Here is a 99,791-nt window from a genome sequence, read left to right as displayed (position 1 = left end):
ATATTCATTGCAGGCAATGGCTCAGCGCCGGCTGGTTTCCCGCCAGGGCGTCAATGGGGTTCAGTGGTTGCGGCAGCGCCGCTCGCTTATTGTCGTTGATGGGGCAGCGCGCTGCGGCACCGGTTGGGTAACGGTGTGCATCGTCGCTTGGGCGACTGCGGCCCGGGGTTGGCCCGGTTGCCAGCACTGCGGGCGCTGCATACTCTGCAGGCCGTCACAACAAAAGAAGCTCACGAAGGAAGCTGGATGCAAGCCCACTACACCCAATGGACCGACCGCAGCCAGGATCTGTCTGCCCTGCTCGCGCGCGTCGGTTTGGGTGATCGCTCCGCCTTTGCCAGCCTCTACAAGCAAACCGCCGCGCATCTGATGGGCGTGGTGCTGCGTATCAACCGCGATCGGGCTCAGGCCGAGGATGTGCTGCAGGAGGTCTACGTCAACGTCTGGCGCGCTGCGGGCAGCTTTGATGCCACGCTGAGCCAGCCGATGACCTGGCTGACCAGCGTGGCGCGCAACCGCGCCATCGACAGCCTGCGCCGCCGCCAGACTGAACCACAGACCGTCAGCACCAGCACGGGCTCCGACAACGACAACGACGACGACGACATGCTGCAATACCAAGCCTCGGACGCACCCGGCCCGCTGGAGCTGCTGGCCAGCGCCGGCGAGGCGCGCGCGCTCAAAATCTGCCTGGGGGAATTGACTGGCGAGCAGCAGCAAAGCCTAGCGCTGGCGTTCTACCAGGGCCTGTCGCACGGTGAGGTGGCCGCGCACCTGCGCCAGCCGCTGGGCACCGTCAAAAGCTGGCTGCGCCGTGGCCTGCAGGCGCTCAAAACCTGTCTGGAGCGGGCTGCGCAAGCCCCGGCGTAAATGGACTACAGCCGCCCCGACCTGGCCGACCGTCTGGCCGCCGAATACGCCCTGGGCACCTTGCGCGGTGGCGCACGCCGGCGCTTTGAGTCCCTGCTGGCCGCGCACCCGGTGCTGCGCGACGCCACGCGCGACTGGCAGGCACGGCTGATGCCGCTGGCCGGTGCCGTGCCGCCCGCGCCGCCTTCGCCCGTCGTGTGGACGCGCATCGAGCAGCGCCTGTTTGCGCCTGCGGTTCAGCCGGCCCCACAGCACGTGGGGTGGTGGCAGCGCCTGGGCCTTTGGCAAGGCGCGGCAGGCCTGGCCACCGTGGCGGCGCTGGCCCTCGCGCTGGTCCTTGTGCAGCCGCAGCAGGCCCCCACCGTGGTGGTGCTGGCGGCCAACGCGCAAGCCGGAGCCGACGCCATCCCGGCCAGCTTTGTCGCCAGCGTCAGTGCCGATGGCAGCGCGCTGGTCCTGAAACCGATGGGCCCGGTGGCGCTTGATGCCAGCCGCCAGGCGCTCGAACTATGGGCCGTTCCGGGCGACGGCGCACCCCGCTCGCTGGGCCTGGTGTCGCCGCAGCAGGCCACCATCGTGCAGCGCAGCGGTTTGCAGCGCGGCGTTGCCGCGTATGCCGTCAGCCTGGAGCCGGCGGGCGGCTCGCCCACCGGCCAGCCCACAGGCCCGATCTTGGCGCTGGGCAAGTTGCAAAGCTGATCGAGCCGGCTGCATCCAAATCTCCAAGGCCTTCGTACAAGAGGGTGGTGCGCCGAAAAGCGGCGTTCACCGTCCTTCAACGAAACTGTCAGGAGATTGCCATGACCCCGTCTTCAACCCCGCAACTGGTAACCAGCAACCTGTTCGTGCCGCAGCGGCGCGGCCTGCTCAAAGGAGTGGGCATGCTGTCGGCTGGCGCCGTCATGATGCTGGCCGGCGTGCCCAGCCGGGCGCAAGCCATGGACGCCAACAGCGAATCGGATGCGCACATTCTGAACGTAGCGCTGGCGCTGGAATATGAGGCCATCAACGCCTACCAGCTTGGCGCCGAAAGCGGCCTGCTGCAAAAGCCGGTGCTCGCGCTGGCGGTGCGCTTTCAGTCCGACCACAAGGCGCACCGCGATGTGCTGGAGTCCACCATCCGCAAGCTGGGCGGCACCCCGGCACCAGCGCTGACGCTGCAGGAGTACGCGAAGGCCCTGGATGCCGCCAAGCTCAAGTCGCAAAACGACGTGCTGGACCTGGCGGCACGGCTGGAGCTGGGCGCCACCAATGCGTATCTGGGCGTGATTCCAGCCTTCAAGGACACCCAGCTCGCCAAAGTCGCCGGCCGCGTGGCCTGCGACGAAACCCTGCACTGGACGCTGCTCAACAACGCGCTGGGCCGCCCGCTGCCGGCGAGCGCGCTCAGCTTTGGGGCCTGATCCGCTGAAACTTGAATTCGCGAATGGCCTTCGCGGCTCAAGCCGCTCCCACAGCCAGTGCAGACTTCAATGGGCCCATCACTATTTGCTTTTCACCCTTTGGGCGTTGCTGACGCCCTTTCCGCTGACGCCCTTTCCAGATTGAGCGCCAGCAATCGCCGCAGGATTTCGTCGTCGGGCATGTCGGCGCGGTAGTCGCTCCAGCCGTAGGCGGCGGCAACAGAGGCATCCAGCAGCCCATGCGCCTGCGCCAGCCACGCGGGGCGGGCGTTGTAGAGGTTGGTGAGGGTGCGTTTCTGCAGCGCCTTGGCGTCCTGCTCCGAAAGGCCGTGGCGCGGCTCGGTGCGGTCGGGGTAGGGCGATGCGCTCATGCCCAGCGGCACCACCTCGGGCAGGCGATGTGTCCATTTGGGCGGGTTGAGCCAGTTGCGGCGCAGCGTATCGAGCCGGTGCGCGGCCTGGGCGATGGCGCTGGCGGCACTGCGAATGCTGATGGGTTTGATAGCTGCTGACGCTTGCCCAGCATGCGCTGGAGCCGGATTTGGCTTGGAATTTTCGGCGGTCTCCGGCAGATCGGCGGGAATCACGGCGCCGTCTTCCAGTGCCTCGGTGCGTTGGTGGGCCGTGTCCGCGGGGGTCAGGCCGGCGGGGAAGGGGAAGGTTTCGAAGCAGGTGGTGGGGGTGTAGCGCGGCCGATCTTCCAGCGAGGTGCCCATGCGCAGCGACCACAGTTCATGCATGCGGCTGTGCAGGATGCCGAAGGTGGTGTCGTCGGCGCGGGCGATGACGCCGGTCGCATGGCTTGGCAGCACGCTTTTGTCAAACCAGACCCACAGGCGGTGCTTGGCGACGATAGAGGTTGCGATGAAGCGCTGTGGTTGCCGCAGCGCGGCACGCATGTCCGGTGCCGTGCGTGCGTGCAGCCACCAGCGGCGCCGTTCTGCCGCGCTGCGCACGATGTCTTTCTCGGGCTTCACGACGCGCTGGACATAGGCGAACGGCGCCTCGAACAAGGCGGATTCTTCCTCGCTTGCGTCTATGCCGAAATCAACGATCCACGTGTCTGAAGGTCGGCGCACGATATCCGCGCCATTGATCCAGGGTTTCACCACCTCCGCGCTGCTGCGCCCGTTGGGGTTGGGTAATGCGAGCCACGAGCGCGCCAGTACGCCAGGAATGTCAAAAGAGGCTTTCTTGGACGTGCCCACGAAGCAGCAGTTGGCGTTGGATGCAAGGCGCAACGCTGTCGTGACGTCGAGTGTTGAAGCACCAGCTTGGCCTGCCGTCAGGTCGGCATGAATGCGTGCAACCTCCTGGCCATCGAGGCGGTGGTGCGTTTCCACAGTTCCAAACGCTACCAAAGACACTCGCACCGCCGCGCCGTCGTTCACCCAGGGCTCGTCGCTCCAGGCTTCGTAGATGCGGCTGTCACGCACGATCGCGTCGAGCACGGCGCGGTTCTTGCCGCCGCGGATGGAGTTGGTTGCTACCAAACCCGCAGCTTGCAGCGCTTGGCTGGCAAGCGCTGCGCGGCTTTTTTCAAACCAATAACAGACCAGATCAGCACCACCGGGCACGCGCCCTTCGTAGGTCTTGCGCAGCGTGTCCACGTAGGCGTCGCCCAGTTCACGGCGCATTTTTTTGTCGCCCAAAAACGGCGGGTTGCCCACCACCACGTCGGCGCGCGGCCACTGCGCTTCGGCGGGGGCAGGCTGGCCCCCATCCCGGCCTTCCCCCAAAGGGGGAAGGGGAAACTGCAAGAGCGCGTCGCGGCATTCGATTTGCTGCAGCGGCTCCAGCACCGGGTTGGTCTTGGCGGCGTAGCCGTGGGCGATGCGCCACTGGATTTCGCCGATCCAGACCGAGACGCGGGCCAGTTCGGCGGCGTAGTCGTTCAGCTCGATGCCCAGCAGGTTGTGCACGCCGGTGACCAGGTCTTGCTCGCGATCGAGCCCCAGGCGCGCGGCCTCGGTGATGGCGTGCAGCTCCACGTCCTTGAGGGCCTTGAGGCCCATGAAGAGAAAGTTGCCGCTGCCGCACGCCGGGTCCAGGATGCGATACGCCCGCAGGCGCTCCAGCCAGCGCACGAAGCGCTGCTGCGTCTTTTTGTACGCGGCGTCGCCGTTTTTCCTGATTTTGGCCGCCAGCGCTTGCAGGTCTTGCGCCACCAGCTCCCATTCTTGCAGCAGCGGGCGGGTGATGACGGGCTCGATGATGCGGGTGATCGTCGCCGGGTCGGTGTAGTGCGCGCCGAGCTGGCTGCGCTTGGCCGGGTCCAGCCCGCGTTCAAACAGGGTGCCGAAGATGCTCACGTCGATCGCGCTCCAGTTCAGGCTGGCGGCGTTGCGCAGTTCGGTGATGTCGACGATCTCCAGCTTGGGCACCGCGATGCGCGCGAACAGCCCGCCGTTGAACCAGGGGATGTCGTCCGCGCCGTACAGGCCGCCGGTCTGCATGGTCTGGAACAGGCTGGTGAGGCCGGCGGTGAGCTTGTCGCTGGTCAGGCCCCGGTTGTCGACCAGGCGCTCGAACATGCGGCCAGGCAGCAGGCCCACGTCTTCGGCAAAAAAGCAGAACAGGCATTGCGTGAGGAAGTGCGCCACCACCTCGCCGGCATGGCCACGAGCGCGCAGCTGCGCCGCCAGCTGGGCAAAGCTTCTGGCGGCGGCTTCGGTGATGTCACGGCTGGTCTGGCGTGGGCGAAAGCTTTGCGGATCGCGCCACAAGCGCGCCAGCAGTGCGCGTTTTTCGGGCTGCACCAGGTCTTCGATGCGCACCACATGGGTCTCGCTCGGGTGGCCGTTGAACTGGGTGTGGATGCGGATGGTGAGCCGGTCGCAGACGACGAGCAGCGGCGGGTTGGCGAGCGCCAGGCTGTACTGCAAGAGCTGGCGCAGCGCGGCGTCCAGGTTCTTGCCGGGGGCCTTGTTCTCCCAGGCGAAGTGGTCGCGGTAGTACACGTCGGCATAGCCACGCGCCTCGCCCAGCACGAGGGAGCGGCGCTCGAACAGGTATTCGCCCGTCACCTCCGGGCTGCCGGGCTTGGGCACACCCAGCAGCTCGCACAGGCCGAGGAAGTGGCTTTGCGCGCCCTGTTCTTCGTTCAGGTGCGCGCTGGTGCCGCCCGGGCCCCATTGGGCGATGAAGTCGTGCGGGGTCATCGGCGGTGGTGTCTCACTATCGGGTTTGTAGCTGCAAGCGCATGGTGGTAAAGCGCTGGCGCTGGTTTTTGTTGAAAAATGGAGGCTGGCGCGGCCTGGCGCGCCAGCCCCATTTTGGCGCAAGGGTCAGCCACGCGGACCGGGCCGGCTGCGCTAAGCTGGTGACCCATGGGCATCACGCATTTTTCCCCCCCCTATGTTCCGGCGGCGCAACTGGCGCAGCACCTGCGCGAGCGCGGCTATGCGGTGCTGGCGCCGCAGGATATGGCGAGCTGGGCCGGCGCGTCACTGGCGCAGCTGCAGGGGCTGCACGCGGACTGGGACGACCTGCCGCCGGACGACTACCTCAAGGATGGCGGGCGCTACCGGCGCAGGCGCTATTCCTGCTTCGTGGTGCAGGGCGAGGGCCTTGTCCAGGCACCGCACCGCGCGCATTGGCAGCCGGTGCAGTACAACGCGCTGCACGGCGGCATGCAGCGCTGGTTTGCGCCCATGCTGACGGCGACGCTGGCCAACCCCGCCTGGCAGGCACTGGTGCGCGCCGCCGCGGCTGCCGCACAGGCGGCGCTGCTGCCGCTGCAGGCGCCGCCCGCGCGCTGGTGCGTGGAGGCGCACCAGTTCCGCATCGATACCGAAGGCGGCGTCGGGCGCCCGACACCCGAGGGCGCGCACCGCGATGGCGTGGACCTGGTGGCGGTGTTTCTGGTGGGGTGCGAGGGCGTGAAGGGCGGCGAAACGCGCATCTTCGAGTCGGCCAGCCCGGCGGGGCAGCGCTTCACGCTCGATGAGCCGTGGTCGGTGCTGCTGCTGAACGATGCCCGCATGATCCATGAAACCACGCCGATCCTGCCGACGGCGGAGCACGGCTGGCGTGACACCCTGGTTTTGACCTGCCGCCGGGATCATTTCCTGGGCGAGGATGGTCATAATCCTTCATGACAAAGCGGCGCGATGCCGCGAAAGGAGCGCAATATGTTCAAGCACATCCTGGTTCCCGTCGATGGATCGGAAACCTCCATGAAGGCGGTGGCGCGCGCCGCGGCGCTGGCCCAGGTGTTTGGCAGCGAGATCACGCTGCTGTATGTGATCGACCCCTATCCCTTCACCGGCGTGGGCGCGGATTTTGCCTACGGCCAGGCGCAGTACCTGACGGCGGCCAACGCCGAGGCCAGTACCGCGCTGGACGCCGCCCGCGACGCGGTGACCGCCGCCGGCATTGCCAAGGTGGAGACGGTGGTGGGCGAGGGCCACACGGTGCACGAGGGCGTGCTGGCCACCGTGCAGAGCAGCGGGGCGGATCTGGTGGTGATGGGCTCGCACGGGCGCCGCGGCATCGAGAAGCTGGTGCTGGGCAGCGTGACGCAGCGCGTGCTGGGTGTCGTCAAGGTACCCGTCCTCGTCGTGCGCGATTGAGGTAGAGGCAGCGCTGGTTCGGCGGCGCGGTGTCCAGGAGGCAGGAGCGCCGTGGACGCGCTGGCGCAAAGCCGCTATTTCGAGACGATTGCCGATGCAGACCGCATTGAGGGCTGCAAGCTGATGGCGGTCAGGGCGCAGGGGTAGGGGTAGGCGCTCAGGCGTGCGCTTCGGCCGGGTTCAGCAGGGTATCTGGATTGAAGCCTCCCAAGCCAATATCATCGGCGCTCAACCCGTAGGCTCGCGCTTGCGTCAAAGCCTCCGAAAGTGCCTGATAGGCATTCAGGCCGTCCAGTTCGCCAGCGCGGTTCTCACCCTGTTCGCGCAGCAGCCCGAGCACGGCCAGCAAGACGATCTTGTATGCGCGATCTTTATCGTTCATGGCCCTTTTCCTTCATCACACCTTCGATGATTTCGATTTGCTGGCGCTGGCGTTGTATATCTTGCTGCCACTTGCGTAGCAAACCCTGCTGATACAAGGCGCTGCGTCCATTCCAGTCTTGCACTTTGGATGTCGGGTTGTCAAGCCAGCCAAGATGCAATGCAACCTGTTTTTGAAGGGAGCGTCGCGCCGACCGTAGCTGTCGTTCACCCAACTCCTGCTGCTCTCGCATCCATGCTGCATGCCGGCCTCCGGCCTTGGCAACGTCATAGGCGTTTGGCATCTGCGCATTGTCCCCCACCCGTCGCCATCGATACTCGGTCCGCACTCCTGCCTGCGCGACAGCCAGCCAATCGCCCCCGTCCAGCACCTGCGCCAGCCTTGCGCGCCGTTTCGGCGGGCGGCAGGCTGGCCAGATACCGGCGCAGCGCCTCGGGCCGCTCGCGGGCGCCTTCGCTTTGGCCCATGCATCCAGTGCTTGCTCGATCTGGCGCGCGACGTCGCCCTATAGCGGATCGTTCTCAGGCGCAGCCATGGGGGTATGCCTCAAGCCGCAGCGATATGGCTCCAGCCCCCTTTCACGGCCAGTGCAGGCTTCAGTGGGACTTGTCTGCAAAGGGCGCGCCCGTCAGCCGGGTGCCGCTCTTGAGGCCTTTTTTGGCAAACCAGCCCTGGTTCATTTCCAGCACGAAGCGCACCGGCTTGGCCGAGCAGTGGGAGTCTTCGGTCTGCGGCTGCATGTCGGCCAGGTTCACGATGGTGCCGTCATCGGCGACGAAGGCGGCCGTGAGCGGCAGCAGCGTGTTTTTCATCCAGAAGCATTGCACGCCCGGCGCTTCGAAGGCGAACAGCATGCCTTCGTGCTCGGGCATCTGCCTGCGGTACATCAGGCCGATTTCGCGTTCGCGCGGCGCGCTCGCCAGCTGGGCGCTGATGCGGTACATGCCCGCGTGCAGTTCGGTGCGCGGCAGGTTCATCTGCGGCTCGTTCTGCTGGGCCGCGGCGCTGGCGCAGGTGAAGGCCAGGCCCAGGACCAAGGTCAACGCCAGAGGCGTGGTGGTTTTCTTCAAAAGCATGGTGCACAACGATCAACAGCCCGCAAAACACGTATTTTGCGGGCTGTTGCGTGGCGGGCTGCAACAACGCGGATGACGTTGCAGCCCGGCTGTCGTCAGGCGGCGGTCTTGGCGGCCTTTTTGCTATGGCGCTTGGCGTGCTTGTTGCCAGCCTTCTTGTGCGCCTTGGCGGTTTTCTTCGCCTTGGCGTGCGGTGCGGCCGCTGCGGGTGCCGCGGCAGCGGCAGGGGCGGCGACCGCGGCGGGTGCCACGGGCTCTGCCGGAGCAGTTGTGCCTTGGGCAAAAACGCCCGCGGCGAAGAGGCTTGCGGTGACGAGTGCGAGAACTTGTTTCATGGTTGCCATTTCCTGTCTGCGGATGCAGCGCGAAACGCCGCGTTGCGCTGAGCACAACGGGTGCAGGTGCTGCGGCGTTGACGGCATTGTGCCTTCTTTTCGTCATTAGAATTTGACGCATACGGGCATGGCGCAAGCCATGTTTTCACGATCGCAAAAGAGACAGGCAAATGGGCAATTACCAGCATATCCAGGTCCCCGCACAGGGGCAGAAAATCACCGTCAATGCCGACATGTCGCTGAACGTGCCGCAGGAGCCCATCATTCCCTACATCGAAGGCGACGGCACGGGCGTGGACATCACCCCGGTGATGCTCAAGGTGGTGGATGCAGCCGTCGCCAAGGCCTATGGCGGCGCGCGCCGCATCCACTGGATGGAGGTCTACGCCGGCGAAAAATCCACACGCGTGTATGGCCCCGACGTGTGGCTGCCGGAAGAAACGCTGGCAGCGCTCAGGGAATATGTCGTCTCGATCAAGGGGCCGCTCACCACGCCGGTGGGCGGCGGCATCCGCTCGCTGAACGTGGCGCTGCGCCAGGAGCTCGATCTGTATGTGTGCCTGCGCCCGGTGCAGTATTTCAAGGGCGTTCCCAGCCCGGTGAAGCAGCCGGAAAAGGTCAACATGGTGATCTTCCGCGAGAACAGCGAAGACATCTACGCCGGTGTGGAGTGGGAGGCCAAAAGCGCCAGGGCGCAGAAGGTGATCCGCTTCCTGATCGACGAGATGGGGGTGACCAAGATCCGCTTCCCTGAGTCATCCGGCATTGGCATCAAGCCGGTCTCGATCGAGGGTACCGAGCGGCTGGTGCGCAAGGCCATCCAGTACGCGATCGACAACGACAAGCCCAATGTGACGCTGGTGCACAAGGGCAACATCATGAAGTACACCGAGGGAGGTTTCCGCGACTGGGGCTACGCCTTGGCCCAGCGCGAGTTCGGTGCCCAGCCCATCGACGGCGGGCCGTGGTGTGCGCTCAAGAACCCGAAAACGGGCAAGGAGATCATCGTCAAGGACGCGATCGCCGATGCCTTTCTGCAGCAGATTTTGCTGCGCCCGGCGGAATACAGCGTGATCGCCACGCTCAACCTCAATGGCGATTACATCAGTGACGCACTGGCGGCGCAGGTGGGCGGCATCGGCATTGCGCCGGGCGCCAATCTGAGCGATTCGGTGGCGTGTTTCGAGGCTACGCACGGCACCGCGCCCAAGTACGCAGGCAAGGATTACGTCAACCCCGGCAGTGAAATCCTGAGCGCCGAGATGATGCTGCGCCACATGGGCTGGACCGAGGCCGCGGACCTGGTGATCACCGCGATGGAAAAAGCCATCCAGAGCAAGCAGGTGACCTATGACTTTGCGCGCCTGATGGACGGCGCGACGCAGGTCAGCTGCTCGGGCTTTGGCCAGGTGATGATCGACGCGATGTGAGTCTCAGGGCTCGTTCGGCGCTGTGTCAGCCCTCGGTGATGGTGATCTCCGGCAGCTCGGCCGGGTTCACCACGTCAGCCAGCGTGTCGCCGCGGTGCAGCGCACGGGTTGGGGCAGCAAAGAGTTCGCGCACGAAATTGGGCTGTGCCAGCAGGGCCTGGTGCACTGCGCCGTTGTACAGCTGCAGGTCGGCAATGCCGCGCTGCGTGATGCGGGCATCCACCTCGGTGGCCGAGAGTGCCGCCGGGTCCGTGGTATCGGACGCCATCGCCATGCACCACAGCGTTCCATAGAGCGGCACATATTGCAGATAGGGCCGCACGATGGGAAACACGGCCTGCAGCGAGGCATGCAGGCGCTGCAGGCTGTTTTGCAGATGGATGGGCGAGCCCAGGTGCAGCGAGACGACGCCACCCGGCGCAAGGATGCGGCGGCAGGCCTGGTAGAACTCGACGGTGTAGAGCTCGACTGCGGGGCCGAAGGGGTCGGTCAGATCGAGCACGATCTGGTCGAAGCGTTCTTCGGTGGCAGCGATGAAGGCGCACGCATCGCCGAGTTGCAGGCCCAGGCGCGGATCGTCGAAGGCGCCGCGGTGAATGGCAGGCAGCCATTCGTGCGCCAGGCGGATGACTGCGCCGTCGAGTTCGCACAGCGTTACCCGTTCAATTTCCGGCAGCTTGAGCAGCTCTTCGGCCGCGCCGCCGTCGCCGCCGCCCACGATCAGCGCCCGGCGCACGCCGGGGTGGGCGATGGCAGGCAGGTGCACCATGGGCTCGTGGTAGAAAAATTCATCGCGCTCGCTGGTCATGAAGCAGCCATCGATGCGCATGAGCCGCCCGAACTGGGGGTGCTCGTGGATTTCGATGTGCTGCCAGTCCGAGTGCACTTGTGCCAGCAGACGGCAATGCGTGAGATAAAAGCCGAAATGCGCGTTCAGGCGTTCGGCCAGGGCGCGCTGCGTGGGGCTTGCCATGACGATCAGGCCCGGTCTACGCGGTGCAGGCGCGGCTCCTTCGGGTTGAAGGCGACCTTGATGGCGTCGAACAATTTCTGCGCCTTGGGGCGGTTGTTCGCGGTGTAATTGCAGACATAGACGTCCAGCGTCACATAGCCTGATTCGGGCCAGGTGTGGATGGAAAGGTGCGACTCGGCCAGCACCACCACGCCCGTGACGCCGCCGTCCTCGCCAAAGCTGTGAAACAGCGAGCCAACGGTGGTCAGCCCCGCGCTGGCAACCTGCTGCTTGCAGAAATTTTCGAGGTATTCGGCATCCAGCATCAGGCGGGCATCGCAGCGGCAGCCGTACAGGTCGCCGATCAGGTGCAGCCCGGTGGCAAGCCGGTGGCGGGTGCTGGGCACAGGGGAGGTGGCAACAGCCTGGTTCATCGTGGGAAAGCCTTTTTCCATGGGCAAAGGCTGCACGGCGGACGGCCTGAACCGGCCCGGCGACAGCCAATGGGTGAGACGAGGGAAGAGGGCGACTATAGCCAATGGCGCTGCCCATCATCCGGGTGCGCCTGAAACGGGGCTGGGCAAGCGCTGGTGCGCGCCTTTATGATCGCAACCTTCTTTGCACCTGTAGGCCGCTGTCCTGGCCGTGCAGCATGCCCCCCAGCGAATCTTTGCATCCAGAGCCGTTTGTCGAGCTGCGCGACGTCACCTTCGGGTATGGCGAGCGCGTGATCCTGCGCGATTTTTCGCTGACGGTGCCGCGTGGCAAGGTCACGGCCATCATGGGCGCATCGGGCGGCGGCAAGACCACGGTGCTGCGCCTGATCGGCGGGCAGCAGCGGGCGCAAAAGGGCCAGGTGCTGGTGGATGGTCAGGACACGGGCGCGATGGACATGGCGCAGCTGTATGCCGCGCGCCGGCGCATGGGCATGCTGTTCCAGTTTGGTGCGCTGTTCACCGACATGAGCGTGTTCGACAACGTCGCCTTCCCGCTGCGCGAGCACACCAGCCTGAGCGCGGCGCTGATCCGCGACATCGTGCTCATGAAGCTGCATGCCGTGGGTTTGCGCGGTGCCCGCGATCTGATGCCGAGCCAGATTTCCGGCGGCATGGCGCGACGCGTGGCGCTGGCGCGCGCGATAGCGCTCGATCCGGAACTCATCATGTACGACGAACCGTTCGCCGGGCTCGATCCGATTTCACTGGGTACGGCGGCGCAGCTCATCCGCCAGCTCAGCGACGCGATGGGCGTGACCACCATCCTAGTGTCGCACAACCTGCAGGAGACTTTTGCGCTGGCAGACCATGTGGTGATTCTCGGCGCGGGCAACGTGGCGGTGCAGGGTACGCCGGGCGAGGTGCGCACGAGTGACGACCCGCTGGTGCGCCAGTTCGTGCACGCCTTGCCGACAGGGCCGGTGCCGTTTCATCACCCGGGACCGTCGGTCGAGCAGGACTTTGGCCCGGTGGGAGGCAGGCGATGAGCTGGTGGCGCCCTTCGGATATCGGTTTTGCCGTGCGCAGCGAACTTGCCGCCATCGGCACCGGCGCGCGGCTGCTGGGCCGTCTTTTGAGGCTGCTGGGCACCACGCTGCGCCGCCCGGCGCTGCTGCGCGACCAGGTGCATTTTCTCGGCAACCACTCGCTGGCCATCATTGCGCTGTCGGGGCTGTTCGTCGGCTTCGTGCTGGCGCTGCAGGGCTACAACGTGCTGCAGCTGTATGGCTCGGAGAGTTCGCTCGGGCTGATGGTGACCCTGAGCCTGGTGCGCGAGCTCGGGCCGGTGGTGACCGCGCTGCTGTTTGCCGGGCGCGCGGGTACCTCGCTCACCGCCGAAATCGGCCTGATGCGTGCTGGCGAGCAGCTGGCGGCGATGGAGATGATGGCGGTGGACCCGGTACAGCGCATCCTGGCGCCGCGCTTTTGGGGCGGGGTGATTGCGATGCCGGTGCTGGCGCTCGTCTTCAACGCCATCGGCGTGCTGGGCGGCTGGCTGGTGGGCGTGGTCATGATTGGTGTGGACGCCGGTGCCTTCTGGGGCCAGATGCAAAGCGGCGTGGATGTGTTCAAGGATGTGGGCAATGGCGTGGTCAAGAGCCTGGTGTTCGGCCTGGCGGTGACCTTTACCGCGGTGCTGCAGGGCTACGTGGCCAAGCCGACGCCCGAGGGCGTTTCGCGCGCGACGACGCGCACGGTGGTGATTGCGTCGCTGGCGGTGCTGGCGCTTGACTTCATGCTCACCGCCTTGATGTTCAGCTTGTAGAGGGTGGTGGCATGGAACGTTCAAAAAACGATGTCTGGGTGGGTCTATTCGTGGTTCTGGGGCTGGCGGCGCTGGTGTTTCTGGCGCTGCAGTCGGCCAATCTGCTCAATCTGCATTGGCAATCGGGCTACGAGATCAGCGCCAAGTTCGACAATATTGGCGGTCTCAAGCCCAAGGCGGCGGTACGCAGCGCCGGCGTAGTCGTCGGGCGCGTGCGCGCCATCACCTTCGATGACAGCACCTTTCAGGCCAAGGTGGCGCTGGAGATGGACAAGCGCTACCTGTTTCCCAAGGACAGTTCGCTGAAAATTCTCACCAGCGGCCTGCTGGGAGACCAATACATCGGCATCGAGGCCGGCGCGGACGAGAAAAATCTTGCCGATGGCGATCAGGTGACCTCGACGCAATCGGCCGTGGTGCTGGAAAATCTGATCGGCCAATTTTTATATGGCAAGGCGCAGGAAGGGGGCAGCCCGACACCGGCTGCCGGAAAAAAATGAAAAACAAGCTTAGCTGGCACGACGGTCTGTATGGCGGGCGCTGGCTCGCTGCAGCTGCGCTGTGCCTGGCCGCGGCGGGCTGTGCGACCGGGCCTGGCGCCCATCCGCAGGACCCGCTGGAGCCCTACAACCGGGCGATGACGCAGTTCAACGACGGTGTGGACAAGGTGGTAATGACGCCCGTGGCCACGGTGTACAAGGAGGTTCTGCCTTGGCCTGTGCGCGCAGGCATAGGCAATTTTTTCGCCAATCTGGGCGATCTCTGGTCGTTTGTGAACAACGTGCTGCAGGCTCGCGGGCAAGCGGCCGCCGACAGCCTGGCGCGCTTTGGCATCAACAGCTTCATCGGCATCGGCGGCTTGTTCGATGTGGCGAGCGAAGCGAATATCCCGCGCCACAAGCAGGATTTCGGGCTGACGCTGGGACATTGGGGCGTGCCGACCGGGCCCTACCTGGTGCTGCCGCTGCTCGGGCCTTCCACGCTGCGCGATACGGTGGCGCTGCCGGCCGACACCTGGGGTGACCTGGCCTGGCACGCGCGCCCGATTGCCACGCGCAACAGTCTGTACGGCCTGGGTTTTTTGGACAGGCGCGCCAGCCTGCTGGGGGTGACCGGGGTGCGCGATGCGGCGGCGCTGGACCCCTACACCTTCACGCGTGACGTGTACCTTGGCGTGCGCGGCAATGCGGCGGACAGTGACGATGACGGCAAGCTGCCGGAGGATGAGTGATGACCGTGATGGATTGGAAAATGGATCGCCGGGCGCTGCTGCGCGCCGTGGGGGCGCTGGGCGCCGGTGCCGGCCTGGCCCGCGCTTGGGCGGCGGGAGAGGCGCCTGATGTCTTGATCGGGCGCCTGTCCAACGAGGTGCTGGATGCGGTGCGCAAGGATCCGCAGATCAAGGCCGGGGATGTGCACAAGATCGTCGCCCTGGTGGACAAGATCATCCTGCCGCACCTTGATTTCAAGCGCATGACGGCAGCAAGCGTCGGCCCCGGCTGGCGCAAGGCCACGCCCCAGCAGCAGCAACGCCTGCAGGACGAGTTCAAGCAGCTGCTGGTGCGCACGTACGCCGGCGCGCTGGCCGAGGTGTCCGATCTGACCATCGTCGTCAAGCCCTTGCGTGCCGCACCCGCGGATACCGATGTGCTGGTGCGCACCGAGGTGCGCGGGCGGGGCGACCCGATTCAGCTCGATTACCGCCTGGCGCAGAAGCCCGGCGAGACCTGGAAGATCTACAACATCAACGTCATGGGTGTCTGGCTGGTGGAAACCTACCGCAGCCAGTTTGCCGCCGAGATCAATGCCAAAGGGGTCGATGGCCTGATCGAGGCCCTGGTGGCGCGCAACAAGGCCAACGCCGCGGGCAATTGAGAAACGGCTGACCGTGCTTGTCTTGCCCGCCACGCTGACACACCCCCAGGCCAGCGCCTGCCTGCAACTGCTGCTGCAGGGGCTGGAGGCCGAGCTTGGCTCGGAGGTCGTGGTGGACTGCGCGGCGCTGGCGACGTTTGACAGCTCTGCGCTGGCGGTGCTGCTGGAATGCCGCCGTGCCGTGCTCTACGACGGCAAGGCGTTGACCACCCGGGCCATGCCGCAGGCGCTGCAGAGCCTGGCGCAGCTGTACGGCGTACAGGCCTTGCTGGTGGTGCCGCAATGAAGCCCCCGAAAATCGCATGGCCCGAGGGCGTCGTCAGTGGCGCGCCAGTTCATCCTGCCACCGCGGCGTTTGTGGCAAACCCGTTTCGCGAAATTCTCGATGAGATGGGCGCCTTCGTGTATGCCACTGACTTGAATGGCAGTTACGTTTATGCCAATCCCATGGTGCTGCAGTTGCTGGGGCGCAGCCTGCCGGAGGTGCTGGGCAAGACGTTTGACGATTTCATCAAGCTTGAACACGACGAAGACCGTGCAGCGATAGACCGGCGGGTGCTGGTGCATGGTGAGGTGGTGGCGCGAGAGGAGTCCAACGTGATTCCGCACACTGGCGAGGTACGCACCTACTGGAGCGTCAAGCGGCCCTTGCGCGATGCGGGCGGCGCGATTGCGGGCATGGTGGGCGTGTCCTATGACATCACCGACAAAAAGCGCCTGGAAACGGCGGTGGCCGAGCAGAAGGCCTTGCTGGCAGCGGTGCTCGACAACGTCGATGCGTTGGTCTACATGAAAGGCGAAGACCGGCGCTTTCGCTATGCCAACCAGCGCGCCGCCGATGCCTTTGGCCTGCCGGCCGACCAGGTGGTCGGCAAGCTCGACTCGCAGTTGATGCCGCAGGAGGCGGCGCAGCGGTTTTGGCGCAAGGATCAGGAAATTCTGGCCAGCGGCCAGCGCTCGGTCAGCGAGGAAGCCATGCAGGGCAGGGATGGCCGTATGCGCCACTACTGGAGCGTGGTCGTTCCCTGGCAGCAGGCCGACGGCAGCCGCGCGGTGATTGGCCTGAGTACCGACATCACCGAGTTGCATGATCTGAAAGAAGAGCTGCAGCGCCAGGCGCGCACCGATGGCCTGACGGGTCTTGTGAACCGGCGCCACTTCCAGATCTGCGCGCAGGCTGAATTCGAGCGCAGCCGCCGCTATGGTCGGGCCTTGAGCCTGATTGCGATCGATGTGGATCATTTCAAGAACATCAATGACCGCCATGGTCATCCGGTGGGTGACCGGGTGCTCAAGACGCTGGCGCTGTGCATGCAGGAAGGCTTGCGCGGCAACGATGTCTTCGCGCGCACCGGCGGCGAGGAGTTCTGCATCCTCCTGCCCGAAACCGAACTGCCCGCCGCCGCCGAGCTGGCCGAGCGCCTGCGCGCGCACCTGGAGCTGTGTGTGGCACTGGATGACCTGGCGATCAAGGTGACCGCATGCTTTGGCGTCACCGCCTCGGCTGGCCAGGACACTGGTTTCGACCAGATCTTCGCCCGCGCCGACCGGGCGCTCTACGCGGCCAAGAGGCAAGGGCGCAACCGGGTTGTCGTGTCCTGATCTGAGTGCTGGAGCGCAACAGGGGCGTACCGACTAGAATGCGCGGTTCCCATGGCCGCAGTCTCCTTTCAATCCGTCTCCAAAACCTTTGCCACGCCGCACGGTCCGTTTCAGGCACTGTCCGGTGTGAATTTCGAGATTGCGGAGGGTGAGTTTTTCGGGCTTCTGGGGCCCAATGGCGCGGGCAAGACGACGCTGATCAGCATCCTCGCGGGCCTGGCGCGTGCCACGCATGGAAGCGTCACGGTGATGGGGCACGACGTGCGGGGCGACTACGCCGCCGCGCGCAAGCTGCTGGGCGTGGTGCCGCAGGAACTGGTGTATGACCCGTTTTTCAGCGTGCGCGAGACGCTGCGCCTGCAATCGGGCTATTTTGGCGTGAAGAACAACGATGCCTGGGTGGACGAGCTGCTCGAACACCTGGGCCTTGCCGACAAGGCGGATGCCAACATGCGCCAGCTCTCTGGCGGCATGAAGCGGCGCGTGCTGGTGGCTCAGGCCCTGGTGCACAAGCCGCCGGTGATCGTGCTCGACGAGCCGACGGCGGGCGTGGACGTGGAGCTGCGCCAGACGCTGTGGCAGTTCGTCGCGCAGCTGAACAAGCAGGGCCATGCGGTGCTGCTCACCACGCACTACCTGGAAGAGGCCGAGGCGCTGTGCACGCGCCTGGCGATGCTCAAGCACGGGCATGTGGTGGCACTGGCCAAGACTTCCGAGCTGCTGGCACAGGCGTCCACCCAGGTGTTGCGCTTCAAGACGGACGATGCCCTGCCGCCTGAACTGGCAGCGCTGGCGCGCGTGACGGGACGTGTGGCGCAGTTGCCGGCGCGCGACGCGCAGGAGATCGAACATCACCTGGCGATGCTGCGCGCTGCAGCAGTGCATGTGGAGGATGTGGAAATCCGCAAGGCTGACCTGGAGGACGTCTTCATCCACGTGATGGAAACCGCACGCGACGATGCCACCGAGGTGAAAGCATGAACGGCTGGCAGACGCTGTTCTACAAAGAGCTGCTGCGCTTCTGGAAGGTGGCTTTCCAGACGGTGGTCGCGCCCATCGTCACCTCGATGCTCTACCTGCTCATCTTCGGCCATGTGCTCGAAGGTCGCCTGCAGGTCTATGGTCACCTGAGCTACACCGCCTTTCTGGTGCCGGGCCTGGTGATGATGAGCATGCTGCAGAACTCGTTCGCCAACAGCTCGTCCAGCTTGGTGCAGAGCAAGATCATGGGCAACCTGGTGTTCGTCCAGCTCACGCCGCTGTCGCACTGGGCCTGGTTCACCGCGTATGTGGGCTCATCGGTGGTGCGCGGACTGGTGGTGGGGCTGGGGGTGTTCATCGTTACCCTGCTCTATGCCAATCCGGGCTTCGTGGCGCCGCTATGGAGCTTGGTGTTCGCTTTGCTGGGCGCGGGGCTGCTGGCGTCGCTGGGGGTGATCGCCGGGCTGTGGGCGGACAAGTTCGACCACATGGCGACGTTCCAGAACTTCATCATCGTGCCAATGACCTTTCTTTCGGGCGTGTTCTATTCGATCGACACGCTGCCGCCGTTCTGGCAGGCGGTGAGCCAGCTCAATCCGTTCTTCTACATGGTCGATGGCTTTCGCTATGGCTTCTTCGGGGTGAGCGATATCTCCCCCTGGGCCAGTCTGGCCGTGGTGGGGTTGGCGTGGCTGCTCATCAGCGGGCTTACGCTGCATTTGCTGCGCATTGGCTACAAGATTCGCAATTGAGGATTTTTTCATGACCGCTGACGACATCAAGCAATGCATTGCCGACCATCTTGCCTGCGAGCATCTGGTGGTCGATGGCGATGGCCACCACTGGTATGCGCTCATCGTCTCGCCGGTGTTCGAGGGCAAGCGATCGATCCAGCGCCATCAACTGGTCTATGGCACCGTGCGCGAGCACATGGACAGCGAAGCGCTGCATGCGCTTTCGATGAAGACCTTCACGCCCGCTGAATGGGCGCAGGCGCAACAGCAGGCGTGAGACATGGTGCTCTCCGGGTCTGCGTTCTTGCTCCTTCCCCCGCTGGGGGAGGCGGGGATGGGGGCCTTGGAAGTCGCCGGAGCACTGCGTCAGATCAGGCGTCGTCGGCCCCCACCCCAGCTCTCCCCCAAAGGGGGAGGGAGAATAACTGCTTTGATAGCTGCTCACGCTTGATAGACAAGCGTTTGAGCCTGATTTGACTCATATTCGATGGACAAACTCCTGATCCGTGGCGGGCGCCGCCTTGAGGGCCGCGTGACGATCTCCGGCGCCAAGAACGCGGCGCTGCCGCAGATGTGCGCCGCGCTGCTGACGAGCGAGCCGGTGCACCTGGTGAATGTGCCGCGGCTGCACGACGTGCGCACCATGCGCCAGTTGCTCGACCACATGGGCGTGGTGAGCGAAACCCACGGCGAGCGTGGCGGTATGAGCTTTGTTGCCCCGGACACATTGCAGCCCGTGGCGCCGTACGAGCTCGTGAAGACCATGCGGGCCTCGGTGCTCGCGCTCGGCCCCCTGCTGGCACGCTTCGGTCATGCCCGCGTGTCGCTGCCGGGCGGCTGCGCCATAGGCGCGCGCCCCGTGGATCAGCACATCAAGGGCTTGACGGCGATGGGTGCGCTGATCGTGCTCGAGCATGGCGACATCGTTGCGCACCTGCCCGAGGGGCAAAAGCGGCTGCAGGGCGCGCGCATCACCACCGACATGATCACCGTGACCGGCACCGAGAACCTGATGATGGCCGCCTGCCTGGCCGAGGGCGAGACGGTGCTGGAAAACGCCGCGCAGGAGCCCGAAGTGAGCGACCTGGCCGAGATGCTGATCGCGATGGGTGCGCGCATCGAGGGCCACGGCGGCAGCAGCATCCGCATCCAGGGTGTCGACCGGCTGCACGGCTGCACCCACCAGGTGGTGGCCGATCGCATCGAGGCCGGCACCTTTGCCTGCGCGGTGGCGGCCACCGGCGGCGATGCGCTGCTCGAGCATGCGCGCATCGACCACATGGAGGCGCTGGTAGACAAGCTGCGCAGCGCTGGCGTCACGGTCAGCGGCGAGGCGGCGGGCATGCGGGTGCAAAGCCCGGGCGGCGCACAGCTTGTGGCGCAGGGTTTTCGCACCATGGAGTACCCGGGCTTTCCCACCGACATGCAGGCGCAGTTCATGGCGCTCAACCTGGTGGCGCAGGGCACGACGACGGTGACCGAGACCATTTTCGAGAACCGCTACATGCATGTGAACGAGCTCATGCGCCTGGGCGCCGAGATCATGGTCGATGGCCGTGTGGCCACGGTCGCAGGCGGCGCGCGGCTGACCGGCGCGGCGGTGATGGCCACCGATCTGCGCGCGTCGGCCAGCCTGGTGATCGCCGGCCTCGTGGCCGAGGGCGAGACGCTGGTCGATCGCATCTACCACCTGGACCGCGGCTACGACGCGATGGAAGACAAGCTGCGCGCCCTGGGCGCAGACATCGAAAGAATCCAATGACGCCATCGATCACGCTGGCCCTCTCCAAGGGCCGCATCTTCGACGAAACGCTGCCGCTGCTGGCCGCCGCGGGGATAGCCGTTCTGGAAGATCCGGAAAAAACGCGCAAACTGATCCTGCCGACCAATCAGGACGATGTGCGCGTGGTGCTGGTGCGCGCCACCGACGTGCCGACCTATGTGGAGTACGGCGGCGCTGACATCGGCGTGACCGGCAAGGACACTCTGATCGAACACGGCGGACAAGGCCTGTTTCGCCCGCTCGATCTGCGCATTGCCCAGTGCCACGTCAGCGTGGCGGTGCGCGCGGATTTTGATTACCAGCAGGCGGTGCACCAGGGCGCGCGGCTGCGCGTGGCCACCAAATACCCGCATATCGCGCGCGAATTCTTCGCCGGCAAGGGCGTGCATGTGGACCTGATCAAGCTCTACGGCAGCATGGAGCTGGCGCCGCTCACCGGCCTGGCTGACGCCATCGTCGATCTGGTCTCCACCGGCAATACGCTCAAGGCCAACCAGTTGGTGGAAGTCGAGCGCATCATGGACATCAGCAGCCATCTGGTGGTCAACCAGGCCGCGTTCAAGCTCAAGCAGGCGCGGCTCAAGCGCATCATCGAGGCGTTTGCGGGGGCGGTGAGTGAAGATTGAATGCCATCCCGGGCTTTGCTATCATTGATAGCAATTATCTTGGGAGGCCACCGCCATGTCCACTGCCAGTCTGCTCGTTCGCGGCGTTGACGACGTGATCGTCCAAGCGCTCAAGGAGCGCGCTGCTCGCCACGGCCGCAGTGCCGAGGCCGAGCACCGCGCCCTGCTGGCACAGGCATTGTTGCGGCCGCCGCGTCGCCCGCTGGCGGAGGTACTGGCCGCCATGCCCAACGTGGGCCGGGACGAGGACTTTGCCCGGGTGCCACCGCGCGAGGCAGCGCGTGTATTTGATTGATACCAACGTCATCAGCGAATCTCGACGGGGCAGCGCGGCCCATGTTGGAGTCCGGGCGTTTTTTCATCGCTGCGCGCAGCAGGGTACGCCGCTGTACCTGCCGGTGATCACCGTAGGCGAGTTGCGCCGTGGCGTGGAGTTGATACGTTACCGTGGTGACACTGCCCAGGCAGACCGGCTGGCCAACTGGTTGGCGCTGGTGTTGCAACAGTATGGCGACAGCATCCTCGCTCTGGAGCAGGATGCCGCCGAGGTCTGGGGGCGGTTGTCCGTGCCGCATCCGGAAAACCCTTTGGACAAGCAGATTGCCGCCATCGCACTGATCCATGGCCTGACGGTGGTGACGCGAAATACCGCAGATTTCGAACGTACCGGCGTGCCTTTGCTCAACCCCTTTGTCGCCTCCGTCTGAAGAGGATGCATGCCACGGATCAGGAGGATTCAATTTCTATGACAACAATAGCTGCTCCCGCCCGCCTGTCAACGGTTGCACCCACATTCGAGCAAGAATTTGCCGCCCGCCTGCACTGGTCGGCCGAGCAAGACGCCGCCATCGAGCAGCGTGTGGCTGACATCCTGACCGACGTTGCCACGCGCGGCGATGCCGCCGTGCTCGAGTACACCGCGCGCTTTGACCACTTGCAGGCCGCCAGCGTCGCCGCGCTGGAGCTGACTCAGGCCGAACTCAAGGCCGCGCACGACGGATTGAGCGCCGCCCAGCGCGAAGCCCTCGCCGCCGCCGCCCGGCGCGTGCGCAGCTACCACGAGGCGCAGAAAAAAGCCTGTGGCGAAAGCTGGAGCTACCACGACGAAGATGGCACGCTGCTCGGCCAGAAGGTCACGCCGCTGGACCGCGTTGGCATCTACGTGCCAGGTGGCAAGGCGGCCTACCCGAGCAGCGTGCTGATGAACGCCATTCCCGCGCAGGTCGCGGGGGTGCCCGAGATCGTCATGATGGTGCCCACGCCGGGGGGCGAGAAGAACCCGCTGGTGCTGGCCGCGGCTTATCTTGCGGGTGTCACGCGCGGCTTCACCATCGGCGGCGCGCAGGCGGTGGCGGCGCTCGCCTACGGCACGGCCACTATTCCGAAGGTGGACAAGATCACCGGCCCCGGCAATGCCTACGTCGCCAGCGCCAAGAAGCGGGTGTTCGGCCAGGTCGGCATCGACATGATCGCCGGGCCGAGTGAAATCCTGGTGCTGGCCGATGGCACGACGCCGCCCGACTGGGTGGCGATGGATCTGTTCAGCCAGGCCGAGCATGATGAACTGGCGCAGTCCATCCTGCTGTGCCCCGATGCCGATTACATAGCGCAGGTGGCGCAGGCGATGCACCGGCTGCTGCCAGAGATGCCACGCGCGGAAATCATCGCCGCCTCGCTCTCGGGGCGCGGCGCGCTGATCCACACGCGCAGCATGCAGGAAGCCTGCGAAATCTCCAACCGCATCGCCCCAGAGCACCTGGAAATCTCCAGCCGCGAACCGCACCGCTGGGAGCCGCTGCTACGCCACGCCGGTGCAATCTTCATGGGCGCTTACACCACCGAATCGCTGGGCGACTACTGCGCCGGCCCCAACCACGTGCTGCCCACCAGCGGCACGGCGCGCTTTTCCAGTCCGCTCGGGGTGTACGACTTCCAGAAGCGCACCAGCCTGATCGAGGTGAGCGAACAGGGCGCGCAGGTGCTCGGCCGCATCGCCAGCGTGCTGGCGCATGGCGAAGGCCTGCAGGCGCATGCGCGGGCGGCGGAGATGCGGCTGAAGAGTTCATAGCCTCTCCGTTGTGGGTGCGGGCGTTCGTAGGCACGGACGCTTTTCCGATAGCCGCGTCGGAAAACTGAAAGCGGCGCAGAGTCCTGTTTCCTAAACTGGCCGTGGTCAATAGCTGCCCAGGCTTGTTGATCAGGCTCGCTATCGAGCGGGCACTACACCAGATCAGACCAGGAGACGGGAAATGAATGAATACAAGGGCGGAGCGACGGTGCACTGCGATGGATTGCCCTGGCTGCCGCTGGCGCCGCGGGTTTTCGTCAAGGTGATCAAGCTGGTCCCTGAAACCGGCGCCTTCAGCGTCATGATTCGTGCCGAGCCCGGGGGTGTCCTGCCGCGGCACAAGCACCTGGAGAGCGCCGAAATCTACATCCTCAAGGGTACGGGCGTGCACCGGCAGACCGGACCTTTCCAGGCTGGTGACTACGTCTCCGAACCCAAGGGGGCGATCCATGATGCCCTGCCGTTTGACCAAGAGACGGAATTGCTGATGGTGTGCCAGGGCGCGTCTGCCTTCCTCGGGCCCAACGACGAGCCGATGTACCACATGGATATCCCCATGCTGCAGCGCCTGTCGGGCGCCGCACCGGGCGAGCCCGCCCATTGATGCGGCGCGGGATGACGCCCCGCGGCCGATGCCGCAAGCCCGATCGGCAAGCTCTATCGCCAGCCAGCGCGCAGGCGTGGTCTGGGCAGCGCGCATGTGTTGGCGCGTGCGGCGCTGCCATCGCGGCGTACAGAACAACGGAGACGGGAGATCGCGATGAAAACAAGGATGATGAGAATACCGTGTGCGCTCGCCTTCGCGGGCCTGCTGGCAGGTGCCGCGGCGGCCGGGACCGAGCAGCCGGCCGGCGGTTTCAGCCCCACGCCCGGCATGGTCAGCATGATGACGCTGGGACAGGCCGGGTTGATGAATTCCCTGTTTTCCAATGAAATCTATGGCAACACGCAGACCAAGATCGGCGCTTCCAGGGCCACCGCCGGCTACGTCAACGACGCGTTGATCGGCCAAGGCGTGCCGCCGCCCGCCTGGCCCGCGTTCCGGGATCGCGCCCGTGTCTTCGTGCTGCCGATTTCCATGATGAAGGAACTGCCAGCAGCCACCGGCGCCCATTTCTTGCGCATCAATGTGGAGCCCACCCGGGTTGTCGGCAGCAACAACCTGCCGGTTGAACCCGTGGGCAACAGCCCCAAGGTCGAGTTGCAGTATTTCCATGCGCCGATTCCCAGCCGACTGCTCGGCATCGGGCTGAGCTTTGAGCACGACGGCTACGATCTGCGCTACCCCCAGGACCCGGTCAACACCCTGGGCCGATCGCGGCGCAACGCCTGGGGCCTGCAACTGCGCTACGCCGAGGTTTACACCCCGCATTGGGGCCTGGCCGCGCGCCTGGACTATCAACGGGGCAAGGCCAGCTACACGGTGTCCAACCTGTTCATGCGGCAACGGCAGGACTACGATGAAAACCGGTTTTATGCGCAGGTGGAATGGATCGGGACGTTCAGCACGCAAGATATTGGTCTGCTGCCGCCGGGCTGGTTGCTGCGCCCCATCGTCGGTGCGAACTACCAGCGCAGCTTTTTCAATACGGCCAGCGCCTCGGTGCTGCACGGCAAGCACGAGGACTACGGCGCGGCCTGGGTGCGCGCCCGGGTTGAAAAACAGCAGGCAGCTGGCCCGCAGTGGCAATTTCTGCCGAGTCTTTCGCTTGGGCTTGAAGCGGAATACGCCAACGATGTGGACCTGCGCTTGAGGGATCGGCGCTACGTCCTGGCGTCGTTGGGCCTGGCGGTGGTGGGCGGCCCCTATCGCTTTGACCTTGAATACAATCTGCGCCACGGCGTGGACAGCAGGCGCAAGGCGCAAATCATTTCCGCTGTGCTTTCGTACCAGTTCTGAATCGGGGCCGGCTCACGATCGGCCTGAATCGGCAGCGCATTTTTTTTGCTGCATGCCGCTGACTGGGGAGGATGGACGACGATGGATGCAGTCACCCGCCCCGCGGGTCAGCCGGGCTTCACTGCTTATCTGAATGACCGGACCTTGCCCATTCGCCGGGCCGACGTGCGAGCGCTTGAGTCCACCCCTCTCACCATGGCGCTGGTCGAGCACGCGCCGGCGGACGGCATCGAATACAGGCCCGTTCAGGAACTGATCATCAGCATCGTGCTGCGCGCTCGGCATGCGCCGGTACTGCGCGACATTGGCTGCGGATCTCAACGCTTCAACGCAATGCCTGGCCAGGTGCTGCTGACGCCGCCGAGCTGCGGCTCCTATTGGCGCTTTGAGGGCAACCCGTTGGTTCTGCACCTGGGCGTTGCACTGCATCCGCTGGCACGATTGCTCGGCGCTGACGCGGATCTGATTGAAAGCCGCATCAAGCAACTCGCCCGGCGGCAGCTGAATGAGCCGCTGGTCGGGCAGATCGCCAGGCGCCTGTGGGACTCCGGAAGCGGTGCGGGCGAAGGCGGCAGCTATGCGCCCAACTACCTGGGGGCGATCCTCGCACTGCTGCTCGAAGCCAGCCCCGCTGCCGATGACGCCGGACGCAAGGAAGTGCCAGCCCTGCCTGCCTGGCGTCTGCGCAAGACCATGGAGGCGATCGATGGCGCGGGGCACGCCCCGTCGGTGGCCCAACTGGCGCGCTCGGTCGCCTTGTCACCCGACCACTTCAGCCGCTCTTTCAAGGCCAGCACGGGTCGCCCGCCATACCAGGTGCTCAGCGAGATGCGCATCGAGCGCGCCAAGGCGCTGCTGCGCGAAAGCAGGCTGTCGATCACTGAACTGGCGCTGGATCTCGGCTTCTCTTCCCCGGCCCATTTCTCCAGCCGTTTTCGGCAGTTGACAGGGTTGACGCCTTCCGCTTGGCGGGCTGCGTCCGTCGTCCCACTCGATGGGCGCAGCGGACAACCAGATCCTTGACGTCGCGCGCCAGCGTACTGGCCGATCGCGCAGGGCGAAGCGGCACATGAGCGTGTGGTGCGTTTCGGGATGCACGCCAATGGCCGTGGCTGCGGGCGGCACCGAGGCTTTCGCACCCGCCGGGAAATAGTTACATTGACGGCATGGGTTTTTGCGGGCCCGGGTTCGGGCACCATGCCCGTCAAGGAGCGTTGCCATGGCCATCGTCGATCGCGTCAAGAGTCTGTTGCTCAGTCCCCAGCCCACCTGGGCGGCCATCGCGGCCGAGCCTGCCACCGCGGCCGGGCTGTATCCCGGCTACCTGGCGTGGCTCGCCGCCATTCCCGCCCTCTGCGGCTTCATCGGCATGACGCTGATCGGCATGGGCGGCCTCGGCGCCACGGTGCGCATGCCCTTCCTGGTGGGGCTGGCCAACATGGTGGTTTCGTATGTGCTGAGCCTGGCGGGCATCTATGTGCTGTCGCTCATCGTCAATGCGCTGGCGCCACGCTTTGGCGGAACGAGTGCTTGAAGCGTTTGTCTCTGGCGCCGCTGAATTCGGGTAAATTTGCCCGCAGGCGCTCGATGAGCGCCGTTGCCGTGCAATGCGTGCCCTGCTTTCAGGCGTGACAGGCGCACGGTCCGCCTGACGGCCCGTTATCCGGACGTACCTGCCGCGCCTGCCGTGTTGCGAGGCGGTGCAGGTGCCCCCTTCCTTTTTTTCAATCCAACGAATGCCTTTATCCCATGACCACTGAAGAGGTTTCTGTCCATCCCCTGGCCCGGCTGCGCCATGACGTGCAAGGCATGCATGCCTATGCGGTGCAGGATTCGCGCGGCATGGTCAAGCTGGACGCGATGGAAAACCCCTATCGCCTCCCGGCCGCCTTGCAGGCCGAGTTGGGAAAGCGGCTGGGGCAGGTGGCGGTCAACCGCTATCCGGGTGAGGGTGCCGAACAGCTCAGGACGGCCTTGCAGGGCCAGGCGCAGCCGCCGGCGGGCTGGTCGCTGATGCTGGGCAACGGCTCGGACGAGCTGATCAGCCTGCTGGCGCTGGCCTGCGACGTGCCGGGCGCCTCCATCCTCGCGCCGCTGCCCGGCTTCGTGATGTACGCCATGAGCGCGCAGCTGCAGGGCCTGGCCTTTCACGGCGTGCCGCTCACGGCCGATTTCGAGCTGGATGAAGCGGCCATGCTGGCGGCCATCGCGCGGCACCGCCCGGCCATCGTTTACCTGGCCTATCCCAACAACCCCACCGGCACGCTGTGGGACGAGGGCGCCATCGCCCGCATCATCGCCGCGCAGGGCGCGGCCGGCGGCCTGGTGGTGATGGACGAGGCCTACCAGCCGTTTGCCGCGCGCAGCTGGATGGAAAACGTGCGCTCGGCGCCCGAGATGCACCGCCATGTGCTCATCCTGCGCACGCTCAGCAAGTTCGGTCTGGCGGGTGTGCGGATTGGCTATCTGCTGGGTGAGGCTGGTTTGATCGCCGAGCTCGACAAGGTGCGTCCGCCCTACAACGTGGGTGTGCTCAACAGCGAATGCGCGCTGTTTGCCTTGGAGCATGAAGATGTTTTTGCCGCTCAGGCGCAGGAAATACGGGCGCAGCGTGCTCGCATTCTGGAACAACTGGGGCAAATGCCCGGGGTGCGACCCTTCCCGAGCGAGGCCAACATGGTCCTGGTGCGCGTACCCGATGCGGCGCGCGCCTTCGCCGGTTTGCGCGAGCGCAAGGTGCTGGTGAAGAACGTTTCTACAATGCACCCATTGCTCGCCAACTGCCTGCGGCTGACCGTGGGCAGCGCTGACGAAAATACCGCCCTCTTGCAAGCGCTGCGCGCCTCGCTATGACTTCTTCTGCTCTCGTTGCCTCCAGCCGAACCGACCGCATTGCCGAGGTTAGCCGCCAGACCGCCGAAACGCGCATCCGCGTCGCCATCAACCTGGACGGAACCGGTCAGACGCGGCTCAACAGCGGCATCGGCTTCTTTGACCACATGCTCGACCAGATCGCGCGCCACGGCCTCATCGACCTGGAAGTGCAGTGCGATGGTGATTTGCACATCGACGGCCACCACAGCGTCGAAGACGTGGGCATCACGCTGGGCCAGGCGGTGGCGCGCGCCATCGGCGACAAGAAAGGCATCCGGCGCTACGGCCATGCCTATGTGCCGCTGGACGAAGCGCTCTCGCGCGTGGTGATGGATTTTTCCGGCCGGCCCGGGTTGCACCTGAACGTGGGCTTCACGGCCGCGATGATTGGCGGCTTCGATACCCAGTTGGTGCATGAGTTTTTCCAGGGCTTCGTGAACCACGCAGGCGTCACGCTGCACATCGACAACCTCAAGGGCGTGAATGCCCACCACCAGTGCGAGACGATTTTCAAGGCCTTCGCACGCGCCTTGCGCGCCGCGGCAGAGCCCGATCCGCGTGCCGCCGGAGTGATTCCGTCGACCAAGGGTGCGTTGTAATTTGAATCAAATTGGCCTGTAACGCTTGCTGGATAAGCGCTGACAGCTATGCAAAACAAAGTAAAAACCGTGGCCGTGGTGGACTATGGCATGGGCAATCTGCGCTCGGTGTCACAGGCCGTGCGGGCTGCGGCCGAGGGCGAGGGCTGGCACGTGATCGTCACGGGCGACGCCCAAGCCGTGCGCGCCGCCGATCGCGTGGTGCTGCCGGGCCAGGGCGCCATGCCCGATTGCATGCGCGAGCTTGAGGCCTCCGGCGTGCGCGCCGCGGTGCTGGCGGCGACGCGGCACAAGCCGCTGTTTGGTGTCTGCATAGGCATGCAGATGCTGCTGTCGCACAGCGCCGAAGGCGATGTCGATGGCTTGGGCCTGATCCCCGGCGATGTGCTGCGCTTTGACCTGGCCGGGCGCCGGCAGGACGACGGCAGCCGCTACAAGGTGCCGCACATGGGCTGGAACCGCGTGCGCCAGCTGCCGCATGCAGGCAGGCTGCACCCGCTCTGGCAGGGCGTGCCTGATGAGAGCTGGTTCTACTTCGTGCACAGCTACTACGCGTGCCCGGCGGATGCGCTGCACTGCGCGGGCGAGACCGGCTATGGCCAGCCCTTTGCAGCGGCGATTGCACGTGATAACCTTTTTGCCACCCAGTTTCACCCTGAAAAAAGTGCGGCCCAAGGGCTGCAGCTCTATCGCAACTTCCTGCACTGGAAACCTTAGGAGGTTTGGCGTTGAGCGTGAATGCCGCGCCTCTTTCGCGCTCAACGCCGAACGCTCAATCTCTTCCCGCGCTCAACGCTCAACGCTGACCTCTCCCATGTTGCTCATCCCTGCCATCGATCTCAAAGACGGACACTGCGTGCGCCTCAAGCAAGGCGACATGAACCAGGCCACCACTTTCGGCGACGACCCGGCCGAGATGGCGCGCAAGTGGCTCGATGCCGGTGCCAGGCGGCTGCACCTGGTGGACCTGAACGGTGCCTTTGCCGGCCAGCCCAAAAATCGCGCAGCGATCAAGGCGATTCTCAAGGCGGTCGGCAGCGAGATTCCGGTGCAGCTGGGTGGTGGCATCCGCGACCTGGACACCATCGAGCTCTATCTCGACGCGGGGCTGGAGTACGTGATCATCGGCACCGCCGCGGTGAAGAACCCGGGCTTTCTGCAGGACGCCTGCAGCGCCTTTGGTGGCCATGTCATCGTCGGGCTGGACGCCAAGGACGGCAAGGTGGCGACCGACGGCTGGAGCAAGCTGACCGGCCATGAGGTGGTGGACCTGGCGCGCAAGTTCGAGGACTGGGGCGTCGAGTCGATCATCTATACCGACATCGGCCGCGACGGCATGCTCACCGGCATCAATATCGAGGCCACTGTCAAGCTGGCGCAGGCGCTCAGCATTCCGGTGATCGCCTCGGGCGGGCTGTCCGGCATGCGCGATATCGAGCAGCTGTGCGCCGTCGAAGGCGAGGGCATCGAAGGCGTGATCTGCGGGCGTGCGATCTATTCCGGCGACCTCGACTTTGCTGCGGGCCAGGTGCGCGCCGACGAACTCGCGGCGCGGTAGTCAGCCCTTCGCCTGCCTCAGGGCTCGCCGGCTGGCAGGCTGTGCAGCAGCGCGTCGCACCAGGCGCGCGCCGCGCCGGCGTGTGGCTCGTCGCCTGCGTTCAGCGCGGGCCAGCGCGTCAGTGCGGTGTTGGCGATCGATTGCAGTTGCCACAGCGCCTCGCGCAGCAGAAACAGCAGCTCCTTGACGCCGGCAGGATCGGCCTGCAGCAGCGGCAGGAGCTCGGCCTGGTGGTCGGGGTGGGCGCCGGTATCGAACAAGCTGGTCTGCAGGGTCGCCAGGCGTTGCGCGATCCAGCTGGCGGGGCTGTCCTCGGGCACCGGCGAGCCGCCGGCGGGCAGACCTGCCTGCAGCGCGCCCCAGTGATGCAGTGCCTGCGCCAGGCTGTGGCTTGCGCCGCGAATTTCCGCCAGATCGCCCGCCGTGCCCGGCTGAATGGCGCTCGATTGCAGCAGCGGCAGCAGCAGCGCGGCGAGGGAGACGGGAAATTTCTGGCGGTCCATGCGCAGCGCCAGCGACAGGCGCACCGATGCGCCATCGTTGGCGTATTTCTCGAAAAAGGCAGATACCACCTCGGCCAGCAGCAGCATCTGGCCCATTTCGGAAATCTGTTCGCCGCGGATGCCGCGCGGGTAGCCGCTGCCATCCATGCGCTCGTGGTGCTCGAGGATGGCAACCGCCACCGATTGGGGATAGACCTCCCAGCCGTGCACCAGCCGTGCGGCAAGGCTGGGGTGGGTGGCCAGTTGCTGGCGTTCGCCGGCCGGCATCGGGCGGGCGGCGTCGCGCCAGGCCGGGTCCAGGTGCAGGATGCCGATGTCGTGCAGGAGGCCGGCGGTCGCCAGCCGGGTGCATTCGCTTTTGTTCCAGCCGCGGCGCATGCCCTGGTAGGTGGCGACGAGCGCGACCCGCAGGCCATGCGCGAGCTGTTCCGGGGCCAGCTCGCGCATCACGGTCAGCATGAAGGCCAGCGCGGCAGGCAGGCTGATGGCGTTGAGCGGTGCGGCCAGCGCTGCGGCGCTGATGCCACTGGCCTCGTCCTGCACCAACAGCTCGATGGCGGCGTCCTGCAAGCACATCTGGTGGGCCTGCGTCGCGAGCGAGGCCTGGCTCACCATGCCCTCCAGCGTCAGCAGGTTTTCCAGCGGCGCGCGCAGCTCGTGCTGCATCAGGCGCTCGAACAAGGCCGTAGTCATTCGGGTGCCGGCGCCCACCAGCTTGGCGTCCCTGGTGGTGTAGACCGCTTCGCGCGTGGTCACGACGCAGCGATCGCAGAGCGCCAGCACGGTGCGCTGGTAATGCGAAGGCAGCCAGGGGACAGAAATCGCTGGAGCGAGGGGGCTGTCGCTTGCGTCAGGTGAAGCCATCGAATGTCAGTGGGTTGTTGCACGCTCTTGGGCACGCAGGGCGCGCCGGCAGGGAATATACCCAGTGGCAGGGCGGTTTGCGCGCAGGAAACGCCATGCGTGGTATCTTGCGCACCCCTTTGTGTGCCAATTCTCATGCTTGCCAAACGCATCATTCCCTGCCTGGACGTGACCGGTGGTCGCGTGGTCAAGGGCGTCAATTTCGTTGAACTGCGCGATGCCGGGGATCCGGTGGAGATCGCCGCGCGCTACAACGAGCAGGGCGCCGACGAGCTCACCTTCCTGGATATCACCGCCACCAGCGACGGGCGCGACCTGATCCTGCCCATCATCGAGGCCGTCGCCAGCCAGGTCTTCATCCCGCTGACCGTGGGCGGCGGCGTGCGCACGGTGGCCGATGTGCGCCGGCTGCTCAATGCCGGGGCCGACAAGACCAGCTTCAATTCCGCCGCGATTGCCGATCCGGATGTGATCAGCGCAGCGTCGGCAAAATACGGCTCGCAGTGCATCGTCGTCGCCATCGATGCCAAGCAGCGCCGGGGCGATGAGGTGGCTGCGCGTGGCGCGGGCTGGGATGTCTACAGCCACGGCGGGCGCAAGAACACCGGCCTCGATGCCGTGCAGTGGGCGGTGGAGATGACGCGGCGCGGCGCAGGCGAGATTCTGCTCACCAGCATGGACCGCGATGGCACCAAATCGGGCTTTGATCTGCAGCTCACGCGCGCGGTGAGCGACGCAGTCGATGTGCCGGTGATCGCATCCGGCGGTGTAGGCAGTCTCGATCACCTGGCCGACGGCGTGAGCGTGGGCGGGGCCGATGCGGTGCTGGCGGCCAGCATCTTTCACTACGGTGAATTCACGGTGCGCCAGGCCAAGGAGCACCTGCGTGCCCGGGGCATAGAGGTGAGAATTTGAACAAAATAGAGCCTTGACGCATGCTGAAAAAGCGTTGAGAGCTCCTGTATTTGTAGTGAATATGTCTGATTCGAATACCGATTGGCTGGCCCGGGTGCGCTGGGACGCGCAAGGCCTGGTGCCCGCGATTGCCCAGGAGGTGGGCACGGGCGATGTGCTGATGCTGGCCTGGATGAACCGCGAGGCGCTGGCGCAAACCGCCGCCACGGGCCAGGCGGTGTACTTCAGCCGCTCGCGCGGCAGGCTGTGGCACAAAGGCGAGGAATCTGGCCATGTGCAGCAGGTGCACGAAATCCGGCTCGATTGCGATCAGGATGTGGTGCTGCTCAAGGTCACGCAAATGGGGCATGAGCCCGGCATCGCCTGCCATACCGGGCGGCACAGCTGCTTTTTCAGCGTGCTCGAAGGTGGCGAGTGGAAAGCCGTCGATCCGGTCTTGAAAGACCCGTCCAGCATCTACAAATAAGACCCATGACAAGCAACGACGCACTTGAACGCCTTGCGGCCGTGATCGAGAGCCGCAAGCCGGCCAACGGCGGCGACCCCGACAAAAGTTATGTGGCGCGCCTGCTCGCCAAGGGTCCGGATGGCTTTCTGAAGAAAGTGGGCGAGGAAGCGACCGAGGTGGTGATGGCCGCCAAGGATGTGGCGCAGGGCGCGGACCGCAGCAAGCTGGTCTATGAAATGGCCGACCTGTGGTTTCACTGCATGGTGACGCTGGCGTATTTCGAACTTGCGCCCGCGGATATCGTCCAAGAGCTGGAGCGGCGTGAGGGCGTGAGTGGGCTCGAGGAAAAGGCGCTGCGCAAGCAGGCGCAGCGCGCGCAGGAGGAAGGGAGCTGACATGAGCGACGACATCATCGACGTGGGGCCGGACCCGCGTGCCGACGGCCTCAAGACCTGGGGTTGGGTGAGCTATGTGCTGCACGTGATCGTGGCGATTGGCGCGGTGGTTCCGGGTGCGCAGCCGAGTTTGGCGCTGCTGCTGCTGGCGCTGGTGATCGACCTGGTGAAGAAGGGTGACGCCGAGGGCACCTGGCAGGCCAGCCATTTCTCCTGGCGCATCCGCAGCGTGATGTGGGCCGGCTTCTGGTACCTGGTGACGAGCCCGCTGTGGTTCTTCTTTGTGCTGCCAGGCATGTTGGCCTGGGCTGTGGTGTCGATCTGGTTCCTGTATCGCATCGTGCGCGGCATGGTGGCGATGAACGATGCCAAGGCGGTCAATGCCTGAGCGCAAGCCAAGGCGACCACTGAATCTCGCGCTGCAGGGCGGCGGCTCGCACGGGGCGTTTACCTGGGGCGTGCTGGATGCGCTGCTCGAGGACGGACAATTTGATCTGGACGGCATCAGCGGCACCAGCGCCGGTGCGATGAACGCCGTGGCGCTCGCCCACGGCTTTGCGCTGGCCGCAAGCCAGAACAAGGAGCGCGAGGAAATCCATGCGAGCGGCTGTGCGCTGGCGCGCGAGACGCTGCGCAAGCTCTGGGAAGGCGTCGGCGCGCTGGGGGCGCTCATGTGGGGCGCGCCACTGCAGGGCAATCCGCTGACGAGCCTGATGACGCAGTGGTTTTCCCCTTATCAGACGAACCCGCTGGGCATCAACCCCTTGCGCGGGCTGCTGCGCGACACGGTGGATTTCGAGCTGCTGGCGCGTGAAGCTGTGCATGTGCCCAAGGTCTTTGTCTGCGCCACCAATGTGCGCACCGGGCGGGGCGAAATCTTTGCCGGCAAGCGCTTGTGCATGGAATCCGTGATGGCGTCGGCTTGTTTGCCGATGATGTTTCAGGCGGTGCAGATCGCGGGCGAGTACTACTGGGACGGCGGTTATTCCGGCAATCCGGCGCTGCACCCGCTCATTTACCGCACGCAGTCCAGCGATGTGCTGCTGGTGCAAATCAATCCGGTGCAGCACAAGGCCGTGCCCGACAACGCCAGCGACATCATGGACCGGATGAACGAAGTCACGTTCAACGCCAGTCTGCTGGCCGAGCTGCGCGCCATCGAATTCGTGCGCCGGCTGCTGCAGGAGGGCAAGCTCGATCCCAAGCGCTACAAGGACATGCGCGTGCACCGCATTGATGGCGGTGCGGCGCTTGCGCCCTTTGGCGCGGCCAGCAAGATGCGTGCGGACCTCGTCTTCCTGCGCCAGCTCTTCGGTCTGGGGCGCGAAGAGGGCCAGCGCTGGCTGCACGCCCACGGCCACGATGTGAGTGTGCGCTGCAGCGTGAAATCGGCGGACGACGCCTGACGGCAATTTCTGGAGACATGCGATGAACCACGATCCCGATTGCATTTTCTGCAAGATCATCGAAGGCAAGATACCTTCGCAAAAGGTGTACGAAGACGAGTTGGTGTATGCCTTCAAGGACATTCATCCATGGGCGCCGGTGCACTTTCTCATCGTGCCAAAGGAGCACATCCCATCGATGGAGCAGGCCGGGCCGCAGCATGAAAAACTCCTGGCGCACATGCTGCTGCTGGCGCCCAGACTGGCGAAAGAACAGGGCTGCAATCCGTATCCGGCAGGCGGCTACCGGTTGCAGATCAATACCGGCACCGAGGGCGGGCAGGAGGTCTACCACCTGCACCTGCACGTCGTGGGTGGCTCGCGCCCCTGGTTCAAGGCCTGAAGTGGCGCCGCGCGCACCGGGCTTGACCTAGAATCATCGTCTCACCTCAGGAGTTTTGCAATGGGTTCGTTTTCCATCTGGCACTGGCTGATCGTGCTGCTCATCGTCGTCATGGTCTTCGGCACCAAGAAACTCAAGAACATCGGGTCCGATCTGGGCGGTGCGGTCAAGGGTTTCAAGGACGGCATGAAGGAAGGCGGCACCAGCAGCGATGACGGCGCCGCCGCTGCGCCTGCCGGTCAGGTCACGAATGCGGCCGCCGCCGAGAAGACCACGATAGACGTCGAGGCCAGACAAAAGAGCTGAGCCGCCACGGATCACCGGCGATGCTCGATATCGGCCTGTCCAAGATGGCGCTCATCGGGGTGGTGGCGCTTGTCGTCATCGGCCCCGAAAAATTGCCGCGCGTGGCGCGCACGGTAGGGACCCTGCTGGGCAAGGCGCAGCGCTATGTGGCGGACGTCAAGGCGGAAGTCAACCGCTCCATGGAGCTCGATGAGCTGCGCAAGATGAAGGACACGGTGGAGAACGCCGCGCGCGACGTTGAAAAAAGCGTTGCCACCACCGCCAGTGATTTCGAGAAAGACTGGAAGGATGCCACCGCCGGCCTCGCGGATGCTTCGGCTGACCCGCTGCCCGACGATCCTGCCGCCCTGGCGCTGATCGTGCCTGCGTACAAGCGCCCGGACAAGCACTGGCGTGCCAAGCGTGGCGCCGTGCCGCATTGGTACAAGGCACGTACCGGCATGCGCGCGCGGGTGCAGTCGGGCGCGGCACGGGTGGCGCGCTTTCGCCCGCCCAAGCCCCATTGATTTTGTCGGGCCGCGTTCGCTTGCGTGCCTGACGTTTTTGGTGCGCACTCGCGCATCCCCTGAGACCCCATGGCCCAGACCCCCAACCCCGAAGACGAACTCGCCGGCACCGAGCAGCCCTTTGTCGAGCACCTGATGGAGCTGCGCGACCGCCTGATCAAGGCGGTGCTGGCAGTGGGCGTGGTGGCGGGCGTGCTCTTTCTCTACCCCGGCCCGGGTGCCCTCTACGACTTTCTGGCCGCGCCACTGGTGGCGCACCTGCCGCAGGGCGCGACGATGATCGCCACCTCGGTGATTTCACCGTTCATGGTGCCGCTCAAGATTCTGCTGATGGCGGCCTTTTTGGTGGCGCTGCCGGTGGTGCTCTACCAGATCTGGGCGTTCGTGGCTCCGGGGCTCTATTCCAACGAAAAGAAGATGGTGTTGCCGCTGGTGGTCTCCAGCACCATCCTGTTTTTCATCGGAGTGGCGTTCTGCTACTACTTCGTGTTTGGCCGGGTGTTTGCCTTCATCCAGAGTTTTGCGCCCAAGAGCATCACGGCGGCGCCGGATATCGAGGCCTACCTGGGTTTCGTCCTGACGATGTTCCTGGCGTTCGGTGTGGCCTTTGAAGTGCCGATTGCCGTGGTGGTTCTGGTGCGCTTGGGCGTGATCAGCGTCGAAAAGCTCAAGCACGCACGCGGCTATTTCGTGGTCGCGTCCTTCATCATTGCGGCCATCATCACGCCGCCGGATGTCGTCTCGCAGTTGGCGCTGGCGATTCCCATGTGTCTGTTGTACGAGCTCGGCATCTGGGCGGCGCAGCTGTTCGTGCGCACCCACCCCAAAGAAGAGCCCGACGCCGACAAGAGCCCGGAATCGACGACGTGAAGTCGCGCGCTTGCGCGTCTCAGCGGCGCGAAAGCTGGCGCGGCCGTTTGGTTGGTGTGACGGCCAGCTGCAGCTGGCGGTCCGCGCGCTGCACCTGAAATTGCACCGCTGTGCCTGGCTTGAGCCCGGCCACCAGCGACAGCAGCTGCGGCACCGAGCGCACTGGCTGGCCACCCACCTGCTCGATCACATCGCCGGGCAGGATGCCGGCCTGTGCCGCTGGTCCGCTGTGCAGCACACCGGTGATGATCACCCCCTCGGTCGCGCGCACGCCGAAGGTTTGTGCCAGTTCGGGTGAGAGCTCGTTGGGTTCGACGCCGATCCAGCCGCGCGTCACCTGGCCATCGCGCACGATGCCTTCCAGCACCTGCTTGGCGGTGGAGACCGGAATGGCAAAGCCTATGCCCATGCTTCCGCCCGAGCGCGAATAGATGGCGGTGTTGATCCCCATCAGGTTGCCGTTCACATCCACTAGCGCTCCGCCCGAATTGCCGGGGTTGATGGCGGCATCGGTCTGGATGAAGTTCTCAAAGGTGTTGATGCCCAGCTCGCTGCGCCCAAGCGCCGAGACGATGCCGCTGGTGACCGTCTGTCCGACGCCGAACGGGTTGCCGATCGCCAGCACGCGGTCGCCAACCGCCAGCGTGTCCGAATTGCCCAGCACCATCACGGGCAGGTTCTCGAGGTTGATCTTGAGAATGGCAAGGTCGGTCTCTGGGTCCGTGCCGATGACGCGTGCCTGGGTGTGGCGACTGTCGGCGAGCGCCACTTGAATTTCGTCCGCGCCTTCCACCACGTGGTTGTTGGTCAGGATGTAACCGTCCGGACTCACGATGACGCCGCTGCCCAGCCCGGTTTGTGTTTGATTGCCGAACAGGCGCTGGAACAAGGGGTCGCCGTTGAATGGATTGCGCACTTCCTTGCTGGTCATGATGCTGACCACGCCCGGCGATGCTTTGCGTGCAGCGGGGCTGAAGCTGCCGGGCGCCGTTGCCTGTGCGGCATGGGGCTCTTTCGGCGCTTCGTGCAAGGTGATGCCGCCCGACTGGCGCACCACGCCGCGCCCCAGCCAGGTCGGTTGCAGTGTGGCAATGACAAACCAGACGGCCACACAGACCGTAACGGCCTGGGAAAAAAGGAGCCACAAACGCTTCATCGAGCAAGCCGGTATTTCAAACCCGCATTGTCGCGTGTTTCCGGGGGCACAATGCCCGCATGAGCATCGATCGACAGGAACTGTTGCAGCACTTTGACGCACTGTTGCAGCCCGCGCGCTTCAAGGACTACGGGCCCAACGGCTTGCAGGTGCAGGGCAAGGCGCGCATCGAGCGCATCGTGAGCGGCGTCACGGCGAGCCGGGCGTTGATCGACGCGGCGATCGCCGCGCGCGCCGACGCCTTGTTCGTGCACCACGGACTGTTCTGGCGCGGCCAGGATGGCCGCGTCGTCGGCTGGATGAAAGAGCGCCTGCAGCGCCTCCTGGCCCACGACATCAACCTGTTTGCCTACCACTTGCCGCTCGATGCCCATCCAGAGCTGGGCAACAACGCGCAGCTCGGCTTGCGCCTGGGTTGGCGGGCTGATGCGCATTTTGGCGAGCAGGAACTGGGCTTTGCCGCGCAGGCGGCGTTTGCCGATGCGCGTCGGTTGACAGAGCATGTCCAAACGGTGCTTGGGCGCAGCGCCACGCTGGTAGCGCCCGAGCCGGCGCGGCCGATTCGCCGTGTGGCCTGGTGCTCAGGCGGCGCGCAAGAGTATTTCGAAAGCGCGATTGCCGCCGGTGCGGATGCTTTCCTTACCGGTGAGATCTCCGAGCCCCAGGCCCACCTGGCACGCGAGACCGGCGTGGCCTTCATCGCCGCCGGCCACCATGCCACCGAGCGCTATGGCGCGCCAGCGTTGGCGGGCCATGTGGCTGCGCAACTGGGCTTGGAACATCGGTTCATCGAGATCGACAATCCCGCATAATTTTCATAGCTTTTTGCGCTTGTACCATAAGCGTTTGATGGCGATTTGAATGGAATTCATGCACATGCCAAGACCCTTGGCCATCACTCAGGGCGATCCGGCGGGAATCGGCCCGGAAATCGTCGCACAGGCGTTTCGTGACGCTCCAGATCTGTTGCGCGGCTGCTTCGCCGTGGGCGACGTGGCCACGCTGCGCCGCGCGGCCGCGTGCATTGAAGGGCCGGGCGAGCCCAGCCTACCATTGGTGCAGCTCGACAACCTGGCGGAGGTGGCCGACATGCCGCCGCGCTGCCTGCCGGTCTGGCAACTGCCCGGCCTTGCCGGCCCCGCCCCTTGGGGGCAGATGAGCGCCGCGGCGGGGCGGGATGCGGCTGCTTGCGTGACCTGGGCGGCTCGCGCCGCATTGGCCGGCGAGGTGGCGGCGCTGGTGACGGCGCCGCTGCACAAGGAGGCCTTGGCCGCGGCGGGCGTGCAGTTTCCCGGCCATACCGAGCTGCTGCAGGCCGAGGCAGCGCGTCACGCCGGTGTCGCCCTGGCGCAGATGCCGGTGCGCATGATGCTGGCCAATGAGGAGCTGCGCACCGTGCTGGTCAGCATCCACGTGTCCTTGCGTGACGCAATCGCCGCCGTCACCCGGGACAACGTGCGGCAGACGTTGGAGATCACGCACGCGGCGCTGAGCAAAAGCCTGGGTTGCGCACCGCGCATCGGCGTTGCCGGCCTGAACCCGCATGCGGGGGAGGGGGGATTGTTTGGGCGTGAAGAGATCGACGTGATTGCTCCTGCAATTGAAGCGGTCAGGGCAAGAGGAGTGGACGCTTGCGGCCCTTTTGCGCCAGACACCGTGTTCATGCGCGCACGCCGTTCCGCGGGCCGGCAGGGTGAGTTTGACGTGGTGGTGGCGATGTACCACGACCAGGGCTTGATTCCGGTCAAGTATCTGGGCGTAGATCGCGGCGTGAACGTCACATTGGGATTGCCGCTGGTGCGCACCAGCCCCGATCACGGCACCGCCTTTGATATCGCCGGCAAGGGAGTTGCAGATGCCGGCAGCCTGATTGAGGCGGTGCGCATGGCCAAGGCGCTGAGTGCCCGGCCCTGAACGCCGGTCGCAAGGCCCGGCGCCCGGCGCTCAATTTTTCTTCAAGCTGTCCCGGATTTCGCGCAGCAGCACAACGTCTTCCGGGGTCGGAGCGGGCTCCGCAGGTGCTGCGGGCGTTTCCTTCTTGAGCCGGTTGATTTGCTTGACCATCATGAAAATGATGAACGCGAGGATGATGAAATTCACCAGTATGGTGATGAAGTTGCCATAGGCGAAGACGGCACCGCCCTTCTTGGCTTCTTCCAGCGTCAGGCCGGCGGCCTGCCCGGCCAGGGCAATGTAGTAGTTGGAGAAGTCCAGCCCGCCTGTGGCCTTGCCTACCAGCGGCATGATCAGGTCGCCGACGATCGAATCCACAATTTTGCCGAAGGCAGCACCGACAATGACGCCTACGGCGAGATCAATCGCGTTGCCCTTGACCGCAAATTCCTTGAATTCCTGCATCATGCTCATGGTGAGTGACTCCTTGTGGTGATTGAGAGGGGTCGAAGTATCGCGCGACTTTGCATCTTTGACGGCGGACGAGGCGCTAGCAGCGTCCGCTACAATTTACGGTTGACCGGCACGCAGATTGATGCACACAGGTCGATGTATAGCAAGGAATCCCATGAGTGAAACTCCGATCGACTCCAGCAAGCGCACTTGGCTGATTGCAACCAGTTGCGCTGGCGCGGTGGGTGGCGTGGCCACCGCCGTTCCTTTCGTCAGCAGTTTTGAGCCTTCAGAGAAGGCCAAGGCCGCCGGTGCTGCGGTCGAGGTCGATATTTCGGCCCTCAAGGAGGGTGAGAAACTCACCGTTGAGTGGCGTGGCAAGCCGGTGTGGATCGTCAAGCGCACGAAAGCCGAGGTTGATGCGTTGCCCAAGCACGATGGCGAATTGGCCGATCCGGAATCCAAGCGCCATCCAGAAGAATTCACGCCGCCCTATGCGCGCAATGAATGGCGTTCCATCAAGCCCGAGATTCTGGTGGTGATCGGCATCTGCCCGCATTTGGGGTGCTCGCCGACGGACAAATTCGCCACCGGCGCGCAGCCCTCGCTGCCCAATGACTGGCCGGGCGGGTGGTTGTGCCCGTGCCACGGTTCCACGTTCGATCTGGCTGGTCGTGTCTTCAAGAACAAGCCGTCGCCGGACAATCTGCCGGTGCCTCCGCATCAGTACCTGTCGGATACCAAGCTCCTGATTGGTGACGATACGAAGAAGGCTTGAGGGGATACACATGGCTGCCTACCGCGAATTCAAGCAAATCTCGCCCAACGCCTCGATGACGGCGAAGACCATGAACTGGCTGGAAAACCGTTTTCCAACCGCGTTCGACGCCTACAAGGTGCACATGTCGGAGTACTACGCTCCGAAGAACTTCAACTTCTGGTACATCTTCGGCTCGCTGGCGCTGCTGGTGCTGGTGATCCAGATCGTCACCGGCATCTTCCTGGTGATGCACTACAAGCCCGACGCCGCCAAGGCCTTCGAATCGGTCGAGTACATCATGCGCGACGTGCCTTGGGGCTGGCTGATCCGCTACATGCACTCCACGGGCGCCTCGGCCTTCTTCGTGGTGGTGTACCTGCACATGTTCCGGGGGCTGCTGTATGGCAGCTACCGCAAGCCGCGTGAGTTGGTCTGGCTGTTTGGCTGCGCGATCTTTTTGGCGCTGATGGGCGAGGCCTTCATGGGCTACCTGCTGCCCTGGGGCCAGATGTCGTACTGGGGTGCGCAGGTGATCGTGAACCTGTTCTCCGCCATCCCGTTCATCGGCCCGGATCTGTCCATCTTCATCCGTGGCGACTATGTGGTGGGCGACGCGACGCTGAACCGCTTCTTCAGCTTTCACGTGATCGCCGTGCCGCTGGTGCTGCTGGGCCTGGTGGTGGCGCACTTGCTGGCGCTGCATGACGTGGGCTCCAACAACCCCGACGGCGTCGAAATCAAGGGCCCGGGCAAGCCGCTGGATGCCCATGGGCATCCGGTCGATGGCGTGCCTTTCCATCCGTATTACACGGTGCACGACATCCTTGGCGTCGGGTTGTTCCTGTTTGTTTTCTCCGCCATTGTGTTCCTGGCCCCGGAGATGGGAGGCTACTTCCTTGAGGCCAACAATTTCATTCCGGCCGACCCGCTGAAGACGCCTTCGCACATCGCGCCGGTCTGGTACTTCACGCCGTTCTATTCGATGCTGCGCGCCGTGACCAGCGAGATGATGTACGCGCTCATCGCCTGCGTGGTGCTGGGGGTGGGGTACGGCGTGTTCAAGTCCAAGCTGGCCGGGTTGCTCAAGGCCGTCGTGGCGGTGGCCGGTGTGATCGTGATCGCACTGATGCTGACCATCGATGCCAAATTCTGGGGTGTGGTCACGATGGGTGCCGCTGTGGTCATCCTGTTCTTCCTGCCTTGGCTCGATTGCAGCCCCGCGCGTTCCATTCGTTATCGTCCCGGCTGGCACAAGTGGTTGTACGTGATCTTCGTCATCATGTTCTTCATTCTGGGCTACCTCGGAATGCTGGCGCCGTTCCCGCTGGGAGAGCGTGTGTCGCAGGTGGGGACGCTCTTCTACTTTGGTTTCTTCCTGCTGATGCCGTGGTGGAGTCGCCTGGGCGAATCCAAGCCAGTGCCTGAGCGCATTACCTTTGTTGCGCACTGAGCCGGAGAAAAGACAATGAAAAAATTCATTCTTGCATTGATCACTACCCTCGGCCTGGCTGCGGGTGTCCAGGCGTCCACGGGCGGGTTTCCGCTCGACAAGGCGCCGGTGAATCTCACGGACAATGCTTCGCTGCAGCGCGGCGCCCGCACCTTCGTCAACTATTGCCTGAGCTGCCATTCGGCGGCTTACATGCGCTACAACCGGTTGACCGACATTGGCCTGACCGAGCAGCAGATCAAGGACAACCTCCTGATCACCACCGAAAAGGTGGGCGACACCATGGTGGCGGCAATCAACCCCAAGGAAGCCAAGGACTGGTTTGGCGGCAATCCGCCGGATTTGACCGTCATTGCACGCTCGCGTGCCGGCAATGGCGGTTCGGGCGCCGATTACCTCTATACCTTCCTGCGCACCTTCTATCGGGACGACACCAAGGCGACGGGCTGGAACAACATGGTTTTTCCCAGCGTCGGCATGCCGCATGTGCTGTGGGAGCTGCAGGGCGAGCGCAGCCCCGTTTATGAAGAAGTCGAATCCCATGGTGAAAAGGTGCATGCCTTCAAGGGCTGGAGCCAGCTGACGCCAGGAACGCAAACGAATCTTCAGTACGACCAGACGGTTGGCGATCTGGTCAACTATCTTCAGTGGATGGGCGAGCCGGCGCAGCGTACGCGCGTGCGCGTGGGCGTCTGGGTGCTGATGTTCATTGCCCTCTTCATCCTGATCGCGTGGCGCCTGAATGCCGCGTACTGGAAAGACGTCAAATAACGGCCTGTGCGCATTTCGCACGGGAAATTGCATGAATGGGGAGTGGGCACTGGCGTGCCCACTCTTTTGATTTTGAGGAGCTTGCGCACATGATGGTGCTTTACTCGGGTACGACTTGCCCGTTCTCACACCGTTGCCGTTTCGTCCTGTTCGAAAAAGGCATGGATTTCGAGATTCGCGATGTTGATCTGTACAACAAGCCGGAAGACATCAGCGTGATGAACCCGTACGGTCAGGTGCCCATCCTGGTAGAGCGGGACCTGATTCTGTACGAATCCAACATCATCAATGAATACATTGACGAGCGCTTTCCGCATCCGCAACTGATGCCCGGCGATCCGGTGGATCGGGCACGCGTACGCCTGTTTCTCCTGAATTTCGAGAAAGAGCTGTTCGTGCACGTGCATACGCTTGAATCGCGCGCTTCCAAGGGCAACGAGAAGGCGCTGGAGAAGGCGCGCGGGCATATTCGGGACAGGCTCACGCAACTGGCACCGGTATTCCTGAAGAACAAGTACATGCTGGGCGATGGCTTCTCCATGCTGGACGTGGCGATCGCGCCTCTGCTCTGGCGCCTTGATTACTACGGTATCGAGCTTTCCAAGAACGCGGCGCCTTTGCTGAAGTACGCGGAGCGCGTGTTTTCGCGGCCGGCCTACATCGAGGCATTGACACCCTCGGAAAAGGTCATGCGCAAATAACGGGGGCGGCACCATGGATGGCGATGCGAAGGATGTATCCACACGCCCTTATCTGCTGCGGGCGCTGCACGAGTGGTGTTCCGACAATGGTCTGACGCCCTACATCGTGGTGCGCGTCGACGATTCCGTCCAGGTGCCGCGGGAATACGTGGCGAATGGGGAGATCGTGCTGAACGTCAGCGATGAAGCCACCAGTGCTTTGCAGATTTCCAACGAATTTGTCGTATTCAAGGCGCGCTTCGGTGGCAAACCGCGTGACATTGCCGTCCCGATAGGCCGTGTGTCCGCGATCTACGCGCGGGAAAACGGACAAGGCATGGCATTTCCGGTGGAAGAGGGAGGCACGCCCCTGTTGCAGCAAACGCCAACGGCCCAGCCACATCCCGCAGGTCTGCAATCGGTGAAAGACAGCAATAGACCCACCAAGCCGCAAGACGATCCGCCCAGGCCGACAGACCCCCATGGTCGCCGCCCAGCGCTCAAGCGCATCAAGTAGCCCAGCGGCATTTGTACTGTCGGCGCCAGATAAAATGCGCCACTCGCCGGTTTAGCTCAGTTGGTAGAGCACCCGCCTTGTAAGCGGTAGGTCGTCAGTTCGAATCCGACAACCGGCACCATTTTTCGCGGGGCATTTTCGCTGCCTCACCGGTTTGATTGCCCGAAACGGACACCGGGATCGAATGTGGATCACAACCGCGACCGGGTGGCGGAATGTGCAGATTGAATTTTCACCCGGATCACGTTAACCTCGCACCCTTGCCCCTGCAGATGAGTGATCAGCGCAGGGGCTAGCTGCCGGATCTTGGTGGCGGCGGCGTTGCTGTTGACCAGCAGGCACCAGGCATCGCCTTCAATCGGCCCTGGCGCAATTTGCGAGTGCAGAGCGGCGGGAATCAAGGTCTTCAACGATTGCAGGCGGGCGCCAGACTCGCGTGCCAGGCTTGCCAGCCGGGCAAGGACCGGCGCCTCTTCGCTGGCTTGTTCCAGTGTGATCGCGTGGTGGCGGCGTTGCATGGTGGCGTGAATGGACTGCAAGGAGCGCGCATTGTGCACTTGATCATTACCGATGTCCGCATGGCCCGCAGCCGCGTGTTGCGTGTGGGTTGGCCTCATGCGCTGGCAGCTCTGTTGCTGCTGCTTGCGCTTGCGGCGGGATTGGCCTGGCTCATGCCCAGGGCTGCCGTTTTGCCTCAGACCGTGATTGACCGGGCAGTCGCGCGCTGGCCGTCGCCGGATCGGCTGGTGCAGGAGCAGGAAAAGGCCGTGCGCGCCAGCATCGATGCCATGGCGCGCAAGGTGGGCGAGATGCAGGCACGGCTGATGCAACTGGAATCGCTCGACGAACGGGTGCGCGGGCTCGCGGGCCTGCCCGCCGTGAAGTGGGAACCGCGTGCCGGACAGGGCGGCATTCTGTGGGAAGACAGGCCACTGTCCATGCAGGAATTGGACGGCATGCTCGATGATCTGGATGCGCGCTCCAGGGCGCAGCAGGATCGCATGCTCACCATTGAGTCGCGTCTGGTGGACAGGCAAGTCCGCACCGCCATGGTGCCTTCGCTATTGCCGGTTCAGGACAGGCCTGTCGGTTCGCCCTACGGCACGCGCATCGATCCGCTCAACGGGCATGCGGCGCGGCACACCGGACTGGATTTTCCCGCACCGACGGGTACGGTGATTTCGGCGGCTGCGGGGGGTGTCGTGGTCACCCAGGAGTTTCACCGCGAATACGGCAACATGGTGGAGATTGCCCATGGCAGCGGGCTGATCACGCGCTATGCCCATGCGTCCAGGGTGCTGGTGAAGATGGGCGATCTGGTCCGGCAGGGACAAAAAATTGCCGAGGTCGGATCTACCGGTCGGGTTACCGGACCGCATCTGCATTTTGAGGTGCTCAAGGACGGTGCATGGCAGAACCCGGGCGATTTCCTGTTTGGCGGGCGCGGTAGGGCGCCGGTCCAAATGGTCGCCGGGCGCGAGCATCTGGTGGACGCGCCGCAACAGTAAAATGCGCCGTTTGGGCGTTGTTCGGTTGGCGAGCACCCTTTGCAGACACTTGCAATTGGCGCCAACAGCCTGCATCTGCGCTTGTTTTCTCTTTGAGGTCAAAGACCACGTTGCTGCCACGGGGCATGCGGGCGTGGTCGGATTCGCATGGGCACCAACTTTTTCACCAGAATCATCGGCAGCCGCAACGACCGGCTGCTCAAGCAATACCGCAAGACGGTCCATCGCATCAACGCGATGGAGGCGGAATACGAAAAGTTGAGCGACGAGGCGCTGCAGGGCAAGACGCAGGAATTTCGTGAGCGCCTGGCCAAGGGCGAGACGCTGGACGATCTGCTGCCCGAAGCCTTTGCGGTGGTGCGTGAGGGCTCCAAGCGCGTCATGAAGATGCGCCATTTCGATGTGCAGCTCATCGGTGGCATGGTGCTGCACTACGGCAAGATCGCCGAAATGCGTACCGGCGAAGGCAAGACGCTGACGGCCACGCTCTCGGTGTATCTGAATGCCTTGGCGGGCAAGGGCGTGCACGTGGTCACGGTCAATGACTACCTTGCCGGCCGCGATGCGCAGTGGATGGGGCAGTTGTACAACTTCCTCGGGCTGACGGTGGGCATCAACCTGCCCAACATGCCGCGCGAGGAAAAGCAGGCGGCCTACAACGCCGACATCACCTACGGAACGAACAACGAGTACGGTTTCGACTACCTGCGCGACAACATGGTGTATGAGACGCAGGACCGGGTGCAGCGCAGCCTGAACTACGCCATCGTGGACGAAGTCGATTCGATCCTGATCGACGAGGCGCGCACGCCGCTCATCATCAGCGGCCAGGCGGAAGACCATACCGCGCTTTATGTGGCGATGGACAAGGTGGTGCCACTGCTCAAGCGCCAGGAGGGCGAGGCCAACGCGCGTACCGGCGAGGGCGTGGTCACGCCGGGCGACTTCACGGTTGACGAGAAGCAGCGGCAGGTGACGCTGACCGAGCAGGGATTTGAGAACGCCGAGCGCATTCTGGCGAGCCAGGGGCTGATTGGCGATGGCCAGTCGCTGTATGCCGCGTCCAACATTTCGCTCGTGCACCATCTCTACGCGGCGCTGCGTGCGCACCATTTGTTCCATCGGGACGAGCACTATGTGGTGCAGGATGGCGAGGTCGTCATCGTCGACGAGTTCACCGGCCGCCTGATGTCGGGGCGGCGCTGGAGCGAAGGCTTGCACCAGGCGGTCGAGGCCAAGGAGGGCGTGAACATCCAGGCCGAGAACCAGACGCTGGCTTCCATTACGTTCCAGAATTATTTCCGCCTCTACACCAAGCTCTCGGGCATGACCGGCACGGCCGATACCGAGGCCTATGAGTTCCAGGACATCTACGGCCTGGAAACCGTGATCATTCCGCCGAACAAGCCGAGCCGGCGCGACGACCAGCTCGACCGTGTCTACAAGACCACGCGCGAGAAGTACGAGGCGGCGATTGCCGACATCCGTGAGTGCCACGAGCGTGGCCAGCCGGTGCTGGTGGGAACCTCGTCGATCGAGAACTCGGAAATCATCGACGAGCTGCTGGTCAAGGCCAAGCTGCCGCACCAGGTGCTCAACGCCAAGCAGCACGAGCGCGAGGCAGACATCATCGCGCAGGCGGGCCAGGCGGGGTCGATCACGATTGCCACCAACATGGCCGGCCGCGGCACCGACATCGTGCTGGGCGGCAACATCGACAAGCGCATCGTGGCGCTGCGCGCGGACGAGTCGCTTTCCGAGTCGGAGCGCGAGCGCCAGATTGCCGCGCTGAAGGATCAGTGGAAGCTGGACAACGAGAAGGTCGTGGCCCTGGGCGGTCTGCGCATCATCGCCACCGAACGCCACGAGAGTCGCCGTATCGACAACCAGTTGCGTGGCCGCTCGGGCCGCCAGGGCGACCCGGGCTCCTCGCGCTTCTACCTGAGCCTGGACGATCCGCTGATGCGCATCTTCGCGGGCGACCGCGTCAAGGCCATCATGGAGCGGCTGAAGATGCCTGATGGCGAGGCGATCGAGGCCGGCATGGTCACGCGCAGCATCGAGAGCGCGCAGCGCAAGGTGGAAGGGCGCAACTTCGACATGCGCAAGCAATTGCTCGAATACGACGACGTCGCCAACGAGCAGCGCAAGGTGATCTACCAGCAGCGCAACGAAATTCTGGATACGAGCGATCTGTCGGGGATGATCGCCGCGATGCGTGATGGCGCGATCACCGATGTGGTGCGTCTGTATGTGCCGGCGGAGTCGGTGGAAGAGCAGTGGGATCTGGCCGGGCTGGAAAAAGACCTGGCAGCCAATTGGCAGCTCAATATTGCGTTGGTAAGCGAGGTGCAGGCGTCCGAGATCCTCTCGGAAGAAGACATCGTCGAGAAGGTGGTGACGGCAGCCCGCGAATCCTTTGATGCCAAGGTGGCGCTGGTGGGCGCGGAGAACTTCCAGCGTTTTGAGCGGGCGGTGCTGCTGCAGAGCGTGGATTCGAGCTGGCGCGACCACCTCACGGCGCTGGACTATCTGCGCCAGGGCATCCATCTGCGCAGCTACGCGCAGGTGCAGCCCAAGCAGGAATACAAGCGTGAGTCGTTCGAGATGTTCCGCCAGCTGCTGGACCATATCCGTAGTGAAGTCACGCGCGTGATGATGACGGTGCAGGTGCAGTCTCCGACGCAAGTGGATGAGGCGGCGCAGGCCGTCAGCGCGCGCAGCGAGAGCGTGACCAATGTGACCTACAGCGCGCCGGGTGAGACGGGCGAGGCGCAGGTGACGGCAGCCGCGGCCACTGCGGGCACTGCTGCGGCAGCGGCAGAGTTTCCGCGCGTCGGGCGCAACGATCCCTGCCCCTGCGGCAGCGGGAAGAAATACAAGCATTGCCACGGCAAGCTGGCCTGATCGGGAGGAACGTCGTGTCCGTGAACCTGAAGCCCCCTGTTGCCAGGGACCTGCATGCCGTGGCGGGCCTGCGCGTGGGCAGTACCGAAGCGGGCGTACGCAAGGCGGGCCGCAAGGATGTGACGGTGTTTCTGCTGGACGAAGGCGCGGCGGTGGCGGGCGTGTTCACACAGAACCGCTTCTGCGCCGCGCCGGTGCAGGTCTGCCGTGAGCACCTGCTCGGCGGGCACGGCATCCGCGCGCTGGTGGTGAACACCGGCGTGGCCAATGCGGGCACGGGCGCGCAGGGCCTGGCCGATGCGCGCGCCACCTGCGCCGAGCTGGCGGGCAAGCTGGGCTTGCAGGCCAACCAGGTGTTGCCGTTTTCCACCGGCGTGATCATGGAGCCGCTGCCGGTCGAGCGCGTCGTGGCCGGTTTGCCTGCCGCGATTGCGGATGCGCAGGCCGATCACTGGCTGCGCGCGGCCGAGGCCATCATGACCACCGACACCCAGCCCAAGGCGTTCAGTGCCCAGGCGGTGATAGGTGGCGCAACGGTCACCGTCACCGGCATCGCCAAGGGCGCCGGGATGATCCACCCCAACATGGCGACCATGCTGGGCTTTGTCGCGACAGACGCCAACATCGCGCCCGAGCTGCTCACGCAGGCGGTGCGCGAACTGGCCGATGCCTCGTTCAACCGCGTGACGGTCGATGGCGACACCTCGACCAACGACTCCTTCATTCTGATCGCCACGCGCAAGGCGGCGCATGCGCCCATCACGTCGCTCACCAGCAGCGAAGGTCAGGCGCTGTTGGCCGCCCTCACCAGTGTGGCGCAGCAGCTCGCGCAGGCCATCGTGCGCGATGGCGAGGGCGCGACCAAGTTCATCACGGTGCGCGTGGAGCAGGGCGCCAACGCCGACGAGTGCCTGAGGGCCGCTTACGCCATCGCGCACTCGCCGCTGGTCAAGACCGCGTTTTTCGCCAGCGACCCCAACCTCGGGCGCATCCTCGCGGCCGTGGGTTACGCAGGCATTGCCGATCTGGATCAGACCAGGATAGAGCTGTTCCTGGACGAGGTGCACGTGGTCACGCGCGGCGGGCGCAACACCAGCTACCGTGAGGAAGACGGCCAGCGCGTGATGCGGCAAGCCGAGATCACGGTGCGCGTGCAGCTGGGCCGTGGCGATGCGGCCGAGACGGTCTGGACCTGCGACCTGAGCCACGACTACGTCACGATCAACGCCGACTACCGTTCCTGAAATTGATAGCTGCTCGCGCTTGTTCAGCGGGCGCTAGAGCGATAAATGACTGATAAACTGGATTTGCTGATCGCACGCGCCGATCAGTTGCTTGCCCGCATTGAAACCATTCTGCCCAGACCGCTGTGCGCGCCTGACTGGGGCGCCGCCATCGCCTGGCGCTACCGCCGCCGCGCCAGTGGTGGCAGCACGCTTGATCCCGTGCGCCACGTGGCCACACTGGGGCTCGATGACCTCAAGGAGATCGAGCCGCAGAAGGAAAAGATCCGCCGCAACACCGAGCAGTTCGTCAGCGGCAAACCGGCCAACAACGTGCTGCTGACGGGAGCGCGCGGCACCGGCAAGTCTTCGCTCATCAAGGCCTGCCTCAATACCTATGCGCCGCGCGGCCTGCGCCTGATCGAGGTGGACAAGAGCGACCTTACCGACCTGCCCGACATCGTCGAGGTGGTGGCTGACAGGCCCGAAAAATTCATCGTCTTCTGCGACGACCTGAGCTTTGACGAGGGCGAGCCGGGCTACAAGGCGCTCAAGAGCATTCTGGATGGCTCGGTGGCTGCGGCCACGCCCAATGTGCTGATCTACGCCACCAGCAACCGCCGCCACCTGCTGCCCGAATACATGAAGGAAAACCTCACCTACACCCATACCGACGATGGCGAGGTGCATCCGGGCGAGGTGGTGGAGGAAAAAATTTCGCTTTCCGAGCGCTTTGGCCTCTGGGTGAGCTTTTACCCCTTCAACCAGGACGAATATCTTGCGATTGCCGCGCAGTGGCTCACGCATTTTGGCGCGGCCCCTGAGGCCATCGCGGCGGCGCGGCATGAGGCGCTGCTCTGGGCGCTGGAGCGTGGTTCGCGCAGCGGCCGCGTGGCCTACCAGTTTGCACGTGATTTCGCCGGGCGGGCCCAGTGACGCTCCGCTTCACCGAGGTCGCCGCGGGCATCCTGCTCAGGCCCGATCGCAGCATGCTGCTGAGCTCGCGCCCTGAAGGCAAGCCCTATGCGGGCTACTGGGAGTTTCCGGGCGGCAAGCTGGAGGCGGGCGAGAGCGTTGAAGCGGCGCTGCGCCGCGAGCTGCAGGAGGAGCTGGGCATCACGATTGCAGCCGCCCAGCCCTGGAAGGTAACCGAGCACGACTACCCGCATGCGCTGGTTCGCTTGCACTGGTGCAAGGTGTTCGACTGGCAGGGCGAATTCGAGATGCGTGAAAGCCAGCGCATGGCCTGGCAAGCCTGGCCGCCCACGGTGCGCCCGCTGTTGCCGGGGGCGTTCCCGGTGCTGGAAATGCTCGCGCAAGAGTGGGGCGTGCCGTTTGATGCGGCAGCGTTGGGGGCGTGATTACTACTGCAACAATAGCTGCCATCGCATGCTGGACAAGCGTTAGAGCCGAATTTTGTTTGAATTCACGGCTGTTGCCTGGGGTCGCCGTAGGGCGCATCATCGGGCGGGGCTTCGGTCGGTACGCGAAAGTCTTCCGCCGCCCAGGCACAGAGGTCGATCTGCTTGCAGCGTTCGCTGCAAAAGGGGCGGTAGCGGTTGGAGCGGGCGAACAGCGCGGGATGGCCGCAGGTGGGGCAAGGCACGGTGATCGGCGGGTTGGGTGTGTGTTCAGGCGTTTCGTTCATATGCATCACAGGAAAATGTCGTTAGTGGCCGGTGCCCGCTGCCGGACAATGAGGGCTTGATGCAGGGCCATGGCAGCATGAAGTATTGGATTTTCGCGTTGTTTCTCTGGTGCGGAGCAGCCGCCGCCGCGCAGCCGCTGCTCACTTCCGATGGACTGGAGCCCTTGCTTTCCAACCCGCAAATGCGCATTGTCGATATCCGCGATGCACAGAGCTTTGCCGGGGGGCACATCCAGGGTGCGCAGAATGCCCCCTACAACGAATGGCTGGGCCCGCCGGAGAATTTCGGCATCCTGCCGCCCGCACAGGACATGGTGGCATTGGTGCAGCGCCTCGGGCTGACGCCGGACAACCCCGTGGCCGTGATCTCCGCGGGCAGCGATGGCACCGATTTCGGCGCTGCCGCGCGGGTCTACTGGATGCTCAAGTCCCTTGGCGTGAAGCAGCTCTTCATTCTCGATGGCGGCATGCAGTCCTGGGATTTTGATGGCAAGGAAACCACCAAGTCCGTGGCGACGGTGCCGCACACCGACTGGCAACCCGGCTTCAGCGGACGTTGGACCGCGACGCGCGCGCAGGTGCTGGAGCATGTCCAAAAGCACGACGCGGTGTTGCTGGATGTGCGGCCCGAGAATTTTTACGAAGGCCGGTTCAAGGCGCCGATGGCGCTCATGGCGGGCACGATTGCGGGAGCGGTGCAGCAGGATTTCACCCGCTGGGTGCAAAACGGTTCGGCCATCGCGGTCTCGACCGACGCCGCGCGCGCGTTGGCCAGTGAAATCAAGCGCTCGGAAGGCCAGGATCTGGTGCTGTTTTGCAATACCGGTGTCTGGTCGGCGCTGGTCTGGTTCGAGATGCATGAGGTGCTGGGCATCAAGGACGTGAAGATCTACCCCGGCTCCATGGTCGATTGGGTACAGGCGCCCGAGCCGCTGCCCATGCTCAACGCCCCCAGCCGCCGCATGCAGATCGCGCAGGCGTTCGAGCTCGCCTGGAAGAATCTCAAGAAATGAAACGTCTCCCGCTTGCCGCCATGATGGCGGCTTTCTTTGCCTGGATGATGTGGTCGGTTTCCATGCGTCAGGCGCTGCTGTTCCTCGTCGGCATAGGCCTGGGCGTGGCGCTGGCCGGCCAGCGCTTCGGCTTTACCACCGCCTGGCGCATCCTGGTGCAGGACAAGAACCCGAGTGGCGTCATCGGGCAGCTGATCGCATTCGGTCTGGCGGCCATTTTCTGCATGCCGCTGCTGGGCTACTACCCCGAGCTGACGGCCGCACTCGGGCCACCGAGCGTGAGTTTGCTCGTCGGCGCCTTCGTCTTCGGCCTGTGCATGCAGGTGGCCGATGGTTGCGGCAGCGGCGTGTTTTACAAGGCGGGCCTGGGCATACCGCTGAACACCGCGATCCTGCCGCTGTTCGCCATCGGCAGCTTTCTGGGCAGTTGGCATCTGGGCTGGTGGCTCGATTGGGGCCATACCGACCCTGTGGGTCTCGTCACCGAGTGGGGCTGGCAGAAGGCGCTGGCGGGCACGCTGGTGGCGCTGGCCCTGATCGGCGCCGCCGTGGCCTGGTACACGCGCTCCTGGCACCGGGCGCGCGGAGGCGCTGCGCCAGGGCTGTTCGCACGCAAGTGGGTGATCGGTGCCATCCTGATTGCGGTGTTTGCCGCCCTGGCGCTGTTCATCTCCGGCAACCCCTGGGGCATCATTTACGGCCCGGGGCTGTGGGTGGCCAAGATCGCCGACGCCGCGGGGGTGATCGATCCGGCGCACAACTGGTTCTGGAGCCTGCCCGACAATGCGGCCATCCTGCAACAGACGGTGCTGCTGGATGTCACCACCATCACCAACATCGGCATCCTTGCCGGTGCGTTGTGGGTGGGGGCGGGCAAGCCCGTGTCGCACAAGCCCATGACGGGCAGGCAGTGGACGGTGGCGCTGTGCGCCGGGTTGTTGCTGGGTTACAGCTCGCGCCTGGCGTTTGGCTGCAATATCGGCGCGATGTTTTCCGGCATTTCCACCGGTTCGATCCACGGCTGGATCTGGGCGCCGATGGCCTTTGCCGGCACCATTTTCGGCTTGCGCATCCGCCGGCGGCTGGGCTATTGAGTGGGGGTTGGCGCCATGAAACCAGCGCTGCTGCGCACCATCTTCTGGGTGTTTTTCTCGGCCTTTATCGTCTGGGACTACACGGCATCACCGCCGGTCGACCTGCGCCGGGAGCTGGCGCCGATGGCGGCAGGCTCGGGCCAGGCGACCAAGGGCGGGCATTGCTCCATGCCGGAATAGGCGCAGGCCGGCTGCTTGCCCGGCCTGGCGCGCGGGAGCGTTGCTGCTCCCCTCGCGCAAGCGCCATCAGGCGTAATGCACCACCGAACGTATCGACTTGCCCTCGTGCATCAGGTCAAACGCCTGGTTGATGTCGGTGAGCCCCATGGTGTGGGTCACGAAGGGTGCGAGCTGAATGCGCCCGGCCATCGCGTCCTGCACCATGCCGGGCAGCTCGCTGCGGCCCTTGACGCCGCCAAAGGCCGTACCCAGCCACCGGCGCCCCGTAACGAGCTGAAACGGCCGGGTGGAAATCTCCTGCCCGCTGCCTGCCACGCCGATGATCACGCTCTGGCCCCAGCCGCGGTGTGCGCATTCGAGTGCCGCGCGCATGACGTTGACGTTGCCTATGCACTCAAAGCTGTGGTCCACTCCCCAGCCCGTCATCTCCACGATCACCTGCTGGATGGGCTTGTCGTGGTCTTTCGGGTTCACGCAGTCGGTGGCGCCAAAGGTGCGCGCCAGCTCGAACTTGGAAGGATTGGTGTCCACCGCGATGATGCGCCCGGCCTTGGCCAGCTTGGCCCCCTGCAGCACGGCCAGGCCGATGCCGCCCAGGCCGAACACCGCCACGCTGTCGCCCTCCTGCACCTTGGCGGTGTTCTTCACCGCGCCCAGGCCGGTGGTCACGCCGCAGCCCAGCAGGCACACCTGCTCGGGATTGGCCTTGGGATCCACCTTGGCCAGCGACACTTCGGCCACCACGGTGTATTCGGAAAACGTCGAGCAGCCCATGTAGTGGTAAATGGGCTGGCCGTTGTAGGAAAAGCGCGTGGTGCCGTCGGGCATCAGGCCCTTGCCCTGGGTGGCGCGCACGGCGGTGCACAGGTTGGTCTTGCCGCTCTTGCAGAACAGGCATTCGCCACATTCGGCGGTGTACAGCGGAATCACGTGGTCGCCGGGCTTGACGCTGCTGACACCCTCGCCGCATTCGACCACGATGCCGGCGCCTTCATGGCCGAGCACGGCGGGAAAGACGCCTTCGGGATCATCGCCCGAGAGCGTGAAGGCGTCGGTATGGCAGACGCCGGTGTGGGTGATGCGAATCAGCACTTCGCCCCTTTGCGGCGGAGCGACGTCGATCTCGACGATTTGCAGGGGTTCTCCAGCCTTGAAGGCGACGGCGGCGCGGGATTTCATGGGCGTTCCTTTGGACGTTGAATGGATAGGGTTCAGTGGCGTGCGGCGTGCAAATGGCTTTCGGCACCCGATCTGCCATCCTCGGTTGGAGCCAGGTGACCGGTCTTGACCAGCAAGGTGCAGCCTTGGGTGCTGAAAGGGCGGTGCTCGCTCAGATGCGGGTTGCGCAGCCAGGTGCCCTGAGGATAGCAGCCATGCTCGTCCTCGAAAGTGCCGGCAAGCACCAGAATTTCCTCGCCGCCGGCATGTCGATGCGTTTGGAAGTGGGTTCCGGGCGACCAGCGCACCAGGGCCGTGTGGCGTGTCTCGAACGTGGCCAGAGGCATCACGCTGAGACCGGGGACGAGACCGGGTTGCCAATGCGCGCTGCGCGTATCGACAACCACCCGTTGCCGGTCGTGCGTCAACATCTGTCGCAATTTCACGAAAATGGTACAGCCAGTGACAGACCAGGGCGCATGCGAGGAACCTGGTGGGTTGCGCACGTAGGTGCCTACGCCGTAGCTGCCTGACTCGTCGCAAAACTCTCCTTCCAGCACGAAGAACTCCTCCCCCAGCTCATGTGCATGCCGTGAGAACCGTGAGCCCGGAGCGTAGCGGACCAGGGAGGTGGCTACGGCCACTTCGTCGCCCTCGCGCGCCAGCATGCGGCGCTCCACGCCTGGCAAGGGGGACGCGAGCCAGGGCAACTCTGCCGAATGGATAACGGCACGCTGGGAGGTATCTGCGTTCAGGCGCATGGTTCAGGGGTTTTCGATCATTGTCGCGATGCAGGAAGCAGGCGAACCGCCAAGCAGAGCGTTAGCGCGGGAAGGTGCGGGCATCCGGTGATGTCAGTGCATTCAGGAATGCAAGCAAATCCTCACGGTCTTGCGCAGCCATGGCAAAGGGTTGGATCAACGGGTCTTGCGCCTTGTCTGACGGAATGCCACCCGCCGCATAGAAATCGAGAACGTCACCCAGCGTGGTCAGGGAGCCATCGTGCATGTAGGGCCCTGTCACACTGACGTTGCGCAAAGTGGGTGTCTTGAACGCTCGCAGGTCGCGGCGCTGTTTGGTAACTTCGTAGCGGCCGAGGTCGTCCTGGTCGGGGACGCTGATGCGCGCCAGTGTTTCGGGGTCCATGGTGGACTGCAAGCCTGGCACGAGGGTGTAGGTCACACTTTGCTTGTTGAGCGCTTCCGTACGCGCTTGTACCCCGGTGTTATGGAATTGCCCGTCACTGAAGAGGGCATTTTTTTCGCCCATCGTGTGGCAACTGGCGCAGCCATTTTTTACGAAAAGGACAAATCCGCGCCGGGCCGTCGCCGACATGGCATTGGCGTCTTTGCCGTAGTGCCAGCGATCAAACGGACTGTTGGCGGCAATCAGGGTGCGCTCGTAGGCAGCCAGCGCACGCGCTGTGCGCTCTGGCGTAGCGCGGGTATTGCCAAAGGCTTTTTTGTACGGTTCATGGTACTCCTTCATCGCATTGATCCGGTGCATGACCGTTTCGATGTCCGGGTTGGCCATTTCGTCATCTTCGAGCAGGGGCTGCAGCGCCTGGTCTTCCAGTGTTTTTGCGCGCCCGTCATGAAACATTGACGTGGCATAAGCCACGTTCAGCAGCGTAGGTGCGCTGCGCCGTAGGCTGACCCCTTCCATGCCGACCGCAGTGCGAATTTCGTTGACCGTGAAGGCCTGCTCAGGCACATGACACATGGCGCAGGAGAGCGTGCCATTGATGGACAAGCGCCGGTCGAAAAAAAGTTTCTTGCCCAGTGCCACCTGTGCAGCAGGCGGCGCGGCCAGCGGCGGCAAACCCACTGCGGCAGGTTTCTGCGCAGCGGCTGCAAGGATGGCGCACGATGCGCAAAGAGCGGCCAGCAGCCGGTACAGGTTCACGCCCGGGATTCCTCTATGCGCAGGGTTTGCATGTCGTTCAAAAGCGCCTGTGGCGCCAGTGTGGCGATGCTGTAGATCTCGCGCACCTGCAGTCTGGCGTCCACCAGGAAGAGTTTGAGCAAGTGATTGAGCGTACGCGCAGGCTTGCCGTCAGTGCCCATTTCCACGCTCACGTCCTGGCCAAAACCATCGAGCAGTGGCAACAAGGCGGGTACGGATGCAGTCGTCAAAAATTGCCAGCGAACGCGTGGGTCGGTGGCGTACGCTCCCGCAAACAAGCGCATGGTCTGCGGCGTGTCATTCGATGGGTCAAAACTGATGCTGACAATCTGGGCTCGCTTGGCAAGGAGCTCATCCTTGCCAAGTGAGTCGCGCAGCTGCTCCAGGGCTGCCCAAGCCTGCGGGCAGCCCTCGGGATCGCGGCAGTAGGTGTAGATAAAAGAGACAATGCTGATACGCCCGCGCAGTAAGGCATTGAGCTGGTGCGTGCGGGCCTGCGTATCTAGCACCGCGCCTGTGGGTGCGCTGTTGATGCGCGCCAGCTTGTAGGTGCCGGGCGCCGGCAACGCATTGATGTCGACGGGGGCGGCACGCAATGTCTGGTTTGATGCGTCGCTCGCGGCCTGCCCCCACAAGGGAGCAAGCGCCGCTGTGCCCAGAAGTGTGCGCCGAGCCAACATTACTGTTGCGGTGCCTGAGCGACCGATAGGTTGCCCACTTGCGCCAGCGTCTTGCCGGCCGGGCGGGCACTGAACTTCATGTGATGTGCGCGACCGAGCTTGAGTGCGGCAAAATCCACCTCGAATTTCTCGGTGAGCTTCTGCCCATCCCAGTCAAAGGCGCGCAGTACTTGCTCGTTGTCCTTGCCTTTCTTGTCCCAGTTGGCGAGCAGTGAGGAGGTGAGGTAGACGCGCTTGCCATCCCAGCTTTGCGACACCATGTTGACCTGCGGACCTGTTGTCACGGAGTAAGTCTCCTTGGGGTGTTCCGGGTCGGTCATGTCGAAGTAGCGCGTCTTGCCATCCAGGAAGGTATTGACCCACAGGCCTTTGCCGTCGGCGGTGATGCTGATGTCCACGGGCAACGGCACCTTGGAAGGGTCGCCGATGTCGGCAACGTCCTTGGCGATCCATTGGCCGCTGGCGTCCTGCTTGATGAGCCAGATTTTGGAGGTGAGCGCGGTAGCGGTCACGGCCCAGTGGTCGTTGGGATTGAGAGACCAGCGGATTTCCAGCGGTGCACCGGGCACGCTGAGCACCTGGGTAGGCTTCATAGATTTCACGTCCCATACGGCCATCGTGCTGCCGAACTGCTTCATGGCTTCCGGATCCTTGACTAGCTTGCCGAAGTCCATCATGTAGTTGTTCCATCCGGTGAAGCTGGAAGTGAGCATGACGTTTTTGCCGGGGTCGATGGCGATGTCGTAGCCGTAGCCATCGCCCTTCACGCCACCGATTTCGGTCGTCGGCATGGGGTAGCTATCCACGATGTCGCCCTTGTTGTTGAACATCACAAGGCCCGTCTGTCCGCCGTGGTCCTTGTTGTTGGACAGGGCCTGTACCAGCATGCGACCAGGCATGGCATAGAAGGTATGGGGGCCGACGAAACCGGTTCTGGATTCGATGTTGGAGATGGTCTTGATCAGCTTGGGTTTGGCCGGGTTGATCAGGTCGAAGACAAAGATCTTGTTGTCATCGAGCCGCCCGCCCCACAAGTAACGTCTGTCATCGGTGAAGCCCATGTGGTGCGCTTCGCCGCGGCCCGGCAGGGAAATTTTGTCTATGACCTTGCCGTAATTTTTCGATTTGGGATTGGCGTCTATGGTGACAAGTTTGTCGTTGCCATCTCCCATGCCCTTGATGCCCAGGGTCCAGACATGGACGAAGTCTTCCTGCCCCTTGATCAGGTTGGCGGTGTAGGAGGAGTTGCAGGTTTCGTCGGCTGATGCGGGCGCGAAGGCGGCGGCGCCCATGGTTGCCAGTCCCGCGATGACCAGAGAGTGGACCAGTTTGTGAACTCGGGGAAGTGTCATGAAAGGTCTCCTGAAAAGGTGGCGAGCGACAGGGCATCACCTGCGCCTGATGGTGAAGGTGGTTTGTTCATTGAACAACTAGGGTTAATACGTAATTGCTTATGCTGCGTGTCTGCAAGGCAGTGGTTGTACGCGGGTGCGCTGGATCACAATGGATGGCGAGGAAGTTTCAGGATTTTGCATGGACATCAGTCTCACAGCAGCGGTCAACACGCCGCGCTCACAGATTCAGCCGCTGGCGGCGGTGCAGGCGCTGCGGATGGGCAGCGGCGGATCAGCAGTGCCGGGAAGTCGTGAAGTCTGGGTGGCCAGCGAGGTGCCGGTCGCGCTGGTGTTCAACGGCATCTCGCATGCGGTGATGATGGCGACACCGCAGGACTTGGAGGATTTCGCGCTCGGCTTTGCGCTCAGCGAAGGCATCATCGACAGTCCTGACGAATGCCGCGGCATTGAGGTGCGCCAGCATGGCGCCGGAACGCCCGAGGCGGCCTGCGTGGCGGAGATCGAGATTGCACCGCGGCATTTCGAGCGTCTCAAGCAGCAGCGCAGGACGCTGGCCGGCCGCACCGGCTGCGGCTTGTGCGGCATCGAGAGCCTGCAGGCGCTGGACCTGCGTGCCGCGCCCATGCCGGCGCCGGCGTGGCGCGATGCGGTGGGCGTGGCAGAGGTGTTGCGCCCCTTTGGCGTGCTGCGTGAACGCCAGCGGCTCAATGCCCATGCGGGTGCATTGCACGCCGCCGGCTGGGCTCTGCCCGATGGGCAGTTGCAAGATGTGCTGGAGGATGTGGGCCGCCACAACGCGCTGGACAAGCTGCTCGGGCGGCTGGCGCGCACCGGGCGCCTGCAGCAGCCGGGCTTTGTGGTGATGAGCAGTCGCACCAGCTATGAACTGGTGCGCAAATGCGCGCGTCTGAATATCGGGCTGCTGGCAACGGTTTCCGCGCCCACGGGCCTGGCGCTGCAACTGGCGCGCGAGGCCGGAATTCACCTGTGGGCGCAGTGCCGTCCGCCTGAGGCGCTGCGCTATGTGTAGCTGGTGGTGGCCGGTTCAGGCTTGCGGCGCGAGCAGGGTCTTGAGCTCGCCCGACTCGTACATTTCCATCATGATGTCGGCGCCGCCAATGAGCTCGCCCTTGACATAGAGCTGCGGAATCGTCGGCCAGTTGCTGTATTCCTTCACGCCCTGACGGATTTCCTCGTCTTCGAGCACGTTCACGGTCTTGAGGGTGTCCAGATCCACGCCCAGAGCCTTGAGGATCTGCACTGCACGGCCGGAAAAGCCGCACATCGGGTACTGGGCATCGCCCTTCATGAAAAGCAGGATGTCGTTGTTCTTGACCAGTTGGTCTATGCGTTGCTGGACGTCGCTCATGGGATACCTGAAACAAAAGGGCACGAAGAGGGAGATTATTTCATCTTCTTCATGTCCTTGTGCCATCCGGCGCATTCGGCAGCCCCGCCGCGTCGGGGCAGGGCGTCGCCTGTCGTTCTGGCGGCTGCGCAAAGCACCCGCCGCTGCAGCGCGCGTGGCCGGCGAGGTCTGATCGGCTGTGTACCTGCGTGAAGCCGGCAACCTGCAGCAGCTGGCAGACGGTTGGCGCCTGCGCGTAGCCGTGTTCCAGCAGCAGCCAGCCACCCGGGTGCAGATGCGCAGGGGCTTGGGTGATGATGCTGCGGATGGCGTCCAGCCCGTCCGGGCCGCTGGCCAGGGCCATGCGCGGTTCGTGCTGCAGCGCTGCGAGGTGCGGGTCGTCTTCGGCGATGTAGGGCGGATTGCTGGCGATGAGGTCAAAGCGCCCCGCCAGCCCTTCAAGCCAGTTGCCCTGGTGCAAGGTGATGGGCAAATTCAGCCGCTGCGCGTTGTGCCGCGCCACTTGCAGCGCTTGCGGACTGGCGTCCACGGCGGTGATGCTGCTGTCCGGGCGCTGTGCCTTGAGAGCCAGGGCAATCGCGCCGCTGCCGGTACCGAGGTCCACGATGCTGGGCCTTGCCTGTGCCTTCATCACGTCCAATGCCCAGTCCACCAGCGTTTCGGTATCCGGGCGCGGATCGAGCACCTGCGCATTGATCTGCAGATCCAGACCGTAAAAAGCCTTGTGGCCGGTCAGATAGGCGACAGGTTCGCCGGCAAGCCGGCGCTGGCACAGGCGTTCAAACGAATCCCATGCCGCGGCTGACAAGGATTCGCCGTCATGCGCCAGCAGCCAGGCGCGGTCGTGCGGGCTGCGGCCCAGCGTGTGCAGCAGCAGCATCTGGGCTTCCAAGCGCGGCAGGCCCTGTTGCTGCGCCCAGGCGAGCGCAGTGTCCAGCCGCCGGAGGCGGGTGGCTTCAGGCATGGGCGGTTTCAAGTTCCGCCAGCAATTCGGCCTCGTGCGCGTGCTGCAGTGCGTCGAGCACCTCACCCAGATCGCCGTCCATCACCATCTGCAGCTTGTAGAGCGTGAGGTTGATGCGGTGGTCGGTGAGCCGCCCCTGCGGGAAGTTGTAGGTGCGGATGCGGTCAGACCGGTCGCCGCTGCCGATCAGGCCCTTCCTCAGCGCGGCTTCCTTGGTGGCGCGTTCGCTGCGCTCCTTTTCCTGCAGCCGCGCCTGCAGCACACGCAGCGCCTGCGCCTTGTTGGCGTGCTGGCTGCGCCCGTCCTGGCATTCGGCGACGATGCCGGTGGGCAGGTGCACCACGCGCACCGCCGAGTCGGTCTTGTTGATGTGCTGGCCACCGGCGCCGCTGGCGCGGAAGGTGTCTATGCGCAGCTCGGCAGGGTTGAGCGTGATGGCCTCGTGTTCGTCGGGCTCGGGCATGACGGCGACGGTGCAGGCGCTGGTGTGGATGCGGCCCTGGGTTTCCGTCACCGGCACGCGTTGCACGCGGTGGCCGCCGGATTCAAAGCGCAGGCGCCCGAAAGCGTTCTCGCCCTCGATGCGCAGCACGGCTTCCTTGTAGCCGCCGAGTTCGCTTTCGTGTTCAGTCATGACTTCCACGCGCCAGCCGGCGGTGGCGGCGTAGCGGGTGTACATGCGGGCAAGGTCGGCGGCGAAGAGTGCTGATTCATCACCGCCGGTCCCGGCGCGGATTTCAAGGAAGGCATTGCGCGCGTCATCCGGGTCCTTGGGCAGCAGCAGGCGTTGCAGCTCGTCGTCCAGCCGCGCCAGCTCTGCGGTGGCGCCGCTGATTTCTTCCTGCGCCATCTCGGCCATGTCCGGGTCTTGCAGCAGCGCCTGCGCGGCATCGATATCGGCCTCACGCTGCCGGTAGCGCGCCCAGCGGCTGGCGACGGCGGTCACCTCGGCATGCTCGCGCGAGAGCACGCGGTACTGCGCCATGTCGCCCATGATGTCTTCGCGCGAGAGCAGGAAATCGAGTTCATTCAGGCGCTCTGCATGGCGCTGCAGTTGCTGGCGGAGAAAGGGTTTCATGCGGGAAAGAAAGAGTTCGCTATCGGCAAGATAGCTAGAGGCGCTTGTATGGCAAGCGCTGGAGGCGGATTTTGCCTTGAGCCGCTAACGCTCGCGGTGGCTGCGGGCGGAGCGCAGGAACAGCCGCGAGACGGTATCGGCGGTCTGCGTGCGCGTTTGCACGTCACCCGCATGCAGCTCGGCCATGGCGCCGTGCAGCATCTTCTGCGTGAGACCGCGCGAGAGGGCCTCGAGCACGCTGTCGATGTCCTGCCCCTTGGCCAGCAGCTTTTTCGCGCGGGCGATTTCCTGCGTGCGCCAATCGTCGGCCTGGCTGTTGAGCTGCTGGATCAGGGGCACGACACCGCCCGCCGGGTCGCGCTGGTCCATCCAGTGCATGAAGTTCTGCACGCCCGCATCGATGATCGCCTCGGCCTGTTGTACGGCGGCTTCGCGCTGGGCCTGGCCGGTCTGGACCACGCTGGCGAGGTCATCGACGGTGTAGAGGTAGATGTCGGCCAGTTGCTTGACTTCGGGCTCGATGTCGCGCGGCACGGCCAGATCGACCATGAAAATCGGGCGGTGACGGCGTTTTCTCAGTGCGCGCTCCACGGCGCCCAGGCCAATGATGGGCAGGGTGCTGGCGGTGCAGCTGATGACGGCGTCGAACTCGTGCAAATGCTCGGGCAGCTCGGCCAGGCGCATCACGCTGGCATCCAGGCGCATGGCCAGCTTTTCGCCGCGCTCCAGCGTGCGGTTGGCAATCACCATCTGGCGCGGATTGCGGGCGGCAAAGTGGGTGGCGCAGAGCTCGATCATCTCGCCCGCGCCCACGAACAGCACGCGGATCTGGCCCAGATCTTCAAACAGTTGACCTGCCAGGCGCACCGCCGCCGCCGCCATGCTGATGCTGTGCGCGCCGATATCGGTGCTGGTGCGCACCTCCTTGGCCACGGCAAAACTGCGCTGAAAGAGCTGGTTGAGCGTGCTGCCGAGCGCGCCCGCACCTTCGGCAGCGCGCACCGCGTTCTTCATCTGGCCGAGGATCTGCGCCTCGCCCAGCACCATGGAATCGAGCCCGCTGGCGACGCGAAAGGCATGGCGCGCCGCACCGTCACCCTGCAGCAGGTAGGCGTGCGGGCGCAGTTGCTGGGCGCTGATGCCGCCACTGTGCGCCAGCCATTGCAGCGTGTGGTCCAGCGCCGCATGCTCCGCCGCGCAATAGACCTCGGTACGGTTGCAGGTGGAGAGGATGGCGGACTCGACGGCGCTGTGCGGCGCGCCTGCGCTGCTGAACGACTGGCGCAGCCCCTGCAGCGTGGGCGCGATCCGGTCGAGCGCGAAGGCAAAGCGGCCTCGCAGATCCAGCGGTGCGGTTTGATGGTTGATGCCCAAGGCCCAGACTGCCATGGGAGTGGATTATAAAATTTGTACCGCGTTGTGTCGCCCATGAGCTTTTTGACCGCCATCAATCACCTGCTGAATTTCTGCGTACCGGCACTGGTGCTGGCGCTGCTGCAGGTGGCAGGCAGCCAATTGTTCATGCGAAAAATCGCTGTAGCGCACGGCTGGATTGCGTCAATAGCTCTGCTTTTTGTAGTTGGCTGTGTGGTTCTGGCAGGCGGTGTGCTGCTGCTGGGTAGCGATGGCCAGATGCTGACCTATGGCGTGTTGGTGCTTGCGACCGCGAGCGCGCACTGGCTCTGGCTGCGCGCCTGGCGCTGATTACGCTGCCGGGCTGAAAAAATCCACACGGTCGGTGATGATGCCGTCGGTGCCTAGCGCCATCAGCCGGTCGGCTTCGGCCGCATCGTTGACGGTGTAGCTCAGGGTGCGCAAGCCGGCAGCGTGGGCGGCCCCCACGGTTTCGGCATTCCAGCAGCGGTGCTCGGCCACCACGGCCATGCAGTCCAGCGTGCGTGCCTGGGTCAGCCAGTCGGGTGGCAGGGCTTCCAGCAGCAGGGCGCGCGGCAGCGCCGGGGCGGTCCTGCGGGCGGCATCCAGCGCGGCGCTGGAAAATGAACTCAGCAGCGGCACGACGGGCTGCCCCTGCCACAGCCGCGCCACCGCCTGCGCCACGGCCGCGCCGGTGGCGACATCGGCGCCTGTGCCGGGTTTGATCTCCAGGTTCAGCCGCAGGTGATTGGCCAGACACCAATGCGCCAGGCGCTCCAGCGTGAGCAGTGGCTCGCCCGCGTAGCGGCGTGAATGCCAGGCGCCGGCGTCGAGCTGCGAGAGCGCTGCCCAAGCTTGGTCACCTGCCATCCCCTGGCCGTTGCTGGTGCGCTCCAGGCTGTCGTCGTGCAGCAGAAACAGCACACCATCCTGGCTGAGCTTGGCGTCACATTCGAACATGCGCCAGCCGTGGCTGGCCCCGAGCCGAAACGCCGCCAGCGTGTTTTCCGGCGCCAGCTTGCCTGCTCCGCGATGGGCAATCCAGAAGGGATAAGGCCAGGCGGGAAGGGCGGAAGGGCTCATGCCGGCATTCTGACACCGGATGCGCAGAAGCGGGTGTGTGCATCGGGTGCACAATTCACCCTGTTTGCTCCGGGGTTTTGTGCAGTGCACAATCATCGGGGTTATCCCGTAGAGCCTGCGTTTTTGCAGGCTTGCATTTTTTTCGAGACCCGCGCCATGCCCAAAACCTCCCTGGACAAGAACAAGATCAAGTTTCTGCTGCTGGAAGGCATCCACGAATGCGCTGTTGACGCATTGCATGCTGCCGGCTACACCAACGTGGAGCTGCTGCCGCGCGCGCTCGAAGGCCAGGAGCTGCTGGACAAGATCGCCGACGTGCACTTCATCGGCGTGCGTTCGCGCACCCAGCTCACCGGCGAGGTACTCCAGCACGCGCACAAGCTGGTGGCCATCGGGTGCTTTTGCATAGGCACCAACCAGGTCGATCTGAACACCGCGCGCGAGAAGGGCATTGCGGTCTTCAATGCGCCGTATTCCAACACCCGCTCGGTCGCCGAGCTGGTGCTGGCCGAGGCCATCCTGCTGCTGCGCGGCATTCCAGCGAGGAACGCCGCGGCGCATCGCGGCGGCTGGCTCAAGAGCGCGGAGAATTCTCATGAGGCGCGCGGCAAGACGCTGGGCATCGTCGGCTACGGCGCGATCGGCTCGCAGCTGTCGGTGCTGGCCGAGAGCCTTGGCATGCACGTGATCTTTCACGACGTGATCGCCAAGCTGCCGCTGGGCAATGCGCACCAGGTCGAATCGCTGAAGGCGCTGCTGGAGCAGTCCGACATCGTCAGTCTGCACGTGCCGCAACTGCCGTCCACGAAATGGATGATGGGTGCGGCGCAGATCGCGCAGATGAAGCCGGGCAGCATTCTGATCAACGCCTCGCGCGGCACGGTGGTCGAGATCGAGCCGCTGGCCGACGCGATCAAGGCCGGGCGCATCATCGGTGCGGCGGTGGACGTCTTTCCGGTCGAGCCCAAGAGCACCAAGGATGAGTTCGTCTCGCCGCTGCGCGGGCTGGACAACGTGATCCTCACGCCGCACATCGGCGGCTCGACGCTGGAGGCGCAGGCCAACATCGGTCTCGAAGTGGCGCACAAGCTCATCACCTACAGCGATACCGGAACGTCAACAAGTTCGGTCAATCTGCCCGAAGTGGCTCTGCCTGCGCACCCGGGCAAGCACCGCCTGCTGCACATCCACCGCAACATCCCGGGCGTGATGTCCGAGATCAACCGCATTCTCTCGGATGGCGAGGCGAACATTTCTGCCCAGTTCCTGCAAACGCGCGACAACGTCGGCTACGTCGTCGTCGACCTGGATGCGCGCTCGTCGGACATGGCGCTGGAAAAGCTCGCCAAGGTCAACGGCACCATCCGCACCCGAGTGCTGTTCTGAACCCGGACGCTGAACCCGGATGCACTGCCCGCTGTGCGCGACGGATGGCGGCCAGCTCGTCTGGCGTGGCGCGCGGCTGCGGGTGATCCAGGCGAGTGAAGCCGCTTTTCCAGCGTTCTACCGCGTGGTCTGGAACGCGCATGTGGCGGAGTTCACCGATCTTTCGAGCGAGGAAAGGGTGCATTGCCTGCAGGCTGTGGCATGGGTGGAGCAGGTGCTGCGCGAGCGGCTTGCGCCTTCCAAGATCAACCTCGCGGCGCTGGGCAACCAGGTGGCGCACCTGCATTGGCATGTGATCGCGCGCTTTGACTGGGACAGCCACTTCCCCGATGCCGTCTGGGCAGCGCCGCGGCGCGCGCAAGACACTGTGCGCATTGCGGCCTTGGCGCAGCAGCAGGCACTGGTGCATGATGCCTTGCGCGCACGACTCGAAAACTGGGCTGTTGCGCAATCAAAATAGTAGCTATTGACGCTTTCTGCACAAGCGCAAAGCCCTTGTTTGGTATTTGAATTGATGTTGCAACGCCATGACTGAACAGCCTATCGCCGCGCCGGTTCCGACGGCAATCACCCTGCATGAAACCTCGCGCACGATGGAGGTCGCGTTTTCCAGCGGCGAACGCTATCGCATTCCGTTCGAGCTGATGCGCGTGTATTCACCGTCAGCCGAAGTCAGCGGCCATGGCCCGGGCCAGGAGGTGCTGCAGACCGGCAAGCGCGAAGTGACGATCACCGAGCTTGAGCCCATGGGCAACTACGCCGTGCGCCCGACGTTCTCGGACGGGCACAACAGTGGTTTGTTCACCTGGAGCCTGCTGTACAAGCTCGGGCACGACCAGGATGAACTCTGGAACGACTACCTCTCGCGGCTGGAGGCGGCCGGCGCCAACCGCGATACCGCCATGGGGCGCAAGCCTGCCACGACGATCACCAAGAAGAAGGCCCACGCCAGTGCGGATGAGAACTGCGGCGAGGGCAGTTGCGGCTGCAGCGGCTGATGAGTCGTACCGCTGTTACAACTTGAATTCAACCAAATAGCGACAGATTTCCGAGGGCTACCCGAGGGTGATGCCGCCGGGTGAGCGCGTCTCGCCTACGATTGCGTCATGACAGCGACGCATTTCGGATTTCAGACAGTGGATGAGCGCGACAAGGCGCAGCGTGTGCGCGGCGTTTTCGATTCGGTTGCGCCACGCTACGACTTGATGAACGACCTGATGTCCGGGGGGCTGCATCGGGTCTGGAAGGCGTACACCGTCATGGTGGCCAACCTGCGCGAGGGCGACCGGGTGCTCGATATCGCCGGCGGCACGGGCGACCTGGCGCTGGCATTCTCCAAGAAGGTGGGCGCCAGCGGCGAAGTCGTGCACACCGACATCAACGAGGCCATGCTGCGCACCGGGCGTGACCGGCTCATCAACCGCGGCATCGTGCTGCCCACCGTGGTCTGCGATGCCGAACAGCTGCCGTTCCCCGATGGCCATTTCGATCTGGTGAGCGTGGCGTTCGGCCTGCGCAACATGACGCGCAAGGACAAGGCCATCGCCGAGATGGCGCGCGTGCTCAAAAATCGCGGGCGTCTGCTGGTGCTGGAGTTCTCCAAGGTGGCCGCGCCCTTGAAAAAATTCTACGACCTGTATTCCTTTCAGGTGCTGCCGCGTTTAGGGGAATGGGTGGCAGGTGATGCAGACAGTTACCGTTATCTTGCAGAATCGATACGCATGCACCCGGGCCAGGTGGAACTAAAGGCGCTGATGCAGCGTCAGGGTTTCGGGCATGTGGATTTTCACAACATGACAGGAGGCGTCGTCGCCTTGCATGTCGGTGTGAAGTGCTGATGTTTTGTTTCAATCAACGCAACCAATGAGGAAACGATGAAAAATCTGTGGTCTGTGGTCCTGGTGACGCTGCTTACGCTGGTGTACGCCGACGCAGAGGCAGCACGATTGGGTGGCGGGCGCTCGGCCGGCCGGCAATCGGCCAATGTGACGCAGCGCGATGCCGCCCGTGCGCCGACGCCGGCGCCCAGCGCAACCCCCAATGCGGCCAGCAATGCGACCAGCGCCAAGCAGGCCGGCGCGGCGAACGCCGCGGGTGCGGCAACGCGCAAGCCTTGGGCCGGCATGCTGGGCGGCCTGGCCGCGGGCTTGGGTCTGGCGTGGCTTGCCAGCTCGCTGGGCCTGGGTGCCGAGTTCGGGCAGTTTCTGCTGATTGCGTTGCTGGTCCTGGTGGCCTTCGTGGTGCTGCGCATGGTGATGCGGCCCAAGCAGTCCGCCCAGGGGGCAGCGTCGCCATTTGCGTTTCAGGGCGCGGGAGCAACGCCGGCCACCCCGGTGAACGCCGCGCGCCAGTACAACCCGGCCAAGGTGGGCAATGATGCATCGGCCCGCCCCTGGGAAGATTCGCGCGTGGATTTCGACAGCGTGCCCGCGGCCGCAGGCGGTGGCGTGACCATAGGGTCTGCGCTGGCAGGTGCCCAGGGCTGGGGCGTGCCGGCCGGGTTTGATACCGAAGGCTTTCTGCAAGCGGCCAAGCGCAACTTCACCACGCTGCAATCGGCTTGGGACAAGTCGGACGTGGATACCTTGCGCTCCATGATGACCGACGGCATGCTGGATCAGGTGCGCTCGCAGCTCAAGGAGCGTGAGCAGCAGCGCGGCGCGGCCGAGCCCAACCAGACCGATGTGCTGATGCTGGAGGCGCAGTTGCTGGGCATTGAAGAGCTCGACGGCGAGTACCTGGCCAGCGTGGAGTTCTCGGGCATGATCCGGGAAGAAACCTCGGCCGGCCCCAGCCCCTTCCGCGAGGTCTGGAACATGACCAAGCCCAAGGATGGCAAGAGCGGCTGGTTGGTCGCGGGGCTGCAGGCGCTGCAATAAGCTGCATTCAGGGAATAATCGGGGACCATGAATTCACGGTCCCCTTTTTCTTTTGTGCAAGACCTCGCGAGCCGTCTGCCCGGCCCACCGCAGCCGCCGCAATGGCTGGTGCAGGGCGTGCAGCATCGTCTGGTGCTGCTGCTCAACCACGTTCTGATGCAGGAGCCGCAGGCCATGGAACGCCTGGCGCGCCACAGCGGCCGTGTGGCGCGCGTGCAGTGGCGCCAGTTTGTCGTGGCGTTGCAGATGACCCCGGCAGGCTTGCTGGACGTGGCCCCTGCGCAGGCGGATGCCGATCTGCGTGCCGAGCTGCTGCAGGGCTCGCCGATCGATCTGGCGCGCTCGGCGCTGGCCGGCGACGCGCCACAAGTGCACATCGAGGGTGACGTGCAGTTGGCCAGCGACATCCATTGGCTCGCCGAGAACCTGCGCTGGGACATCGAGGAAGATCTGGCGCGCATCGTTGGCGATGCCCCGGCCCATTTCATCAGCATGGGCGTGCGCCGTGTACTGGTGGCGCTGCACGGCTTTGCGGGGCGGCGCGGGTCGACCGACCACCTTTATTCATGAACCGTTTTTTTCGCGGAATTGCCATCTGCTGGGTGGCGCTGCGCCACGGCCTCGATGAGCTGGTGCTCTCGGGCTTCTCGCGGCCTTGGATACGTGCCCTGACGCGGCTGCTGACCTTCGGGCGGCAGCTGGATGCGCCGCGTGGCCAGCGTTTGCGTGAGGCGCTGGAAGAGCTCGGGCCCATCTTCGTCAAGTTTGGCCAGGTGCTCTCCACGCGCCGCGACTTGATGCCGCCTGATATTGCCGACGAACTGGCGCTGCTGCAGGATCGCGTGCCACCGTTTGACCCCGAGGTGGCGGTGGCCACGATCGAGCGGTCTTTCCGCAAGCCTCTGGACGAGATTTTTGTCTCGTTTGACCGCACGCCGGTGGCCAGTGCGTCGATCGCCCAGGTGCATTTCGCCGTCATCCGCGATCGCGAGGGACAGGAGCGCGAAGTAGCCGTCAAGGTGCTGCGACCGGGTATGCTCGCGGCGATCGAGAAAGACTTGGCGCTGATGCACATGGTGGCGGGCTGGGTCAGCCGGCTCTCGGCCGATGGAAAACGCCTCAAGCCGCGCGAGGTGGTGAGCGAGTTTGACAATTATTTGCACGATGAGCTCGACCTGGTGCGCGAAGCGGCCAACGCGGCGCAACTGCGGCGCAACATGGCGGGGCTGGATCTGGTGCTGATTCCCGAGGTGTTCTGGGATTGGTGCCACAGCGACGTGATGGTGATGCAGCGCATGCAGGGCGTGCCGATCAGCCAGATCGATACCTTGCGCGACACTGGCGTGGATGTGCCCAGGCTGGCGCGCGATGGCGTGACGATTTTCTTCACCCAGGTGTTTCGCGACGGTTTTTTCCACGCCGACATGCATCCGGGCAACATCATGGTGAGCACGCAGCCGGAAACCTTCGGACGCTACATCTCGCTGGATTTCGGCATCGTCGGTTCACTCACCGAGGTGGACAAGGAATACCTGGCGCAAAACTTCACCGCGTTTTTCCGCCGCGACTACAAGCGCGTCGCCGAGCTGCATGTGGAAAGCGGCTGGGTGCCGGCCGATACGCGCGTGAACGAACTCGAAGGCGCGATTCGCACGGTCTGCGAGCCGTACTTTGATCGGCCTTTGAAGGAAATTTCGCTCGGCATGGTGCTGCTGCGCCTGTTTCAGACTTCTCGGCGCTTCAATGTCGAGATTCAGCCGCAGCTCGTGCTGTTGCAAAAAACCCTGCTCAACATCGAAGGCCTGGGGCGCCAGCTCGATCCTGATCTGGACCTGTGGAGCACCGCCAAGCCGTTTCTGGAGCAATGGATGCTGGAGCAGCTCGGCCCCAAGCGCTTGTGGAGCGAACTGCAGGCCCAGGGGCCGCATTACGCCAAGATGCTGCCGCAATTGCCGCGTCTGCTGCACGGCTATCTGAGCCAGCCGCAGCCAACGCAGTCCGAGCCCCTGCGCCAATTGCTTGCTGAACAGAAACGTACCAACCGTCTGCTGCAGGGCCTGCTTTATTCTGGCCTGGGCTTCGTGCTGGGTCTCATCGTGGTGCAGCTCGTGATCCGCATCCGGGTGTTGTAAATACAGCGCAAAACCTGCGGTGAGCGCACCTCACGGCGGCTTGCCCGGATAATGCGCGTCGCCAATTTCAGCCCCTGTTTCCCGGAGAGCCGCCCGTGCTGGTGACCTTCATCGTCCTGTATCTGCTGGTATCCATAGCCATCGGCCTGCTGGCTGCCCGGCGCGTGAAGAACACCGCTGATTACGCGGTGGCCGGGCGCAGCCTGCCGCTGGCGGTGGTGATCGCCACCACCTTCGCCACCTGGTTCGGTTCCGAGAGCGTGCTCGGCGCGCCCGGCCAGTTTGTCAAGGAGGGCCTGAGCGGCACGGTGGAAGACCCGTTTGGCGCCGGCATGTGCCTGGTGCTGGTGGGCCTGTTCTTCGCGCGCAAGCTGTACGCGATGAACATCATCACCATCGGCGACTACTACCGCCGCCGCTTCGGGCGCGTGGTGGAGGTGCTGTGCTCAAGCATCATCATTCTGAGCTACCTGGGCTGGGTGGGCGCGCAGATCACCGCGCTGGGGCTGGTGTTCAACATCCTGAGCGACGGCGCGATCCCGCTCGCGTGGGGCATGGTGATTGGCACGGCCGTGGTGCTGATCTATACGCTGTACGGCGGCATGTGGTCGGTGGCGGTGACGGATTTCGTGCAGATGATCGTGATCGTGCTCGGCCTCGTGGCGATCGCCTGGTACGCGGCCGACATGGCGGGCGGCGCCGAGCGCGTGATCTCGCACGCGGCGACGGACGGCAAGCTGCGCTTCTTCCCGACCGGTGGTGCCAAGGAGTGGACGTTTTTCTTCGCCGCGGCGATCACCATGATGCTGGGCTCGATCCCGCAGCAGGACGTGTTCCAGCGCGTGATGTCGTCCAACAACGCGAGCACCGCGCGCAGCGGCCCGGTGATCGGCGGACTGCTCTACATCGCGTTTGCCTTCGTGCCGATGTTCGTCGTGATGGCGGCGCTGCTGGTGCTGCCGGGCACCGCCGGGCTGCTGGAGGATGACCCGCAAAAGGTGCTGCCCACGCTGGTGATGACGCACATGCCGGTGGTGCTGCAGGTGGCGTTCTTCGGCGCGCTGCTCTCGGCCATCATGTCCACCGCCTCGGCCACCATGCTCGCGCCGTCCACCACCTTCGTCGAGAACATCCTGCGCAATCTCAAGCCCGGCATGAGCGACGAGCAGACGCTGAAGGCCATGCGCGTGAGTGTGTTGGTGTTCACCATCTGCGTGCTGGTGTATTCGATCACCATGGAAGGCTCGTCGATCTATGAGCTGGTCTCGGGCGCCTACCAGGTGCCGCTGGTCGGGGCCTTCGTGCCGCTCTTGATGGGCGTGTACTGGAAGCGCGCGACCACGCAGGGCGCGCTGCTGGCGGTGGTGCTGGGGCTGGTGGTGTGGCTGTGGTTTGTCGCGAGCCCGGTGTTGAGCGAGGCTTTTCCGCAGCAGCTTGCGGGCTTGATCGCTTCGTTCGTCGGCATGCTGAGCGGCTCGCTTCTGCCGCAGTTCATCGCCGATCAAAAGGGGCGCACGCACCATTACGAAACGGCGGCGGTCTGAACCGCTGCGCTGCGGCGCCGGCTTTGGCCCGCTACCTATAATCGTGGGCTTTGCAAGAAATTCGCGCTGCCCAAAATGCCTATTTACGCCTACCGCTGCAGCCATTGTGGCCATGCCCAGGATGTGCTGCAGAAAATGTCGGATGTCCCGCTCACGCATTGCCCGGAGTGCGGGCAGGAAACCTACGTCAAGCAGCTGACGGCGGCCGGTTTTCAGCTCAAGGGTTCGGGCTGGTACGAGACGGATTTCAGCGGCCGCAAGAGCAGTGCCCCCAAGGCAGATGGCGCGCCATCTGCCGCCCCGGCCGAAGCTGCTGCAGCAACGAAAGCGCCGGAAACTGCAAAAACCGAAGCGCCTGCGGCAGCACCAGCAAGCGCAAAAGCCACTTCCGAGGCTTGAATGGCTGCTTTGCGCAAGTGGCTGTTCGCCGGCCTGCTGGTCATTGTTCCGTTGATCATTACCGCCTGGGTACTGTCCTGGGTGGTGGGTTTGCTGGATCAGACGCTGGAAATTCTGCCGGCCGGTTGGCAGCCGGACAAGTTGCTGGGTTTTCACGTCCCGGGCTTTGGCGTGCTGCTCACGCTGCTCATCCTCTTGATCGTCGGCGCTATCGCGAGCAACTTCTTCGGGCGCAAGCTCGTCGCCCTGGGGGATGCGCTGGTCAGCCGCATTCCGGTGGTGCGCTCGATCTATTCCAGCGTGAAGCAGGTCTCGGACACGCTGTTTTCCGAGAGCGGCAACGCCTTTCGCACCGCCGTGCTGGTGCAATGGCCGCGCGACGGGATGTGGACGGTGGCGTTTGTCACCGGCAGCCCCAGTGGCGAGGTGGCGGGCTATCTGCGCGACGAATTCGTCAGCGTCTACGTGCCGACAACGCCCAACCCGACCAGCGGCTATTTCGTCCTCATGCGCAAGAGCGACTGCATCGAGCTCGAGATGAGCATCGACGAAGCGCTCAAGTACATTGTTTCCATGGGCGTCGTTGCCCCCCATGATCCGGTGCAGGCCGACAGCCAGTTGCACCCTTGAACCGAAGTGGCGCCCTGCGAGGGCGCAGGAAGAACCAGCCATGTCCATGCGTACCAGTTACTGCGGTCTCGTGACCGAAGCCCTGATGGGGCAGACCGTCACCCTTTGCGGGTGGGTGAATCGCCGCCGTGACCATGGCGGCGTGATCTTCATTGACTTGCGTGACCGCGAAGGTTATGTGCAGGTGGTGTGTGATCCCGATCGCCCCGAGATGTTCAAGACCGCCGAGGGCTTGCGCAATGAATTCTGCCTGCAGGTCGAGGGTCTGGTGCGCGCGCGCCCTGAGGGAACGACGAATGACAAGCTCACCAGCGGCCAGATCGAAATCCTGTGCCATGAACTCGTGGTGCTCAACCCTTCGGTCACGCCGCCGTTCCAGATGGACGACGACAACCTGTCGGAGACCACGCGCCTCACGCACCGCGTGATGGACCTGCGACGCCCGGTGATGCAGCGCAACATGATGCTGCGCTACCGCACTGCGCTGCAGGTACGCAATTTCCTCGACAAGGAAGGCTTCATCGACATCGAAACCCCCATGCTGGGCAAGAGCACGCCCGAAGGCGCGCGCGATTACCTGGTCCCCAGCCGCGTGCACGACGGCCAGTTCTTCGCGCTGCCGCAGTCGCCCCAGCTGTACAAGCAGATGCTGATGGTGGCTGGCTACGACCGCTACTACCAGATCACCAAGTGCTTTCGCGACGAAGACCTGCGCGCCGACCGCCAGCCCGAGTTCACGCAGATCGATTGCGAAACCTCGTTTCTGAACGAAGAGGAAATCCGCGGCATTTTCCAGCGTTTGATCACGGAAGTGTTCCAGCAGCAGCTGAAGGTGGACCTGGGCGAGTTCCCGGTGATGCCGTACGCACAGGCGATGGCGCGCTTTGGCTCGGACAAGCCCGACCTGCGCGTGAAGCTGGAATTCACCGAGTTGACGGATGTCATGGCCGATGTGGACTTCAAGGTGTTTTCCACGCCCGCGACCACACCCGGTGGCCGCGTGGTTGCGCTGCGTGTGCCTGGGGGGGCACATATCTCTCGTGGCGAGATCGACAGCTACACCGATTTCGTCAAGATCTACGGCGCCAAGGGCCTGGCCTGGATCAAGGTCAACGAGGCGGCCAAGGGCAGGGACGGGCTGCAATCGCCCATCGTCAAGAACCTGCACGACGCGGCGATCGCCGAAATCCTGAAGCGCACCGGGGCGCACGATGGCGATCTGATTTTCTTTGGCGCCGACAAGGCAAAAATCGTCAACGACTCCATCGGTGCGCTGCGCCTGAAGGTCGGTTTGAGCGAATTCGGCCGCCAGCATGGCTTGTTTGAAAACTGCTGGGCACCGCTGTGGGTGGTCGACTTCCCGATGTTCGAGCGAGATGATGAAGAAAACCGTTGGGTGGCGGTGCACCACCCATTCACTTCACCGAAGGACGGGCACGAGAACCTCATGGACACCGACCCCGGCGCCTGCGTTGCCAAGGCCTACGACATGGTCTTGAACGGTTGGGAGCTGGGCGGCGGCTCGGTACGTATCCACCGCGCCGACGTCCAGGCCAAGGTGTTCGCTGCGCTCAACATCGGCCCCGAAGACCAGCGTGCCAAGTTCGGCTATTTGCTCGACGCCTTGCAATACGGCGCGCCGCCGCATGGTGGCTTGGCCTTCGGCCTGGATCGCCTGATCACCTTGATGACCGGTGCCGAATCCATCCGCGACGTGATCGCCTTCCCCAAAACCCAGCGTGCACAGGACTTGCTCACGCAGGCGCCGTCGCCGGTCGATGAAAAGCAGCTGCGCGAGCTGCATATCCGCCTGCGCAATACGGTGGCTGCTGGCTGATCGGCACCGGGCTTGAAGCACGATGGAAAGGGCGCCAGTGGCGCCCTTTGGTTTTCCTTCGCGAGTTGGACGACAAGCCGCCATGCTTACCAGCCCCAGGTCAGGCTGCGCGCTATCCAACCCTGTGTGCCACTGGCGATTCGTACCAGTGCCCAACCCTTGCGGGTCTCCAGCGTGCGCAGGATCTCGCCTTGCTGCAGCGTGGTCAGGATGCGGTGCCTGGTTCCCGGCCCGGCCCGCAAACGCGCCTTGGGCGCGGTCACGATGCGGTGCGGCGTGGTGCTGGTGAGTGGCGCGAAGAGCCAGCCCAGCGTGGCTTCGTAGTCGGCCACCTGCAACCACTTCCCTTTCTTTTGCAGCACGCGCAACGGGTAGCCGCGGTCGAGTTGCCACTGCACGGCAGCGCGGGTGCTGGGCTGTGCGCGCACGTTCACGGTGGCACCTTTGACACTTACGTAACTTGCGGCATGGGCTTGAATGGGCAGCAGACACAAGGTGGCAACCAGTGCAAGCAAGTACGAACGACACAGGTGGGAGAACCATTGAAACATTAGGGTGGGTTCCTTGGGTTGAATAAGGGGCAGTGCGCTCAACTGCATCAGAACGCGTGCGACAGACCAACGCCAAAGGCGGTTGCTGAACGAGCACCGGACGGCTTCTGGTGGCCCAGGCTCACATACGCGGTGCTGCGTTTGGACAGCGCGTAGTCCGCACCCAGCGAGGCAAACTGGTGGGTGACGCCACCCGTGCGCTGGCGGCCGTAACCGGCTTTGAGCGTCGTGACGCCCACGGCGTAGGTGGCGCCCAATGTGAGGGCGCGAGCGCTGGCAGCGCCACCGCCGGTGCGCGAGTAATCCAGCGCAACCATTGCGGCAAAGGCACCGGCAGCGTATTTGCCGCCAAGGAAGGTGACTCTGTCGCCGCTGCCGTTGCGCTCATGCGCCAGCATGGCTGCGATGGGTCCTGCGTGGTAGCGCATGGCTGCCGAATACCCGCGCCCCTGGCTGCCCGGCGCCATGGTGCGGTCGGGGGTGGCGCTCAGGTGCACGGTCACACCCGAAAATGCGGGCGAATCGTAGAAAAATCCGTTGTTCATGCGACCGTATTCGGCACTGCCGTTGTTGCTCACCCGGTCCGTCGGCGCCAGGGCGTGCCAGTAGTACCAGGCGGGCGAGGCGATGCGGTTGAAGTTGGCCCAGGGGTCAAACTCCCAGTCGTAGGCCCACAACGCGGTCAGGGCGCGGCCCATACGCAGGCTGCCCCAGCTACCGGCGAGGCCGACGGTGGATTCATCGTGCCAGAAGGGCTTGGCGCCATCACCCTCAATGGCACCGGTGCCCATTTCAAAGCGCGAGCTGAAGCGAAAGCCCGCCTTCAGGCCGCCGCCCAGGTCTTCACTACCCGACAGCGCGACATTGCTGCGCTGGATGGTGCCGACATGCGTGGCGCGGTCAAAGCCGTGGTAGATGCCGACATCCAGAAAGCCGCTGAGCTGGAGCTGTGATTGGGCCGATGCGGCGCTGGGCAGGCCGAGCAGAAGTGCTGCCGCGCAGGGTGCGAGTGCGCGCAAAATGCTGCTGTGCGTGTGCATGAAAAATTCCTTCTTTTGTAGAAAAACGGTGCTGCGGGCGGGTTATTGCGCCGCCGCGCGCGCCTTTGCCAGCCAGCCGTCCCAGGTCTGCTGGTGTGCCTTGATCCACTGGTCGGCGTGGCGCTCGATGTCAGCGGCCTTGTTCTGGCCCTGGCTCATCAAATAGTTCTGCGCGTTGATGTCGGCGATCGGCAATTGCATTTCCTTGAACAGCACGGCGGTGTCAGGGTGGGCATCGGTGAAGGCCTTGTTGGCGACGATCTGCTGGTTGTTCACGACGAAGCCGTAGTTCTTGCCGTTGGGCAGCTTGGTGTCGATGTCCTTCTGTTCGCCGGGCAGCGAGGAAAACGGCACCTCCAGCCAGACCACGTCCTGGCCGGGCTTGAGCTCGTTGCTGACCCAGTAGGGCGTCCACGTGTAGTAGAGCACCGGCTTGCCCGCCTTGAAGCGCGTGATGGTGTCGGCGATCAGCGCCGAGTAGCTGCCCTGCTGGTGCGTCACCGTCTTGCGCAGATCAAATGCGGTGAGCTGATGCTCGATCACCGCTTCGCAACCCCAGCCGGGGTTGCAGCCGGTCAGATCCGCCTTGCCGTCGCCGTCGCTGTCAAACAGCTTGGCGAGCTTGGGGTCCTTGAGCTGGCCGATGTTGGTGATGTGGTATTTGTCCGCGGTCTTCTTGTCGATCAGATAGCCCTGCGCGGCATTGGGCGAGAAGATGCCCTGGCGGTAGAGCTTGGCGTCGCCACCGGCGTTCTTGTAGTAGTCGGCGTGCAGCGGGTTCCAGTGATCGGCGAGAAACGTCGCGTCGCCGTTGCCGATGGCGATGTGCGCGGTGGGGTATTCCACCTCCTTGATCGGCTGCACGTCGTAGCCCAGCGCCGTGAGTGCCTTCATCACCAGCAGGGTCTGGAAGGTTTCCTCGGCGATCGAGCTCTTGAGTGGCAAGACCTTGACGCCTTTGCCGGGCAGGTCGGTGGCGGCAGCAGCAGCCACGGCAAAGGTGCTGGCCGCAGTGGCCAGAATCAGCAGGCGGCGTAGGGGAGAGAGATGATGCATGAGATGCTCCTTGCGGGTGAAAATTTGAATGAAATATGGCTGTAACGCTTTTGTATCAAGCGCTGGCAGCTATGGTTTTGAAGGTTTGCGCAGCAGCAGGCTGAGCGGCCCGCTATGCCACCAGCGTTGGCCGCCGCGCCGGGGCTCGCCCATGGCCTGCGTGATGCGATCGAGCACGATCGCCAGCAGCACGATGCCCAGGCCGCCGACGGTGGCCAGCCCCATGTCCAGGCGCCCGATGCCGCGTAGCACCATCTGGCCGAGGCCCCCGACGGCAATCATCGAGGCGATCACCACCATCGACAGACTCAGCATCAGCGCCTGGTTGATACCCGCCATGATGGACGGCATCGCTAGCGGCAGTTGCACCTTCAAGAGCAGTTGCGCGGGCGAGGCACCATACGCGCGGCTGGCCTCGATCAGATCGGGCCGCACCTGGCGGATGCCGAGGTTGGTCAGGCGCACCAGCGGCGGCAGCGCGAAGACGATGGTGACGATCACCCCTGGCACGTTGCCGATGCCGAACAGCATCACGACGGGCACCAGGTAGACGAAGGCCGGCGTGGTCTGCATCGCATCAAGCAGCGGGCGCGTGAGGCGCTGCGCCCGCTCGCTCGATGCCAGCAGCACGCCCAGCGGCAGGCCTATAGCGACGCAAAACAGCAGCGAGGTGAAGACGAGGGCCAGCGTCACCATGGTGTCGCTCCAGATGCCCAGCAGCGCCACCAGGAGCAGCGATACGGCGGTGGCCAGCGCCAGCCAGCGCCCGGCAAACTGCCAGGCGATGAGCGCAATCAGCAGCAGCATCACGGGCCAGGGCACCGCCAGCAGCCCATCGGTGATGCTCGAGAGGATGGCGTCGATGGGCGTGCGAACGGCCTGGAAGAACGGGCGAAAGTGCGCCACTACCCAGGCCAGGCCGTCGTTGATAGCGCCTTGAACCGGCAGGCCGTCGGTGCTGATCTGGTGCCAGAGCGCGGTGAGGCTGCCGCCATCACCCGTGGGTGCGGCGGTGTTGGCGGGGGCGTCCAGCCAGCTTGCGCCGCCCTGTGCGCCTTGCATCGCGTTGCCCCAGGCGTCGGGGGCGGCGGTGCTTGGGGTGTCGATGGGCGCCGGGGCGGGCGTGCTGGTAGCGCTCCACGGATCGGTGGCGGCTTCATTGGTCATGCTGGTGTCCTTTCACTTCAAGCGGCCTTGACCACCGGCTCGCTTGCCTGGTGCGGGAAGGCGGGGTTGAGCTGCAGCGGCGCAACTTCGCGCTGCGCGGGCAGCACTGGTGGCGTATCCCGATCGAGAAAGCGCATCAGCGTGGTGCGGCTCACCACCCCCAGGTATTGCCCGGTCTCGTCCACCACCGGCAGTGGGCAGGGGGCATGGGTCATGGCGCCGTACAGGTCGGCAATCGGCGTATCTGCGGGCAATGCAGGCGCATCCTTGAGATAGGCGTGCTTCAGCCCCAGTGGCCCCTGGTGACCGCGCAACACATCGCGCAGCGATTGCGACGAGACGGCACCCAGGTAGCGCTTGCGCGGGCTGAGTACATAGGCCACGTCGCGGTCCGAGTCCTCCAGGATGCGCAGCGTGGCGCGGCAGCCCCTATCCCCCTGCTCGGAAATCACCGTGAGCGACTGGCGCGCAATGTCGCGTGCCTTGAAGACCGCGGCCGCATCGACGCCGCGCACGAAATCACGCACGTAGTCGTCGGCCGGAGCGCGCAGAATTTCATCCGGTGTGCCCACCTGCACCACCTGGCCGTCCTTCATGATCGCGATGTGGTCGCCGATGCGCATCGCCTCATCGAGGTCGTGCGAGATGAAGACGATGGTGCGGCGCTTGGTCTCCTGCAGGCGCAGCAGCTCGCTTTGCATCTCGGTGCGGATGATGGGGTCAAGCGCGGAGAATGCCTCGTCCATCAGGAGGATGGAGGGGTCGGCCGCCAGCGCCCGAGCCAGGCCTACGCGCTGCTGCATGCCGCCGGAGAGCTCATCCGGGTAGCTCGCCTCCCAGCCCGCCAGGCCCACTTGCGCCAACGCCTCCTTGGCGGCGCTCTCGCGCGCGGCTTTGTCGACCCCCGCCAGCTCCAGCCCGAAGGCGGTGTTCTCCAGCACCGACAGGTGCGGCATCAGCGCGAACGACTGGAACACCATGGAGATGTCCTTGCGCCTGAGCTGGCGCAACTGATGCTCGTCGAGGTCAAGGATGTTCTGCTCGTTGACGAAGATGCGCCCGGCCGTCGGTGCTATCAGGCGATTGAGCAGGCGCACCAGCGTGGACTTGCCCGAACCCGACAGGCCCATGACGACGAAAATTTCGCCGGCCTCTATGCGAAAGCTCGCATTGAAGACGCCGATGGATTGGCCGGTGCGCTCCAGAATCTCCTGCTTGGAGACGCCTTCGCGCGCCAGGCGCAGTGCTTCATCCGGCGTATCGCCGAAGATTTTGTATACCTTGTCGATAGTGATCGATTTCGCCATCTGGTGGGTTCTTTCTTGTGGATTGAACTCACCCCGCGGCCATGCAGGCGCGGGGCACGAAGGCCGAAGCGTGAAAAAACACACCACCCCGATGCTTGACATCGCCCAAAGTGCATGCCCGAAGGGACGCACACGGAGAACGTTGCCGGGGAAGGTGGCTACCTTCCGGGGTAGCCGGGCGGCTCGAATGGCACGCGTGAGGTGGTGCGCAAGAGCCTTTGCGTGGATGTCGATCGGTCTTTCAGGCCGCTGCGACATCCTGGGCATCGAGGCCGAAACTTCGGCCGTGGCGAACGCTTCATGCCCGTTCGGGCGTGGCGCTCAACCGTGTTTCACGCCAGCTTGAACAGCGTCAAGACCGCATGAATGACCCGCTTTGCAGGTTGTAAAACACGGGTTTATTATAAATACCGAATCTGAGGTGCGGTTTTCATGCGTGTTTTGTCTGCATGGCGCATCGACAAAACGGGGCGCGGAGCCGAAACCTGCCGCCGTTTCGCGTATCGTCGCGCGCATGTCTGAATTCAACCCCACACCGAACCCGCGAGCGGACCGGGTGCCGTCGATTTCCTGCGTCATGCCGGCTTACAACGAGGCCGCCTCGCTGCCGGCGGTGGTGGGGCAGACGCTGGCCGCCTTGCGCGCGCTTTCGTCACGAGTGGAGTTGGTGGTGGTCAACGATGGCAGCAGCGACGCTACCGAGTCCGTGGTGCGCGGTCTGTGCGCCAGTGAACCGGCGTTGCGCCTGGTGCAGCTTTCGCGCAATTTCGGCAAGGAGGCGGCACTGACCGCCGGCATCGCTGCGGCGCGCGGCGAAGTGGTGGTGCTGATGGATGCCGATGGCCAGCACCCGACGGCGCTGCTGGCCGACATGCTGCGCCATTGGCAGCAGGGGGCGGATGTGGTGTATGCGGTGCGGCGCACGCGCGAAGACCAGTCCGGGCTGCACCGCAAGCTCGTGCCGTGGTTCTACGACATCGTCAACTGGGGCAGCCGGGTGCGCATTCCGCGCGATGCGGGGGATTTCCGGCTGATGGACCGGCGCGTGGTCGATGCGCTGCTTCAACTCCCGGAGCGCCATCGTTTCATGAAAGGGCTCTACGCCTGGGTGGGCTTCCCCAGTGTGGCGCTGGACTACGACCCGCTGCCGCGTGCGGCAGGACACAGCAGCTTCGGCCTGCGCGGCGCGCTGCGCCTGGGAACCACCGGCTTGTTTGCGTTCACCGCCGTGCCGCTGCGCCTGCTCGGATTGCTGGGGGTGGTGCTGGCGGTTTCGGCCATCGGTTTTGGCTTGTGGGTGATGCTGGATTACTTCATCAACGGCATCGATGTGCCGGGCTATGCCACGCTGGTGGTGGGCATGATGTTCCTGAGCGGAGTGCAGCTGGTGTCCATAGGGCTGCTGTCGGAATACGTGGCGCGCATTTATGACGAGGTCAAGCAGCGCCCGCTCTACCTGGTGGCCAGCGAGGCGGGCACAGGCCTGGCTCGCGACGGGCAGCCCGGCGCATGAGGGTGCGGCAGGCCAGCCAGGGCCTGTGGTTCATTGGCGTGGGCGGCGCGGCAGCGGCCACGCATGCGGCGGTGTTCTGGCTGGCGCAGCGCGCCATGCTGGCCGAACTGGCCAATGCGCTGGGCTTCGCGGTAGCGTTTTTCGTGAGTTTTGCCGGTCACCGCTGGCTCAGTTTTCGCGGCGCGGCGACGGGCGTGGGGCAGAGTCTGCTGCGCTTTGCCACCACTGCCCTGGCCGGGTTTTTGGTCAACGAGATCGTCTTTGCGTTGTTGCTGCGCGGGGCGGGGTGGCCATCATGGCTTGCCCTGTTCATCGCCATGGCCGTAGCAGCGGGGCAGACTTTCGTCTTGAGCCGTTACTGGGCCTTTCGCGCCTGAGGTGTACAGGTTCCACACCCGGCCTTGCTGCACTTTCTTCCAACCGGGCGGCGCGCTGGTGTTCACCGGCGTTACCAGCCAGGCGCCGCCGTGCTGCGCTGCGGCTTGGAGCTGGCCGGGCTTTTGAAGGATGGCGCGTGCCGCGTCAGGCTCGAAGTCACCGGCCTCGAAGAGTTCCCGCTGCCAGTTGTCGCGGGCGCTGGTGCGCAGGCTGGGCCAGTTCTGCACCACGATGACCGGCTGCTGCAGCCGGGCAACAAAGGGCAGGTCGTAGGGATAGCCGCCGCAGGCGTAGACCGGTTCGCCGGCCTGTCTTTCGGCGGCAAGCGTGGTGGCCACGTCGAGACTGAGCCGCCTCTGGTTCAGATTGGTTTCAACGGTCAGCAGCAAGACGCCGCCCACGGGAATCAGTGCCAGCAGCGCAAACCAGCGCTCCGCATGCCTGCGGCCTGCCATCACACGCTCCCAGCCGAGCGCGGCGAGCAGCGCCAGGGGCGGCAGCACCGGCAGGATGTAGCCCGCGAGCTTGGACGCCGGGATGGAGAAAAACACCAGAATCGCCAGCAGCCAGATCCAGCACAGTGATCGGACCTGGCTTGCTATGGTCGTAGTAGCTGATGGCGCAGATTGTTTGCGGGCTGGCGCTGAAAATGGAATAAAAAATGTCCATGGCAGCAGCATTACCGCCAACACCGCCGGATAAAACCAGTGGCCATGCCGGTTGTTGAAGACGGTGCCGGTATAGCGCCCGAACTGCTGCACGCCGAAGAGGTAGTTCCACAGGCCTGGATAGCGCTCGCCCGCCAGCACAAACCAGGGCAGCGCCAGCAGGGCGAAAAGCAGCAGGCCGCTGACCCACGGCAGGCGCGCTACCTTGCGCCATTGGCGCGTCCAGGTGATCCACACCAGCAGCACCAGGCCGGGCAGCGCCACGCCGATCAGCCCCTTGGTCAGCAGACCGAGCGCACCGAAGACAAAGCCGGCCCGGGCGAGCAGGGCATGTGGGCGCTCGCCGTGCAGCAGGCTCAGGGCGAAGCACCAGATGGTGCTGGCGATGAGGGCGGCTACCAGCATGTCGTGGTTGACGTACTGCCCGCCGATCAGGAAGACGCCGCTGGCGGCCAGCATCAGCGCCGCGCGCCGCGCGAGGGCTGCCGTTGCCAGGCGCTGGGTGGCGAGGTACAGGCCGCAGACCATCAGCAGCGCGGCGCTTGCCGGCACCAGCCGGGCGGTCCAGGGCGTGACGCCGAATGCTGCCATGGCACTGGCCTGCAGCCAGTGCATCAGCGGTGGTTTGTGAAAAAACGGCAGGCCATCCAGACGCGGCACCAGCCAGTCGCTCGAGACCAGCATCCAGCGGCTGATTTCGGCGTAGCGGCCTTCGTCCGGCACGCTCAGTGGGCGCAGGGCGGCTAGCACCAGCAGCAGCACGAACAGCAGCGACAGCCAGCGCCAGAACGGAAGGGAGAGGGTGCGGCCTGGGTCAGGCGATGAAGCGGAGGTCACGTGCAGGGCAATAGTCAGGAAAGGCGGCAAAAAAGGCGGCCGCCACGCACCAGCGTGACGCGGCTGGCGGCAAGCTGATCGGCAAAACGGCTGCTGCGCAGGTGCTCCCACTCCCAGGCGCGCGCGGCGGCGATGGCATCGGGCGGGGCACTGGCATCCGGCGCGGGCTTGCCGGGATGGCACATCAGCACGCAGGCAGCGGGCGAGTGCTCCAGCCAGTGGGCCATGTGTTCGGCATAGCGGGCCTGATCGCCATCGAAATCATAGATGCCGGACAAGGCTGCAGCGCTTGCCACGCCTGCGGTGGCAGCTATCTTTTCAAGCCGATTGGCGCCCATCGCGGCGATGACGCGGCTTTTCAGGTCGGTGGTGCCCGTCGGGGTGCGCGACAGTCGCAGCCAAGGGCCGCGAGCGCCGTAACGCCTGGCCAGCAGCTCCACCAGCGGCTCGCGTATGCCGGCAAACTGCTGCACGTGCTGGTGTCCGTCGACATGGTCCGGGGCGGCATGCCAGTGGGCCTCGAACCGATCCAGCTGGCGCTCGATGGCGTCGCGCGCCCGGCTGCGGTCAAAGCCGCCGGCCAGCGCTCGCAGCATGGCCGCGCCCAGCCCCATGCCGTGACCTGCCGCCACTGCGAACGGGCTGGTCCAGTCCAGGTGCAGCCCGACGTCCAGGCGCCCCCGCAGCGCCTGCAGCGCGGCCGCATCCTCGGGCCAGCGTGGCGAGAGCACCATGGCGCTGGTCGCACTCAGCCGCCCGGCCTGCGCCAGCGCTTGAATGGCCTGGCTGATGCCGGCACTTTGCGCGTAGTCGTCGGCGCACAGCACCAAAGGTTTGGTCTGGGTTTCAGCTTGGGGTGTCATCACGGAGAGGGCAACCGGGCGGGCAGGCTGACACGCTGGTCGGCGGCCGCCCAAGACGCGGCAGCCGGCGCGCGTGCCATGCGCAATCAGGAAATATCGATGCAGTGAAAGCCGAAGCTGCCTGCGCGGCGATCGGCGAAATAGCATTCCAGCGTCTTGCTGACGGTGCGAAACGCCATCTGCTCCCAGGGAATCTCGGCTTCCGTGAAAAGACGGGCTTCCAGCGTCTCGGCCCCGGGGTTGAAGTGTTCGCTGTGCAGCGTGGCGCGGTAAAACAGATGCACCTGGCCCACGTGGGTGACGTTGAGCAGCGTGAACAGCGGCCCCATGGCGATGTCGGCGCCCGCTTCCTCGTCGGTTTCACGCGCGGCGCCTTGCGCGGTGGTCTCCTGCAATTCCATGAACCCGGCGGGCAAGGTCCAGAGTCCGCGGCGCGGTTCGATGGCGCGTTTGCACAGCAGCACCCGATCGCCCAGCACAGGGATGGTGCCGACCACCATCAAGGGGTTTTCATAGTGGATGGTGTTGCACCGCGTGCAGACGGCGCGCGTATGCGTGTCGCCATCATCGGGAATGCGATAGACGACGGGGGCGCCGCATTCGCGGCAATGCTTGATGGGGCGGCGTGGAAACATGAAGGGGCTTTCACGCTCTCAGACGACTTTGACCTGCAGTGACTCAAGCCCATCGATATGGCCGACCATCCGATCGCCGCGCACCACGGCGCCCACCCCGGCAGGCGTGCCGGTGAAAATCAGGTCGCCCGGCTCCAGCCGCCATGCGCGCGAGAGGTGCGCGATGATTTCGGGCACGCTCCAGATCATGTCGGCGATGGTGCTCTTTTGCCTCTCGCTGCCGTTGACGGTCAGCACGATGCCCGCTTGGGCGATGCCCGCAGCGTGCGCGGCAGGCGTGATCGGGCCCATCGGTGCGCTGGCGTCAAAGCCCTTGGCAATGCTCCAGGGGCGGCCCTTCTGCTTGGCTTCGGTCTGCAGGTCGCGCCGCGTCATGTCCAGGCCGACGGCATAACCCCAGACATGCCTGAGCGCGCTCTCCACGGCGATATCGACACCGCCTTGTCCTATCGCCACCACCAGCTCAAGTTCGTGGTGGTAGTTGCTCGTGAGGCTGGGGTAGGGCACGGCTGCGGTTTGCCCGGCTGCTGCGGGCACCACGGCGTCGGCCGGTTTCATGAAGAAAAACGGTGCCTCGCGCCCGGTGCCGCCCATTTCCCTGGCGTGCTCGGCGTAATTGCGCCCCACGCAGTAAATGCGGTGCACCGCGAAGCGCTGGTCCGAACCGCAGATGGAGATGCTGACTGGATCTGCAGGGGGGAGAACGTAGGACATGCGTGTGTTTTGTGCTGCGGGTTCAAGACGCGCAGTGTGCCACGACGGGTATCCTTGCGCGGTGTCACACGACTGGATCATCCCCGATTGGCCCGCCCCCGCGCGCGTGCGAGCGCTGTGCAGCACGCGCAGCGGCGGGGTCAGCGTGGCCCCGTGGGACAGCTGCAACCTGGGCGACCACGTCGGGGACGAGCCTGGCGCCGTGCGCGCCAATCGCGCCCGGTTCGCTCATGCCTTGCAGGCTGCAGAGGGCGATGTGCGGCCGGTGTTTTTGCGTCAGGTGCATGGCACGCAGGTGCTAGCTATCGATCACGACACACCCGATGACGCCGAAGCCGATGGCTGTACCAGCCGCACGGCTGGCTTGGCGTGCACGGTGCTGGTGGCCGATTGCCTGCCGGTGCTCTTGACCGACAAGGCGGGCACGCGCGTGGCTGCGGCGCATGCCGGATGGCGCGGGCTGGCAGCGGGGGTGCTGGAAGCAACTTTGCAATGTTTTTCGCCTTTTGGGCTTGAAAGTCAAGCGCAAAAAGCTATCAAAACAGAAGTCATTGCCTGGTTGGGTCCGTGCATAGGCAAGGCGGCTTTCGAGGTGGGCAGCGAGGTGTTTGCGGCCTTCACCCGGGCAGACCCCGGCGCCGCCACTTGCTTTGCGGCATCGGGGAATGAGGGAAAGTACCTGGCCGATCTGACTGCGCTGGCGCGCAGGCGGCTGGCGGCGGCAGGCGTGTCGCGGATCTACGGCAACGATGGTTCAGAGCGGTGGTGCACGGTCTCCAATCCGGCCCGCTTCTTCTCCCACCGGCGCGATGCCTCTAGTCTCGGCGCCAGCGGCCGCATGGCCGCCAGCATCTGGCTCGTTGGCTGAACCCGCCGTCAGTGCATCTTCCCGGGATGCCGCTTCATCCCTGGCGCGGCGTGCGCGCTTGCGCGCTGGAGTGCCAAGGATGTAGCCGATCAGCGCGGCCGGCAGCAGCCCGTAGAACACCAGAGTGATGGCGCCCCCCGCCAGCGTACCGCCGGGCGCCGCGGCCTCGGCCACCGCCATCATCAAGGTGACATAAATCCAGGCGATGAGAATCAGGTACATACCCGATAGCGTGCCACACCACGGGGCATCCCTTGTGCTGGTGCATGGCTTGACGCATGGGCGACAATAGCGGGACCCTCCAACCAATCGTGAAGTGAAAGCGAGGCTTGCATGAATTTCGATCCCAAGCAGGCGCAGGACACGGCGCAAAAGATGCAGCAGATGTGGACCGACGCCTGGGGCCAGCTGCTGCAGGCCTTCAAACCGGTGGATGTGGGTGCGGTCGCCACCAGCATGCAGCCGCTGCAGGCGGTCGGTTTTTCGCCCGAGCGGCTGGCGCAGCTGCAAAAGCAATACCTGGATGGCGTGCATGCGCTGTGGAACCAGAGCTGGGGCGCGGGCAGCTCGGCCGATGCAGGTGGGCGCAGCGATCGGCGGTTTGCGGCGGAAGAATGGGGCAAGAACCCGCTGTCCGCGTTCAGCGTGGCCGCTTACGAATTGCAGGCGCGCACCTTGAACGCCATGGCCGATGCGGTGCAGGCGGATGAAAAAACCCGTGCGCGCATTCGCTTCAGCGTGGAGCAATTCCTGGCGGCAAGCGCGCCGAGCAATTTCCTCGCGTTCAATGTCGAGGCGCAGAAGAAGGCGCTGGAAACCAACGGCGAGAGCCTGGCTGCGGGCATGGCCAATCTGCTCAAGGACATCCAGCAGGGCCACATCTCCATGACCGACGAAAGCCGGTTTGAAGTCGGCAAGAACGTCGCCACCACGGAAGGCGCGGTGGTGTTCCAGAACGAGTTGTTCCAGCTCATCGAATACAAGCCGCTGACCGCCAAGGTTTACGAGAAGCCGTTCCTGATGGTGCCGCCATGCATCAACAAGTACTACATCCTGGACCTGCAGCCGGACAACTCCTTCATCCGCAACGCTGTCGCGCTGGGTCACCGTACCTTCGTCGTGAGCTGGCGCAACCCCGACATGTCGCTCGCCGGCAAGACCTGGGACGACTACATCGAGGACGCGATCATCAAGGCCATCGCGACCGTCAAGGAAATCACCGGCGCCAAGCAGATCAATACCTTGGGCTTTTGCGTCGGCGGCACCATGCTCTCCAATGGCCTGGCGGTGCTGGCGGCGCGCGGTGATGATTCGGTGGCCAGTGCCACCTTCCTTACCACGCTGATCGACTTCACCGAGACCGGCATCCTCGATGTGTTCATCGACGAAAACTTCGTGCGCCTGCGCGAGATGCAGATGGGGCAAGGCGGCCTGATGGCGGGCCAGGATCTGGCCTCCACCTTCAGCTTCCTGCGGCCCAACGATCTGGTGTGGAACTACGTGGTGGGCAACTACCTCAAGGGCGAAACGCCGCCGGCGTTCGATCTGCTCTACTGGAACTGCGACAGCACCAACCTGCCGGGCCCCTATTACGCCTGGTACCTGCGCAATTTTTACCTGGAGAACAAGCTGGTTCAGCCCGGTGGCGTCACCGTTTGCGGCGAGAAGCTTGATCTGCGCCAGGTCAAGCTGCCGGTCTATGTCTACGGCTCGCGTGAAGACCACATCGTGCCGATCGGCGGCGCCTACGCCTCCACCCAGGTGCTGCCAGGCAAGAAGCGTTTCGTGATGGGCGCTTCCGGGCATATTGCCGGCGTGATCAATCCACCCGCCAAGAAGAAGCGCAGTCACTGGACGCGCGAAGACGGCAAGTTCCCGGCGGCGGTCGACGACTGGATTGCCGGCGCCACCGAGCACCCGGGCAGCTGGTGGGACGACTGGGCCGCCTGGCTCAAGGGCCACGCGGGCAAGCAGATCGCCGCGCCCAAGACCTATGGCCGCGCGCCCGGGTTCAAGGCGCTGGAGGCAGCGCCAGGCAGCTACGTGCGGCAAAAGGCGTAAGCTGTAGCCGTCAAGGCGCCTGCGGGTACTTCAGGCGAGCACCGATTTTTTGAAGTGAAAGGTTGATCATGGAAGACATCGTCATAGTTTCTGCCGTCCGCACGCCCGTGGGCAAATTTGGCGGCGCGCTCGCGCACACGCCGGCAACGGAGCTGGGCTCCATCGTCATCAAGGAGGCGCTGGCGCGTGCCAAGGTGGGACTGGACCAGGTCGGCGAAGTCATCATGGGCCAGGTGCTGGCAGCCGGCTGCGGCCAGAATCCGGCACGCCAGGCCATGATGAAGGCGGGCGTGGCCAAGGAAACGCCGGCGCTCACCATCAATGCCGTCTGCGGTTCAGGGCTGAAGGCGGTGATCCTCGCGGCCCAGGCAGTGGCCACGGGCGACAGCGAGATTGTCGTTGCCGGCGGGCAGGAAAGCATGAGCCTGTCCCCCCACGTGCTCAATGGCTCGCGCAACGGCCAGCGCATGGGCGACTGGAAGATGACGGACACCATGATCGTCGACGGCCTGTGGGACGTATACAACCAGTACCACATGGGCATCACGGCGGAGAACGTCGCCAAGGCGCATGGCATCACGCGTGAAATGCAGGACGCGCTGGCGCTGGCCAGCCAGCAAAAGGCTGCGGCGGCGCAGGACGCCGGGCGCTTCATCGATGAAATCGTGCCCGTCAGCATGGCGCAGAAGAAGGGTGATCCCATCGTCTTCAGCGCCGATGAGTTCATCAACCGCAAGACCAATGGGGATGTGCTGGCGCACCTGCGCCCGGCGTTCGACAAGGCGGGCACGGTGACGGCTGGCAATGCCTCCGGCATCAACGATGGTGCGGCCGCGGTGGTGGTGATGACGGCGAAGAAGGCGGCGGCGCTCGGCCTCACGCCGTTGGCGCGCATCGCGGCCTATGGCATCACCGGGCTCGACCCGGCCACCATGGGCATGGGGCCGGTTCCGGCCTCGCGCAAGGTGCTTTCGCGCACCGGCTGGAAGGTCGCCGACGTGGATTTGTTCGAACTCAACGAAGCCTTTGCCGCGCAGGCCTGCGCCGTGAACAAGGAGCTTTCGGTCGATCCGGGCAAGGTCAATGTCAACGGCGGGGCGATTGCGATTGGCCACCCCATCGGGGCGTCGGGTTGCCGCATTCTGGTGACACTGCTGCACGAAATGCAGCGCCGTGGCTCGAAAAAAGGCCTGGCTGCGCTGTGCATCGGCGGTGGCATGGGTGTTTCCATGGCCGTCGAGCGCGCCTGAGCGGCGATGATTTTCGCCCGTGCTTGGTGTTTTCCATGGCACGGGCGAGCATGGAACTCGGTTAGAGTGTTCAACCGGGTTTTGGTTGAGGAACAAGGAGTTTGACCATGGGAAAAAGAGTTGCATACGTCACCGGCGGCATGGGCGGTATCGGTACCGCCATCTGCCAGCGTTTTCACAAGGACGGCTACACCGTCATCGCCGGCTGCGGCCCGACACGGGACTACCAGAAGTGGCAGGCCGAACAGAAGGCGCTGGGCTACACCATCCATGCCTCGGTCGGCAATGTCAGCGACTGGGATTCGACGGTGGAAGCTTTCGCCAAGGCCAAGGCCGAGCATGGCCCCATTGACATTCTGGTGAACAACGCCGGCATCACGCGCGACCGGATGTTCATGAAGATGACTCCGGAAGACTGGCGTCAGGTGATCGACACCAACCTGAACAGCATGTTTTATGTCACCAAGCAGGTGGTGGCCGACATGGTGGAGCGGGGCTGGGGCCGCATCATCAATATCAGCAGCGTGAATGGCGAGAAAGGCCAGGCCGGGCAGACCAACTATTCCGCCGCCAAGGCGGGCATGCACGGCTTCACCATGGCGTTGGCGCAGGAGATGGCGACCAAGGGTGTGACGGTGAATACCGTTGCGCCAGGCTACATTGGCACCGACATGGTCAAGGCGATCCGCCCGGACGTGCTGGAAAAGATTGTCGCCACGGTGCCCGTCAAGCGCTTGGGCGAACCCAGCGAGATTGCCTCCATCATCTCCTGGCTGGCGTCGGAAGAGGGTGGCTACTCAACCGGTGCAGAGCTTTCCGTCAATGGCGGTCTGCACATGAACTGAGCCTGGCGCTGCCCAGCAAAAAGCCCCGCATTGCGGGGCTTTTGTCGCTCTGCGCGTGTCGCTGCAATTTGCGCCAGTACAGGCGCTGACCATTACAGGCAGAAACGCTGCGGCGCGCGCTTGCGATCGCGCTCGTCTTCGGGCCAGAGCGCAGGCTGTTGGGTAGAGCGGAAAGTGGTGCGGGACATCGTCAGAACTCCTTAGATGACACCACAACGCCGGTGGGGCTGGAGCCGTTGACAAGGTTTCAACAAAATATTCGGGTTTCTACCAACTGACGCCGTTTCCTGAAGCTGTCATCGCAAGTATCTGTCAAAAAACAAGAATTCTCTTTCTTTCCTTTGCCGTCACAGTTGTTCGATGGCTTCCGAGAGCTCCAGCCAGCGCTCTTCATCAAGCGCCAGCTGATCGCCGATGGCCTTGAGGCGACGGCCGACTTCGGCGATGCGTTCGGAGGCAAGCACGGTGGACAGTTCGGTTTCGAGCGCCGTTTTCTCACTCTCCAGCGCGGGCATGCGCTTTTCGATTTGCGCCAGCTCCTTTTTGAGCGGCTTGGCTTTCTCGGCCAGTTGCTGGCGCTCCTGGGCGGCCCGGCGCCGCACCTCGCGCGGATCGCTGCCAGGCGCGCTGGAGTCACAGTGGTTGTCATCGATGCGTGCTTCTTCACGCAGGCGCCGTGATTCATCGATTAGGTAGCGCTGGTAGGCGTCCAGATCGCCGTCAAACGGGTGCAGTTCCCCCCGGGCAATGAGCCAGAAATCGTCGCACACGGCGCGCAGCAGGTGGCGGTCGTGGCTGACCAGCATGACGGTGCCGTCAAAATCGTTGAGTGCCATGGCCAGTGCTTCGCGCGTGGCCAGGTCAAGGTGGTTGGTGGGTTCGTCCAGCAGCAGCAGGTTGGGCCGCTGCCAGACGATGAGCGCCAGCACTAGCCTGGCCTTCTCGCCGCCGCTCATGCTGCCTACCGCCTGGCTGACCATGTCTCCGGTGAAGTTGAAGCTGCCCAGGTAGTTGCGCAGTTCCTGTTCGCGCGCTTGCGGGCCTGTGGCGGTTTCCTTTTCGAGCCGTGTCAGGTGTTCCAGCGGCGTGTCTTGCGGGCGCAGCACGTCAAGCTCCTGTTGGGCAAAGTAGCCTATGGTGAGGCCCTTGCCTTCGGTGACCTTGCCGGCGAGCGGCTCCAGGCTGCGGGCGATGGTCTTGACCAGGGTTGATTTGCCCTGGCCGTTGGCGCCCAGGATACCGATGCGCTGGCCGGCGAGCACGGTTTGCGTCACGCCGCGCACGATCGGGATCGCGCTGCCGTCTTCGCTGCGGTAACCAAAAATGGCGTCGCGCAGTGCCAGCATGGGGTTGGGCAGATTGGCCGGTTCGCGGAAGGCGAAGCTGAAATCGGCTTCGGCCAGCACCGGCGCGATCTTCTCCATGCGCTCGATCTGCTTGACGCGGCTTTGTGCCTGCCGCGCCTTGGTGGCCTTGGCCTTGAAGCGGTCGATGAAGTGCTGCAGATGCGCGATTTTTTCCTGTTGGCGCTCGTACGCTGCCTGTTGCAGCAGGAGTTGTTCCGCACGCTGGTCTTCAAACGCGCTGTAGTTGCCGCTGTAGCGCGTGATGCGGGCGTTTTCTATGTGCAGCGTGACCTGGGTCACGGCGTCGAGGAACTCGCGGTCGTGGCTGATGACGAGCATGGTCCCGCCATAGCGCGCCAGCCAGCTTTCGAGCCAGACCAGCGCATCCAGGTCGAGATGGTTGGTGGGCTCATCGAGCAGCAGCAGGTCGCTGGGACACATCAGGGCACGCGCCAGCTGCAGTCGCATGCGCCAGCCGCCGGAAAAGCTGTTGACGGGCTGCTGAAGCTGCCCAGGCTGAAAGCCCAGCCCAAGAATCAATGTCTGGGCCCGCGCGCTCGCATCGTGCGCTCCGGCATCGTGCAGGTCTGCGTGCGCCTGGGCGATGGCCATGCCGTCGCCAGAGTGCTCGGCGCGCGCCAGCTGTTGCTGGCATTGCGTCAGCCGGGTGTCGCCGGCAAGGACGAAGTCGGTTGCAGGTTCAGCCGTCTCCGGCATCTCTTGCGCCACACTGGCAAGGCGCCACTGCGACGGCAGTTCGAGCTCGCCGCGATCCTCGTGCAGCGTGCCTTGCAGGAGCGCGAAGACGGACGACTTGCCGGCACCGTTGCGGCCGACAAGGCCGACGCGTTCGCCGGGTTGGATGGTGGCGCTGGCGCCATCCAGCAGCACTTTGGTGCCACGGCGCAGGGTGACGTTTTTCAGTTGAAGCATGGGAGTGCGGTCCGATCGGTGCCGGACCGAGGCCGGGGCGCGCAGCTGCTGCGCCCCGGAGGGTGCAGGTGGTTATTCGGGCTTGACGTCGAGGACGATGTCGGTGAAGGACGGGCCCGTATCTTCGGGCGCATCCTGTGCCTGCTTTTGTGCCTGTGCGGCCTTGGCGGCCAGACTGAAGTCGTTTTGCAGACGCCAGAGCAGATTGGTTGGAGAGTCGGAGTTCGCAAGACCTTCCTTGCGCGCGATCTTGCCATCCATGATCAGCTTGGCGAGCGCCTCCTCGAAGGTCTGCGAGCCCTCCGCCATGGATTTTTCCATCGCCTCGCGCACGCCGGAAAAATCGCCTTTTTCAATCAGATCGCTCACCAGCTTGGTGTTGAGCATGACTTCCACCGCGGGCAGGCGGCCGCCTTCGGGCGTGCGCACCAGGCGCTGCGAGATGATGGATTTGAGCGCCGAGGCCAGATCGCCCAGCATGGTGGGACGCACTTCCACCGGGTAGAACGAGAGAATCCGGTTGAGCGCCTGGTAGCTGTTGTTGCCGTGCAGCGTCGCCAGGCACAGATGGCCGGACTGGGCGTAGGCGATTGCGGCGGACATGGTTTCCCGGTCGCGGATTTCGCCGATCAGAATAACGTCGGGCGCTTGACGCAGCGCGTTCTTGAGCGCGGTCTGCAGCGTGCGGGTGTCACTGCCGACTTCGCGCTGGTTGACGATGGACTTGCGGTTCTTGAACTGGTACTCGATCGGCTCTTCCACCGTCAGGATATGGCCGGGTGATTCGCCGTTGCGGTGGTCGATCATGGCCGCGAGCGAGGTGCTCTTGCCCGAGCCGGTCGCACCGACGACGAGGATCAGCCCGCGCTTTTCCATGATGAGCTCGGCCAGCACCGGCGGCAGGTTCAGCGTGCCCAGCACCGGAATGTCCTGCGGGATGAAGCGAATCACCACGGCGAAGCTGCCGCGCTGGCGCATGGCGCTGACACGAAAGCGCCCGACCCCGGTGATGGGCACGCCCATGTTCAGTTCGCCGGTCTCTTCCAGTTCTTCGATGCGGTCGGGCGCCACCACCTCGGCCAGAAGGCTGCGGGGGGCATCCGGCGACAGCAGTTGCTCGTTGACCGGGATGCATTCGCCATTGATGCGGATCAGCGCTGGTGCATTCGCCGACAGATAGACATCCGAGGCCTTTTTCTCGCCCATGAGTCGCAATATGCGTTCCATCGTGCCCATCTGTTACCTCTTCTGCTTGATTTGTGGTGGCATTATCGAATATGACACGGCTTTTGCGGCTTTTGCGGCTTTTCGACGGCGACGGCCGCGCTATCGTTGAAGGTCGGGAAAACAAAGGAGACAGCTCAATGGCAGAGATGTGGCTATTGCGGCCGGGGGTATCGCTGATGCATCGGCTTTCGCTGGGTGGCAAGTGCGCGCTGGCGGCTGGCGTGGCAGCAGCGGCATTGGTGCTGGCCGTCGGTGTGCCGGTGCGCGACACGACTTCGACGTGGTTGCTGTGCGTGGCAGGTTTACTGGTGCAGTGCTATGTGATGGCTTGCCTTTGGCAAAGTCTCGCGGTGAACGTGGTGCAACTGGCCAGCGTGATGCAGAGCGTTGCCCAGGGAGATCTCTCGGTGCGTGCCGTGGTGCGTGGCAAGGGGCAGTTGGCGCATCTGGGCGAGCGGCTGAACCACATGGTGCATACCCTTTCCTCCATGGTTGCGGACATCCGCAGCAATGCCGCATTGGTCGCGCATGCCGGGGAGCAGTTGCTGCACGATAGCCGGCAGCTTGCCGAGCGCACCGAGCAGCAGGGGCAGAGCCTGGCGCGCACGACCGCCAGCGTGGAGCAGTTGGGCAGGGCGCTGGAGAGTGACGACGAAGCGGCCCGGGATGCGGATCAGCGCGCGGCGCAAGTCAAGCGGGCGGCCGATGCCGGCGTGCTGGCCATGGGCAGCGCGGTGCAATCGGTGCAGGCGATCCAGAGCGATGCCAAACGCATGAACGAGATCATCGGCGTGATCGATGGCATCGCCTTTCAGACCAATATCCTCGCCTTGAACGCTGCCGTGGAGGCAGCCCGTGCCGGCGAGCAGGGCCGCGGTTTTGCCGTTGTGGCGGGTGAGGTGCGATCGCTGGCGGGTCGCTCGGCCGAGGCGGCGCGCGAGATCCGCGTCTTGATCGGGACCTCCGTCGGGCAGGTGGAAACCAGTGCGGCGCAGATCCGCGCCGCGGGGGAAGGCATCGAGGTCATGGCCTCCGGTATCCGCACGGTGGCGGACAAGCTCGGCGGCATCACGCATTCCGTGGGCGAGCAGCGCCTGGGCTTGCAGGAGATCGCCGAGGCGGTGCACCAGCTGGAGACCATCACCGAAAGCAACAGCGAGATGGTGGGGGATGCGGTGGGTGAGGCCACCCGGTTGCAGACGCGCGCCGCAACGCTGTCGCAGGCGGTGCAGAACTTTCGCCTGCAGCAGGGCACGGCCGACGAAGCCGTGGCGCTGGTCCAGCGTGCCATGCAATTGCATGCCACGGGTGCCGGGAGGGAGTCCTTTCTGCGCAGCGTGACGGACCCGGCGAAGCCCTTTCACGACAGGGACATGTATGTGTTTGCCCTGGATGCTGCCGGGACGTATCTCGCCTTTGGCGGCAACCCGGCGAAGGTGGGCACGCGCGTACAGGATATTCCCGGCATCGCCGGCGATGCGCTGGTTCGCGACATCGTGAACCAGGCGGATCGCGGGCCGGGTTGGGTGGAGTACGATATTACCAACCCGGTGAGCGGCAAGGTGCAGACCAAGATGTCCTACGTGCAATTGGCCGGGGATCTGTACCTTGGCTGCGGGGTGTACAAGACGCTGGTGGCCTGAATCACAGCCGCTGCGTGCTGCGTTCCCGCGCACGTGCCAGCACGGCGGCGATGGTGGATTTTCTGGGGTCAGCCTGCGGCGCATCGGGCAGGGCGGGCGTGACGGCCTCTGGAATTGATAGCGCCAGACGCGCCTGGTGGCTTTCGTAGCGTTGGCGTGCGTGCTGCTGCAGCGGCGCCGACCAAGCGGCCCAGCCGGTGGCATCGCCGCTGACGTTCTCCATCGCGATGCAATCCACCGGGCAGGCGGGCACGCACAATTCGCAACCAGTGCAATGTTCCTCGATGATGGTGTGCATGCGCTTGTGGATGCCGGTGATGGCGTCCGTCGGGCAGGCCTTGGCACACAGCGTGCAGCCTATGCACCAGTCTTCGTCGATTACCGCGACCGTGCGCGGGCCCTCGGTGCCATGGGCGGGGTTGAGCGGGCGCACCGGCTGCCCGGTGATGGCAGCGAGCCGGACCACGCCTTCGGCGCCGCCGGGCGGACATTGGTTGATCGACGCCTGCCCTTGGGCGATGGCGCGGGCATAGGAAGCGCAATCGGGGTAGCCGCAGCGCGTGCATTGCGTCTGCGGCAGGGCGGCCTGGATGCGCGCCGCCAGCAGCGCATCGCTATCCACTGCGTACTGTCCCTGTTCAGGCCACTTTGCGTTTGCGTGCCGGGGGCGTTGCCTCGGTGGCTGCCACGGCGGCGGGTTTGGCCGTGGTTTCTGCGGCAGTTGCCGTGGCTGCAGGCTGGTTCTGCGCAATGAACTGGCGCACGATGGGATAGACCTGCTCACGCCAGCGGCGGCCGCTGAAGATACCGTAGTGGCCTGCTCCTTCCACGGTCAGGTGTCGACGCTTGTCCTCAGGGATGCTGGTGCACAGGCCGTGCGCGGCTTCCGTCTGGCCCGAGCCGGAGATGTCGTCCAGTTCTCCCTCCACGGTCAGCAGTGCCGTGTGCCGGATGTCCTGCGGGCGCACGCGTTCAGTCTTGCCGTCGGTGGAGACCACATCCCAGGTGCTGTTGACCAGGCTGAAATCCTGGAACACCGTCTTGATGGTGTCAAGGTAATACGCTGCGTCCATGTCGAGCACCGCGTTGTATTCGTCGTAGAACTTGCGGTGGGTCTCGGCGCTGGAGTTGTCGCCCTTGACCAGATTCAGGAAGTAGTCGTAGTGGCTGGACGCGTGACGGTCGGGGTTCATGGCCATGAAGCCGGCGTGCTGCAGAAAGCCGGGATACACCGGGCGGTCGTGGCCGGCAAAGCGGCTTGGCACGCGGTAGATGACGTTGTTCTCGAACCACTGGAAGCTGTGCTCTTCGGCCAGGTTGTTCACCGCGGTGGGTGAGCGCCGAGCGTCGATCGGGCCGCCCATCATCACCATGCTGTTCGGTGTTTTCTCACCGCGGCTGGCCATGAGCGATACCGCGGCCATGACGGGCACCGTGGGCTGGCAGACGCTGATGACGTTGCAGTTGCCGTAGATGCCTTGCAGGTGGCGGATGAATTCCTGCACATAGTTGATGTAGCTGTCGAGCCCGAAAATGCCGTCTTCCAGTGGCACGTCGCGGGCGTTTTTCCAGTCGGTGATATAGACCTTGTGACCCGTGAGCATGGTGCGCACGGTCTCGCGCAGCAGCGTCGCGTGGTGGCCCGATAGCGGAGCCACGATCAGTACCGGGGGCTGCGCCTTGAGCTTTTCCAGCGTCGGCGGGTCATCGGTGAAACGCTTGAAGCGGCGCAGCTCGCAAAACGGCTTGTCGATCTCCACGCGCTCGTCGATCGCCACGGCAACGCCGTCCACGGGCACCTTGCGAATGCCGAATTCGGGCTTTTCGTAGTCCTTGCCCAAGCGGTGCAACAGGTCGTAGCCAGCGGCAATCCGGTGGGCCACTTGTGTTTCGCTGAAGGGCCATTGCGGATTGCGATAGAGCTTGGACATGACCTGCGCCATGTCGGAGAACGGCTCCATCAGGGTGCGCTGGGTTTCGTAAAGGGTATAGAGCATGAAGAAGCCTGTTGATGCTGCAGTGCAGCAATATAGCAATATTATGTTTCTTGTGCGGTTGGTGGAACCACTCGGTTTGTGTCGCTATCGCGACACTGGTGCGATCGGGCAACGGAATCGATCGTGAGCCGGGCGCATCGTGTGTCGCTCCATGATGCAACGCATTCTGATTTTGGAACTTGCAAAGCAAAATACGCGCCAAAAACGCTTATGCAAGTGCCGGAATATCGGCGTCCCGGGGGCGAAAAGATCGCTGGGCCAAGGCCGCGACTTCGCGCGCAGGCAGGTGCTTGAGCCGGTGGTCGCTCCATTGCTGGCGCCAGTGGCGTGCACCCGGCAGACCGTTGTAGAGGCCAAGCATGTGCCGGGCAATGGATGACCAGTGCGTTCCGTGCTCGTGCGCCTCACGCTCCATGTAGCCAACCATCGCCTGTTCAATGGTTTCGCGGCTGCTGGTGGACGGCGTGGCACCGAAGAACTCGGCATCCCAGCCCGCCAGCCACCATGGGTTGTGGTAGGCCTCGCGGCCCACCATGGCGCCGTCCAGCCCTTGCAACTGGGCCTGCAGCGCGCTGCTGTCGCGCAATCCGCCATTGGCCACGATGGTCAGCCGTGGGAAATCGTGTTTGAGGCGCAGCGCAATGTCGTAGCGCAGTGGCGGGATTTCGCGGTTTTCCTTCGGGCTCAGGCCCTTGAGCCAGGCATTGCGGGCGTGGACGATGAAGACCGTGCAGCCGGCCTTGGCCACGGTGCCGACGAAATCGCGCACAAAGCCGTAGTTCTCGTTGTGATCCAGTCCGATGCGGTGCTTCACGGTGACGGGGATGCTGACGCTGTCGACCATCGCCTTGACGCAGTCGGCCACGAGATCCGGTTCGCGCATCAGGCAGGCACCGAAGGCGCCACGCTGCACGCGCTCGCTCGGGCAACCGCAATTGAGGTTGATCTCGTCGTAGCCCCAGTCCGCGCCCATGCGGGCTGCCAAGGCCAGATCGGCCGGTTCGCTGCCCCCGAGTTGCAGCGCCAGCGGGTGTTCGGCTGCGTCAAAACGCAGGTGGCGCGCCACATCGCCGTGCAGCAGGGCGCCGGTGGTCACCATTTCGGTGTAGAGCAGGGTGTGGCGCGTGAGCAGGCGGTGAAAGTAGCGGCAATGCCGATCCGTCCAGTCCATCATCGGCGCCACGCTCATTCGCCAATTGCTATATTGTTGATTTATAAGGCTTTTTTCCACTTGCTACCGCTTAATATTTAGGCAACGTGTGCAATAGTTAACGATAAGTGCACACGAAGTGCACGCAAAAGTGCAGAATCTGGGCATCAACCAATGCACACGACTGCACACGCATGGCGACATTTTCTCAACTCCCGTCCGGCAAGTGGCGCGCAC

General features: G+C 64.4%; 110 protein-coding genes and 1 tRNA gene. 74 read left to right on the top strand and 37 right to left on the bottom strand.

The annotated features are described in order from the left end of the window. Window positions 1–246: 246 nt before the first annotated feature. The 3 genes from ABS45_RS02505 to ABS45_RS02495 all read left to right on the top strand — a co-directional run bounded on the left by ABS45_RS02505 (window position 247) and on the right by ABS45_RS02495 (window position 2,273). Complete coding sequence (locus tag ABS45_RS02505) at window positions 247–870, top strand: sigma-70 family RNA polymerase sigma factor (protein ID WP_291552611.1); 624 nt, start codon at window positions 247–249, stop codon at window positions 868–870. Beyond that, window positions 871–1,569, top strand: a complete 699-nt coding sequence (locus ABS45_RS02500; protein WP_291552609.1) for an anti-sigma factor — start codon at window positions 871–873, stop codon at window positions 1,567–1,569. It begins immediately after the preceding gene. A 101-nt stretch (window positions 1,570–1,670) separates the two neighbouring features. Next, complete coding sequence (locus tag ABS45_RS02495; RefSeq protein WP_291552608.1) at window positions 1,671–2,273, top strand: ferritin-like domain-containing protein; 603 nt, start codon at window positions 1,671–1,673, stop codon at window positions 2,271–2,273. A gap of 92 nt (window positions 2,274–2,365) precedes the next feature. Here the strand turns inward: ABS45_RS02495 and ABS45_RS02490 are convergent, their stop codons facing one another. Further along, the gene (locus ABS45_RS02490; protein ID WP_291552605.1) at window positions 2,366–5,434 is read right to left on the bottom strand and encodes a DNA methyltransferase; all 3,069 of its coding nucleotides are present in this window, start codon (window positions 5,432–5,434) and stop codon (window positions 2,366–2,368) included. A gap of 168 nt (window positions 5,435–5,602) precedes the next feature. Between ABS45_RS02490 and ABS45_RS02485 the strand changes: the two genes are divergently transcribed. Both ABS45_RS02485 and ABS45_RS02480 read left to right on the top strand, forming a co-directional pair. Further along, the gene (locus ABS45_RS02485) at window positions 5,603–6,373 is read left to right on the top strand and encodes a 2OG-Fe dioxygenase family protein (protein WP_291552603.1); all 771 of its coding nucleotides are present in this window, start codon (window positions 5,603–5,605) and stop codon (window positions 6,371–6,373) included. Window positions 6,374–6,406: 33 nt separating this feature from the next. Continuing rightward, window positions 6,407–6,847 carry a universal stress protein gene (locus ABS45_RS02480; RefSeq protein ID WP_291552602.1) on the top strand — a complete coding sequence of 147 codons (441 nt, stop codon included), beginning with the start codon at window positions 6,407–6,409 and terminating at the stop codon, window positions 6,845–6,847. Between the two features lie 157 nt (window positions 6,848–7,004). Here the strand turns inward: ABS45_RS02480 and ABS45_RS02475 are convergent, their stop codons facing one another. From ABS45_RS02475 to ABS45_RS02460, 4 genes are all read right to left on the bottom strand, one after another. Continuing rightward, window positions 7,005–7,229 carry a hypothetical protein gene (locus tag ABS45_RS02475; RefSeq protein WP_291552600.1) on the bottom strand — a complete coding sequence of 75 codons (225 nt, stop codon included), beginning with the start codon at window positions 7,227–7,229 and terminating at the stop codon, window positions 7,005–7,007. Beyond that, window positions 7,219–7,512: a hypothetical protein gene (locus ABS45_RS02470; protein ID WP_291552598.1), complete on the bottom strand. Its 294-nt coding sequence runs from the start codon at window positions 7,510–7,512 to the stop codon at window positions 7,219–7,221. The genes ABS45_RS02475 and ABS45_RS02470 overlap by 11 nt, the downstream gene beginning before the upstream one ends. Before the next feature lie 313 nt (window positions 7,513–7,825). After that, the gene (locus ABS45_RS02465) at window positions 7,826–8,305 is read right to left on the bottom strand and encodes a DUF192 domain-containing protein (RefSeq protein WP_291552597.1); all 480 of its coding nucleotides are present in this window, start codon (window positions 8,303–8,305) and stop codon (window positions 7,826–7,828) included. 95 nt (window positions 8,306–8,400) lie between these two features. Further along, window positions 8,401–8,640 (bottom strand): hypothetical protein, encoded by a 240-nt coding sequence (locus ABS45_RS02460; RefSeq protein ID WP_291552594.1) that lies wholly within the window; start codon window positions 8,638–8,640, stop codon window positions 8,401–8,403. Window positions 8,641–8,810: 170 nt separating this feature from the next. Here ABS45_RS02460 and icd point away from each other — a divergent pair, with 170 nt between their 5' ends. Beyond that, complete coding sequence (icd, locus tag ABS45_RS02455; protein ID WP_291552592.1) at window positions 8,811–10,070, top strand: NADP-dependent isocitrate dehydrogenase; 1,260 nt, start codon at window positions 8,811–8,813, stop codon at window positions 10,068–10,070. A gap of 25 nt (window positions 10,071–10,095) precedes the next feature. On the opposite strand, the gene speE is transcribed toward icd, so the two are convergent. Beyond that, on the bottom strand, window positions 10,096–11,043 hold the full coding sequence (gene speE, locus ABS45_RS02450; RefSeq protein ID WP_291552589.1) for a polyamine aminopropyltransferase: 948 nt from the start codon (window positions 11,041–11,043) through the stop codon (window positions 10,096–10,098). Between the two features lie 5 nt (window positions 11,044–11,048). After that, window positions 11,049–11,477, bottom strand: coding sequence for an adenosylmethionine decarboxylase (speD, locus tag ABS45_RS02445; protein WP_291552587.1), 429 nt, complete (start codon window positions 11,475–11,477; stop codon window positions 11,049–11,051). A 197-nt stretch (window positions 11,478–11,674) separates the two neighbouring features. Between speD and ABS45_RS02440 the strand changes: the two genes are divergently transcribed. From ABS45_RS02440 to hisA, 23 genes are all read left to right on the top strand, one after another. Beyond that, window positions 11,675–12,505 (top strand): ABC transporter ATP-binding protein, encoded by an 831-nt coding sequence (locus ABS45_RS02440; RefSeq protein WP_291552586.1) that lies wholly within the window; start codon window positions 11,675–11,677, stop codon window positions 12,503–12,505. Then, window positions 12,502–13,284 carry a lipid asymmetry maintenance ABC transporter permease subunit MlaE gene (gene mlaE, locus ABS45_RS02435; protein WP_291552585.1) on the top strand — a complete coding sequence of 261 codons (783 nt, stop codon included), beginning with the start codon at window positions 12,502–12,504 and terminating at the stop codon, window positions 13,282–13,284. The genes ABS45_RS02440 and mlaE overlap by 4 nt, the downstream gene beginning before the upstream one ends. Window positions 13,285–13,295: 11 nt before the next feature. Next, window positions 13,296–13,784: an outer membrane lipid asymmetry maintenance protein MlaD gene (gene mlaD / locus ABS45_RS02430; RefSeq protein WP_291552582.1), complete on the top strand. Its 489-nt coding sequence runs from the start codon at window positions 13,296–13,298 to the stop codon at window positions 13,782–13,784. Next, window positions 13,781–14,515, top strand: a complete 735-nt coding sequence (locus ABS45_RS02425; RefSeq protein ID WP_291552580.1) for a VacJ family lipoprotein — start codon at window positions 13,781–13,783, stop codon at window positions 14,513–14,515. The genes mlaD and ABS45_RS02425 overlap by 4 nt, the downstream gene beginning before the upstream one ends. Window positions 14,516–14,535: 20 nt before the next feature. Continuing rightward, on the top strand, window positions 14,536–15,159 hold the full coding sequence (locus tag ABS45_RS02420; protein ID WP_291552621.1) for a phospholipid-binding protein MlaC: 624 nt from the start codon (window positions 14,536–14,538) through the stop codon (window positions 15,157–15,159). Window positions 15,160–15,172: 13 nt separating this feature from the next. Further along, window positions 15,173–15,445, top strand: a complete 273-nt coding sequence (locus tag ABS45_RS02415; RefSeq protein WP_291552579.1) for an STAS domain-containing protein — start codon at window positions 15,173–15,175, stop codon at window positions 15,443–15,445. Then, window positions 15,442–16,761 (top strand): sensor domain-containing diguanylate cyclase, encoded by a 1,320-nt coding sequence (locus tag ABS45_RS02410; RefSeq protein WP_291552577.1) that lies wholly within the window; start codon window positions 15,442–15,444, stop codon window positions 16,759–16,761. The genes ABS45_RS02415 and ABS45_RS02410 overlap by 4 nt, the downstream gene beginning before the upstream one ends. A 51-nt stretch (window positions 16,762–16,812) precedes the next feature. Then, a complete protein-coding gene (locus ABS45_RS02405; RefSeq protein WP_291552575.1) occupies window positions 16,813–17,742 on the top strand; it encodes an ABC transporter ATP-binding protein in 930 nt (309 codons plus the stop codon). Next, window positions 17,739–18,494 carry an ABC transporter permease gene (locus ABS45_RS02400; protein WP_291552574.1) on the top strand — a complete coding sequence of 252 codons (756 nt, stop codon included), beginning with the start codon at window positions 17,739–17,741 and terminating at the stop codon, window positions 18,492–18,494. The genes ABS45_RS02405 and ABS45_RS02400 overlap by 4 nt, the downstream gene beginning before the upstream one ends. A gap of 10 nt (window positions 18,495–18,504) precedes the next feature. After that, entirely contained in the window at window positions 18,505–18,753 is a 249-nt protein-coding gene (locus ABS45_RS02395) for a BolA/IbaG family iron-sulfur metabolism protein (RefSeq protein ID WP_291552573.1), read from the top strand. A 210-nt stretch (window positions 18,754–18,963) separates the two neighbouring features. Then, window positions 18,964–20,238, top strand: a complete 1,275-nt coding sequence (gene murA, locus ABS45_RS02390) for a UDP-N-acetylglucosamine 1-carboxyvinyltransferase (RefSeq protein WP_291552572.1) — start codon at window positions 18,964–18,966, stop codon at window positions 20,236–20,238. Then, on the top strand, window positions 20,235–20,885 hold the full coding sequence (hisG, locus tag ABS45_RS02385; protein ID WP_291552570.1) for an ATP phosphoribosyltransferase: 651 nt from the start codon (window positions 20,235–20,237) through the stop codon (window positions 20,883–20,885). The genes murA and hisG overlap by 4 nt, the downstream gene beginning before the upstream one ends. 55 nt (window positions 20,886–20,940) lie before the next feature. Beyond that, a complete protein-coding gene (locus ABS45_RS02380) occupies window positions 20,941–21,180 on the top strand; it encodes a DNA-binding protein (protein ID WP_291552568.1) in 240 nt (79 codons plus the stop codon). Beyond that, complete coding sequence (locus tag ABS45_RS02375; protein WP_291552566.1) at window positions 21,167–21,592, top strand: type II toxin-antitoxin system VapC family toxin; 426 nt, start codon at window positions 21,167–21,169, stop codon at window positions 21,590–21,592. Before ABS45_RS02380 ends, ABS45_RS02375 begins: the two co-directional genes overlap by 14 nt. Window positions 21,593–21,630: 38 nt before the next feature. Then, window positions 21,631–22,953, top strand: a complete 1,323-nt coding sequence (gene hisD, locus ABS45_RS02370; protein ID WP_291552564.1) for a histidinol dehydrogenase — start codon at window positions 21,631–21,633, stop codon at window positions 22,951–22,953. Window positions 22,954–23,134: 181 nt separating this feature from the next. Further along, window positions 23,135–23,557 (top strand): cupin domain-containing protein, encoded by a 423-nt coding sequence (locus ABS45_RS02365; protein WP_291552562.1) that lies wholly within the window; start codon window positions 23,135–23,137, stop codon window positions 23,555–23,557. A 171-nt stretch (window positions 23,558–23,728) separates the two neighbouring features. After that, on the top strand, window positions 23,729–24,853 hold the full coding sequence (locus ABS45_RS02360; RefSeq protein ID WP_291552560.1) for an autotransporter outer membrane beta-barrel domain-containing protein: 1,125 nt from the start codon (window positions 23,729–23,731) through the stop codon (window positions 24,851–24,853). 81 nt (window positions 24,854–24,934) lie between these two features. Continuing rightward, window positions 24,935–25,876, top strand: a complete 942-nt coding sequence (locus ABS45_RS02355; RefSeq protein WP_291552558.1) for an AraC family transcriptional regulator — start codon at window positions 24,935–24,937, stop codon at window positions 25,874–25,876. Between the two features lie 196 nt (window positions 25,877–26,072). Beyond that, the gene (locus ABS45_RS02350; RefSeq protein ID WP_024537816.1) at window positions 26,073–26,387 is read left to right on the top strand and encodes a YIP1 family protein; all 315 of its coding nucleotides are present in this window, start codon (window positions 26,073–26,075) and stop codon (window positions 26,385–26,387) included. Window positions 26,388–26,602: 215 nt separating this feature from the next. Further along, window positions 26,603–27,706, top strand: a complete 1,104-nt coding sequence (hisC, locus tag ABS45_RS02345; protein WP_024537815.1) for a histidinol-phosphate transaminase — start codon at window positions 26,603–26,605, stop codon at window positions 27,704–27,706. Then, on the top strand, window positions 27,703–28,326 hold the full coding sequence (gene hisB / locus ABS45_RS02340; protein ID WP_291552554.1) for an imidazoleglycerol-phosphate dehydratase HisB: 624 nt from the start codon (window positions 27,703–27,705) through the stop codon (window positions 28,324–28,326). The genes hisC and hisB overlap by 4 nt, the downstream gene beginning before the upstream one ends. A 48-nt stretch (window positions 28,327–28,374) precedes the next feature. Next, a complete protein-coding gene (hisH, locus tag ABS45_RS02335; protein ID WP_291552552.1) occupies window positions 28,375–29,043 on the top strand; it encodes an imidazole glycerol phosphate synthase subunit HisH in 669 nt (222 codons plus the stop codon). A gap of 97 nt (window positions 29,044–29,140) precedes the next feature. Continuing rightward, window positions 29,141–29,884, top strand: a complete 744-nt coding sequence (gene hisA, locus ABS45_RS02330; protein ID WP_291552550.1) for a 1-(5-phosphoribosyl)-5-[(5-phosphoribosylamino)methylideneamino]imidazole-4-carboxamide isomerase — start codon at window positions 29,141–29,143, stop codon at window positions 29,882–29,884. A gap of 17 nt (window positions 29,885–29,901) precedes the next feature. On the opposite strand, the gene ABS45_RS02325 is transcribed toward hisA, so the two are convergent. Further along, window positions 29,902–31,251: an HD domain-containing phosphohydrolase gene (locus ABS45_RS02325; protein WP_291552548.1), complete on the bottom strand. Its 1,350-nt coding sequence runs from the start codon at window positions 31,249–31,251 to the stop codon at window positions 29,902–29,904. Between the two features lie 135 nt (window positions 31,252–31,386). On the opposite strand from ABS45_RS02325, the gene hisF reads away from it, so the two are divergent. The 9 genes from hisF to tatC all read left to right on the top strand — a co-directional run bounded on the left by hisF (window position 31,387) and on the right by tatC (window position 36,479). Next, complete coding sequence (gene hisF, locus ABS45_RS02320) at window positions 31,387–32,166, top strand: imidazole glycerol phosphate synthase subunit HisF (RefSeq protein ID WP_291552546.1); 780 nt, start codon at window positions 31,387–31,389, stop codon at window positions 32,164–32,166. A 61-nt stretch (window positions 32,167–32,227) separates the two neighbouring features. Beyond that, window positions 32,228–32,632, top strand: a complete 405-nt coding sequence (gene hisI / locus ABS45_RS02315; RefSeq protein ID WP_291552544.1) for a phosphoribosyl-AMP cyclohydrolase — start codon at window positions 32,228–32,230, stop codon at window positions 32,630–32,632. Between the two features lie 5 nt (window positions 32,633–32,637). Continuing rightward, complete coding sequence (locus ABS45_RS02310; RefSeq protein ID WP_291552542.1) at window positions 32,638–33,009, top strand: phosphoribosyl-ATP diphosphatase; 372 nt, start codon at window positions 32,638–32,640, stop codon at window positions 33,007–33,009. A 1-nt stretch (window position 33,010) separates the two neighbouring features. Then, window positions 33,011–33,397, top strand: coding sequence for a hypothetical protein (locus ABS45_RS02305; protein ID WP_291552540.1), 387 nt, complete (start codon window positions 33,011–33,013; stop codon window positions 33,395–33,397). Then, on the top strand, window positions 33,390–34,415 hold the full coding sequence (locus ABS45_RS02300) for a patatin-like phospholipase family protein (RefSeq protein WP_291552539.1): 1,026 nt from the start codon (window positions 33,390–33,392) through the stop codon (window positions 34,413–34,415). The genes ABS45_RS02305 and ABS45_RS02300 overlap by 8 nt, the downstream gene beginning before the upstream one ends. A 22-nt stretch (window positions 34,416–34,437) precedes the next feature. Continuing rightward, window positions 34,438–34,797: a histidine triad nucleotide-binding protein gene (locus ABS45_RS02295; protein ID WP_291552536.1), complete on the top strand. Its 360-nt coding sequence runs from the start codon at window positions 34,438–34,440 to the stop codon at window positions 34,795–34,797. Window positions 34,798–34,857: 60 nt separating this feature from the next. After that, the gene (gene tatA / locus ABS45_RS02290) at window positions 34,858–35,103 is read left to right on the top strand and encodes a Sec-independent protein translocase subunit TatA (protein WP_291552533.1); all 246 of its coding nucleotides are present in this window, start codon (window positions 34,858–34,860) and stop codon (window positions 35,101–35,103) included. Window positions 35,104–35,123: 20 nt separating this feature from the next. After that, window positions 35,124–35,609 carry a Sec-independent protein translocase protein TatB gene (tatB, locus tag ABS45_RS02285; RefSeq protein ID WP_291552530.1) on the top strand — a complete coding sequence of 162 codons (486 nt, stop codon included), beginning with the start codon at window positions 35,124–35,126 and terminating at the stop codon, window positions 35,607–35,609. 69 nt (window positions 35,610–35,678) lie between these two features. Beyond that, a complete protein-coding gene (tatC, locus tag ABS45_RS02280; protein WP_291552527.1) occupies window positions 35,679–36,479 on the top strand; it encodes a twin-arginine translocase subunit TatC in 801 nt (266 codons plus the stop codon). A gap of 19 nt (window positions 36,480–36,498) precedes the next feature. Here the strand turns inward: tatC and ABS45_RS02275 are convergent, their stop codons facing one another. Beyond that, complete coding sequence (locus ABS45_RS02275; protein WP_291552523.1) at window positions 36,499–37,635, bottom strand: trypsin-like peptidase domain-containing protein; 1,137 nt, start codon at window positions 37,633–37,635, stop codon at window positions 36,499–36,501. 59 nt (window positions 37,636–37,694) lie between these two features. Here ABS45_RS02275 and ABS45_RS02270 point away from each other — a divergent pair, with 59 nt between their 5' ends. Together ABS45_RS02270 and pdxA are read left to right on the top strand one after the other, a co-directional pair. After that, on the top strand, window positions 37,695–38,447 hold the full coding sequence (locus tag ABS45_RS02270) for a Nif3-like dinuclear metal center hexameric protein (protein ID WP_291552519.1): 753 nt from the start codon (window positions 37,695–37,697) through the stop codon (window positions 38,445–38,447). A 64-nt stretch (window positions 38,448–38,511) separates the two neighbouring features. Beyond that, a complete protein-coding gene (pdxA, locus tag ABS45_RS02265) occupies window positions 38,512–39,549 on the top strand; it encodes a 4-hydroxythreonine-4-phosphate dehydrogenase PdxA (protein ID WP_291552516.1) in 1,038 nt (345 codons plus the stop codon). 30 nt (window positions 39,550–39,579) lie between these two features. On the opposite strand, the gene mscL is transcribed toward pdxA, so the two are convergent. Next, the gene (mscL, locus tag ABS45_RS02260; RefSeq protein ID WP_291552514.1) at window positions 39,580–40,002 is read right to left on the bottom strand and encodes a large conductance mechanosensitive channel protein MscL; all 423 of its coding nucleotides are present in this window, start codon (window positions 40,000–40,002) and stop codon (window positions 39,580–39,582) included. 154 nt (window positions 40,003–40,156) lie between these two features. Here mscL and petA point away from each other — a divergent pair, with 154 nt between their 5' ends. From petA to ABS45_RS02230, 6 genes are all read left to right on the top strand, one after another. Further along, a complete protein-coding gene (gene petA / locus ABS45_RS02255) occupies window positions 40,157–40,759 on the top strand; it encodes a ubiquinol-cytochrome c reductase iron-sulfur subunit (RefSeq protein WP_291552511.1) in 603 nt (200 codons plus the stop codon). 55 nt (window positions 40,760–40,814) lie between these two features. Then, window positions 40,815–42,191 carry a cytochrome bc complex cytochrome b subunit gene (locus ABS45_RS02250; protein ID WP_291552619.1) on the top strand — a complete coding sequence of 459 codons (1,377 nt, stop codon included), beginning with the start codon at window positions 40,815–40,817 and terminating at the stop codon, window positions 42,189–42,191. A gap of 15 nt (window positions 42,192–42,206) precedes the next feature. Continuing rightward, complete coding sequence (locus ABS45_RS02245) at window positions 42,207–42,962, top strand: cytochrome c1 (protein WP_291552510.1); 756 nt, start codon at window positions 42,207–42,209, stop codon at window positions 42,960–42,962. An 89-nt stretch (window positions 42,963–43,051) separates the two neighbouring features. Further along, window positions 43,052–43,663, top strand: a complete 612-nt coding sequence (locus ABS45_RS02240) for a glutathione S-transferase N-terminal domain-containing protein (protein WP_291552507.1) — start codon at window positions 43,052–43,054, stop codon at window positions 43,661–43,663. A gap of 13 nt (window positions 43,664–43,676) precedes the next feature. Then, window positions 43,677–44,159: a ClpXP protease specificity-enhancing factor gene (locus ABS45_RS02235; RefSeq protein ID WP_291552504.1), complete on the top strand. Its 483-nt coding sequence runs from the start codon at window positions 43,677–43,679 to the stop codon at window positions 44,157–44,159. 45 nt (window positions 44,160–44,204) lie between these two features. Further along, a tRNA-Thr gene (locus tag ABS45_RS02230) sits at window positions 44,205–44,280 on the top strand. 70 nt (window positions 44,281–44,350) lie between these two features. Here the strand turns inward: ABS45_RS02230 and ABS45_RS02225 are convergent. Next, window positions 44,351–44,677, bottom strand: coding sequence for a DciA family protein (locus ABS45_RS02225; protein WP_291552617.1), 327 nt, complete (start codon window positions 44,675–44,677; stop codon window positions 44,351–44,353). Between the two features lie 33 nt (window positions 44,678–44,710). Between ABS45_RS02225 and ABS45_RS02220 the strand changes: the two genes are divergently transcribed. From ABS45_RS02220 to ABS45_RS02200, 5 genes are all read left to right on the top strand, one after another. Further along, window positions 44,711–45,667 carry a M23 family metallopeptidase gene (locus tag ABS45_RS02220; protein WP_291552502.1) on the top strand — a complete coding sequence of 319 codons (957 nt, stop codon included), beginning with the start codon at window positions 44,711–44,713 and terminating at the stop codon, window positions 45,665–45,667. A gap of 147 nt (window positions 45,668–45,814) precedes the next feature. Then, on the top strand, window positions 45,815–48,574 hold the full coding sequence (gene secA / locus ABS45_RS02215) for a preprotein translocase subunit SecA (protein ID WP_291552499.1): 2,760 nt from the start codon (window positions 45,815–45,817) through the stop codon (window positions 48,572–48,574). A gap of 14 nt (window positions 48,575–48,588) precedes the next feature. Beyond that, window positions 48,589–49,818 (top strand): bifunctional glutamate N-acetyltransferase/amino-acid acetyltransferase ArgJ, encoded by a 1,230-nt coding sequence (gene argJ, locus ABS45_RS02210; RefSeq protein ID WP_291552497.1) that lies wholly within the window; start codon window positions 48,589–48,591, stop codon window positions 49,816–49,818. Between the two features lie 45 nt (window positions 49,819–49,863). After that, window positions 49,864–50,733 (top strand): ATP-binding protein, encoded by an 870-nt coding sequence (locus ABS45_RS02205; RefSeq protein ID WP_291552494.1) that lies wholly within the window; start codon window positions 49,864–49,866, stop codon window positions 50,731–50,733. Then, window positions 50,730–51,158, top strand: coding sequence for an NUDIX domain-containing protein (locus tag ABS45_RS02200; protein ID WP_291552492.1), 429 nt, complete (start codon window positions 50,730–50,732; stop codon window positions 51,156–51,158). Before ABS45_RS02205 ends, ABS45_RS02200 begins: the two co-directional genes overlap by 4 nt. A 65-nt stretch (window positions 51,159–51,223) precedes the next feature. Here ABS45_RS02200 and ABS45_RS02195 read toward each other — a convergent pair whose 3' ends face one another. Beyond that, window positions 51,224–51,445, bottom strand: coding sequence for a DNA gyrase inhibitor YacG (locus ABS45_RS02195; protein ID WP_291552491.1), 222 nt, complete (start codon window positions 51,443–51,445; stop codon window positions 51,224–51,226). A 77-nt stretch (window positions 51,446–51,522) separates the two neighbouring features. Between ABS45_RS02195 and ABS45_RS02190 the strand changes: the two genes are divergently transcribed. Genes ABS45_RS02190 through ABS45_RS02180 form a run of 3 tightly spaced genes read left to right on the top strand, consistent with a single transcriptional unit; the run spans window position 51,523 to window position 53,732 of the window. Beyond that, window positions 51,523–52,458, top strand: a complete 936-nt coding sequence (locus ABS45_RS02190; RefSeq protein ID WP_291552490.1) for a rhodanese-like domain-containing protein — start codon at window positions 51,523–51,525, stop codon at window positions 52,456–52,458. Next, complete coding sequence (locus ABS45_RS02185) at window positions 52,455–53,552, top strand: YeeE/YedE family protein (RefSeq protein ID WP_291552488.1); 1,098 nt, start codon at window positions 52,455–52,457, stop codon at window positions 53,550–53,552. The genes ABS45_RS02190 and ABS45_RS02185 overlap by 4 nt, the downstream gene beginning before the upstream one ends. Before the next feature lie 15 nt (window positions 53,553–53,567). After that, a complete protein-coding gene (locus ABS45_RS02180) occupies window positions 53,568–53,732 on the top strand; it encodes a hypothetical protein (protein ID WP_291552487.1) in 165 nt (54 codons plus the stop codon). Window positions 53,733–53,798: 66 nt separating this feature from the next. On the opposite strand, the gene ABS45_RS02175 is transcribed toward ABS45_RS02180, so the two are convergent. The 5 genes from ABS45_RS02175 to ABS45_RS02155 form a co-directional block, all read right to left on the bottom strand. Then, entirely contained in the window at window positions 53,799–54,911 is a 1,113-nt protein-coding gene (locus ABS45_RS02175) for an S-(hydroxymethyl)glutathione dehydrogenase/class III alcohol dehydrogenase (RefSeq protein WP_291552485.1), read from the bottom strand. 32 nt (window positions 54,912–54,943) lie between these two features. Beyond that, window positions 54,944–55,651: a cupin domain-containing protein gene (locus tag ABS45_RS02170; RefSeq protein WP_291552483.1), complete on the bottom strand. Its 708-nt coding sequence runs from the start codon at window positions 55,649–55,651 to the stop codon at window positions 54,944–54,946. Between the two features lie 61 nt (window positions 55,652–55,712). Further along, window positions 55,713–56,717 (bottom strand): cytochrome c peroxidase, encoded by a 1,005-nt coding sequence (locus ABS45_RS02165; protein ID WP_291552481.1) that lies wholly within the window; start codon window positions 56,715–56,717, stop codon window positions 55,713–55,715. Between the two features lie 74 nt (window positions 56,718–56,791). Next, window positions 56,792–57,391, bottom strand: a complete 600-nt coding sequence (locus ABS45_RS02160; RefSeq protein WP_291552479.1) for an SCO family protein — start codon at window positions 57,389–57,391, stop codon at window positions 56,792–56,794. 83 nt (window positions 57,392–57,474) lie between these two features. Further along, the gene (locus tag ABS45_RS02155; protein ID WP_291552477.1) at window positions 57,475–58,827 is read right to left on the bottom strand and encodes a selenium-binding protein SBP56-related protein; all 1,353 of its coding nucleotides are present in this window, start codon (window positions 58,825–58,827) and stop codon (window positions 57,475–57,477) included. A 181-nt stretch (window positions 58,828–59,008) separates the two neighbouring features. On the opposite strand from ABS45_RS02155, the gene fdhD reads away from it, so the two are divergent. Further along, the gene (fdhD, locus tag ABS45_RS02150; RefSeq protein ID WP_291552475.1) at window positions 59,009–59,860 is read left to right on the top strand and encodes a formate dehydrogenase accessory sulfurtransferase FdhD; all 852 of its coding nucleotides are present in this window, start codon (window positions 59,009–59,011) and stop codon (window positions 59,858–59,860) included. Window positions 59,861–59,875: 15 nt separating this feature from the next. On the opposite strand, the gene grxD is transcribed toward fdhD, so the two are convergent. The 4 genes from grxD to hemA form a co-directional block, all read right to left on the bottom strand. Then, the gene (gene grxD / locus ABS45_RS02145; protein WP_291552473.1) at window positions 59,876–60,199 is read right to left on the bottom strand and encodes a Grx4 family monothiol glutaredoxin; all 324 of its coding nucleotides are present in this window, start codon (window positions 60,197–60,199) and stop codon (window positions 59,876–59,878) included. A 49-nt stretch (window positions 60,200–60,248) separates the two neighbouring features. After that, window positions 60,249–61,163: a peptide chain release factor N(5)-glutamine methyltransferase gene (prmC, locus tag ABS45_RS02140; protein ID WP_291552472.1), complete on the bottom strand. Its 915-nt coding sequence runs from the start codon at window positions 61,161–61,163 to the stop codon at window positions 60,249–60,251. After that, window positions 61,156–62,241 carry a peptide chain release factor 1 gene (gene prfA / locus ABS45_RS02135; RefSeq protein WP_291552470.1) on the bottom strand — a complete coding sequence of 362 codons (1,086 nt, stop codon included), beginning with the start codon at window positions 62,239–62,241 and terminating at the stop codon, window positions 61,156–61,158. The genes prmC and prfA overlap by 8 nt, the downstream gene beginning before the upstream one ends. 84 nt (window positions 62,242–62,325) lie before the next feature. Further along, window positions 62,326–63,630, bottom strand: a complete 1,305-nt coding sequence (hemA, locus tag ABS45_RS02130; RefSeq protein WP_291552468.1) for a glutamyl-tRNA reductase — start codon at window positions 63,628–63,630, stop codon at window positions 62,326–62,328. Window positions 63,631–63,669: 39 nt separating this feature from the next. Here hemA and ABS45_RS02125 point away from each other — a divergent pair, with 39 nt between their 5' ends. Further along, on the top strand, window positions 63,670–63,945 hold the full coding sequence (locus ABS45_RS02125) for a hypothetical protein (protein ID WP_291552465.1): 276 nt from the start codon (window positions 63,670–63,672) through the stop codon (window positions 63,943–63,945). Here ABS45_RS02125 and ugpQ read toward each other — a convergent pair whose 3' ends face one another. Then, window positions 63,946–64,698: a glycerophosphodiester phosphodiesterase gene (ugpQ, locus tag ABS45_RS02120; protein ID WP_291552463.1), complete on the bottom strand. Its 753-nt coding sequence runs from the start codon at window positions 64,696–64,698 to the stop codon at window positions 63,946–63,948. Window positions 64,699–64,854: 156 nt separating this feature from the next. Between ugpQ and serA the strand changes: the two genes are divergently transcribed. The 11 genes from serA (at window position 64,855) to aspS (ending at window position 75,505) form a co-directional block, all read left to right on the top strand. Beyond that, a complete protein-coding gene (gene serA, locus ABS45_RS02115; protein ID WP_291552460.1) occupies window positions 64,855–66,084 on the top strand; it encodes a phosphoglycerate dehydrogenase in 1,230 nt (409 codons plus the stop codon). A gap of 19 nt (window positions 66,085–66,103) precedes the next feature. Continuing rightward, on the top strand, window positions 66,104–66,544 hold the full coding sequence (locus ABS45_RS02110; RefSeq protein ID WP_291552459.1) for an HIT family protein: 441 nt from the start codon (window positions 66,104–66,106) through the stop codon (window positions 66,542–66,544). A 67-nt stretch (window positions 66,545–66,611) separates the two neighbouring features. Next, window positions 66,612–67,082 (top strand): DUF971 domain-containing protein, encoded by a 471-nt coding sequence (locus ABS45_RS02105; RefSeq protein ID WP_291552457.1) that lies wholly within the window; start codon window positions 66,612–66,614, stop codon window positions 67,080–67,082. A 108-nt stretch (window positions 67,083–67,190) separates the two neighbouring features. Next, window positions 67,191–67,922 (top strand): bifunctional demethylmenaquinone methyltransferase/2-methoxy-6-polyprenyl-1,4-benzoquinol methylase UbiE, encoded by a 732-nt coding sequence (ubiE, locus tag ABS45_RS02100; protein ID WP_291552455.1) that lies wholly within the window; start codon window positions 67,191–67,193, stop codon window positions 67,920–67,922. Window positions 67,923–67,958: 36 nt separating this feature from the next. Continuing rightward, window positions 67,959–68,963, top strand: coding sequence for a TIM44-like domain-containing protein (locus tag ABS45_RS02095; protein WP_291552454.1), 1,005 nt, complete (start codon window positions 67,959–67,961; stop codon window positions 68,961–68,963). Window positions 68,964–68,990: 27 nt separating this feature from the next. Next, window positions 68,991–69,533: a hypothetical protein gene (locus ABS45_RS02090; protein WP_291552453.1), complete on the top strand. Its 543-nt coding sequence runs from the start codon at window positions 68,991–68,993 to the stop codon at window positions 69,531–69,533. After that, a complete protein-coding gene (gene ubiB, locus ABS45_RS02085; RefSeq protein WP_291552450.1) occupies window positions 69,530–71,095 on the top strand; it encodes a ubiquinone biosynthesis regulatory protein kinase UbiB in 1,566 nt (521 codons plus the stop codon). The genes ABS45_RS02090 and ubiB overlap by 4 nt, the downstream gene beginning before the upstream one ends. Window positions 71,096–71,190: 95 nt before the next feature. After that, window positions 71,191–72,639 carry a sodium:solute symporter family protein gene (locus tag ABS45_RS02080; RefSeq protein ID WP_291552446.1) on the top strand — a complete coding sequence of 483 codons (1,449 nt, stop codon included), beginning with the start codon at window positions 71,191–71,193 and terminating at the stop codon, window positions 72,637–72,639. A 75-nt stretch (window positions 72,640–72,714) separates the two neighbouring features. Continuing rightward, on the top strand, window positions 72,715–73,038 hold the full coding sequence (locus ABS45_RS02075; protein ID WP_291552444.1) for an FmdB family zinc ribbon protein: 324 nt from the start codon (window positions 72,715–72,717) through the stop codon (window positions 73,036–73,038). Then, window positions 73,039–73,668, top strand: coding sequence for a DUF502 domain-containing protein (locus ABS45_RS02070; protein ID WP_291552441.1), 630 nt, complete (start codon window positions 73,039–73,041; stop codon window positions 73,666–73,668). A gap of 40 nt (window positions 73,669–73,708) precedes the next feature. Beyond that, complete coding sequence (aspS, locus tag ABS45_RS02065) at window positions 73,709–75,505, top strand: aspartate--tRNA ligase (RefSeq protein ID WP_291552437.1); 1,797 nt, start codon at window positions 73,709–73,711, stop codon at window positions 75,503–75,505. Between the two features lie 86 nt (window positions 75,506–75,591). Here aspS and ABS45_RS02060 read toward each other — a convergent pair whose 3' ends face one another. From ABS45_RS02060 to proV, 5 genes are all read right to left on the bottom strand, one after another. Next, the gene (locus ABS45_RS02060) at window positions 75,592–75,939 is read right to left on the bottom strand and encodes an SH3 domain-containing protein (RefSeq protein ID WP_291552435.1); all 348 of its coding nucleotides are present in this window, start codon (window positions 75,937–75,939) and stop codon (window positions 75,592–75,594) included. Between the two features lie 164 nt (window positions 75,940–76,103). Continuing rightward, complete coding sequence (locus tag ABS45_RS02055) at window positions 76,104–77,096, bottom strand: porin (protein WP_291552434.1); 993 nt, start codon at window positions 77,094–77,096, stop codon at window positions 76,104–76,106. 42 nt (window positions 77,097–77,138) lie between these two features. Beyond that, window positions 77,139–78,152: a glycine betaine/L-proline ABC transporter substrate-binding protein ProX gene (gene proX / locus ABS45_RS02050; RefSeq protein ID WP_291552432.1), complete on the bottom strand. Its 1,014-nt coding sequence runs from the start codon at window positions 78,150–78,152 to the stop codon at window positions 77,139–77,141. Window positions 78,153–78,221: 69 nt separating this feature from the next. After that, entirely contained in the window at window positions 78,222–79,319 is a 1,098-nt protein-coding gene (gene proW / locus ABS45_RS02045) for a glycine betaine/L-proline ABC transporter permease ProW (protein ID WP_291552431.1), read from the bottom strand. Window positions 79,320–79,336: 17 nt separating this feature from the next. Then, a complete protein-coding gene (gene proV, locus ABS45_RS02040) occupies window positions 79,337–80,626 on the bottom strand; it encodes a glycine betaine/L-proline ABC transporter ATP-binding protein ProV (RefSeq protein ID WP_291552428.1) in 1,290 nt (429 codons plus the stop codon). Window positions 80,627–81,140: 514 nt separating this feature from the next. Here proV and ABS45_RS02035 point away from each other — a divergent pair. After that, window positions 81,141–82,139 carry a glycosyltransferase family 2 protein gene (locus tag ABS45_RS02035; RefSeq protein WP_291552427.1) on the top strand — a complete coding sequence of 333 codons (999 nt, stop codon included), beginning with the start codon at window positions 81,141–81,143 and terminating at the stop codon, window positions 82,137–82,139. Beyond that, window positions 82,136–82,516 (top strand): GtrA family protein, encoded by a 381-nt coding sequence (locus ABS45_RS02030; protein ID WP_291552425.1) that lies wholly within the window; start codon window positions 82,136–82,138, stop codon window positions 82,514–82,516. The genes ABS45_RS02035 and ABS45_RS02030 overlap by 4 nt, the downstream gene beginning before the upstream one ends. Here ABS45_RS02030 and ABS45_RS02025 read toward each other — a convergent pair. The 4 genes from ABS45_RS02025 to ABS45_RS02010 form a co-directional block, all read right to left on the bottom strand. Then, complete coding sequence (locus ABS45_RS02025) at window positions 82,433–84,022, bottom strand: glycosyltransferase family 39 protein (protein WP_291552424.1); 1,590 nt, start codon at window positions 84,020–84,022, stop codon at window positions 82,433–82,435. The two genes, ABS45_RS02030 and ABS45_RS02025, sit on opposite strands and share 84 nt — an antisense overlap. A gap of 14 nt (window positions 84,023–84,036) precedes the next feature. After that, entirely contained in the window at window positions 84,037–84,885 is an 849-nt protein-coding gene (locus tag ABS45_RS02020; RefSeq protein WP_291552423.1) for a ChbG/HpnK family deacetylase, read from the bottom strand. An 86-nt stretch (window positions 84,886–84,971) separates the two neighbouring features. Then, window positions 84,972–85,520: an NUDIX hydrolase gene (locus tag ABS45_RS02015; protein ID WP_291552421.1), complete on the bottom strand. Its 549-nt coding sequence runs from the start codon at window positions 85,518–85,520 to the stop codon at window positions 84,972–84,974. 18 nt (window positions 85,521–85,538) lie between these two features. Further along, window positions 85,539–86,234 (bottom strand): fumarylacetoacetate hydrolase family protein, encoded by a 696-nt coding sequence (locus ABS45_RS02010; RefSeq protein ID WP_291552419.1) that lies wholly within the window; start codon window positions 86,232–86,234, stop codon window positions 85,539–85,541. A gap of 61 nt (window positions 86,235–86,295) precedes the next feature. Between ABS45_RS02010 and pgeF the strand changes: the two genes are divergently transcribed. Continuing rightward, on the top strand, window positions 86,296–87,102 hold the full coding sequence (pgeF, locus tag ABS45_RS02005) for a peptidoglycan editing factor PgeF (RefSeq protein WP_291552417.1): 807 nt from the start codon (window positions 86,296–86,298) through the stop codon (window positions 87,100–87,102). Here the strand turns inward: pgeF and ABS45_RS02000 are convergent. Further along, window positions 86,989–87,324 carry a hypothetical protein gene (locus ABS45_RS02000; RefSeq protein ID WP_291552415.1) on the bottom strand — a complete coding sequence of 112 codons (336 nt, stop codon included), beginning with the start codon at window positions 87,322–87,324 and terminating at the stop codon, window positions 86,989–86,991. The genes pgeF and ABS45_RS02000 overlap by 114 nt on opposite strands. Before the next feature lie 111 nt (window positions 87,325–87,435). Here ABS45_RS02000 and phaC point away from each other — a divergent pair, with 111 nt between their 5' ends. The 3 genes from phaC (at window position 87,436) to phbB (ending at window position 91,258) form a co-directional block, all read left to right on the top strand. Beyond that, window positions 87,436–89,163, top strand: coding sequence for a class I poly(R)-hydroxyalkanoic acid synthase (gene phaC, locus ABS45_RS01995; protein ID WP_291552413.1), 1,728 nt, complete (start codon window positions 87,436–87,438; stop codon window positions 89,161–89,163). A gap of 68 nt (window positions 89,164–89,231) precedes the next feature. Next, window positions 89,232–90,413: an acetyl-CoA C-acetyltransferase gene (locus ABS45_RS01990; protein WP_291552412.1), complete on the top strand. Its 1,182-nt coding sequence runs from the start codon at window positions 89,232–89,234 to the stop codon at window positions 90,411–90,413. A gap of 107 nt (window positions 90,414–90,520) precedes the next feature. Continuing rightward, window positions 90,521–91,258: an acetoacetyl-CoA reductase gene (gene phbB / locus ABS45_RS01985; RefSeq protein ID WP_291552410.1), complete on the top strand. Its 738-nt coding sequence runs from the start codon at window positions 90,521–90,523 to the stop codon at window positions 91,256–91,258. Window positions 91,259–91,605: 347 nt separating this feature from the next. On the opposite strand, the gene ABS45_RS01980 is transcribed toward phbB, so the two are convergent. Then, a complete protein-coding gene (locus ABS45_RS01980) occupies window positions 91,606–93,537 on the bottom strand; it encodes an ATP-binding cassette domain-containing protein (RefSeq protein WP_291552409.1) in 1,932 nt (643 codons plus the stop codon). Window positions 93,538–93,609: 72 nt separating this feature from the next. Further along, window positions 93,610–94,773 (bottom strand): PilT/PilU family type 4a pilus ATPase, encoded by a 1,164-nt coding sequence (locus ABS45_RS01975; protein ID WP_291552407.1) that lies wholly within the window; start codon window positions 94,771–94,773, stop codon window positions 93,610–93,612. A 128-nt stretch (window positions 94,774–94,901) separates the two neighbouring features. Here ABS45_RS01975 and ABS45_RS01970 point away from each other — a divergent pair, with 128 nt between their 5' ends. After that, a complete protein-coding gene (locus ABS45_RS01970; RefSeq protein ID WP_291552405.1) occupies window positions 94,902–96,407 on the top strand; it encodes a methyl-accepting chemotaxis protein in 1,506 nt (501 codons plus the stop codon). Window position 96,408: 1 nt separating this feature from the next. On the opposite strand, the gene ABS45_RS01965 is transcribed toward ABS45_RS01970, so the two are convergent. The 3 genes from ABS45_RS01965 to dusA form a co-directional block, all read right to left on the bottom strand. After that, the gene (locus tag ABS45_RS01965) at window positions 96,409–97,029 is read right to left on the bottom strand and encodes an RnfABCDGE type electron transport complex subunit B (protein WP_291552404.1); all 621 of its coding nucleotides are present in this window, start codon (window positions 97,027–97,029) and stop codon (window positions 96,409–96,411) included. 16 nt (window positions 97,030–97,045) lie between these two features. Then, a complete protein-coding gene (phaZ, locus tag ABS45_RS01960; RefSeq protein ID WP_291552402.1) occupies window positions 97,046–98,404 on the bottom strand; it encodes a polyhydroxyalkanoate depolymerase in 1,359 nt (452 codons plus the stop codon). A 208-nt stretch (window positions 98,405–98,612) separates the two neighbouring features. Next, window positions 98,613–99,620 (bottom strand): tRNA dihydrouridine(20/20a) synthase DusA, encoded by a 1,008-nt coding sequence (gene dusA / locus ABS45_RS01955; protein ID WP_291552614.1) that lies wholly within the window; start codon window positions 99,618–99,620, stop codon window positions 98,613–98,615. Window positions 99,621–99,791: the final 171 nt, after the last annotated feature.

Source organism: Comamonas sp. SCN 65-56 (genome assembly GCF_001724135.1).
Lineage (GTDB): Bacteria > Pseudomonadota > Gammaproteobacteria > Burkholderiales > Burkholderiaceae_C > Comamonas_C.
Note: the sequence above shows the minus strand (reverse complement) of the source record. Positions and strands in the feature narration are given on the sequence as shown.

What these genes read in the sequence shown, in the direction of transcription:
- ABS45_RS02505 (WP_291552611.1), top strand. Translation starts at nt 247, where the DNA reads ATGCAAGCCCACTACACCCAATGGACCGACCGCAGCCAGGATCTGTCT.
- ABS45_RS02500 (WP_291552609.1), top strand. Translation starts at nt 871, where the DNA reads ATGGACTACAGCCGCCCCGACCTGGCCGACCGTCTGGCCGCCGAATAC.
- ABS45_RS02495 (WP_291552608.1), top strand. Translation starts at nt 1,671, where the DNA reads ATGACCCCGTCTTCAACCCCGCAACTGGTAACCAGCAACCTGTTCGTG.
- ABS45_RS02490 (WP_291552605.1), bottom strand. Translation starts at nt 5,434, where the DNA reads ATGACCCCGCACGACTTCATCGCCCAATGGGGCCCGGGCGGCACCAGC.
- ABS45_RS02485 (WP_291552603.1), top strand. Translation starts at nt 5,603, where the DNA reads ATGGGCATCACGCATTTTTCCCCCCCCTATGTTCCGGCGGCGCAACTG.
- ABS45_RS02480 (WP_291552602.1), top strand. Translation starts at nt 6,407, where the DNA reads ATGTTCAAGCACATCCTGGTTCCCGTCGATGGATCGGAAACCTCCATG.
- ABS45_RS02475 (WP_291552600.1), bottom strand. Translation starts at nt 7,229, where the DNA reads ATGAACGATAAAGATCGCGCATACAAGATCGTCTTGCTGGCCGTGCTC.
- ABS45_RS02470 (WP_291552598.1), bottom strand. Translation starts at nt 7,512, where the DNA reads ATGCCAAACGCCTATGACGTTGCCAAGGCCGGAGGCCGGCATGCAGCA.
- ABS45_RS02465 (WP_291552597.1), bottom strand. Translation starts at nt 8,305, where the DNA reads ATGCTTTTGAAGAAAACCACCACGCCTCTGGCGTTGACCTTGGTCCTG.
- ABS45_RS02460 (WP_291552594.1), bottom strand. Translation starts at nt 8,640, where the DNA reads ATGAAACAAGTTCTCGCACTCGTCACCGCAAGCCTCTTCGCCGCGGGC.
- icd (WP_291552592.1), top strand. Translation starts at nt 8,811, where the DNA reads ATGGGCAATTACCAGCATATCCAGGTCCCCGCACAGGGGCAGAAAATC.
- speE (WP_291552589.1), bottom strand. Translation starts at nt 11,043, where the DNA reads ATGGCAAGCCCCACGCAGCGCGCCCTGGCCGAACGCCTGAACGCGCAT.
- speD (WP_291552587.1), bottom strand. Translation starts at nt 11,477, where the DNA reads ATGGAAAAAGGCTTTCCCACGATGAACCAGGCTGTTGCCACCTCCCCT.
- ABS45_RS02440 (WP_291552586.1), top strand. Translation starts at nt 11,675, where the DNA reads ATGCCCCCCAGCGAATCTTTGCATCCAGAGCCGTTTGTCGAGCTGCGC.
- mlaE (WP_291552585.1), top strand. Translation starts at nt 12,502, where the DNA reads ATGAGCTGGTGGCGCCCTTCGGATATCGGTTTTGCCGTGCGCAGCGAA.
- mlaD (WP_291552582.1), top strand. Translation starts at nt 13,296, where the DNA reads ATGGAACGTTCAAAAAACGATGTCTGGGTGGGTCTATTCGTGGTTCTG.
- ABS45_RS02425 (WP_291552580.1), top strand. Translation starts at nt 13,781, where the DNA reads ATGAAAAACAAGCTTAGCTGGCACGACGGTCTGTATGGCGGGCGCTGG.
- ABS45_RS02420 (WP_291552621.1), top strand. Translation starts at nt 14,536, where the DNA reads ATGGATCGCCGGGCGCTGCTGCGCGCCGTGGGGGCGCTGGGCGCCGGT.
- ABS45_RS02410 (WP_291552577.1), top strand. Translation starts at nt 15,442, where the DNA reads ATGAAGCCCCCGAAAATCGCATGGCCCGAGGGCGTCGTCAGTGGCGCG.
- ABS45_RS02405 (WP_291552575.1), top strand. Translation starts at nt 16,813, where the DNA reads ATGGCCGCAGTCTCCTTTCAATCCGTCTCCAAAACCTTTGCCACGCCG.
- ABS45_RS02400 (WP_291552574.1), top strand. Translation starts at nt 17,739, where the DNA reads ATGAACGGCTGGCAGACGCTGTTCTACAAAGAGCTGCTGCGCTTCTGG.
- ABS45_RS02395 (WP_291552573.1), top strand. Translation starts at nt 18,505, where the DNA reads ATGACCGCTGACGACATCAAGCAATGCATTGCCGACCATCTTGCCTGC.
- murA (WP_291552572.1), top strand. Translation starts at nt 18,964, where the DNA reads ATGGACAAACTCCTGATCCGTGGCGGGCGCCGCCTTGAGGGCCGCGTG.
- hisG (WP_291552570.1), top strand. Translation starts at nt 20,235, where the DNA reads ATGACGCCATCGATCACGCTGGCCCTCTCCAAGGGCCGCATCTTCGAC.
- ABS45_RS02380 (WP_291552568.1), top strand. Translation starts at nt 20,941, where the DNA reads ATGTCCACTGCCAGTCTGCTCGTTCGCGGCGTTGACGACGTGATCGTC.
- hisD (WP_291552564.1), top strand. Translation starts at nt 21,631, where the DNA reads ATGACAACAATAGCTGCTCCCGCCCGCCTGTCAACGGTTGCACCCACA.
- ABS45_RS02365 (WP_291552562.1), top strand. Translation starts at nt 23,135, where the DNA reads ATGAATGAATACAAGGGCGGAGCGACGGTGCACTGCGATGGATTGCCC.
- ABS45_RS02360 (WP_291552560.1), top strand. Translation starts at nt 23,729, where the DNA reads ATGAGAATACCGTGTGCGCTCGCCTTCGCGGGCCTGCTGGCAGGTGCC.
- ABS45_RS02355 (WP_291552558.1), top strand. Translation starts at nt 24,935, where the DNA reads ATGGATGCAGTCACCCGCCCCGCGGGTCAGCCGGGCTTCACTGCTTAT.
- ABS45_RS02350 (WP_024537816.1), top strand. Translation starts at nt 26,073, where the DNA reads ATGGCCATCGTCGATCGCGTCAAGAGTCTGTTGCTCAGTCCCCAGCCC.
- hisC (WP_024537815.1), top strand. Translation starts at nt 26,603, where the DNA reads ATGACCACTGAAGAGGTTTCTGTCCATCCCCTGGCCCGGCTGCGCCAT.
- hisB (WP_291552554.1), top strand. Translation starts at nt 27,703, where the DNA reads ATGACTTCTTCTGCTCTCGTTGCCTCCAGCCGAACCGACCGCATTGCC.
- hisH (WP_291552552.1), top strand. Translation starts at nt 28,375, where the DNA reads ATGCAAAACAAAGTAAAAACCGTGGCCGTGGTGGACTATGGCATGGGC.
- hisA (WP_291552550.1), top strand. Translation starts at nt 29,141, where the DNA reads ATGTTGCTCATCCCTGCCATCGATCTCAAAGACGGACACTGCGTGCGC.
- ABS45_RS02325 (WP_291552548.1), bottom strand. Translation starts at nt 31,251, where the DNA reads ATGGCTTCACCTGACGCAAGCGACAGCCCCCTCGCTCCAGCGATTTCT.
- hisF (WP_291552546.1), top strand. Translation starts at nt 31,387, where the DNA reads ATGCTTGCCAAACGCATCATTCCCTGCCTGGACGTGACCGGTGGTCGC.
- hisI (WP_291552544.1), top strand. Translation starts at nt 32,228, where the DNA reads ATGTCTGATTCGAATACCGATTGGCTGGCCCGGGTGCGCTGGGACGCG.
- ABS45_RS02310 (WP_291552542.1), top strand. Translation starts at nt 32,638, where the DNA reads ATGACAAGCAACGACGCACTTGAACGCCTTGCGGCCGTGATCGAGAGC.
- ABS45_RS02305 (WP_291552540.1), top strand. Translation starts at nt 33,011, where the DNA reads ATGAGCGACGACATCATCGACGTGGGGCCGGACCCGCGTGCCGACGGC.
- ABS45_RS02300 (WP_291552539.1), top strand. Translation starts at nt 33,390, where the DNA reads ATGCCTGAGCGCAAGCCAAGGCGACCACTGAATCTCGCGCTGCAGGGC.
- ABS45_RS02295 (WP_291552536.1), top strand. Translation starts at nt 34,438, where the DNA reads ATGAACCACGATCCCGATTGCATTTTCTGCAAGATCATCGAAGGCAAG.
- tatA (WP_291552533.1), top strand. Translation starts at nt 34,858, where the DNA reads ATGGGTTCGTTTTCCATCTGGCACTGGCTGATCGTGCTGCTCATCGTC.
- tatB (WP_291552530.1), top strand. Translation starts at nt 35,124, where the DNA reads ATGCTCGATATCGGCCTGTCCAAGATGGCGCTCATCGGGGTGGTGGCG.
- tatC (WP_291552527.1), top strand. Translation starts at nt 35,679, where the DNA reads ATGGCCCAGACCCCCAACCCCGAAGACGAACTCGCCGGCACCGAGCAG.
- ABS45_RS02275 (WP_291552523.1), bottom strand. Translation starts at nt 37,635, where the DNA reads ATGAAGCGTTTGTGGCTCCTTTTTTCCCAGGCCGTTACGGTCTGTGTG.
- ABS45_RS02270 (WP_291552519.1), top strand. Translation starts at nt 37,695, where the DNA reads ATGAGCATCGATCGACAGGAACTGTTGCAGCACTTTGACGCACTGTTG.
- pdxA (WP_291552516.1), top strand. Translation starts at nt 38,512, where the DNA reads ATGCCAAGACCCTTGGCCATCACTCAGGGCGATCCGGCGGGAATCGGC.
- mscL (WP_291552514.1), bottom strand. Translation starts at nt 40,002, where the DNA reads ATGAGCATGATGCAGGAATTCAAGGAATTTGCGGTCAAGGGCAACGCG.
- petA (WP_291552511.1), top strand. Translation starts at nt 40,157, where the DNA reads ATGAGTGAAACTCCGATCGACTCCAGCAAGCGCACTTGGCTGATTGCA.
- ABS45_RS02250 (WP_291552619.1), top strand. Translation starts at nt 40,815, where the DNA reads ATGACGGCGAAGACCATGAACTGGCTGGAAAACCGTTTTCCAACCGCG.
- ABS45_RS02245 (WP_291552510.1), top strand. Translation starts at nt 42,207, where the DNA reads ATGAAAAAATTCATTCTTGCATTGATCACTACCCTCGGCCTGGCTGCG.
- ABS45_RS02240 (WP_291552507.1), top strand. Translation starts at nt 43,052, where the DNA reads ATGATGGTGCTTTACTCGGGTACGACTTGCCCGTTCTCACACCGTTGC.
- ABS45_RS02235 (WP_291552504.1), top strand. Translation starts at nt 43,677, where the DNA reads ATGGATGGCGATGCGAAGGATGTATCCACACGCCCTTATCTGCTGCGG.
- ABS45_RS02225 (WP_291552617.1), bottom strand. Translation starts at nt 44,677, where the DNA reads ATGCAACGCCGCCACCACGCGATCACACTGGAACAAGCCAGCGAAGAG.
- secA (WP_291552499.1), top strand. Translation starts at nt 45,815, where the DNA reads ATGGGCACCAACTTTTTCACCAGAATCATCGGCAGCCGCAACGACCGG.
- ABS45_RS02205 (WP_291552494.1), top strand. Translation starts at nt 49,864, where the DNA reads ATGACTGATAAACTGGATTTGCTGATCGCACGCGCCGATCAGTTGCTT.
- ABS45_RS02195 (WP_291552491.1), bottom strand. Translation starts at nt 51,445, where the DNA reads ATGAACGAAACGCCTGAACACACACCCAACCCGCCGATCACCGTGCCT.
- ABS45_RS02190 (WP_291552490.1), top strand. Translation starts at nt 51,523, where the DNA reads ATGAAGTATTGGATTTTCGCGTTGTTTCTCTGGTGCGGAGCAGCCGCC.
- ABS45_RS02185 (WP_291552488.1), top strand. Translation starts at nt 52,455, where the DNA reads ATGAAACGTCTCCCGCTTGCCGCCATGATGGCGGCTTTCTTTGCCTGG.
- ABS45_RS02180 (WP_291552487.1), top strand. Translation starts at nt 53,568, where the DNA reads ATGAAACCAGCGCTGCTGCGCACCATCTTCTGGGTGTTTTTCTCGGCC.
- ABS45_RS02175 (WP_291552485.1), bottom strand. Translation starts at nt 54,911, where the DNA reads ATGAAATCCCGCGCCGCCGTCGCCTTCAAGGCTGGAGAACCCCTGCAA.
- ABS45_RS02170 (WP_291552483.1), bottom strand. Translation starts at nt 55,651, where the DNA reads ATGCGCCTGAACGCAGATACCTCCCAGCGTGCCGTTATCCATTCGGCA.
- ABS45_RS02155 (WP_291552477.1), bottom strand. Translation starts at nt 58,827, where the DNA reads ATGACACTTCCCCGAGTTCACAAACTGGTCCACTCTCTGGTCATCGCG.
- fdhD (WP_291552475.1), top strand. Translation starts at nt 59,009, where the DNA reads ATGGACATCAGTCTCACAGCAGCGGTCAACACGCCGCGCTCACAGATT.
- grxD (WP_291552473.1), bottom strand. Translation starts at nt 60,199, where the DNA reads ATGAGCGACGTCCAGCAACGCATAGACCAACTGGTCAAGAACAACGAC.
- prmC (WP_291552472.1), bottom strand. Translation starts at nt 61,163, where the DNA reads ATGCCTGAAGCCACCCGCCTCCGGCGGCTGGACACTGCGCTCGCCTGG.
- prfA (WP_291552470.1), bottom strand. Translation starts at nt 62,241, where the DNA reads ATGAAACCCTTTCTCCGCCAGCAACTGCAGCGCCATGCAGAGCGCCTG.
- hemA (WP_291552468.1), bottom strand. Translation starts at nt 63,630, where the DNA reads ATGGCAGTCTGGGCCTTGGGCATCAACCATCAAACCGCACCGCTGGAT.
- ABS45_RS02125 (WP_291552465.1), top strand. Translation starts at nt 63,670, where the DNA reads ATGAGCTTTTTGACCGCCATCAATCACCTGCTGAATTTCTGCGTACCG.
- ugpQ (WP_291552463.1), bottom strand. Translation starts at nt 64,698, where the DNA reads ATGAGCCCTTCCGCCCTTCCCGCCTGGCCTTATCCCTTCTGGATTGCC.
- serA (WP_291552460.1), top strand. Translation starts at nt 64,855, where the DNA reads ATGCCCAAAACCTCCCTGGACAAGAACAAGATCAAGTTTCTGCTGCTG.
- ABS45_RS02110 (WP_291552459.1), top strand. Translation starts at nt 66,104, where the DNA reads ATGCACTGCCCGCTGTGCGCGACGGATGGCGGCCAGCTCGTCTGGCGT.
- ABS45_RS02105 (WP_291552457.1), top strand. Translation starts at nt 66,612, where the DNA reads ATGACTGAACAGCCTATCGCCGCGCCGGTTCCGACGGCAATCACCCTG.
- ubiE (WP_291552455.1), top strand. Translation starts at nt 67,191, where the DNA reads ATGACAGCGACGCATTTCGGATTTCAGACAGTGGATGAGCGCGACAAG.
- ABS45_RS02095 (WP_291552454.1), top strand. Translation starts at nt 67,959, where the DNA reads ATGAAAAATCTGTGGTCTGTGGTCCTGGTGACGCTGCTTACGCTGGTG.
- ABS45_RS02090 (WP_291552453.1), top strand. Translation starts at nt 68,991, where the DNA reads ATGAATTCACGGTCCCCTTTTTCTTTTGTGCAAGACCTCGCGAGCCGT.
- ubiB (WP_291552450.1), top strand. Translation starts at nt 69,530, where the DNA reads ATGAACCGTTTTTTTCGCGGAATTGCCATCTGCTGGGTGGCGCTGCGC.
- ABS45_RS02075 (WP_291552444.1), top strand. Translation starts at nt 72,715, where the DNA reads ATGCCTATTTACGCCTACCGCTGCAGCCATTGTGGCCATGCCCAGGAT.
- ABS45_RS02070 (WP_291552441.1), top strand. Translation starts at nt 73,039, where the DNA reads ATGGCTGCTTTGCGCAAGTGGCTGTTCGCCGGCCTGCTGGTCATTGTT.
- aspS (WP_291552437.1), top strand. Translation starts at nt 73,709, where the DNA reads ATGTCCATGCGTACCAGTTACTGCGGTCTCGTGACCGAAGCCCTGATG.
- ABS45_RS02055 (WP_291552434.1), bottom strand. Translation starts at nt 77,096, where the DNA reads ATGCACACGCACAGCAGCATTTTGCGCGCACTCGCACCCTGCGCGGCA.
- proX (WP_291552432.1), bottom strand. Translation starts at nt 78,152, where the DNA reads ATGCATCATCTCTCTCCCCTACGCCGCCTGCTGATTCTGGCCACTGCG.
- proW (WP_291552431.1), bottom strand. Translation starts at nt 79,319, where the DNA reads ATGACCAATGAAGCCGCCACCGATCCGTGGAGCGCTACCAGCACGCCC.
- proV (WP_291552428.1), bottom strand. Translation starts at nt 80,626, where the DNA reads ATGGCGAAATCGATCACTATCGACAAGGTATACAAAATCTTCGGCGAT.
- ABS45_RS02035 (WP_291552427.1), top strand. Translation starts at nt 81,141, where the DNA reads ATGTCTGAATTCAACCCCACACCGAACCCGCGAGCGGACCGGGTGCCG.
- ABS45_RS02030 (WP_291552425.1), top strand. Translation starts at nt 82,136, where the DNA reads ATGAGGGTGCGGCAGGCCAGCCAGGGCCTGTGGTTCATTGGCGTGGGC.
- ABS45_RS02020 (WP_291552423.1), bottom strand. Translation starts at nt 84,885, where the DNA reads ATGACACCCCAAGCTGAAACCCAGACCAAACCTTTGGTGCTGTGCGCC.
- ABS45_RS02015 (WP_291552421.1), bottom strand. Translation starts at nt 85,520, where the DNA reads ATGTTTCCACGCCGCCCCATCAAGCATTGCCGCGAATGCGGCGCCCCC.
- ABS45_RS02010 (WP_291552419.1), bottom strand. Translation starts at nt 86,234, where the DNA reads ATGTCCTACGTTCTCCCCCCTGCAGATCCAGTCAGCATCTCCATCTGC.
- ABS45_RS02000 (WP_291552415.1), bottom strand. Translation starts at nt 87,324, where the DNA reads ATGTACCTGATTCTCATCGCCTGGATTTATGTCACCTTGATGATGGCG.
- phaC (WP_291552413.1), top strand. Translation starts at nt 87,436, where the DNA reads ATGAATTTCGATCCCAAGCAGGCGCAGGACACGGCGCAAAAGATGCAG.
- ABS45_RS01990 (WP_291552412.1), top strand. Translation starts at nt 89,232, where the DNA reads ATGGAAGACATCGTCATAGTTTCTGCCGTCCGCACGCCCGTGGGCAAA.
- phbB (WP_291552410.1), top strand. Translation starts at nt 90,521, where the DNA reads ATGGGAAAAAGAGTTGCATACGTCACCGGCGGCATGGGCGGTATCGGT.
- ABS45_RS01980 (WP_291552409.1), bottom strand. Translation starts at nt 93,537, where the DNA reads ATGCTTCAACTGAAAAACGTCACCCTGCGCCGTGGCACCAAAGTGCTG.
- ABS45_RS01975 (WP_291552407.1), bottom strand. Translation starts at nt 94,773, where the DNA reads ATGGGCACGATGGAACGCATATTGCGACTCATGGGCGAGAAAAAGGCC.
- ABS45_RS01970 (WP_291552405.1), top strand. Translation starts at nt 94,902, where the DNA reads ATGGCAGAGATGTGGCTATTGCGGCCGGGGGTATCGCTGATGCATCGG.
- phaZ (WP_291552402.1), bottom strand. Translation starts at nt 98,404, where the DNA reads ATGCTCTATACCCTTTACGAAACCCAGCGCACCCTGATGGAGCCGTTC.